The 108,212-nt window shown below is 62.0% G+C and carries 116 protein-coding genes, 1 tRNA gene and 1 pseudogene (2 of these 118 only partly in view); 66 read left to right on the plus strand and 52 right to left on the minus strand.

The window, feature by feature from the left end:
• Positions 1-237 (plus strand): annotated as a pseudogene (locus ACFQ6Y_RS02535) (SDR family oxidoreductase) (it extends 563 nt beyond the left edge of the window).
• Between the two features lie 54 nt (positions 238-291).
• Here the strand turns inward: ACFQ6Y_RS02535 and ACFQ6Y_RS02540 are convergent.
• Entirely contained in the window at positions 292-1,299 is a 1,008-nt protein-coding gene (locus ACFQ6Y_RS02540; RefSeq protein ID WP_003940093.1) for an NAD(P)H-dependent glycerol-3-phosphate dehydrogenase, read from the minus strand.
• A gap of 97 nt (positions 1,300-1,396) precedes the next feature.
• Positions 1,397-2,125, minus strand: a complete 729-nt coding sequence (locus tag ACFQ6Y_RS02545; RefSeq protein ID WP_378531177.1) for a FadR/GntR family transcriptional regulator — start codon at positions 2,123-2,125, stop codon at positions 1,397-1,399.
• A gap of 133 nt (positions 2,126-2,258) precedes the next feature.
• On the opposite strand from ACFQ6Y_RS02545, the gene ACFQ6Y_RS02550 reads away from it, so the two are divergent.
• The 5 genes from ACFQ6Y_RS02550 to ACFQ6Y_RS02570 all read left to right on the plus strand — a co-directional run bounded on the left by ACFQ6Y_RS02550 (position 2,259) and on the right by ACFQ6Y_RS02570 (position 6,339).
• On the plus strand, positions 2,259-3,647 hold the full coding sequence (locus ACFQ6Y_RS02550; protein ID WP_003939838.1) for a GntP family permease: 1,389 nt from the start codon (positions 2,259-2,261) through the stop codon (positions 3,645-3,647).
• A 12-nt stretch (positions 3,648-3,659) separates the two neighbouring features.
• A complete protein-coding gene (locus tag ACFQ6Y_RS02555; protein WP_020909302.1) occupies positions 3,660-4,190 on the plus strand; it encodes a gluconokinase in 531 nt (176 codons plus the stop codon).
• Positions 4,191-4,236: 46 nt separating this feature from the next.
• Complete coding sequence (locus ACFQ6Y_RS02560; RefSeq protein WP_378531179.1) at positions 4,237-4,776, plus strand: LiaF domain-containing protein; 540 nt, start codon at positions 4,237-4,239, stop codon at positions 4,774-4,776.
• Between the two features lie 10 nt (positions 4,777-4,786).
• Positions 4,787-5,224, plus strand: coding sequence for an SRPBCC family protein (locus ACFQ6Y_RS02565; protein ID WP_378628562.1), 438 nt, complete (start codon positions 4,787-4,789; stop codon positions 5,222-5,224).
• Between the two features lie 143 nt (positions 5,225-5,367).
• A complete protein-coding gene (locus tag ACFQ6Y_RS02570) occupies positions 5,368-6,339 on the plus strand; it encodes an alpha/beta hydrolase (protein WP_378628566.1) in 972 nt (323 codons plus the stop codon).
• A 7-nt stretch (positions 6,340-6,346) separates the two neighbouring features.
• Here ACFQ6Y_RS02570 and ACFQ6Y_RS02575 read toward each other — a convergent pair whose 3' ends face one another.
• From ACFQ6Y_RS02575 to ACFQ6Y_RS02585, 3 genes are read right to left on the minus strand one after another with little or no spacing between them, the layout of a single operon-like run.
• Positions 6,347-7,150, minus strand: a complete 804-nt coding sequence (locus tag ACFQ6Y_RS02575; RefSeq protein WP_378628570.1) for a transglutaminase family protein — start codon at positions 7,148-7,150, stop codon at positions 6,347-6,349.
• Between the two features lie 58 nt (positions 7,151-7,208).
• A complete protein-coding gene (locus ACFQ6Y_RS02580; RefSeq protein WP_378628573.1) occupies positions 7,209-7,775 on the minus strand; it encodes an NTP transferase domain-containing protein in 567 nt (188 codons plus the stop codon).
• Between the two features lie 2 nt (positions 7,776-7,777).
• Complete coding sequence (locus ACFQ6Y_RS02585) at positions 7,778-8,620, minus strand: alpha/beta hydrolase (RefSeq protein ID WP_019745522.1); 843 nt, start codon at positions 8,618-8,620, stop codon at positions 7,778-7,780.
• A gap of 146 nt (positions 8,621-8,766) precedes the next feature.
• Here ACFQ6Y_RS02585 and ACFQ6Y_RS02590 point away from each other — a divergent pair, with 146 nt between their 5' ends.
• Together ACFQ6Y_RS02590 and ACFQ6Y_RS02595 are read left to right on the plus strand one after the other, a co-directional pair.
• Positions 8,767-9,876 (plus strand): DUF6670 family protein, encoded by a 1,110-nt coding sequence (locus tag ACFQ6Y_RS02590; protein WP_378531189.1) that lies wholly within the window; start codon positions 8,767-8,769, stop codon positions 9,874-9,876.
• A gap of 18 nt (positions 9,877-9,894) precedes the next feature.
• Positions 9,895-10,470 carry an AAA family ATPase gene (locus tag ACFQ6Y_RS02595; protein ID WP_378628577.1) on the plus strand — a complete coding sequence of 192 codons (576 nt, stop codon included), beginning with the start codon at positions 9,895-9,897 and terminating at the stop codon, positions 10,468-10,470.
• Here ACFQ6Y_RS02595 and ACFQ6Y_RS02600 read toward each other — a convergent pair.
• Both ACFQ6Y_RS02600 and ACFQ6Y_RS02605 read right to left on the minus strand, forming a co-directional pair.
• Positions 10,453-11,097, minus strand: coding sequence for a formylglycine-generating enzyme family protein (locus ACFQ6Y_RS02600; protein ID WP_378542266.1), 645 nt, complete (start codon positions 11,095-11,097; stop codon positions 10,453-10,455). The genes ACFQ6Y_RS02595 and ACFQ6Y_RS02600 overlap by 18 nt on opposite strands.
• A 28-nt stretch (positions 11,098-11,125) precedes the next feature.
• Positions 11,126-12,646, minus strand: coding sequence for a PucR family transcriptional regulator (locus ACFQ6Y_RS02605; protein ID WP_378628580.1), 1,521 nt, complete (start codon positions 12,644-12,646; stop codon positions 11,126-11,128).
• 175 nt (positions 12,647-12,821) lie between these two features.
• On the opposite strand from ACFQ6Y_RS02605, the gene ACFQ6Y_RS02610 reads away from it, so the two are divergent.
• Together ACFQ6Y_RS02610 and codB are read left to right on the plus strand one after the other, a co-directional pair.
• On the plus strand, positions 12,822-13,286 hold the full coding sequence (locus ACFQ6Y_RS02610; RefSeq protein WP_378628584.1) for a nucleoside deaminase: 465 nt from the start codon (positions 12,822-12,824) through the stop codon (positions 13,284-13,286).
• The gene (gene codB, locus ACFQ6Y_RS02615) at positions 13,283-14,614 is read left to right on the plus strand and encodes a cytosine permease (RefSeq protein ID WP_378542272.1); all 1,332 of its coding nucleotides are present in this window, start codon (positions 13,283-13,285) and stop codon (positions 14,612-14,614) included. The genes ACFQ6Y_RS02610 and codB overlap by 4 nt, the downstream gene beginning before the upstream one ends.
• A 94-nt stretch (positions 14,615-14,708) precedes the next feature.
• Here the strand turns inward: codB and ACFQ6Y_RS02620 are convergent, their stop codons facing one another.
• Together ACFQ6Y_RS02620 and ACFQ6Y_RS02625 are read right to left on the minus strand one after the other, a co-directional pair.
• Positions 14,709-15,554, minus strand: coding sequence for a mechanosensitive ion channel family protein (locus ACFQ6Y_RS02620; protein ID WP_003939801.1), 846 nt, complete (start codon positions 15,552-15,554; stop codon positions 14,709-14,711).
• A gap of 93 nt (positions 15,555-15,647) precedes the next feature.
• A complete protein-coding gene (locus ACFQ6Y_RS02625) occupies positions 15,648-15,920 on the minus strand; it encodes a hypothetical protein (protein WP_378628588.1) in 273 nt (90 codons plus the stop codon).
• Between the two features lie 122 nt (positions 15,921-16,042).
• Here ACFQ6Y_RS02625 and ACFQ6Y_RS02630 point away from each other — a divergent pair, with 122 nt between their 5' ends.
• From ACFQ6Y_RS02630 to ACFQ6Y_RS02645, 4 genes are all read left to right on the plus strand, one after another.
• Positions 16,043-16,681 carry a DUF2461 domain-containing protein gene (locus ACFQ6Y_RS02630; RefSeq protein WP_378628590.1) on the plus strand — a complete coding sequence of 213 codons (639 nt, stop codon included), beginning with the start codon at positions 16,043-16,045 and terminating at the stop codon, positions 16,679-16,681.
• 427 nt (positions 16,682-17,108) lie between these two features.
• Positions 17,109-18,101 carry an ABC transporter substrate-binding protein gene (locus ACFQ6Y_RS02635; protein WP_378628593.1) on the plus strand — a complete coding sequence of 331 codons (993 nt, stop codon included), beginning with the start codon at positions 17,109-17,111 and terminating at the stop codon, positions 18,099-18,101.
• A gap of 83 nt (positions 18,102-18,184) precedes the next feature.
• A complete protein-coding gene (locus ACFQ6Y_RS02640) occupies positions 18,185-18,970 on the plus strand; it encodes an alpha/beta fold hydrolase (RefSeq protein WP_378628624.1) in 786 nt (261 codons plus the stop codon).
• A 70-nt stretch (positions 18,971-19,040) separates the two neighbouring features.
• Positions 19,041-19,769, plus strand: coding sequence for a Clp protease N-terminal domain-containing protein (locus ACFQ6Y_RS02645; RefSeq protein WP_080552754.1), 729 nt, complete (start codon positions 19,041-19,043; stop codon positions 19,767-19,769).
• A 69-nt stretch (positions 19,770-19,838) separates the two neighbouring features.
• Here ACFQ6Y_RS02645 and ACFQ6Y_RS02650 read toward each other — a convergent pair whose 3' ends face one another.
• Positions 19,839-20,042 (minus strand): cold-shock protein, encoded by a 204-nt coding sequence (locus ACFQ6Y_RS02650; RefSeq protein WP_003939930.1) that lies wholly within the window; start codon positions 20,040-20,042, stop codon positions 19,839-19,841.
• Between the two features lie 320 nt (positions 20,043-20,362).
• On the opposite strand from ACFQ6Y_RS02650, the gene ACFQ6Y_RS02655 reads away from it, so the two are divergent.
• On the plus strand, positions 20,363-21,415 hold the full coding sequence (locus tag ACFQ6Y_RS02655; RefSeq protein ID WP_378628630.1) for an ABC transporter substrate-binding protein: 1,053 nt from the start codon (positions 20,363-20,365) through the stop codon (positions 21,413-21,415).
• Positions 21,416-21,460: 45 nt separating this feature from the next.
• The gene (locus ACFQ6Y_RS02660; RefSeq protein WP_378542280.1) at positions 21,461-22,180 is read left to right on the plus strand and encodes a dienelactone hydrolase family protein; all 720 of its coding nucleotides are present in this window, start codon (positions 21,461-21,463) and stop codon (positions 22,178-22,180) included.
• Here the strand turns inward: ACFQ6Y_RS02660 and ACFQ6Y_RS02665 are convergent, their stop codons facing one another.
• Entirely contained in the window at positions 22,181-22,906 is a 726-nt protein-coding gene (locus tag ACFQ6Y_RS02665; RefSeq protein ID WP_378628633.1) for an SDR family NAD(P)-dependent oxidoreductase, read from the minus strand.
• Between the two features lie 72 nt (positions 22,907-22,978).
• On the opposite strand from ACFQ6Y_RS02665, the gene ACFQ6Y_RS02670 reads away from it, so the two are divergent.
• Entirely contained in the window at positions 22,979-23,518 is a 540-nt protein-coding gene (locus tag ACFQ6Y_RS02670) for a MarR family winged helix-turn-helix transcriptional regulator (protein WP_378628638.1), read from the plus strand.
• On the opposite strand, the gene ACFQ6Y_RS02675 is transcribed toward ACFQ6Y_RS02670, so the two are convergent.
• Genes ACFQ6Y_RS02675 through pcaH form a run of 6 tightly spaced genes read right to left on the minus strand, consistent with a single transcriptional unit; the run spans position 23,519 to position 29,438 of the window.
• On the minus strand, positions 23,519-24,730 hold the full coding sequence (locus ACFQ6Y_RS02675) for an acetyl-CoA C-acetyltransferase (RefSeq protein WP_378628642.1): 1,212 nt from the start codon (positions 24,728-24,730) through the stop codon (positions 23,519-23,521).
• Between the two features lie 24 nt (positions 24,731-24,754).
• Positions 24,755-25,579, minus strand: coding sequence for an IclR family transcriptional regulator (locus ACFQ6Y_RS02680; RefSeq protein ID WP_378628647.1), 825 nt, complete (start codon positions 25,577-25,579; stop codon positions 24,755-24,757).
• The gene (gene pcaD / locus ACFQ6Y_RS02685) at positions 25,576-26,757 is read right to left on the minus strand and encodes a 3-oxoadipate enol-lactonase (RefSeq protein WP_378628651.1); all 1,182 of its coding nucleotides are present in this window, start codon (positions 26,755-26,757) and stop codon (positions 25,576-25,578) included. Before pcaD ends, ACFQ6Y_RS02680 begins: the two co-directional genes overlap by 4 nt.
• On the minus strand, positions 26,754-28,082 hold the full coding sequence (gene pcaB / locus ACFQ6Y_RS02690) for a 3-carboxy-cis,cis-muconate cycloisomerase (RefSeq protein ID WP_378628656.1): 1,329 nt from the start codon (positions 28,080-28,082) through the stop codon (positions 26,754-26,756). Before pcaB ends, pcaD begins: the two co-directional genes overlap by 4 nt.
• An 11-nt stretch (positions 28,083-28,093) precedes the next feature.
• Positions 28,094-28,726 carry a protocatechuate 3,4-dioxygenase subunit alpha gene (gene pcaG / locus ACFQ6Y_RS02695; protein WP_378628661.1) on the minus strand — a complete coding sequence of 211 codons (633 nt, stop codon included), beginning with the start codon at positions 28,724-28,726 and terminating at the stop codon, positions 28,094-28,096.
• Complete coding sequence (gene pcaH, locus ACFQ6Y_RS02700) at positions 28,719-29,438, minus strand: protocatechuate 3,4-dioxygenase subunit beta (protein ID WP_007730015.1); 720 nt, start codon at positions 29,436-29,438, stop codon at positions 28,719-28,721. The genes pcaG and pcaH overlap by 8 nt, the downstream gene beginning before the upstream one ends.
• 171 nt (positions 29,439-29,609) lie before the next feature.
• Here pcaH and ACFQ6Y_RS02705 point away from each other — a divergent pair, with 171 nt between their 5' ends.
• Positions 29,610-30,356, plus strand: coding sequence for a CoA transferase subunit A (locus ACFQ6Y_RS02705; RefSeq protein WP_378629781.1), 747 nt, complete (start codon positions 29,610-29,612; stop codon positions 30,354-30,356).
• Positions 30,353-31,000 (plus strand): CoA transferase subunit B, encoded by a 648-nt coding sequence (locus ACFQ6Y_RS02710; RefSeq protein WP_378628665.1) that lies wholly within the window; start codon positions 30,353-30,355, stop codon positions 30,998-31,000. The genes ACFQ6Y_RS02705 and ACFQ6Y_RS02710 overlap by 4 nt, the downstream gene beginning before the upstream one ends.
• Before the next feature lie 62 nt (positions 31,001-31,062).
• Here the strand turns inward: ACFQ6Y_RS02710 and ACFQ6Y_RS02715 are convergent, their stop codons facing one another.
• On the minus strand, positions 31,063-31,941 hold the full coding sequence (locus ACFQ6Y_RS02715; protein ID WP_378628669.1) for a GyrI-like domain-containing protein: 879 nt from the start codon (positions 31,939-31,941) through the stop codon (positions 31,063-31,065).
• A 154-nt stretch (positions 31,942-32,095) separates the two neighbouring features.
• Between ACFQ6Y_RS02715 and ACFQ6Y_RS02720 the strand changes: the two genes are divergently transcribed.
• The 4 genes from ACFQ6Y_RS02720 (at position 32,096) to ACFQ6Y_RS02735 (ending at position 36,195) form a co-directional block, all read left to right on the plus strand.
• Positions 32,096-32,668 (plus strand): peroxidase-related enzyme, encoded by a 573-nt coding sequence (locus ACFQ6Y_RS02720; protein WP_378628673.1) that lies wholly within the window; start codon positions 32,096-32,098, stop codon positions 32,666-32,668.
• Between the two features lie 134 nt (positions 32,669-32,802).
• Positions 32,803-34,497 (plus strand): hypothetical protein, encoded by a 1,695-nt coding sequence (locus ACFQ6Y_RS02725; protein ID WP_378628675.1) that lies wholly within the window; start codon positions 32,803-32,805, stop codon positions 34,495-34,497.
• On the plus strand, positions 34,469-35,086 hold the full coding sequence (locus ACFQ6Y_RS02730) for a sortase domain-bontaining protein (protein ID WP_378628679.1): 618 nt from the start codon (positions 34,469-34,471) through the stop codon (positions 35,084-35,086). The genes ACFQ6Y_RS02725 and ACFQ6Y_RS02730 overlap by 29 nt, the downstream gene beginning before the upstream one ends.
• Before the next feature lie 26 nt (positions 35,087-35,112).
• Positions 35,113-36,195 carry a M20/M25/M40 family metallo-hydrolase gene (locus tag ACFQ6Y_RS02735; RefSeq protein ID WP_378628683.1) on the plus strand — a complete coding sequence of 361 codons (1,083 nt, stop codon included), beginning with the start codon at positions 35,113-35,115 and terminating at the stop codon, positions 36,193-36,195.
• Here ACFQ6Y_RS02735 and ACFQ6Y_RS02740 read toward each other — a convergent pair.
• Positions 36,156-37,181, minus strand: a complete 1,026-nt coding sequence (locus tag ACFQ6Y_RS02740; protein WP_141488323.1) for a LacI family DNA-binding transcriptional regulator — start codon at positions 37,179-37,181, stop codon at positions 36,156-36,158. The two genes, ACFQ6Y_RS02735 and ACFQ6Y_RS02740, sit on opposite strands and share 40 nt — an antisense overlap.
• A 235-nt stretch (positions 37,182-37,416) precedes the next feature.
• On the opposite strand from ACFQ6Y_RS02740, the gene ACFQ6Y_RS02745 reads away from it, so the two are divergent.
• The 8 genes from ACFQ6Y_RS02745 to ACFQ6Y_RS02780 are packed head-to-tail and all read left to right on the plus strand — an operon-like array spanning position 37,417 to position 44,392.
• Positions 37,417-38,259, plus strand: a complete 843-nt coding sequence (locus ACFQ6Y_RS02745) for a BtpA/SgcQ family protein (RefSeq protein ID WP_003940276.1) — start codon at positions 37,417-37,419, stop codon at positions 38,257-38,259.
• A gap of 2 nt (positions 38,260-38,261) precedes the next feature.
• The gene (locus tag ACFQ6Y_RS02750; RefSeq protein WP_378628689.1) at positions 38,262-39,161 is read left to right on the plus strand and encodes a carbohydrate kinase family protein; all 900 of its coding nucleotides are present in this window, start codon (positions 38,262-38,264) and stop codon (positions 39,159-39,161) included.
• Positions 39,158-40,165 carry a substrate-binding domain-containing protein gene (locus tag ACFQ6Y_RS02755; RefSeq protein ID WP_019745494.1) on the plus strand — a complete coding sequence of 336 codons (1,008 nt, stop codon included), beginning with the start codon at positions 39,158-39,160 and terminating at the stop codon, positions 40,163-40,165. The genes ACFQ6Y_RS02750 and ACFQ6Y_RS02755 overlap by 4 nt, the downstream gene beginning before the upstream one ends.
• Positions 40,166-40,167: 2 nt before the next feature.
• Complete coding sequence (locus ACFQ6Y_RS02760) at positions 40,168-40,938, plus strand: ATP-binding cassette domain-containing protein (protein WP_372025254.1); 771 nt, start codon at positions 40,168-40,170, stop codon at positions 40,936-40,938.
• Entirely contained in the window at positions 40,935-41,978 is a 1,044-nt protein-coding gene (locus ACFQ6Y_RS02765) for an ABC transporter permease (RefSeq protein WP_372025252.1), read from the plus strand. The genes ACFQ6Y_RS02760 and ACFQ6Y_RS02765 overlap by 4 nt, the downstream gene beginning before the upstream one ends.
• Positions 41,975-43,024: a phosphotriesterase gene (locus tag ACFQ6Y_RS02770; protein WP_378628705.1), complete on the plus strand. Its 1,050-nt coding sequence runs from the start codon at positions 41,975-41,977 to the stop codon at positions 43,022-43,024. The genes ACFQ6Y_RS02765 and ACFQ6Y_RS02770 overlap by 4 nt, the downstream gene beginning before the upstream one ends.
• Positions 43,017-43,769 carry a glutamine amidotransferase gene (locus ACFQ6Y_RS02775; RefSeq protein WP_317825854.1) on the plus strand — a complete coding sequence of 251 codons (753 nt, stop codon included), beginning with the start codon at positions 43,017-43,019 and terminating at the stop codon, positions 43,767-43,769. The genes ACFQ6Y_RS02770 and ACFQ6Y_RS02775 overlap by 8 nt, the downstream gene beginning before the upstream one ends.
• Positions 43,766-44,392, plus strand: a complete 627-nt coding sequence (locus ACFQ6Y_RS02780; protein ID WP_378628707.1) for a TenA family protein — start codon at positions 43,766-43,768, stop codon at positions 44,390-44,392. The genes ACFQ6Y_RS02775 and ACFQ6Y_RS02780 overlap by 4 nt, the downstream gene beginning before the upstream one ends.
• Before the next feature lie 98 nt (positions 44,393-44,490).
• Here the strand turns inward: ACFQ6Y_RS02780 and ACFQ6Y_RS02785 are convergent.
• From ACFQ6Y_RS02785 to ACFQ6Y_RS02795, 3 genes are all read right to left on the minus strand, one after another.
• Positions 44,491-44,564 (minus strand) — tRNA-Met (locus ACFQ6Y_RS02785).
• Between the two features lie 54 nt (positions 44,565-44,618).
• Complete coding sequence (locus tag ACFQ6Y_RS02790) at positions 44,619-45,329, minus strand: FadR/GntR family transcriptional regulator (RefSeq protein ID WP_378628710.1); 711 nt, start codon at positions 45,327-45,329, stop codon at positions 44,619-44,621.
• 22 nt (positions 45,330-45,351) lie between these two features.
• Complete coding sequence (locus ACFQ6Y_RS02795) at positions 45,352-47,019, minus strand: L-lactate permease (RefSeq protein WP_378628713.1); 1,668 nt, start codon at positions 47,017-47,019, stop codon at positions 45,352-45,354.
• Between the two features lie 181 nt (positions 47,020-47,200).
• Between ACFQ6Y_RS02795 and ACFQ6Y_RS02800 the strand changes: the two genes are divergently transcribed.
• Genes ACFQ6Y_RS02800 through ACFQ6Y_RS02815 form a run of 4 tightly spaced genes read left to right on the plus strand, consistent with a single transcriptional unit; the run spans position 47,201 to position 50,964 of the window.
• Positions 47,201-47,950 carry a (Fe-S)-binding protein gene (locus ACFQ6Y_RS02800; RefSeq protein WP_378628716.1) on the plus strand — a complete coding sequence of 250 codons (750 nt, stop codon included), beginning with the start codon at positions 47,201-47,203 and terminating at the stop codon, positions 47,948-47,950.
• Positions 47,947-49,467, plus strand: coding sequence for a LutB/LldF family L-lactate oxidation iron-sulfur protein (locus ACFQ6Y_RS02805; RefSeq protein WP_378628720.1), 1,521 nt, complete (start codon positions 47,947-47,949; stop codon positions 49,465-49,467). The genes ACFQ6Y_RS02800 and ACFQ6Y_RS02805 overlap by 4 nt, the downstream gene beginning before the upstream one ends.
• Positions 49,464-50,090 (plus strand): lactate utilization protein C, encoded by a 627-nt coding sequence (locus ACFQ6Y_RS02810; protein WP_378628723.1) that lies wholly within the window; start codon positions 49,464-49,466, stop codon positions 50,088-50,090. The genes ACFQ6Y_RS02805 and ACFQ6Y_RS02810 overlap by 4 nt, the downstream gene beginning before the upstream one ends.
• A gap of 58 nt (positions 50,091-50,148) precedes the next feature.
• Positions 50,149-50,964 carry a mycofactocin-coupled SDR family oxidoreductase gene (locus ACFQ6Y_RS02815; protein ID WP_378628727.1) on the plus strand — a complete coding sequence of 272 codons (816 nt, stop codon included), beginning with the start codon at positions 50,149-50,151 and terminating at the stop codon, positions 50,962-50,964.
• Positions 50,965-50,970: 6 nt separating this feature from the next.
• On the opposite strand, the gene ACFQ6Y_RS02820 is transcribed toward ACFQ6Y_RS02815, so the two are convergent.
• Positions 50,971-51,609, minus strand: a complete 639-nt coding sequence (locus ACFQ6Y_RS02820; RefSeq protein WP_020970928.1) for an LON peptidase substrate-binding domain-containing protein — start codon at positions 51,607-51,609, stop codon at positions 50,971-50,973.
• On the minus strand, positions 51,609-52,085 hold the full coding sequence (locus tag ACFQ6Y_RS02825; protein WP_003940372.1) for a DUF309 domain-containing protein: 477 nt from the start codon (positions 52,083-52,085) through the stop codon (positions 51,609-51,611). The genes ACFQ6Y_RS02820 and ACFQ6Y_RS02825 overlap by 1 nt, the downstream gene beginning before the upstream one ends.
• A 140-nt stretch (positions 52,086-52,225) precedes the next feature.
• Here ACFQ6Y_RS02825 and ACFQ6Y_RS02830 point away from each other — a divergent pair, with 140 nt between their 5' ends.
• Both ACFQ6Y_RS02830 and ACFQ6Y_RS02835 read left to right on the plus strand, forming a co-directional pair.
• Positions 52,226-52,570 (plus strand): YciI family protein, encoded by a 345-nt coding sequence (locus ACFQ6Y_RS02830; RefSeq protein ID WP_003939718.1) that lies wholly within the window; start codon positions 52,226-52,228, stop codon positions 52,568-52,570.
• A gap of 6 nt (positions 52,571-52,576) precedes the next feature.
• On the plus strand, positions 52,577-53,818 hold the full coding sequence (locus tag ACFQ6Y_RS02835) for an RNA polymerase sigma factor (protein WP_378628731.1): 1,242 nt from the start codon (positions 52,577-52,579) through the stop codon (positions 53,816-53,818).
• Between the two features lie 7 nt (positions 53,819-53,825).
• Here ACFQ6Y_RS02835 and ACFQ6Y_RS02840 read toward each other — a convergent pair whose 3' ends face one another.
• Both ACFQ6Y_RS02840 and ACFQ6Y_RS02845 read right to left on the minus strand, forming a co-directional pair.
• Entirely contained in the window at positions 53,826-54,404 is a 579-nt protein-coding gene (locus tag ACFQ6Y_RS02840) for a hypothetical protein (RefSeq protein ID WP_378628735.1), read from the minus strand.
• A 35-nt stretch (positions 54,405-54,439) separates the two neighbouring features.
• Positions 54,440-55,039 (minus strand): TetR/AcrR family transcriptional regulator, encoded by a 600-nt coding sequence (locus ACFQ6Y_RS02845; RefSeq protein WP_378628738.1) that lies wholly within the window; start codon positions 55,037-55,039, stop codon positions 54,440-54,442.
• Positions 55,040-55,179: 140 nt separating this feature from the next.
• On the opposite strand from ACFQ6Y_RS02845, the gene ACFQ6Y_RS02850 reads away from it, so the two are divergent.
• The 3 genes from ACFQ6Y_RS02850 (at position 55,180) to ACFQ6Y_RS02860 (ending at position 57,893) form a co-directional block, all read left to right on the plus strand.
• Complete coding sequence (locus tag ACFQ6Y_RS02850; protein WP_007730036.1) at positions 55,180-56,325, plus strand: acyl-CoA dehydrogenase family protein; 1,146 nt, start codon at positions 55,180-55,182, stop codon at positions 56,323-56,325.
• Between the two features lie 61 nt (positions 56,326-56,386).
• Positions 56,387-57,148 (plus strand): SDR family NAD(P)-dependent oxidoreductase, encoded by a 762-nt coding sequence (locus ACFQ6Y_RS02855; protein ID WP_003939707.1) that lies wholly within the window; start codon positions 56,387-56,389, stop codon positions 57,146-57,148.
• 97 nt (positions 57,149-57,245) lie between these two features.
• Positions 57,246-57,893, plus strand: coding sequence for a TetR/AcrR family transcriptional regulator (locus ACFQ6Y_RS02860; RefSeq protein WP_378629783.1), 648 nt, complete (start codon positions 57,246-57,248; stop codon positions 57,891-57,893).
• Between the two features lie 2 nt (positions 57,894-57,895).
• On the opposite strand, the gene ACFQ6Y_RS02865 is transcribed toward ACFQ6Y_RS02860, so the two are convergent.
• Positions 57,896-58,357 (minus strand): SRPBCC family protein, encoded by a 462-nt coding sequence (locus ACFQ6Y_RS02865; RefSeq protein ID WP_378531259.1) that lies wholly within the window; start codon positions 58,355-58,357, stop codon positions 57,896-57,898.
• A gap of 89 nt (positions 58,358-58,446) precedes the next feature.
• Here ACFQ6Y_RS02865 and ACFQ6Y_RS02870 point away from each other — a divergent pair, with 89 nt between their 5' ends.
• Positions 58,447-59,073 (plus strand): TetR/AcrR family transcriptional regulator, encoded by a 627-nt coding sequence (locus ACFQ6Y_RS02870; RefSeq protein WP_378628741.1) that lies wholly within the window; start codon positions 58,447-58,449, stop codon positions 59,071-59,073.
• Between the two features lie 59 nt (positions 59,074-59,132).
• Here the strand turns inward: ACFQ6Y_RS02870 and ACFQ6Y_RS02875 are convergent, their stop codons facing one another.
• Entirely contained in the window at positions 59,133-60,179 is a 1,047-nt protein-coding gene (locus ACFQ6Y_RS02875; protein ID WP_378628744.1) for a glycoside hydrolase family 3 N-terminal domain-containing protein, read from the minus strand.
• A 448-nt stretch (positions 60,180-60,627) separates the two neighbouring features.
• Between ACFQ6Y_RS02875 and ACFQ6Y_RS02880 the strand changes: the two genes are divergently transcribed.
• Entirely contained in the window at positions 60,628-61,920 is a 1,293-nt protein-coding gene (locus tag ACFQ6Y_RS02880) for an MFS transporter (RefSeq protein WP_378628746.1), read from the plus strand.
• Between the two features lie 106 nt (positions 61,921-62,026).
• A complete protein-coding gene (locus ACFQ6Y_RS02885; protein ID WP_378628749.1) occupies positions 62,027-62,530 on the plus strand; it encodes an NUDIX domain-containing protein in 504 nt (167 codons plus the stop codon).
• 150 nt (positions 62,531-62,680) lie between these two features.
• Here ACFQ6Y_RS02885 and ACFQ6Y_RS02890 read toward each other — a convergent pair whose 3' ends face one another.
• Entirely contained in the window at positions 62,681-63,100 is a 420-nt protein-coding gene (locus ACFQ6Y_RS02890; protein ID WP_378628752.1) for a hypothetical protein, read from the minus strand.
• A gap of 237 nt (positions 63,101-63,337) precedes the next feature.
• On the minus strand, positions 63,338-64,357 hold the full coding sequence (locus ACFQ6Y_RS02895; protein ID WP_378628755.1) for a Gfo/Idh/MocA family protein: 1,020 nt from the start codon (positions 64,355-64,357) through the stop codon (positions 63,338-63,340).
• 360 nt (positions 64,358-64,717) lie between these two features.
• Between ACFQ6Y_RS02895 and hisD the strand changes: the two genes are divergently transcribed.
• From hisD to ACFQ6Y_RS02925, 6 genes are all read left to right on the plus strand, one after another.
• Positions 64,718-66,040, plus strand: coding sequence for a histidinol dehydrogenase (gene hisD / locus ACFQ6Y_RS02900; RefSeq protein WP_378628757.1), 1,323 nt, complete (start codon positions 64,718-64,720; stop codon positions 66,038-66,040).
• The gene (locus ACFQ6Y_RS02905; RefSeq protein WP_378628760.1) at positions 66,037-67,470 is read left to right on the plus strand and encodes an aspartate ammonia-lyase; all 1,434 of its coding nucleotides are present in this window, start codon (positions 66,037-66,039) and stop codon (positions 67,468-67,470) included. The genes hisD and ACFQ6Y_RS02905 overlap by 4 nt, the downstream gene beginning before the upstream one ends.
• 171 nt (positions 67,471-67,641) lie before the next feature.
• Positions 67,642-69,210, plus strand: a complete 1,569-nt coding sequence (locus ACFQ6Y_RS02910) for a GMC family oxidoreductase (RefSeq protein ID WP_378628762.1) — start codon at positions 67,642-67,644, stop codon at positions 69,208-69,210.
• Positions 69,211-69,251: 41 nt separating this feature from the next.
• Positions 69,252-71,051, plus strand: a complete 1,800-nt coding sequence (locus tag ACFQ6Y_RS02915) for a thiamine pyrophosphate-binding protein (RefSeq protein WP_070796055.1) — start codon at positions 69,252-69,254, stop codon at positions 71,049-71,051.
• A gap of 31 nt (positions 71,052-71,082) precedes the next feature.
• Positions 71,083-71,919 (plus strand): sugar phosphate isomerase/epimerase, encoded by an 837-nt coding sequence (locus tag ACFQ6Y_RS02920; RefSeq protein ID WP_070795628.1) that lies wholly within the window; start codon positions 71,083-71,085, stop codon positions 71,917-71,919.
• A gap of 50 nt (positions 71,920-71,969) precedes the next feature.
• The gene (locus ACFQ6Y_RS02925) at positions 71,970-72,110 is read left to right on the plus strand and encodes a hypothetical protein (RefSeq protein ID WP_378628767.1); all 141 of its coding nucleotides are present in this window, start codon (positions 71,970-71,972) and stop codon (positions 72,108-72,110) included.
• A 258-nt stretch (positions 72,111-72,368) separates the two neighbouring features.
• Here the strand turns inward: ACFQ6Y_RS02925 and ACFQ6Y_RS02930 are convergent, their stop codons facing one another.
• The 3 genes from ACFQ6Y_RS02930 to ACFQ6Y_RS02940 are packed head-to-tail and all read right to left on the minus strand — an operon-like array spanning position 72,369 to position 75,277.
• Positions 72,369-73,148, minus strand: coding sequence for an ATP-binding cassette domain-containing protein (locus tag ACFQ6Y_RS02930; protein WP_378628770.1), 780 nt, complete (start codon positions 73,146-73,148; stop codon positions 72,369-72,371).
• Between the two features lie 32 nt (positions 73,149-73,180).
• The gene (locus ACFQ6Y_RS02935; RefSeq protein WP_080909898.1) at positions 73,181-74,149 is read right to left on the minus strand and encodes a sugar ABC transporter substrate-binding protein; all 969 of its coding nucleotides are present in this window, start codon (positions 74,147-74,149) and stop codon (positions 73,181-73,183) included.
• Between the two features lie 48 nt (positions 74,150-74,197).
• The gene (locus ACFQ6Y_RS02940; protein ID WP_378628774.1) at positions 74,198-75,277 is read right to left on the minus strand and encodes an ABC transporter permease; all 1,080 of its coding nucleotides are present in this window, start codon (positions 75,275-75,277) and stop codon (positions 74,198-74,200) included.
• A gap of 346 nt (positions 75,278-75,623) precedes the next feature.
• Here ACFQ6Y_RS02940 and ACFQ6Y_RS02945 point away from each other — a divergent pair, with 346 nt between their 5' ends.
• Positions 75,624-77,165, plus strand: a complete 1,542-nt coding sequence (locus ACFQ6Y_RS02945; protein WP_019745463.1) for a PucR family transcriptional regulator — start codon at positions 75,624-75,626, stop codon at positions 77,163-77,165.
• 957 nt (positions 77,166-78,122) lie between these two features.
• The gene (locus ACFQ6Y_RS02950; RefSeq protein WP_378629785.1) at positions 78,123-79,169 is read left to right on the plus strand and encodes a LacI family DNA-binding transcriptional regulator; all 1,047 of its coding nucleotides are present in this window, start codon (positions 78,123-78,125) and stop codon (positions 79,167-79,169) included.
• Between the two features lie 29 nt (positions 79,170-79,198).
• On the opposite strand, the gene ACFQ6Y_RS02955 is transcribed toward ACFQ6Y_RS02950, so the two are convergent.
• Entirely contained in the window at positions 79,199-80,362 is a 1,164-nt protein-coding gene (locus ACFQ6Y_RS02955; RefSeq protein ID WP_378628781.1) for an iron-containing alcohol dehydrogenase, read from the minus strand.
• Positions 80,363-80,425: 63 nt separating this feature from the next.
• Entirely contained in the window at positions 80,426-81,916 is a 1,491-nt protein-coding gene (locus ACFQ6Y_RS02960; RefSeq protein ID WP_378628784.1) for a CoA-acylating methylmalonate-semialdehyde dehydrogenase, read from the minus strand.
• Positions 81,917-82,030: 114 nt separating this feature from the next.
• Between ACFQ6Y_RS02960 and ACFQ6Y_RS02965 the strand changes: the two genes are divergently transcribed.
• The 3 genes from ACFQ6Y_RS02965 to ACFQ6Y_RS02975 all read left to right on the plus strand — a co-directional run bounded on the left by ACFQ6Y_RS02965 (position 82,031) and on the right by ACFQ6Y_RS02975 (position 84,066).
• Positions 82,031-82,924, plus strand: a complete 894-nt coding sequence (locus tag ACFQ6Y_RS02965) for a LysR family transcriptional regulator (RefSeq protein WP_378628788.1) — start codon at positions 82,031-82,033, stop codon at positions 82,922-82,924.
• A 115-nt stretch (positions 82,925-83,039) separates the two neighbouring features.
• Positions 83,040-83,798, plus strand: coding sequence for a DeoR/GlpR family DNA-binding transcription regulator (locus ACFQ6Y_RS02970; protein WP_378628791.1), 759 nt, complete (start codon positions 83,040-83,042; stop codon positions 83,796-83,798).
• The gene (locus ACFQ6Y_RS02975; protein WP_378628794.1) at positions 83,791-84,066 is read left to right on the plus strand and encodes a hypothetical protein; all 276 of its coding nucleotides are present in this window, start codon (positions 83,791-83,793) and stop codon (positions 84,064-84,066) included. The genes ACFQ6Y_RS02970 and ACFQ6Y_RS02975 overlap by 8 nt, the downstream gene beginning before the upstream one ends.
• An 87-nt stretch (positions 84,067-84,153) precedes the next feature.
• Here the strand turns inward: ACFQ6Y_RS02975 and ACFQ6Y_RS02980 are convergent, their stop codons facing one another.
• A complete protein-coding gene (locus ACFQ6Y_RS02980) occupies positions 84,154-84,729 on the minus strand; it encodes an HAD-IA family hydrolase (protein ID WP_378628797.1) in 576 nt (191 codons plus the stop codon).
• Between the two features lie 299 nt (positions 84,730-85,028).
• Positions 85,029-85,607, minus strand: coding sequence for a TetR/AcrR family transcriptional regulator (locus ACFQ6Y_RS02985; protein WP_378628801.1), 579 nt, complete (start codon positions 85,605-85,607; stop codon positions 85,029-85,031).
• 82 nt (positions 85,608-85,689) lie between these two features.
• On the opposite strand from ACFQ6Y_RS02985, the gene ACFQ6Y_RS02990 reads away from it, so the two are divergent.
• Positions 85,690-86,619, plus strand: coding sequence for a DMT family transporter (locus ACFQ6Y_RS02990; RefSeq protein ID WP_378629787.1), 930 nt, complete (start codon positions 85,690-85,692; stop codon positions 86,617-86,619).
• On the opposite strand, the gene ACFQ6Y_RS02995 is transcribed toward ACFQ6Y_RS02990, so the two are convergent.
• The 6 genes from ACFQ6Y_RS02995 to ACFQ6Y_RS03020 form a co-directional block, all read right to left on the minus strand.
• Complete coding sequence (locus ACFQ6Y_RS02995) at positions 86,606-87,427, minus strand: tyrosine-protein phosphatase (RefSeq protein ID WP_378628805.1); 822 nt, start codon at positions 87,425-87,427, stop codon at positions 86,606-86,608. The genes ACFQ6Y_RS02990 and ACFQ6Y_RS02995 overlap by 14 nt on opposite strands.
• Before the next feature lie 35 nt (positions 87,428-87,462).
• On the minus strand, positions 87,463-87,876 hold the full coding sequence (locus tag ACFQ6Y_RS03000) for a phage holin family protein (protein WP_020970904.1): 414 nt from the start codon (positions 87,874-87,876) through the stop codon (positions 87,463-87,465).
• A 67-nt stretch (positions 87,877-87,943) separates the two neighbouring features.
• Complete coding sequence (locus ACFQ6Y_RS03005) at positions 87,944-88,885, minus strand: DUF1214 domain-containing protein (protein ID WP_378628807.1); 942 nt, start codon at positions 88,883-88,885, stop codon at positions 87,944-87,946.
• A gap of 64 nt (positions 88,886-88,949) precedes the next feature.
• The gene (locus ACFQ6Y_RS03010) at positions 88,950-89,258 is read right to left on the minus strand and encodes an SHOCT domain-containing protein (RefSeq protein WP_378628810.1); all 309 of its coding nucleotides are present in this window, start codon (positions 89,256-89,258) and stop codon (positions 88,950-88,952) included.
• A gap of 1 nt (position 89,259) precedes the next feature.
• On the minus strand, positions 89,260-89,697 hold the full coding sequence (locus ACFQ6Y_RS03015; RefSeq protein WP_378531303.1) for a DUF6325 family protein: 438 nt from the start codon (positions 89,695-89,697) through the stop codon (positions 89,260-89,262).
• Complete coding sequence (locus ACFQ6Y_RS03020) at positions 89,694-90,068, minus strand: PLDc N-terminal domain-containing protein (RefSeq protein ID WP_030537228.1); 375 nt, start codon at positions 90,066-90,068, stop codon at positions 89,694-89,696. Before ACFQ6Y_RS03020 ends, ACFQ6Y_RS03015 begins: the two co-directional genes overlap by 4 nt.
• Positions 90,069-90,238: 170 nt before the next feature.
• Here ACFQ6Y_RS03020 and ACFQ6Y_RS03025 point away from each other — a divergent pair, with 170 nt between their 5' ends.
• Positions 90,239-91,774 (plus strand): LuxR C-terminal-related transcriptional regulator, encoded by a 1,536-nt coding sequence (locus ACFQ6Y_RS03025; protein ID WP_378628813.1) that lies wholly within the window; start codon positions 90,239-90,241, stop codon positions 91,772-91,774.
• On the opposite strand, the gene ACFQ6Y_RS03030 is transcribed toward ACFQ6Y_RS03025, so the two are convergent.
• On the minus strand, positions 91,709-92,296 hold the full coding sequence (locus ACFQ6Y_RS03030) for a TetR/AcrR family transcriptional regulator (RefSeq protein ID WP_378446911.1): 588 nt from the start codon (positions 92,294-92,296) through the stop codon (positions 91,709-91,711). The genes ACFQ6Y_RS03025 and ACFQ6Y_RS03030 overlap by 66 nt on opposite strands.
• Positions 92,297-92,391: 95 nt before the next feature.
• On the opposite strand from ACFQ6Y_RS03030, the gene ACFQ6Y_RS03035 reads away from it, so the two are divergent.
• The 4 genes from ACFQ6Y_RS03035 (at position 92,392) to ACFQ6Y_RS03050 (ending at position 97,213) form a co-directional block, all read left to right on the plus strand.
• Positions 92,392-94,170 (plus strand): ABC transporter ATP-binding protein, encoded by a 1,779-nt coding sequence (locus ACFQ6Y_RS03035; RefSeq protein WP_378628817.1) that lies wholly within the window; start codon positions 92,392-92,394, stop codon positions 94,168-94,170.
• Between the two features lie 75 nt (positions 94,171-94,245).
• Entirely contained in the window at positions 94,246-95,457 is a 1,212-nt protein-coding gene (locus ACFQ6Y_RS03040; protein ID WP_378628819.1) for an acyl-CoA dehydrogenase family protein, read from the plus strand.
• Positions 95,454-96,479, plus strand: a complete 1,026-nt coding sequence (locus ACFQ6Y_RS03045) for a phosphotransferase family protein (RefSeq protein WP_378628823.1) — start codon at positions 95,454-95,456, stop codon at positions 96,477-96,479. Before ACFQ6Y_RS03040 ends, ACFQ6Y_RS03045 begins: the two co-directional genes overlap by 4 nt.
• A complete protein-coding gene (locus tag ACFQ6Y_RS03050) occupies positions 96,476-97,213 on the plus strand; it encodes an SDR family NAD(P)-dependent oxidoreductase (protein ID WP_378628828.1) in 738 nt (245 codons plus the stop codon). The genes ACFQ6Y_RS03045 and ACFQ6Y_RS03050 overlap by 4 nt, the downstream gene beginning before the upstream one ends.
• 4 nt (positions 97,214-97,217) lie before the next feature.
• Here the strand turns inward: ACFQ6Y_RS03050 and ACFQ6Y_RS03055 are convergent, their stop codons facing one another.
• Positions 97,218-97,763 (minus strand): hypothetical protein, encoded by a 546-nt coding sequence (locus ACFQ6Y_RS03055; protein ID WP_019745442.1) that lies wholly within the window; start codon positions 97,761-97,763, stop codon positions 97,218-97,220.
• Between the two features lie 144 nt (positions 97,764-97,907).
• Between ACFQ6Y_RS03055 and ACFQ6Y_RS03060 the strand changes: the two genes are divergently transcribed.
• From ACFQ6Y_RS03060 to ACFQ6Y_RS03075, 4 genes are read left to right on the plus strand one after another with little or no spacing between them, the layout of a single operon-like run.
• Positions 97,908-98,408: a methylated-DNA--[protein]-cysteine S-methyltransferase gene (locus ACFQ6Y_RS03060; protein ID WP_378446906.1), complete on the plus strand. Its 501-nt coding sequence runs from the start codon at positions 97,908-97,910 to the stop codon at positions 98,406-98,408.
• Complete coding sequence (locus ACFQ6Y_RS03065) at positions 98,395-98,949, plus strand: RNA polymerase sigma factor (RefSeq protein ID WP_378628832.1); 555 nt, start codon at positions 98,395-98,397, stop codon at positions 98,947-98,949. Before ACFQ6Y_RS03060 ends, ACFQ6Y_RS03065 begins: the two co-directional genes overlap by 14 nt.
• Complete coding sequence (locus tag ACFQ6Y_RS03070) at positions 98,946-99,551, plus strand: methylated-DNA--[protein]-cysteine S-methyltransferase (protein ID WP_378628835.1); 606 nt, start codon at positions 98,946-98,948, stop codon at positions 99,549-99,551. Before ACFQ6Y_RS03065 ends, ACFQ6Y_RS03070 begins: the two co-directional genes overlap by 4 nt.
• Positions 99,548-100,393, plus strand: coding sequence for a DNA-3-methyladenine glycosylase family protein (locus ACFQ6Y_RS03075; protein WP_378628837.1), 846 nt, complete (start codon positions 99,548-99,550; stop codon positions 100,391-100,393). Before ACFQ6Y_RS03070 ends, ACFQ6Y_RS03075 begins: the two co-directional genes overlap by 4 nt.
• Positions 100,394-100,397: 4 nt before the next feature.
• Here ACFQ6Y_RS03075 and ACFQ6Y_RS03080 read toward each other — a convergent pair whose 3' ends face one another.
• From ACFQ6Y_RS03080 to ACFQ6Y_RS03100, 5 genes are all read right to left on the minus strand, one after another.
• Positions 100,398-102,623 carry an MMPL family transporter gene (locus ACFQ6Y_RS03080; RefSeq protein WP_378628841.1) on the minus strand — a complete coding sequence of 742 codons (2,226 nt, stop codon included), beginning with the start codon at positions 102,621-102,623 and terminating at the stop codon, positions 100,398-100,400.
• A gap of 102 nt (positions 102,624-102,725) precedes the next feature.
• Positions 102,726-104,276, minus strand: a complete 1,551-nt coding sequence (locus ACFQ6Y_RS03085; protein ID WP_378531322.1) for a bifunctional 3'-5' exonuclease/DNA polymerase — start codon at positions 104,274-104,276, stop codon at positions 102,726-102,728.
• 47 nt (positions 104,277-104,323) lie between these two features.
• Positions 104,324-105,187, minus strand: a complete 864-nt coding sequence (locus tag ACFQ6Y_RS03090; RefSeq protein WP_378628845.1) for a biotin-dependent carboxyltransferase family protein — start codon at positions 105,185-105,187, stop codon at positions 104,324-104,326.
• Entirely contained in the window at positions 105,184-105,816 is a 633-nt protein-coding gene (locus tag ACFQ6Y_RS03095) for an allophanate hydrolase subunit 1 (RefSeq protein WP_378628850.1), read from the minus strand. The genes ACFQ6Y_RS03090 and ACFQ6Y_RS03095 overlap by 4 nt, the downstream gene beginning before the upstream one ends.
• Positions 105,813-106,292 (minus strand): MarR family winged helix-turn-helix transcriptional regulator, encoded by a 480-nt coding sequence (locus ACFQ6Y_RS03100; RefSeq protein WP_378531328.1) that lies wholly within the window; start codon positions 106,290-106,292, stop codon positions 105,813-105,815. Before ACFQ6Y_RS03100 ends, ACFQ6Y_RS03095 begins: the two co-directional genes overlap by 4 nt.
• A gap of 74 nt (positions 106,293-106,366) precedes the next feature.
• Between ACFQ6Y_RS03100 and ACFQ6Y_RS03105 the strand changes: the two genes are divergently transcribed.
• On the plus strand, positions 106,367-107,200 hold the full coding sequence (locus ACFQ6Y_RS03105) for an alpha/beta fold hydrolase (RefSeq protein WP_378628853.1): 834 nt from the start codon (positions 106,367-106,369) through the stop codon (positions 107,198-107,200).
• 11 nt (positions 107,201-107,211) lie between these two features.
• Here the strand turns inward: ACFQ6Y_RS03105 and ACFQ6Y_RS03110 are convergent, their stop codons facing one another.
• Positions 107,212-107,655, minus strand: coding sequence for a hypothetical protein (locus tag ACFQ6Y_RS03110; protein WP_378628857.1), 444 nt, complete (start codon positions 107,653-107,655; stop codon positions 107,212-107,214).
• Between the two features lie 49 nt (positions 107,656-107,704).
• Between ACFQ6Y_RS03110 and ACFQ6Y_RS03115 the strand changes: the two genes are divergently transcribed.
• On the plus strand, positions 107,705-107,983 hold the full coding sequence (locus tag ACFQ6Y_RS03115; RefSeq protein ID WP_378531334.1) for a hypothetical protein: 279 nt from the start codon (positions 107,705-107,707) through the stop codon (positions 107,981-107,983).
• A gap of 102 nt (positions 107,984-108,085) precedes the next feature.
• On the opposite strand, the gene ACFQ6Y_RS03120 is transcribed toward ACFQ6Y_RS03115, so the two are convergent.
• Positions 108,086-108,212: the 3' portion of an NAD-dependent succinate-semialdehyde dehydrogenase gene (locus ACFQ6Y_RS03120; protein ID WP_378628862.1), read on the minus strand. 1,250 nt of this gene lie beyond the right edge of the window; only the last 127 of its 1,377 coding nucleotides appear in the window; its start codon lies off the right edge, out of view — the gene reads right to left on this strand; it ends in the stop codon at positions 108,086-108,088.

The following is a 108,212-nucleotide window of genomic DNA, read 5'->3' on the forward strand; positions in this document are numbered from 1 at the left end:
CGCCACTGCCGCTGTCGGAAATCTGCTCGGGGAGACGACAGTATCGATCACTCGCGTTCGCCCGAGATCATGGCCGATGCGGCGATGGAGATTCTCGGGCGTCCTGCCGGCACGGATACCGGTCGCACAGTGCTCGACGTCGAGATCTTGCGCGAGGCGGGGATGTCGGATTTCTCGCAGTACGGCGGTCAGTCCCCGTTGACGATCGACATCTTCGTCGATACTCCAACCCTCTGATCTCGAACCATCTACAGGTATCTAGCTAAATTGCTAGATACCTGTAGATCTTCCTCACGCCACTTCGTGCTCGCCGCCGGGGGCAACTTTCTGAAGTCCGCGATATGCGTCGCTGGCACTTTGTCGGCCACCGATGACGGCCTCGACCTCCGCGGCAATCGGCATGTCGACGCCGTACTCGCGGGCCAGATCCATGACGGTGGGGGCAGTCTTGACGCCCTCGGCGACCTGGCCGAGCTTGGCGACTGCCTCCTCGACGGTCAGGCCCTGTGCCAGAGCCTCACCGACGCGACGGTTACGAGAAGTCGGAGCCATGCAGGTGGCAATCAGATCGCCGACGCCCGTCAGGCCGGCAAAGGTGCGCGGGTTGGCGCCCATCGCCTCGCCGAGTCGGGTCATTTCGGCGAGGCCGCGAGCGAGCACCATCGCGCGGGTGTTGTCACCGACTCCCAAACCGTCGGCCATACCCGAGGCGATGGCAACGATGTTCTTGAGGATGCCGCCGAGTTCGCAGCCGAGCACGTCGGTGTTGCGGTAAACCCGGAAGACGGACGACGCGAACAGCGGTTGCAGCGCGGCGGCGACGCGGTCGTCCTGGGTCGCCACGACCGATGCCGCCGCCATGCCGTCGACGATCTCCTTGGCGATGTTGGGGCCGGCGAGCAGTCCGACGGGATGGCCGGGCAGGCACTCGGCGATCACTTCGGTTGGACGCTGCCGGGTGCCGGGCTCGAGGCCCTTGGACAGTGACAACACCGGGACCCACGCCCGAACCTCGTTGGCGATCTCGGCGAGCGTGGAGCGAACGGCGTGCGACGGCACCCCGCACACGAGTACGTCCGCTTCGCGGGCGGCTTCGACCAGATCCGAGGTTGCCTTGAGGCCCTTGGGAAGTTTGCGCTCACCAAGGTATTTGGAGTTGGTTCGTTGCGAATTGATCTCGTCGGCCGCTTCGGAATTGCGTGCCCACAACAGGGTTGGGGTGTTGCGGGCAGCGAGGCCGGCCACCGTGGTTCCCCACGATCCGGCACCGAGGACGACGACGCGTACCGGGCGGGCCATCAGAGTGCGCTGTTCTGGGTAGCGAGTGCTGTCATGGCGCCAAGCGTTCCACTTGCGGAGCAGTTGCGGGCCAATTCCGCCGAGTCTGTGGCTCGACTTACAGATGAGGCGGCGGTTCGGGGCTTTCGCGCATTGTTTCGACCGCTTCTGCGGATTCCGCGACGATCGAGCGCATGGCGACTTCCGCGGCTTCGGCGTCCCCGGCCTGAATGGCAGATGCGACCACTCCGTGCAGGTGGATCGCTTCGGGGTCGGCCTCGTGGGGCATCAACGAGTGGCGGGTGCGGCCTTCGAGTATCTCGACGACGATCTGCGACATCGCCCGCAGCATCGGGTTGCCGGAAGCGGCGAGCAGTGTGCGGTGAAAGTCGGAATCATGGCCGAGATATGCGTCGGTATCGGCAGCGCGCGAGGTAGCTGACATGCCTATTACGGCTGCAGTGAGTGCGCCGCACTGCTCGGGTGTGGCGCGAGTTGCGGCCAGTCGCGCAGCCAGAGGTTCGATGCCGGAACGGAGTTCGCTGAGGATCGAAAGCTGCTCGAACCGATCAGGACCGGCCAGTTGCCAGCGGATGACGTTGGGGTCGAGCGAGTTCCAGTGCTCGGAGCCGAGGATGGTGATTCCGACGCGTCGACGAACCGAGGCGAGTCCGAGGGATTCGAGAACGCGGACAACTTCACGGATGACGGTTCGCGACACGTCGTAGCGCGTTGCCACCTCGTCGGCGGAGATCGTGGTTCCCGGGGTGAGCACGCCACCGACTATGTCTTGGCCGAGCTGTTCCAGCATCGAGTCGTGTAACTGCTGAAACGGGACAGAAGGCATACGTAGATCGTCCCATGCGTATGGAGTAAGCCCGGTGGAAGCCGGATAAATACTACAAATTAGTGTCTGCTCTTGAAATTGTAGGTTAATTAAGGAACAGTGACCTCAATCACTCATCGGACTGGGAGTCCCTATGAACACCACAGCATTGCTGGCGGCCGAGGTCGTCCCCGCTGGTAGCGACGCACGATTGATCATCGCTGCAGTCGCCGGCGTCGCGGTCATCATCGCGCTGATCACCTGGCTGGACCTGCACCCCTTCCTCGCGCTGTCCATCGGCGCGGTGGGCGTCGGTCTGGCGGCCGGCCTCGGATCGGCCGAGTCGGTCGCGGCGTTCGCCACCGGCTTCGGGTCGACCATGGGAAGCGTCGGAATCCTGATCGGTTTCGGCGCGATGTTCGGCAAACTCCTCGCCGATTCCGGCGGTGCCGACCGAGTGGTCGACACGCTGGTGGGCCGTTCCAGTACCAAGGCGCTTCCGTGGACCATGGCTCTGGTCGGCGCCGTGATCGGTCTGCCGATGTTCTTCGAGATCGGTCTCGTCCTGTTGATGCCGGTCATCATCCTGGTCGCGCGGCGTTCCGGCTTGTCCCTGATGCGCATTGCGATCCCCACCCTCGCCGGCCTCTCGGCCATGCACGGGTTGGTTCCGCCGCACCCCGGACCGCTGGTTGCAGTCTCGGCCTTGAACGCAAACCTCGGCCTCACCCTCGCGCTCGGTGTTCTCGTCGCGATCCCCACGGTTGTTCTCGCTGGACCGGTTTTCAGTAAGTACGCAGCACGGTGGGTCGACGTGAAGGTCCCGGATCTTTTTGTCACAGGCGAAGATCGAGGCGAGGAAGAGAAGAAGCAGCGTCCCTCGTTCGCGGCTACTCTCGCAGCGATCCTCCTCCCGGTTGTTCTCATGTTGGGCAAGGCATTTGCCGACGTGATCGCTCCCGATTCCGAGGCCCTCCCCAAGTCTGTCCTCGACTTCCTCGGAACACCCGTCGTCGCTCTGGGCCTCGCGGTTCTGGTCGGAATGGTGCTTCTGGGTCGCGGCGGCGGTATGGACCGCAAGGCCATCTCGAAGTCACTCGAAAGCTCCCTGCCTCCCATCGCAGGCATTCTGCTGATCGTCGGCGCCGGTGGCGGTTTCAAGCAGGTCCTCATCGATACCGGTATCGCCGGAGTGATCGCCGACGCGATCAAAGGCAGCAGCCTTCCCGTGTTGTTCCTGGCCTGGCTGGTTGCGGTATTGATCCGCGTCGCAACAGGTTCGGCAACGGTGGCAACGGTGACGGCGTCGGGCATCCTCGCTCCGGTCGCGGCCGACTTGTCGTCCGCACACGTCTCACTGATGGTCTTGGCGATCGGCGCAGGATCGCTTTTCCTTTCGCACGTCAACGACGCCGGATTCTGGTTGGTGAAGGAGTATCTGGGCGTCAGCGTGGTACAGAACCTCAAGACCTGGACCGTGATGGAATGCATCATCTCGGTATCGGGCCTGGCCGGAGTGCTCGTGTTGAGCGCATTCATCTAGGTAGGCGAGCACATGAACAGCGAAGCGGCACAGCAGAAGCAGTATCCCGTGCTCGTCCTGATGGGTGTCTCGGGTTCGGGAAAGTCTACGGTCGGCGGCATGCTCGCCGGAGCGATGGGCTGGGACCTTCAAGAGGGCGACGATCTCCACCCGCAGGCGAACATCGACAAGATGGCGACCGGGCACCCGTTGAACGACGACGATCGCTGGCCCTGGCTCGACAAGATCGCCGTCTGGATCAAGAGTCACACCGACGCCGGTCAGCCGGGAATCGTCACGTGTTCGGCACTCAAGCGGAGTTACCGCGACGTCCTTCGCGGTGAGCACGTCGTGTTCGTGCACCTCGCAGGTTCGCGGGATCAGATCGGTCAGCGGTTGACCGCTCGCCTCGATCACTACATGCCCGCCTCGCTCCTCGACTCCCAGATCTCGACGCTCGAGGCCGTCGACCCGGATGAGCAGGCCATCGTCGTCGACGTGGGTGGAAGTCCCGCGAAGATCGCGGAGGAGATCCTGCGTCGGGTGGAGACCTTCGAGTACTGACCGGGCCAGGCGTGTAGGCACCCGCGGTTCGGGTTACGGTGCTTGGGTGACTGCTGCTGAAGAAGGCCACGACGTCGATCAACTGCGTGTCGATGCCCAAGCGCGTCTGGAAGTCGCGGTGGGTGAGGGGCGTTTGACCCTCGAGGAGTACTCGGACAAAGCGGCAGTGGTGTGGTCGCCCACCGCGGATCGAGGGCAACTCGAGCGGATCGTGCCGTTCAGTGCGGCACCACCCGCCGTGGTGTCGTCGCCGCAAGCAACGATCGTCGGTGTCTTCGGTGACACGAAGCGCTCCGGCCGTTGGTCTTTGGCGAAAAAGACACTCGCTCTGCTGTTGTTCGGGGACGTCAAGTTCGATCTGCGATCGGCAACCATCACCGCGTCCTCCTCGACGATCACCATCGTTTCGATCTTCGGGGACACGAGGTTGCGGGTTCCGGAGGGTGTTTCAGTCGAGTTGGGTGGCTTCGACCTTTTCGGAGATCGGGAATTCGACGGGGGTCGACAGGATCCCGGCCCAGGTGCACCGGTTATTCGTGTCGTCTCGTATTCGTTGTTCGGTGATCTCACAGTGCGCACCGGCTAGCTCGGGCGCCGTGACCGACTTCGACTTCCACAGCGTCTGGACGCTCCCGGCCTCTGCCGACCGTGTCTACGAGGTTCTCGCGGACGCCGAGAGGTATTCGCAGTGGTGGCCTCAGATACGTCGAGTCCGGACGACCGACGAGCACTCGGGCTCCATGGCCATCCGCAGCGCCGTCCCTCTGACGTTGCTGGTTTTCGGGCGACGCGAGGTCGAAGACCCCATTGCGCGCTACCTGAAAGTGCAACTCACCGGCGCAATGACCGGCTGGAGTAGTTGGGCGGTGCGCCCCGCAGGATCTGGTTGTATCGCCGACTTTCGGCAGCAAGTAGCGGTGTCCGGAGCACTCGGCCTGGCCTCGAAGATCGCGAAGCCGCTGTTCGAGTGGAATCATGAAGCGATGATGCGTGGAGGGCACCGCGGACTGTGCGCATATCTCTCCCGGCCGTGATCGCGACCAGAACTTGCACACGCTCGAGCAATTGAGGACTACCCGTCGTGTCATTTTGACGCAGCGTCAGTTATCGTTCACAACAGCAGCCGACAAGTATGTGTAACTCAAATGCACAAAACGGCTTGACCTGGGAGGACGCTATGCGGACGCGAGATTCGACGGTATGGCATTGGAACGTGAGTCCGCGAGCGCGGGTTATCTTTTGCCTGACCAGGACGTTCGTGAAGCCGATGTTCACGCTCTGGCCGACCACCGAACGCGGTATCCGCCAACTCGAGCGACTCGACGCGATGGCGGACAAGCTGCCGAAGCCGAAGAACCTCGACATCGAGCCCTTCACGCTCGGCGGTGTGCCCAGCGAGAAGGTGAAGCATCCGCGCAAAGCGCAGGGCGAGTTGGCCGGCGCCACGATCCTGTACTTCCACGGCGGCGGTTTCGTCTTCTGCGGTCTGGCAACGCACCGGGCACTGTGCGGCCTGCTGTCGGCGAAGGCCGGCGTACCGGTGATCTCCGTGCGCTACCGCCAGCTGCCGGAAGGTTCCATCGGCACCTCCGTCAAGGACGCAATGGCCGCGTACACCGCGTTGCTCGAGACAGCGGAAGACCCGAACAAGATTGTGGTTGCCGGTGATTCGGCGGGTGGATACCTGGCCATGAAAGTCGCCGAAATTGCCGCACTGCGCGGAATCACGCGCCCCGCAGCCGTTATTGGCTACTCGCCACTTCTCAACGTGAACCTCGAGGATCACGATCCCGATTTCATGAAACGCGATGCCTACCTGCCGATGTCACAGGTGGAAAAGCTCAAGGACCGGTGGCTCGAAGGTCCGGACGAAATAGTCGGTGCAGAGTCTCCGATCAACGCCGATGCCAGTCTGATTCCGCCGTCGTTCCTGGTGTCCGCCGAATACGAATTGATGCGTCCGGACGTCGAGATCATGACCGAGAACCTGATCAAGGCGGGACAAGCCGTCGAAACGCACATCTGGAGTGGGCAGATCCATGCTTTCCCGGTGATCGGCAAAGCTCTTCGGGAGGGCAAGGCGATCGTCGATCTCACAGTCAAGTTCCTCGAGCGAACGATGGCCTCGCAGAACCAGATCAGCGCCTGACGCTTTCTCAGCCGATCGACGTGAGGGTCGCGTAGTCGTCGTTGTCGAGAATGCCGTCGACGACTGCGCGAACTTCCGAGGCATGCAACGTGATCGAACCGCCGTGGTTGTCGAGGAACGCTGTGTCCGCGGCGTCTCGGCCGGTCGAGATGCGCACAAGATTGCTCCGCGGCGCCAATTGCGTTGCATCGACCACGCGCCACACGTTGTCGATGTTGGCTTCGACGACAGCGTGAAAATCCATCGGATCGCAACCCGGCGCGTAGACGGCCACCAGTCGAGCGGGAATCCCCACGGCGCGCAGCAGTGAGATGGTCAGGTGCGAGTAGTCGCGGCACACTCCGGCGCCGGCGAGCAAGGTGTCGACCGCACTGTCGGTACCGCGACTGGTGCCGGGAACATAACTCAAATGTGTACTCACCCAGCGAGTGACTTCGAGAAGGAGTTCGGCCGGGGGAGTGGTGAGATCGAATTGCCCGGCGACAAAACCGAAGAACTTGTCCGCCTCGGCATACCGACTGGGGCGCAGATACTTCGACACGTCGTAGTCGCTGACCGACGCCGGTTCGGCGCGGCCGATCACGGTCGCGTCGTAGCTGACGATCAGTTTGCCTGGGGCACAGTCGAGTAGGTGGATGCGGGTACCGTGTTCGGCGGTGATCTCGCGGGGTTCGAGTGGATTGCCGTCATGGACGAACGACATCGTTTCCAGCAGTTCGACACCCGGCGCGCGCGTCACCGCGATCTTGAACTCCAGGTTGGTCGCCTCGTCGATCTCGATGTCGAGCAGGGCGGCGACGGTACGTTTCATCGGATCATCTTTACACCGAATACGGACACCCACCACCTGGGAGGATTGCGGCGTGCGATCAGGCTTCGGGATAGTCGACGTCGACGCCGCTGCTGAGGTCGCTGCACTCCACCAATTCGACCCCGTGTTCTCGTAGGTAGGTATTGGCGCCCCCGTCCCCGGTGAGAGACTCTGCAAGCATCGGCCAATGGTCACGTCCGATCAGGACGGGATGGCCGGGCCTACCGTGAAAAACGGCTCTTCGCAGCATGTTTCGCGCAGGGGCGCTCACACCCACGATCCGCGTCACGGTGTCGGCATCGAGATCCGGAACGTCGACCAGGGAGATCGCTGCCGCGTCTGCGTCGTCGATTCTCATGGCGGCCTCGAGTCCGCACCGCAGCGAGGCGCTCATTCCGTGCTGCCAATCCGATATCACTACAACGACATCGGTGGTGGGCAGTAGTTCGAGGGCGTCCTCTGCCTGAGCGCCGAGGACCACGATGACCGGTGAGAGGCCTGCGGACTGCAGTGTCGTCACCCCGTGGCGAAGCCAAGGCTGACCGTCCGCGTTTGTGACGAGCGCTTTGGGTTTGCCCATGCGGGATCCGGCCCCGGCAGCCAGCAGGATCCCGCACGTCGACACGACTATGCTCCGGTGACCCGCGGACGCAGCCACTCGATCAGATCGTTCAGAACTTCTTCCTGCTCAGGCTCGTTGAAGATCTCGTGGTACAGACCGTCATACACCTTCAAGGTGACGTCCGAAGAGCCGGCCAGATCTGCGACGAGCTTACTGCCGGCGGGGTCCGTCAAACGGTCGTCCGAACCGTGTTGAAGCAGTACGGGAATGGTGAGCGAAGGCAGGCGCGCCGGGAAGCCTTCCGCGGCGGTGATCATGCCGCGCGCGATTCCGGCGGGAACCTTGCCGTGGTGCACCAGCGGATCGGCGTTGTACTTGTCGACAACCTTCTGATCACGCGATACCGCAGCCGCTTCCAGATTCTCGACGGGTACGTCGGGGAGATATTTGCCGACGATCTTGCCCAACTGCATCACGATTTTCGGAGTTCCGGTTGCAATGATCACAGCAGGTCCGGAAAGTGCGAGCGCCTTCAGATCGGCCTGATGATCGAGGGCGTAGGAAAGCGCGATCGCGCCGCCCATGCTGTGTCCGAGCAGGAACTTGTCCTTGCCGGGGTGTGCTGCTGTCACGATCGAGAACAAGGTGTGGACGTCGTCGGTGAAGTCGGAGAATTCCTTCAGGTGAACGCGCTTGCCGCCGGACCGACCGTGCCCGCGGTGGTCGGGTGCGTACACGATGAGACCGAGTTCGCCGAGTCGCGCGGCTACGTGGTCGTAGCGCCTCGCATGTTCGCCGAGGCCGTGGCAGAGGACAAGAACCCCGGTGGGTTCGCGGTCCGGAGTCCAGACGTCGTAGACGATCTTGGTGCCGGCTACCCCGGTGAACGACGACTCTTCGTGCTGCATTGTTGCGCCCTCTCTGCGACCGGTTCCGGTACGCGGATTCTCACATGCTATTCGCCCCTTGCGCAGGGCGCGGGTGTTCAGGGGTGAGGTCGTCGAGGAAAACTTCGACACTTGTTTGTTACGTCTGGTTACATTAACTTGGGGGCGTGACCGGACAAACTGTTGATCGTTCCCACACTGCCTCCGCCACCCGCTCGCGTCGGTTGTGGCGACCGGCGGTACGGGCCTTGCTGGACGGTGCGCTTCCGCTGATCGACAAGCGGATGGCCGAGTCGGTACGCCCGTTCGATCGACCGGCGATGATGCGCCCGCATCTTGCTTCGCGGAAATTTGCCTGGACGCACTACGGGATCTTCGTTCCCGAGTTGCCAGGGCCGTTTCGCTATCTCAACACCATGACGTTGATCGGTGCCACCGGGACGGTGGTCTTCGACAACGACTATCTCGCTGCACCCGACGCGCGAAATACCGCAACCGTGCTGAGTTCCACCGCTGCGCCTGGCCACCACTTCTATCGGGCGTACGACGCCGACGACGAGTGCGCTTTCGAAGAAGGCGGTTCGCGAATTTCCTTCGGTGACAACCTGATCATCGAGAACAACTACCCGAATTTCCGTGTCACCGGGCGCTACGACTCTTTCGATGTCGATCTGGAGGTAGTGGCAACAGATCAAGCGTCGTGGTTCGTGCGCAATCCGGTCTACGACCACGTCAGTCTTCTGGCGCAGTGTTCGGGGACGATCTCGAGTCCGGATGGACCGGTGAGCATTTCGGCTCCGTGCACCGTTGAATACGCGCGGTGCATGACGCCACAATCTTTGACTCGCCGCGCCCTTCCCGAGTCGTGGAAGCTCCCGGCCGACTTCTTCACCTATCAGATCGTTCAACTCGACGACCGGCATCAACTGTTGCTCACCGATGTTCGAGCGTCAGGGGTGACGGCGTGCAAGCTCGCCTACGTTCGAACTGTGGACGGTAGCGCAAGGGTTTTCGACGACGTCGTGTTCGACGTGCTCGAGTACGCCGACGCATTGCATGTCGACCCGCAGGGTCGCGAGATGCGTGTGCCGCGCGTACTGCGTTGGCAGGTACGCGATCACGGCAGGACGGTCGTGGAGTTCGAGGCCGAGATCGACTCGGAGTGGCGCTACGGTCACGGCAAGGGATACGTCGGCGCGTACACCTACCGGGGAAGCTTCGACGGTGCGTCGATCAACGGCACCGGTTACATCGAATGGGTGGACTGCGAAGTGTAAGGCCCCTAGTGTGTATCGGTGCCTTTCGTAGACCCCACCGCGCTGACGATTCGTCCGCAGAAGATCCTTGTCGCGGGGACCTCGGGCGCCGGAAAGACGACTCTCGCCGGTCGAATCGGGCGGCTTCTGGAGATCGAACACACTGAGCTGGACTCTCTCTTCCACGGGCCCGACTGGATTCCGCTCGAGAGTTTCGAAACCGAAGTACGACGCTTTTCCAGTGAGCCGGCCTGGGTGACCGAGTGGCAGTACGGTGCGGTGCGTCGACTTCTGGCCGAGCGTGCGGACCTGATGCTGTGGTTGGATCTGCCTCGGCGGCAGGTGATGCGCCAGGTGATCACACGAACCGTACGTCGGCGTCTGCAGCGAGAGGTGTTGTGGAACCGCAACATGGAGCCGCCCCTGCACACCATTCTCTTCGATCCGGAACACGTGGTTCGGTGGGCCTGGCGAACCGACGGACACAACGCGGAGCGAATGGCCACTGTTCTTGTCGATGTGCCGTCGTTACCGATAGTTCGGCTGCGCAGTCGAGAAGAGATCGAGGCTGTGCTCGAAGTCCTCGGCCGCCTGCCCTCAGATCGTCTGAGCTAGGCGAAATCCCAGATCGTCGATAGCAAACGTCGGGTGGCTTCGCCTCCTTACGGTAGCGCCGCAACCGCGCTCACTTTCGGCCCAACTGCCGCCGCGAAAGATTCGGTACGTGCCGTAAACCTCGGGGTCGTAGAGATCCCAGCACCATTCCCAGACATTGCCGATCATGTCGTACAGGCCCCAGTTGTTGGGTGCCTTCGTTCCGACGGGATGCGCCCTACCCTCTGAATTGTCGCTGTACCAGGCAATCTCGTCGATCTCGCCGTAGCGGTAGCCGGAGGTGCCGGCCTTGCACGCGTACTGCCACTCCGCCTCGGTGGCGAGTCGGTAGCCGGTTGCAGTCCGGTCCCACTGCGGAGAATCGGTGTCGACGTCTCGATATGCGGGCGTCAGACCGTCCTCGACGGACAGTGTGTTGCAGGTTGCGATGACGTCTTGCCAGGAAAGATCGACTGCGGGCTTGCTCGAATCGGCCGACGAATCTCCGTGAAGCAGTGCCAGGGTCGTGAGATGGCGCGCGAGGCGGAAGGATTCGACTCTCGAGGTCCACGCAGTACCCTTGCGGTCGTCCCGAAGATGCACCTCCCCGGCAGGGATCTCGATCATCAACTCCGCTGCTCCGGTCATACGTCCATCATCGCAGAACGGTAGTTGCTCACCCGGGGAGACGCTCGAACGCGGCCTGCGGATCAAGGCCGGTGCGCATTCGCCATGCGGTCAGTGCAAGTCCGAGACACACCACCTGTGCCGGATCGTCGAGAGAAACTCCCATCAGCTTTTCGATACGAGTCAATCGCGCATAGAGCGACTGGCGCCTGATCCCGAGCAGATCCGCGGTTCTCGCCTTGCCGCCCCGATGTGCGAGGTATGCATCGAGGGTTCGGACGAGATCTGCGGAATGTGCTGTGTCGTAAGCGATCAGCGAACCGAGTTGCTCCGTGACGAACGAGGACAGGGAAGCGGGTGTCGTGCCGGCGGCGAGCAGTCGTTGGACTCCGACGTCTCTCGCGAGGATCACGCCGGTTCGGGTGCCGAAACGCCGTGCGATCTGAACGACCTCGCGAGCTTGCGCGACGGCGGCCCCGACGCCGGACAGATCCTCGACCGGTGTCGCGACTCCGAGCGTGCGTACCGCGGAACCGCCGGGTCCGCGGCGTAGCAGCTCGTCGGCTTCGGTGAATGCCGTCCGAACTCGTGCGGGGGATGCGGCCGACCAGCCATGGGCGAGCACGATGACGTGATTCGCCGCAGTCCCGACCACACAGGAGCCGAGCACGGCTCGCACAGCGTTGCGCACCGGGTCCGCGAGCTCTCGAACCGGCGTTTGTCGATCGACGTCGACAGCGGCGACGAGGACATGTTGGCCCTCCGACAACGGCTTCCACCCGGCCGCTGTCAGTCGCTCGGACAAGTCGCCGTGCGATGTGAGCACTCCGCCCACCACGTCTGTGATCACCGACTGTGCGAGTGACTGACTGGGGCCGACATCGCCGTGGCGACCGAGTTCCAGAGCCACAGCCACGGCGGCGCAGTTGGCGACGGCAGTTCGGCGTGTGGTTGCCCGGCCATTCAGGACCAGTCGACCGAGCGAGTTCGTCGGCCCGCGTACGTCGTGGATCGTCCGTTCGGTCTCGGACCGTTCTGCGTCGGTTGTGCTGCGCTCGACGGTTCTGCCATCAGCGTCGAGGAGATCGACACCGCACCCTGCGAGTCGTGACACCTTGTTCAGTAGTGCGGTCATGCCTTGGCCCGCCACCACGATCCCCAGAAGTTCTTGCCAGACAGGCTCGCCGGCTCGTGCCGAACCGAGCGTGCGGCGGAGCATGAGGTCGTGAAAGTCTTCGACCATCCGCTCGAAGGGCACTACTGCGTGCAGTGCCAGGAACGCGAGCCCGCGCCGGCGCGAAGCCTCGACGAGCTCGGCAGGGGCGGTGAGGAACGAGCGGCCGACTTCCATCGCGAGGGCGACGCATCCCGCGTCCGCCAATTGGTCGATGTAGGCGGTGAGTTGCTCGGGGGATCGTCCGTGCAGGCCGAGCCCCGTTGTCAGAAGGACCTCGCCTCCGGACAACAGCCCGCCCATCTCGTAGACCTCGGACGAATGGACCCAGCGGACCACCGCGGTGTCGACGTCGCCCGCGAGCACTTCGATTGCTGCGGCCTTGAACGAGGGCATCGCAAGAACTTGTCGCAGAGTGGGCAGCATTTCCATATCGTCCGCCGAGGGGGCAGTCCGTCATAGAGCTAGTTCTGCCGAACTGACAGGTTGTCCCTTGTCGGGGTATTACGACCGTGGTCGGATTGTGACACGAGCCACATTCAACGATTTTGGTCAGACTCCAGGAGCGCACATGAACCACCCGGCAGACACCGATGAGTATTTCCTCGGGCTAGCGATCGAACAGGCGAAGATCGGTTGGGAGGAGGGCGGCGTGCCGATCGGCGCGGCACTGATTCATCGAGGCGAGGTGCTTGCAGTCGGACGCAACCGTCGGGTCCAGATGAACAGCGCCATCCGTCACGGCGAGACCGACTGCATCGAGCGAGCCGGTCGGCTCCCGGCCTCGGTGTATCGCGAGTGCGTCCTCTACACGACTTTGTCGCCGTGCTTCATGTGCGCTGGAACGGCGCGTCTCTACGAGATCCCTCGAATCGTCGTCGGCGAGAATCGATCCTTCGAGTCGTCGGAAGAATGGTTGCGTAGCAGCGGAATTCAGATCGACGTCGTCGACGACGCAGAGTGCCTGGCATTGATGGACCGCATGCTGGCCGAGCGCCCGGGCCTGTGGCTTGAAGACATCGGCGAAGTTGTATGAGCAGCGCCGTCGAACCCGCCACGGTCGCAGGTGATTCGGAGAGTGCCGGCCCTCCGGTCGATCCGGACTATCCCGTAACTCCGGTTCCACTTCATGCACGAAAGCCCTTCTTCTCGCTCGCGGTGGTGTTGTTGGGGTTCACCATCTTCACTCCGACGATGTTGGCCGGAGCGGCGCTCGGTACCGCGTTCTCGTTCTGGAAACTGATGGTGGTGATCGCCGCCGGATCTGCCATCTTGGGGGTGTACGTCGCCATGATGGGGTTCGTCGGAGCCCGTACTGGACTGACAACAGTTGTGATGGCGCGCTACAGTTTCGGCACTCGCGGGTCCAAGCTCGCTTCGATCCTGCTCGGCGGTACCCAGATCGGCTGGTACGGAGTCATCATCGGCACGATCGGCGATCTCACCGCCCAGGCATTGGGCTGGGATTCCTATCTCGCCAGGGCGTCGGTGATGATCGCGGCGAGCATCTTGATGTGCATCACCGCCTGCTATGGCTACCGCGGAATGTATTGGGTCTCGCTCGTCTCGACGCCCTTGATCCTCGCGTTGGCCTGCTGGGTCGTATTCCGGTCCCTCGAAGAAGTCGGTGGATTCTCCGGCCTGGTCTCGGTTCAACCCGCGACGACCATGACGATCGCGCTCGCAATCACCACGGTGGTCGGCACGTTTGTATCGGCGGGAACGCAAGCGCCCAACTGGACCAGATTTGCCCGTTCCGGATCACAAGCGGTGTGGGCCTGCGTTATCGGGTTCCTCCTCGGAAACGGGCTGATGATCCTGTTCGGCGCCATCGGAGCTATCACGTTCCACGAGGGTGACTTCGTGCTGATTCTCTACAACCTTGGGCTTGTCGGCTGGGGCCTGGTCTTGCTGTTCGGGAATCTCTGGAAGAGCAACGCCGACACCGCATATGCCTTCGGGGTGGCCGGCGCCGAATTGTTCAGAAAGCCCCGCAAGACTCCGTTCGTCATCGGTGGATGTGTGATCGGCACGGCACTCGCTCTGACCGGTGTGCATAACCATCTCGTCGACTATCTGAGCCTGCTCGGAACATTCATCCCGCCGTTGGGCGGCGTGATCATCGCGGATTTCCTGTGCCGGTGGCGGCGCGGCATTCCCGAGGATTACATCCCGCGGCCGGTGCACTGGCGCAACCTCGCCGTTTATGCCGTCGCAGCGTTCCTCGCCTGGCTTTCCGGTGAGTTCGAGGTGGGAATCCCGCCGCTGATCGGGATCGTGGCAGCCATTGCTCTGACGATGTTCCTGCACAGGGTTTTTGGTAACACATCGGCAAACCGGGAGGTCTCGACCTCCACCGTCTGAATTACGCTTCAGGCACCAGCGAGCCCCCGGCGGTATCCACCGCGCCGGGGGCTCGCGGGGTTAATGAGAAGGGCTGCTGACTCCGTCCCAACAATCATCGCAACACAGGCAGGTAGGGTGCCTCGATACCCTGCTCTTCGAATGCAGTCAGTGCCGAGCGCGCAAACGCGCGCTGGACCGCCCATTGGCGGCCAGGCTTGACCTGCGCCGTCACTCGGATGGTAATCGCCTCGGCAGTAACCGAATTGACTCCCAGCATCTCAGGCTTGTCGATCATGTCCGCCCTGATCGGTTCGGACTCCGCCGCCTCGAGGACAGCTCGCGTCGCCACCTCGCACGCTTTGTGCACGTTCGCGTTGTGGGCGATCGGGAGATCGAGAACGGCAGTGGCGTAACCCTGACTCATGTTGCCGACTCGCAGGATTTCGCCGTTGCGGCAGTACCACAAGGTGCCGTTGACATCTCGAATCGTGGTGACACGCAGGCCCACTGTTTCGACGGTGCCGACCGCGTCGCCGAGATCGACGACGTCGCCGACGCCGTACTGATCCTCGAGCAGCATGAAGATGCCGGAGAGGAAGTCACGCACCAGATTTTGTGCACCGAAACCGATGGCAAGGCCGATGACACCGGCTGATGCGATGAACGGCGCGACGTTGATCCCGAGAATGCCGAGGATCTGCAGCACACACCAGACGAGGATGACGATGGATACCGTCGATTTGAGTACCGAACCGATGGTCCGCGCCCGCTGCGATCTGCGCTCGTTCACCTTGGCGTTCGGAGACTTGCGAGGCTTCGACATTCGGTCGATCCCGCGGTGCAGTGCGAAGCGCAGCACTACTGCGAGCGCCACGTAGATTGCGATCTCGACAGGTCGGTGAATCAGCCAGTCTCGGTTGGTGTCGGTCAGTTCCCATGCTTGTATTTCGGAAATCATCCCCATGCAGTCTACGGATTCGGGCCGATCCGGGCATCGGTGCAGGGCAACACCTCTTTGATGCCAGGGATACGCGGTTGACTTGGTTGGGTTCTATTGGTGTGGGTGCCAACCGGTGGGCGGTGCCGGTGGAGGGCTCTGCGAAGCTTGCACTGATCCGTATTGTTGAGCCGCGGCGGATCGCGGTGCGGCAGCGGCACGCATGCGAGCCGAAAGTGCCACAGCAAGTGCTGCTATCGCAGTCACCAACGCGATGACGGCGATGACAAGAACGGGAATGTTGACTGGGGCTTCCACTACCACCGGGGTTGGTTGGAAGACTTCTTGGGTCAGTAGATCCGTGAATACCGACAGTCTCGGTGTCATGTGTTCCCTCCGTGAGTAATTGTTGTTCCACCTGGCCATGTTTCGGTCAATTCGCGGGCGCGGCAAGAGTCCATTCGGATGACAAGTCGGTTGTGCGTGTCAGCTCGGACTAGGCTTACGACATGGCTGCGTTCACTGGCATACCCGTTGCTGCACTCGATTTTTACGAAGACCTAGAGGCCGACAACAGCAAGACGTGGTGGGCAGCGCACAAAGAGACATACGACGAGGTGGTTCGTCGTCCGATGGCGTCGTTGACCGCGGCGTTGGAGGACGAATTCGGCTCAGCCAAGCTCTTTCGGCCATATCGTGACGTTCGATTCTCGAAGGACAAGATTCCGTACAAGACGCATCAGGGCGCGTTTGTCGGTCTCGCCGAGAGCTGTGGCTACTACGTGCAGATCGACGCGGCAGGGTTGATGGTGGCCGGCGGGTTCTACGCCAGCAGCTCGGAGACCATCGCGCGTTATCGTGCGGCTGTCGACGACGACGTTCGGGGACCGGAGCTCGAGAAGATCCTGGCCTCCGTCGAGAAGGCCGGATTCACGATCGGCGGCGACAAGCTCAAGACTGCGCCTCGCGGGTACACGGTGGACCACCCGCGAATCGAGTTGCTGCGTCACAAGTCGCTGACTGCTGGTCGTACTTACCCCAGCCCGCCGTGGCTGGACAGCGCCAGGACATTGAAGGAAGTTCGCGCGGCGTGGCGCGCACTGACGCCTTTGGTCGAGTGGTCGGGGCAGGCCCTCGGACCGAACTGACCGTTCGACAAAAGTGTGACGCAGCCGTAGGAGAGTTCACCTCGAGTTCATCGAAACTCGAGACGCCTGGGGCTACCGTGGTGTGTGTAACCCAAAGTTTCGGCACCGCTTCGAGTCGCAGCGCCGCAGTTCGAAGCCATTTTCTCTCGATCGACATCGTGAACAACCCGTGTCAGTGGAGACCATCATGGCTATGTTTCTTGCTCTCGTCCTGATCATCTCGGTTCTCGGAATCGTCGGCACCTACCTCGCGTTCAGCGCGGTCTACTTCGTCGAGATGCGCAAGCTCGACAAGTAGGGCGGCTCGATTTGGCCTGATTCGACTATTTCTGGGCCGATCGCGACGACCCTCCCTGCGTACGCTGTTAGGGCATCCTTATCCGCTCGCAACAGTGGATGAATCATTTCTTCTGGAGGTTCGACACGCATGCCCGCTCAATCCACGCTCTTGCTTCCCGAGGGTTACTCCGACAACCGCCTCGTCTCGGATCTCACTCGTCGGCAACTCGGCTTCGGCGCCGGAATCGCCGGACTGGGCGCGTTCCTGGCTGCGTGCGGTGACAGCGGAAGCAGTTCGGGCGAAACCGAAATGCGTTCCGTGACGACACCTCTCGGAACGTACGACATTCCTGCCAATCCGAAGAGAGTTGTCGCGATCGACTCTCGGCTCGACCTCGAACCTGCTGTAGCTCTGGAACTTCCGCTCGTCGGCTACACGTACGCCCAGGCGACACCGTGGGTGCCTATCGATTCGTCGGTACCGTTCCTGTCGGAGATCCCCAACCGCGAGCAGATCTTGGCGCTCGAGCCCGACCTGATCGTGTGCCTGAACTACGAGAGCGATTGGTGGCCGGTGGCCGAGATGTCCACCATCGCACCGGTTCTGACGACCGAGTTCACCGACGACTGGCGCACCAACCTCTCGCGGCTGTCGGGCTGGCTCGGTCGAACGGCCACACTCGATCGATTGACGCTCGACTACGACAATCTGATTTCCGACATCCGCAGTCGTCATGCCGAGAAGATTGCGTCCAAGACCGTCGCCAGTGTCTCGTTCATGCCAGACACGAACACGCTGTACGTCACGAGCATCCGTACGTCCGAGAAGGGCGACAAGCCCAGCGACATGACGCTCGGCGACATCGGTGGCAAAACTGCCACCTCGGAGGGGCTTGATCCCGAGGGTGGTGTCAGCCTCGAGGGCCTCGACGTGCTGGCCGGCGTCGACGGCTTCATGATTACCGAAAACGAGGACAGTGCGGCGTACCAGGCATTGGTGGCGAGCAAGCTGTGGCAGCGACTCCCGGCAGTGCAGGCGGGCAACGTCACCAGTCTGGGTGGCTCCACCTTCTACGGTTCGATCTACACGATTTCCTACGTGGCGCAGGGTTGGGATGCCCTCTACAACAAGATCAGCTGAATGCTCTGCCGACTGGACCGATGAGTTTCGGTAGCGCGGGCGGTCTAATCAGGTAGGCATTGACCAGACCTGAGGAGATCGACGTGAAAACAGAGCAATCCCCAGAGGTAGTGCAATCCCGCGACGGTACGACCATCGCGTACGAACGCTCCGGTGCCGGACCAGCAGTGGTCCTGGTCGCCGGAGCGTTCTGCGATCGAGGATGGTTCGATTCTCTCGCTGCGGAGTTGGCGGCGGACTTCACGGTGTACTCGTACGACCGGCGCGGGCGCGGGGACAGCGCTGACAGCCACGCGTTCTCGATCGACGACGAGGTGGAGGATTTGCGAGCAGTCGTCGCGGCAACCGGTGAACCACCGCTGGTCTACGGATTGTCGTCGGGTGCCGCGCTGGCATTGGAAGCCGCTGCGCAGGCCGTTCCGATGCGTAAGCTCGCCGTCTACGAGGCGCCGTACATGGACGACGACCAGCGTGACGAGACTGCCCAAAGTGACCTGGAGCGATTGATTGCGGGCGGCGACAGGGAGGGTGCTGTGACCCGTTTTCTGGACCTGACCGGCGCGTCTCCGGAGATGGTCGACGAGATCAAGCGGAGTACCGATTGGCCCGACATGTGCGCTATGGCGCACACCCTGCCCTATGACGTCGCGGTGTGTGATCACGGCTGTGAGTCGCTCGACTGGCTGGCCTCGATTACCGTCCCCACGTTGGTTATGTACGGCGGCGACAGTGGTAAGTGGGCGCCTGCTTCGGCAATGCGAATCGCCGAAAAAATTTCGGGGACAAAGACTTTGGAGATCCCCGGCCAGGGTCACGGCGTCGCTGATGGCGCCATTCTCCCGGCTCTGCGCGAGTTCTTTTCCGGCTAATCACTGAGCGGCGAAAACAATCGTCAACCTAGGGTTGACGATTTTGATTGCGTCAACCTATGGTTGACGCATGAGCAAACCAGTGGAAATGACCAACAAGGTCCGGCTCGACGACCTCATCGACGCGATCAAAAAGGTGCACACCGACGCGCTCGACCAACTGTCCGACGCCGTGATCGCCGCTGATCATCTCGGTGAAGTTGCAGACCATCTGATCGGCCACTTCGTCGACCAGGCGCGCAGGTCGGGAGCGTCGTGGACGGAGATCGGCGCGAGCATGGGTGTCTCGAAGCAGGCTGCGCAGAAGCGTTTTGTTCCCAAGGCGCCGAGTGATCAGAAGCCGATGGATCCGAACGAAGGGTTCAACCGGTTCACTCCCCGGGCGAAGAACGTCGTCATGGCCTCGCAGAACGAAGCCCGCGCCGCCGGTAACGCAGAGATCCAGCCTGAGCACCTGCTCCTGGGGCTCGTCGAGGAGCCTGCCGGGTTGGCTGCGAAGGCGATAGTGGCGCAAGGGGTGGAGCTCGGATCCGTCCGAGCTGCAGTGGCCGGTGTACTACCGACTCCGACTTCCGAACTACCAGAACTCATTCCGTACGACGCTCGTGCGCGCAAGGTCCTGGAACTGACGTTCCGTGAGGCTCTTCGCCTGGGCCACAACTACATCGGAACCGAGCACATCCTGCTCGCACTGCTCGAACTCGAAGACGGATCAGGTGTTCTGGCTGACCTCGGAATCTCGAAATCGGTTGCGGAGTCGAACATCGTGGGAGCGCTGGCCGTCATTCAGGATCAGTGATTCATGTGTGATCCTGATGCAGAAGAGGGCCGCACCCTTGCGGGTACGGCCCTCTTCTTGTGTCACTGATTAGACAGCGCGCACATTGGTAGCCTGAGGACCCTTCTGGCCCTGGCCAACCTCGAACTCCACACGCTGGTTCTCGTCGAGCGACTTGTAGCCGTTGCCCGAGATTTCAGAGTAATGAACGAACACGTCCGGTGTTCCGTCGTCGGGAGCGATGAAACCAAAGCCCTTTTCGCCGTTGAACCACTTCACGATGCCCTGTGCCATACCGATACTCCCTACAAACTCGATCCGGGCCCTCACATCGAAGTCCCGATCTCGATGTGTCTATCCTCCCATGCCGCGCAAGTCGAACGGTGGGCGACGTGCAGAAGCGAGTTTGTCAGGGGCCGACAAGGAGGAGGGATACCGATCTTCGGCACTTGTCTGATCAATCCGTCGAAGGCCTGGACTCGTGGCTCGCATGCCAGCCTGCGGGGCTAGACCAGCGAGAAAGCTGCCCAGCGCGGTTCTCGCGCTCGGATCGTTCGAAGTCGACAACGTAGGGACCCCATGGGAGCTGAGGGTGGGCTAACCTCTCATTCGCTGTGCCCTCGGCGCGCGCAGCAGACGCCGAGAAGGAGAGTGCGCACATGTACGGAACGATTCGCGAATCACCCACGACTGCTGACCTTGTGGATCAGCTCAACCGCCGCGGGTTCTTCGGTGTAGGCGCAGCGGCAGCGGCGGCCATCCTTGCGGGTTGTTCGACGTCGTCAGATTCCGCTGACGCCGGCGAGCAACGCCAGGTGATCAACGCGCTCGGGACCACGACGATCTCGGGAAAGCCGGAAAGGATCGTTGTCGCCAGCGACTTCACGGATCTCGAATTTCTCCTGTCCCTCGGCGTGCACCCCGTCGCCTACGGCAATACTGGAGCGTGGGACCGCGGTGCTCTGCCGTGGCAGAGCACCGCGGGAATAGCTGATCTCGAAAGCTTCGACACCACAGGCGAAATCAACCCGGAAATCATCGCGCGCTACTCGCCGGACCTCATCATCGGAATGAAGACTTATCTCGAACCGGCGGCTGAGAAGCTCAGTCAGATCGCGCCGGTCGTGGCGTTGGACTGGACCACGTCGTGGCGTGACGGCGTCGCCACGGTCGGGCAGGCCGCTTTTGTCGACGAGGCTGCTACGGCGGCGATCGCCCGGACTGACGCTCTGATCGCCGATACCGCTGCTTCGCTGAACGGTTTGGGTGGCAAGGCGATCATGATCGGCTCGATGTACGGCGACCAGTTGTACGTGCAAGGTGATGCCAGTGCGCCCGGGGTTCTGCTGCGCGAACTCGGACTCAACTATCGCGGATACAACGCCGAGCAGATGACTGCGCTGTCGATGGAGCAGGCGGAGGTACTCGCACCCGCAGACATTTTGCTCAGCCTCGCTTCTGATCCGGAAGCGACGACGAGGTTGGAGAACTTCGCAGTCTTCCAGAACCTCCCCGCGGTGAAGGCGCGAGCCTACGCGCCTGTCGAACTTCTGCTCTCGAATGCCTTTGTCGACAATTTCGGTCCCCTGAGCGCACCGTACGCATTGCCTCAACTCGCCGAGGTCTTGACCGGACTCGCGGCCGGCCAGGGAAAACAGCTCGCCTGAGCCACTTCCGAGCCTATTGACGCCGTGTCGGCCTAGCATCGAAACATGGTGGACATAGATCTGACGGGCCGCGCCGCAGTAGTCGGCGGATCACAACCGCTGCGAGCGATACTCGAAACCCCCACTACCCCCGGCCCGTGGCCGGGGGTAGTGATGATTCACGAGGCCTTCGGGCTCGAAGAGGTGATGCAGCGGCAAGCCAAGCGACTGGCCGCTGCGGGGTTCTTGACGCTCGCTGTCGACCTCTACAGCGCGGGTGGAGCGAAGCGGTGCCTCGTGCCCACCATGACGTCGATGCTTCGAGGGCACGGCAAGGCGTTCACCGACATCGAAGTCGCTCGCAGTTGGCTGGTGGAATCCCCGGACTGCACCGGAAAGATCGGTGTCATCGGATTCTGTATGGGTGGTGGCTTCGCGATGGTCAGCGCCGGAGATTTCGACGCCGCCTCGGTCAACTACGGCCAGCTTCCACGCAAACTCGATGAGGCCGTCGTGGATTCGTGCCCGATCGTCGGGAGCTTCGGAGGCAAGGACTTCTCGCTCCGCGGCGCCGCAACGAAACTGGAGACGGCGCTCAGCAATGCCGGTATCGAGAACGACGTCAAGGAGTACCCCACAGCCGGTCACGCGTTCCTCAACGACGCGGAGGCCGGACCCAAGGTCCTTCGTCCGCTGGAGCGAATCCTCGGAATCGGTCCCGATCCTGTTGCAGCGCAGGATGCCTGGAAACGCATCGACTCGTTCTTCGAGCGTCACCTGGCATGATCAGCGACTGGTTCTCTCACCGCCGTTGACTGCCAATACCTGACCGGTGATCTGCCTGGCACCCGGTGAGGCAAGGAAGTGGACGGCCGACGCGATGTCGTCCGGGGTTCCGGCGCGCTTGGTGCTGGTGGATTCGATCAACATTGCGCGACGCTCGTCCGTCAGAAAGTCCCGGAAGAACTCCGTGTCAGCGATGTAACCGGGGGAGACGATGTTCGCCGTGATGCCTTCGGGGCCCAGTTCGGCGGCCAGATCGATATTCCACGTCGCAACTGCGGCTTTGGCAGCGCCGTACGCGCCCGCGCCCTTGTCGGCGGCAATCGATCCGATGGTGATGACGGCACCGCCACTGGGGATTCGATCTCGAACTGCTGCTGTGGTCAACACTGCCGAGATCAGATTGGAGTCCAGATTGGCACGCCACGCGGCGGCCACGGATTCCAGATCTGACGGTGCTTCGCGGTCGAAGTCCGTGTTACCGCCGGCGCAGTGCACCACGACGTCGATGGTTCCCGGAAGCGAATCCTGCAGTTGTTTCAGGTCTTTCGGGTCGGAGTTGTCACACGTCACGGCGTGAACATCGGCCCCCAACGCCTGTGCGGTCTTTTCGAGTGTTTCTGTGCGTCGGCCGGTGACAAAAACTGTGTCTCCATCGCGGGCGAACGCTGCCGCTACTGCGCGCCCGATCCCTGTGCCGCCGCCGGTTACCAGAACTGTGCGAGTCATGCCTACCTCCGTGAGCTACGTTTAGACCTATACGAAGAACGTATCATTTAGAGCTAAACGAGGTGTGCAGTGGTGGGCGACTACAACCCGGACGACGCGGTGGACGCGGTTGCGTTGGCCTGGCTTCGCGAGAGGCCGGGCACGCCTGTAGAAGGTATCGGCATCGTGACCAGGCTGTGGATGTGCGCCAAGCTGCTGGGGGAAGATCGCCGACGGGTACTGGCCTCGGCAGGTGCGGACACGGCGACTCTGGATCTGCTCAGTGTCCTGCGGCGATCCGGCGAGCCGTATCAGTTGACGACTCGCCAGATCACGGAGCAGACCGGAGTCACGGCCGGTGCGATCTCGCAGCGACTCGCGCGCGCGGAAAACGCGGGTCTGGTGGAGAGATCTCCCGCCGCGGTGGGGTCACGAATTGTGCTCGTGACACTCACTGCCGCCGGCCACGAGCTGGTGGAGCAATTGGTGGACCGAGTCCTCGGCCGTGAAGCCGAACTGACGTCGATTCTTTCCGAGCAGCAGCAGGCCGAACTCACCGACCTGCTACGTGTCTTTCTCGACGGCCTACGAGGCGAACTCGGAGACCCCGGCGTTGCACACGTCGGGGCTTGATCAGGACAGGCGCTCGAACACCGCAGCCAGGCCCTGCCCGCCGCCGATGCACATCGTCTCGAGGCCGTAACGCGCTTCGCGACGGTCCATCTCGCGCAACAGGGTAGCCAGGATTCGCCCACCCGTGGCACCGACCGGATGTCCGAGGGAGATGCCGGAGCCGTTGGGGTTGATGCGCGGGTCGTCGGCTTCGAGCTTCCAGGTCCGCAGGACTGCAAGTGCCTGTGCCGCAAAGGCTTCGTTGAGTTCGATGACATCCATGTCCGCCAGGGTCAGCCCGAGTCGGCCGAGTGCCTTCTCCGACGCCGGCACGGGGCCGATGCCCATGGTGCGCGGCGGAACGCCCGCAACGCTCCAACTCGCCAGGCGCGCGAGCGGTCGCAGTCCGAGAGCGCGGGCCTTGTCGACGGTGGTGACGATCGCCAGCGCTGCGCCGTCGTTCTGACCGCTGGCATTACCTGCGGTGACAGTGGAGTCGGGGTCGATCTTTCCGCGCATGGGTCGAAGGCGCGCAAGCGATTCCATCGAGGTGTCGGCGCGCGGATGCTCGTCGGTGTCGACGAGGAGGGCCTCACCCTTGCGCTGCGGAACGGATACCGGAACGATTTCCTCGGCGAAGACGCCGTTCTTCTGTGCTGCGACGGCACGCTGATGCGACTGCACCGCGAGTGCGTCCTGATCTTCGCGGCTGATCGAGAACTCGGCGCGCAGGTTCTCTGCCGTTTCGATCATTCCGCCGGGGACCGGGAAGTCGCGTCCACCGGCTGTGATGCGGGCGCGGGCCAGACGATCGTTGAGTGCAACACCCTCACCCTTGACGCCCCAACGCATTCCGGTCGCGTAGAACTCGGCCTGGCTCATCGACTCGGCACCGCCGGCGAGGACCAGATCACTGCCACCGGACTGAACCTGCATGACAGCCTGGATGATTGCCTGCAATCCCGATCCGCACCGGCGATCGACCTGCATGCCAGGAACGTCCACACCTAGACCGGCGTTCAGCGCCGCGATGCGTCCGATCGCAGGGGCCTCGCCGTTCGGTGAAGCCTGGCCGAGGATGACATCGTCGATCTCCGCGCCGGAAATGCCGGTACGCGTGACGAGTTCGGTGATCAGCGTCGAGGCGAGATCTTCCGGGGCAACGTCGCGGAATACACCGCCGAAGCGGCCGACAGGGGTGCGGAGCGGTTCACAGATGACAACGTCAGGCATTGGTTCTTCCTTGGGTCTGCCCGGTCAGCGAGTAGCTGCCGAGTGATTGTTGGACGACTGAGTACGTCCGAGATCGATGGAGATGGCGTCTGCGGTGGCGACTGCGGCCGGAACCAGTTCATCGCGAACAGCTTCGGCGCTGTAGCGGGCAGCCTGGGTGGAGATGTTGACGGCCGCGACCACGTCACCGGTTGCGTCCCGGATGGGTGCGGCGAGCGAGCGCAGACCTTCTTCGAGTTCTTGATCGACTATCGCGAATCCGTCGGCGCGAATCTTCTCGAGTTCGGCGCGCAGTCCGTCGGACGTGGAGATGGTCTTGCCGGTCAGGCGGGCGAAGGACACTCGGGCGAGGTAGCCGTCCAATGCGTCGTCGGGTAGGCCCGCGAGCAGGACCCTGCCCATGGACGTCGCATAGGCGGGAAAGCGCGTGCCGATGGTGATGGACACCGTCATGATGCGGCTGACCGGAACACGAGCCACGTAGACGACGTCGTCACCGTCGAGGATCGACACGGACGTAGATTCACGGACCTTGGCGGACAAAGCTTCCAGATGCGGCCCGGCAATCTCGGGGAGAGACAGACTGGACAGGTAGCTGTAGCCGAGTTCGAGGACGCGAGGCGTCAACCAGAACACCGAACCGTCAGTACGTACGTATTCGAGTTCGACGAGTGTGAGCAGGAAGCGGCGAGCGGTCGCACGCGTGAGATCGGTGTGCCTGGCAACATCGCTGAGGGTGCGACGCGGGTGCTCACCGTCGAAAGCCTTGATGACGGAAAGCCCACGGGCCAGCGACTGCACGTAGTCCGGGGACGGTCCCGGCGCCTGCTCGCTGCTGTTCTCACTCATGTTGTCTCGTTCTCCTCAGGTTCGGCCGAGAGGTCCGCGAGTGCTTGCTTTCCCAGCGCAAAAGCCAAGTTGCTGTTCGGCACACCCGCGTAGACCGCGGTATGGAGAAATACTTCCACGAGTTCGTCGGGATCGATCCCGGCGCGCAGCGCAGCGCGAATGTGCATGTCGAGTTCGTGTTCGTTGCCGACGGCGGTGAGGATCGCGAGAGTGAGGAGCCTGCGGGTGTGGTGATCGAGGCCGGGGCGTGACCAGATGTCGCCCCACGCCGTGCGAGTGATGAAGTCCTGGAACGGGGCCGTGAATTCGGTGGCACCAGCAATGGAACGGTCGACGTGGGCGTCGCCGAGCACCTGGCGTCGTACGGTCATGCCTGCCGACACCGCGGCGCTACGTTGGGCGAGCGCAGATGTGTGCGAGGCGATATGCGTGGCAAGTAGTTTGGTGACGCGCCCGGCCTGCTCGACGCTGGTGAGGTGTGCGCCGGGATCAACGACGTGCAGCACCGCGTCGGCGATACCGTCGGCGATCGCGCTCAACGTCGCCGGAGGCGTCGCTGGATCCTGCTCGCCCGCGATGAGGAGCGTCGGAGCGACGATGCGGGCCAGGTCGGCGCGGCCGTCCCACACCGAAAGTGCCTCGCAGCAAGCGGCATAGCCCTCGTCAGGTGTGGCTTCGACCATTGCGACGTGGCGGGCAACTAGTTCCGGATCGTTGTCGGCCAGTCCCGGCGTGAACCAGCGTCCGACCACGGCGGCCGCGATGGATGCAATTCCGTCCGCTCGGACTGCCTGGGCGCGATCGATCCACGGCTGAGCCGGGGCGAACTGCGCGGACGTGCACATCAAGGTCAACGTCTCGACGCGAGTGGGGTGGTGCGCGGCGATCCACTGGCTGACAGCGCCGCCGAGGGAGAGCCCGACCAAATGGACGGATTCGAGTTCGAGCGAATCGAGGAGAGCGATGACATCATCGGCGAGATCGGCGATGGAATAGGGGCCCGCGGGGACCGGCGACTTGCCATGGCCGCGATGGTCGACGGCGATGACGCGGTACCGATTCGACAGCGCGTGAATCTGCGGCTGCCACATGGACAGATCGGATCCGAGTGAACCCAGGAGAACTACTGCGGGAGCATCAGGATTGCCGGTCTGTTGAAAGTTGAGCGCGACGCTCATCGAGATCCTCCTGTAGGGCGTTCGGCGAGGGCACGGTCGACCAGATCGGTGGCGTGGCCCAGATAGTGTGCGGGGTCGAGTAGTTCGGCGATCTCCGCTTCGCTCAGGTGCGCGGCGATGGCGGGATCACGATCCAACCGGATTCCGGAAGTGGCTGCCGCTGTGACGATGTCGCGTGCTCGATCGGTGTGCGCGGACAGTGCCTTGGTGACCCGCTCGGCGAGAATCAGGCCACCGGTGATGTCGAGATTGCGTGCCATCGACTCGGTGTGCACTTGCAGGCCGGTGAGGCTGACGGAAAGCTGGTGCGCTGCTCCGCCTGCCAGACGCAGGAGTTCGGTGACGGTTTCCCACTCGGCGTGCCAGGGGCCTGCAGCGCGGGCGAATTCGTGATCCATGTTCGACAGGGCTGTGGCCACCAGTGCGGGAGCACGTCGCGCTGCCGCGCGGGCGGTGATCGCGGCAACCGGATTCTGCTTGTGCGGCATGGCCGAGGAGCCGCCCGGAGCGCTCTCGGCAACCTCGGACAGTTCGGTGGACGCCATGACGGTGATGTCGGTGGCGGGCTTGGAAACGGCGCCGGCGACGATACCGAGTGTGGTCGCGAGTTCTGCGATGGTCACGCGGTCGGTGTGCCAGGGAGTGACCTGCCTGGCCAGGCCGAGTTCGTCGGCCAGCGCGTCGGCGATCCTGAGCCCGTCGGGATACAACGCAGCGAGTGTTCCTGCGGCTCCGCCGAACTGAACCGGCAACGTGGACAATACGATCTCGAGGCGAATCGCTGCGGCGTCGAGTGCGGTGAACCAACTCGATGCCAGTAGCCCGAAGGTGGTCGGAAGTGCCTGCTGGCCCAGAGTTCTCGCGACCATCGGAGTGGAGCGATGGAGGCGGGCGAGGTGGGCGGCGGAATCGGCGGCGCGTGTCAGGTCGGCGAGCACCACCGCGCCCGCGCGTCGCGTCAACAGCATCAGTGCACAGTCCATGATGTCCTGGCTGGTGGCTCCCGGATGCACCACCGAGGCAGGTACACCTTCCTGTCCCACCCTTTCGCGAAGCATCTTCACCAGCGGGATGACAGGGTTTCCACCGGCTGCCGACGCCCGGCCGAGCGCCACGATGTCCAGACCACCCGGTTGAGAGAGTTCGGCCGCTGCAGCAGCCACCGCGGCGCAATGTTCCCCGTCCGCCAATCCGACGGTGGCCATCGCGCAGCTCAGCGCGGCTTCCACGTCGAGCAACGCGGTGACCCACGCCTGGTCGGACAGGTGTTCCGCTACTCGGGTGGCCCCGAACACCGGATCGAACAGTGCGCCGCGAGTGGGCATGTGTACTCCTCTTACAGTTCGAAGAAGGGCGTCTCGACGCCGTTCGCGTCCTCGTCCTGAACATAGACCGTCCAGGAGTACCCACCGTCGACCTTGGTTGCAACCAACTTCGCGCGTTCGGTTTCGCTCAGTGACGACAGCACCGGATCTGCTGCGTGTGCGTCGGCATCCTCGGGGAAATACAAGCGGGTGACCAGGCGGTCGAGCATGCCGCGCGCAAATACCGACACGTTGACGTGTGGGGCTTCGCTCACGTCAGCTTCGGTAGGCAGCGCACCGGGCTTGACGGTGTGAACCAGTGCAGTGCCCGTGGGATCCGCTGCGCTGCGGGCGAATCCGCGAAAACCAGCCGGAGTGAGCTCCACTGCGCCACGGGGATCGTCCGGATGGTTGAAGCGTCCGAGCGTATCGGCCTGCCATGTTTCGATCATCGCGTCCGCGACGGGTGTACGGGCGCCGTCGATCACCGTGATGGCCAGCGTGATTCGTCCGGGGGTATCGCTCGGGGCAGCGTCGGGGCCGTCCGTCCAGGGGAGGCCGATGTGCCAGTACGGCCCGACGGTCTGAGAGGGCGTGACACCGAAGGGGGCAGTGGTGAAGTCGCCGGGGACGACGGGGTATATAGGTGTTTGCCTGTCAGTCATCGTGGTCTTCCTCGTTCTCGAATACGGAGGCGTTACGGCCGCGCAGGACGATGTCGAAGCGGAACCCGAGAGCCCAGTTGGGGACTGTGGCGTCGTAGTCGAAGACGCTGACCATGCGGTGACGTGCTGCTTCGGGTACCGCGTTGTAGATCGGGTCCTGGAAGAACATCGGATCGTCGGGGAAGTACATCTGCGTCACGAGGCGCTGCGTGAATGCCGTGCCGAACAGCGAGAAATGGATGTGTGCCGGTCGCCAGGCGTTGTCGTGGTTCATCCACGGGTAGGCGCCGGGCTTGATCGTGGTGAAGCTGTAGTGGCCGTTCGCGTCGGTCACACAGCGACCGAGCCCGTTGAAGAACGGGTCCAGCGGCGCGGGCCAGTTGTCGCCGGTGTGGCGGTAGCGTCCACCGGCGTTGGCCTGCCACACCTCGAGCAGCGTGTGGGGGACCGGCTTTCCGTCGCCGTCGAGTACGCGCCCGTGGACGACGATGCGTTGTCCCTGTGCTTCGCCGCCGTTGGCAATGGTCAGGTCGTTTTCGCCGGCGCCGACGCGATCTTCGCCGAATACCGGCCCGGTGAGTTCCGTGAGTCGCTGGGGGAGCAGCTTCAGCGGTTGCTTCGGGTGGCGAAGGGAAGTGGTCTTGTAGTCCGCGAAATCGGCCGGGGCGTTGACGCCTGTCGGCCGCTGGTACCTCGGCGGTAGATGCAGCATAGGGAACCTCGTCGTTCGGTTACGTGAAGGTGTTCGCAATGTGTACATGTGTTGCGCTCTGCGAACAGAATAGTTCGTGAATGTGACCCAGGCAATGCCGGGGGCGAAAAATGTTCGTGATGCGCACGGGGGTTCACAATACGTACGCATCGCGCTACTGTGATCGACATGATGGACAAAGTCATTCCCACTGCTGCCGAGGCCGTCGCCGACGTGCCGGACGGCGTCACGATCGCTGTCGGAGGTTTCGGACTCGTCGGAGTGCCGGAGATCCTCATCGATGCGCTCCTCGCGCAGGGCGCGACGTCACTCGAAACGGTGAGCAACAACTGCGGCACCGACGGGTTCGGGCTCGGAGTGCTCCTGGAGAAGGGGCGCATCCGCCGTACTGTCAGCTCGTACGTCGGCTCCAACAAGGAGTTCGCGCGTCAGTACCTTTCCGGTGAGCTCGAAGTCGAACTGACGCCGCAGGGCACGCTCGCCGAGCGCATGCGTGCCGGGGGAGCCGGAATTCCCGCGTTCTTCACCCCGGCCGGCGTCGGCACCCAGGTTGCGGACGGCGGCCTGCCACTGCGTTACGACGGCAGCGGCGGCATAGCAGTTGCCAGTCCGCCCAAGGAGACTCGCGACTTCGACGGCGTCACCTATGTGATGGAGCGCGGCATCGTCGCCGACTACGCACTGGTTCACGCTTGGAAGGGTGACCGGCACGGCAACCTCGTCTATCGCGCGAGTACCCAGAACTTCAATCCGGCTGCAGCAACGTCGGGTCGCATCACCATTGCGCAGGTCGAGCACCTCGTCGAACCCGGCGAACTCGACCCCGCCGAGATCCACACGCCCGGTATTCACGTTCAGCGCGTTGTCCACGTCGGCCCCGTGACGGTCGGCATCGAGAATCGGACGGTACGAGCATGACTTCTGTACTACCCACCAAACTCACCCGCGAAGAGATGGCGGCCCGCGTCGCGCGCGAACTCGAGGACGGGCAGTACGTGAACCTCGGCATCGGCATGCCGACGCTGGTTCCGAACTACCTCCCGACCGACATCACCGTGGTATTGCACTCGGAGAACGGCGTTCTGGGCGTGGGGCCGTACCCCACCGAGGGCGAACTCGATCCCGAGCTGATCAATGCAGGTAAGGAGACCATCACCGTTGTCCCCGGTGCGTCGTTCTTCGATTCCTCCGCTTCGTTCGGCATGATCCGTGGCGGTCAGGTCGACGTTGCCGTTCTCGGTGCCATGCAGGTCAGTGCCACCGGCGATCTCGCGAACTGGATGATCCCCGGCCACATGGTCAAAGGCATGGGCGGCGCGATGGATCTGGTCCACGGCGCAAAGCGCGTCATCGTGATGATGGAGCACGTCTCGAAGAAGGGCGAGCACAAGATCGTCGAGGAGTGCTCACTTCCGTTGACCGGTAAGGGCTGCGTCCAGCGAATCATCACCGACATGGCCGTGATCGACGTGACTGCCGACGGTCTCCGCCTGGTGGAGACGGCGCCGGGCATCAGCGTCGACGACGTGGTTGCTGCGACCGGAGCGAAACTGATTCTCTGACAGTTTGTTTCATCTGGGTACTCAGCCGCCGGGTCGTGACTTCCGCCGACCCGGCGGCTGCTTTACGCGCCGTTGTCCTTCAGTTCGCTCTCGACCGGAATCCAGAGTTCAAAGCGTGCGACGGTGTAATCGTCGTTGTACTCGGTACGCATTATCTCGGGACCAGGCACGGAGCGAAAAGGGTTGGCCGGGAACCATTCCGTGTAGATGTCTCGCCACAGATACTGCACAGACTCGATTGCCGATCCGTCGGCGGTGAACACGGCCCACGTGTGAGCGTCGACCGAAAGCGCGTCGAAGCCTGAGGGCGCGGTTTCGCCGGTGACCACTCCCAGGTAGTAATCCAGTTCTGTGCCTTCGGTTCTGGGATACGCCAAATTGTCGACAACACTGACGATTCCCTCCGGTTCTTGATCGGACAACTCGCGCAGTCCTCGTAGCGCGACCTTGTCCACGGTGCGGGTGAAATCTTCGATGGCAGAATTGGGACCTTCGTGAACCAGTGGTACCCGGGTTTTGAATCCGACTACCGTCAAGGCGGGTTTGTCTACAAGCATGTAGTCCATCGGTGTGGCTCCTTTCAACGTCACGTGAATGACAAGCTTCGGTTGTGATTTGAGAACGGCGGGAGCGCGTTTGACTGCGCCGGGACTCACGCCGTGAAATGTGGTGAACGCTCGTGTGAAGGCTTCCGCGGACGAGTACCCGTACTTCACGGCTGTCTCCAACACTCCTGACCTGCTGACCGACAACTCGGCACCGGCGAGGGTGAGTCGACGTCGACGGATGTACTCCGACACGGGGATGCCGGCTAGGGCCGAGAACATCCTTCGGAAGTGATATTCCGAGGTGGTTGCCAGCCTTGCCATCTCGGCTGTGTCGATCTCGCCGCTCAGATTGCCTTCGATGTAGTCGAGCGCGCGGTTCAGTCCGTCGATCATCGTGTCTTCCTGTTCACGGGTTTCACGCTACGCAGATCGCCTCGGTCGTACCCGACTATCCGTGCCCGAAAAAGTAGGGCAGGAAATGCATCTGGACAACTCAGTTAATCATCATTATCTTGAATCGGATATCGTTGGTTGACCAGGAGGCACAGTGAGCACCCGTTTTCCGCAAGCTGAATTGACCGAGGTGCCCGAGGACATCGCCACCAAGATTCTCGAGATCCAGGAGAAGTCGGGGTTCGTGCCCAACGTCTTCCTGATGTTCGCTCGTCGCCCAGCGGAATTCCGGGCATTCTTCGCGTACCACGACGCGATCATGCTCAAGGAAGATTCCGTGCTCACCAAGGGTGATCGAGAAATGATCGTCACCACGATCTCTGCGGCCAACAAATGTACGTACTGCGTTGTCGCCCACGGCGCGATTCTGCGTATCTACGAAAAGAAGCCACTGGTTGCCGATCAGGTTGCGGTCAACTATCGCACCGCAGAGATCTCCGATCGTCAGCGCGTGATGCTCGACTTCGCCACCAAGGTGAACTCCGCCTCTCACGAAATCGCCGACGCCGATTTCGATGCACTCCATAAGCACGGCTTCGGTGACGAGGATGCGTGGGACATTGCGGCGATCACTGCCTTTTTCGGCCTCAGTAACCGAATGGCGAGTTTTTCCGGCATGCTGCCCAACCCGGAGTTTTACCTGATGGGGCGAGTTCCGCGGACCTGATTCCCGCTCGCTGAACACAAGCTTTCAATTTTTCGGACCGACCGGTCGTAACGTCTGGAACTCAGCCGACGAAGTAAAGGCTGTCCACGCCGGAATTGCCGTCTTCGTAAAAGAAGGCCGAAAGGTTGAGCGCTATGTCGGAGAAGTCCATCGCCCATTCTCGGAGGGTCCGCTCTGCGGCCGCCGGTGCCGTACTAGCTCTCGGATTGGCGGTGGGCGGCACGGGAATTGCATCGGCAGAGCCGGAAACCGTGTGTACCCCGAGCGCAGATCCGCTTGTGACCTGCGCTGAGGAAGAGGCAGTTCCCACTACCGACGCCGACGCGGCGACAAGCACCGAGACCGTACCCGAGAAGGTCGAGGCCGGCGCCGCAGAAGCAGGTACTGCCGGAACCGCGGCAACGGACGCCGCGGCACTGGCGGAAGCCGAAGCAAAAGCCAAAGCCGCAGCCGACGCCGCAGCGAAGGCGGCCGAAGCAGCCGCGACGGCAGGGGTCGACTCGTCCGCAGCGACAGACACTTCGGTGAAGGCGACCGAGGCAATGACTCAGGCGAGCGTCGAGGCAACCAAGGCTGCGGTCGAGTCGACCAAGGCCAAGGCGGAGGCCGGGGCAGCGGAACAGTCTGCCAAGGACGCAGAAGAGGCGGCCAAGGTTGCGGAGTCCGCTGCGGCCGACGCCAAAGAGGTAGCAAAAACAGCTCAGGCAGAAGCAGATGCGGCCGCAGCCAAGGCAACGGAACTCGAGGAAGCTGCGAAGGCCGCCGGTTCGGGCACCAAGACCGAGGAGGCGGCACAGGCTCGCGCCGAGGCCAATGCTCTGCAGGCCAAGGCCGATGAGGCGAAGGCTGCCGCGGATGCAAACGCCAAGCTGGTTGCGGACAAGAACAAGGAAGCCGACGAAGCCTTCAAGAACTGGGATTTCGCGAAGGGACTCGCCGCAAAGGCTCAGGCGTTGGCCGCCGCTTGGAATGCCAAGCAGCTCGCGATCACCGTCAAGGAAACTCAGAAGGTGGCCACTGCCGCCGAAACCACCGCCAAGGCAGCTGAGTCCGCGGCGGCCACCGAAGTAGAAGCTGCCACCGCCGCCCGTAAGGCCGCAGACGAAGCGGCTGCTACCGCAGCTTCTGCACAGAAGGACGCCGACGCTGCACAGAAGGCCGCAGAGACGGCCCAGGCAGAGGCCGATGCTGCAGGGGAGGAGGCCACCGACAAGCGAGCAATCGCCGCCGAAAAGGCTGCCGAAGCCGCCAAGAAGGCCGAAGCTGCCGAAGCCGCGAGCAAGAAGGCGCAGGATCTCTACCTGGCGGCCGAAGACGCGAAGGCCGCAGCCGACGCCGCAGCTGCAAAGGCCAAGGAAGCTCAGGCCGCAGCTGCCGCCGCAAAGGCCGAAGCGGATGCAGCGCAGAAGATCGTCGACGAGCTCAAGGCAAAGGGCGAGAAGGAGATTGACAACGGAACAGGTGTCGGCGGTGAAGTGATCATCGGTGAGCACACTGACGACGGTTCCGGAGTCACGAAGGTCGACGAGACCACCGCTGTAGTGAACAAGACCGGAGTGAAGCTGGTCGGCTACTACAACAACAAGGGCGCCTTCGACGTCGTCGACTACTACGTCACCGACGCCGACGGCGATCCGGCACTCGCCGGAAGCCTGCCCCCGGTCGATCTTGCCCTCGGTGACACCGCAAGCAGCACCAGCGGTAGCAGCAACTCGAATCTGCCGGCCGTACTGATCGGTGTCGGAGTCGTGGGCGCCGCAGCCGCAGCAGCTACGACGGTGGTCGTTCGTCGCAAGCGTCATGACGGTACGGGCAACACGTCTGCGTAGCGCGGGCCTCTCGGCGGTAGCGATCCTCGCACTCCTCGTATCCGGATGTTCGGGCGAGAACGCTGGATCGGTACCAGACCGCTCGCCGGTGCAGTCGCATATCGCGGCTGCACCGGCATCGGTGAGCGTCGGTCCGGCCGAACCCGAGCGGATCGAGTTGAGGTCTGCGTCCGGGGTTACGTACCTGAGCAGTCCGTTGCACGCGGAGAAACTGATGCGCGGCGGCGACAGTGGGCAGCAGCTGAATCCGGTCGACGAACTGCCGGTGTGGTGGGGTGAGAGCGGAATGCCGGGAACATCGACCACACAGACGGTTGTCGTGGTCGGGCACAACTACTCCACTCGCGAAGCACCGTTCCGAGCGCTACGGGTAGTCGAGCCAGGTGATCACGTTCTACTGGGTACTCCGAACGGAGTGCTCGAGTACGACGTCGAAACCGTCGGGCCGTTGCACAAAGGTTCACTGTTGGGCGCACACGAGTTGCGCGAATCCGTCCCGGGACGGCTGATCCTCGCCAATTGTGATGTCGTCGAGGGGGAGTCGACGCCGGACAACTACATCGTCGTCGCTCAGCTGGCAACGCACTGAATCCGCGACAGTGCAACAATGGGTACATGGATTCTCTCGGTCTTCTCTCGGAACTGGTAGCCCTCGACACGGTCTCCGGAGAGGCAGCTCCCCAGCGCAGAGCCATGGATTCGATTGTCTCGTTGGTGCTCTCGCATGCGCCGAAGGCAAAGGTGGAGTCGGATCTGACCGGCAATCATCCCTGGGCCTTGATCACCAACGAAGCAGTGCCCTCGGCGGCAAGACTGCTGTTCGCCTGCCACGTCGACACGGTGCCGGTGGGCACTGTCTCCGACTGGGAGTTCGATCCGTACGCCGCGCAGGTGGACGGCGAATTGTTCCTCGGCAGAGGAACATCGGATATGAAAGCCGGCCTGGTTGCCGCTACTGCCGCAGTAGTCGACGCCTTCGAACGTGGAGTTCCGGTCGCACTACTGCTGACGAGCGACGAGGAAATCGGATCGCTCGGTGCAGTCCGTTCGGCCGACGCCGTAGCGAATCTCGAGGTCGGGGCCGTCATTGTTCCCGAGGCGACGGGCAATCGAATCAACCTGGGGCACCGCGGCGCCCTGTGGCTCGAAGTGTCCGTCAAAGGAAAAGCCGCGCACGGGAGTACACCGCAGCGAGGAACTAACGCCGTCCTCAAACTGCTCGACGTCGTCGACCGAGCTCGACGTGAGCTTCCGCTGTCGTCCGACGCGTTTCTGGGTGCCGAAACGTGGAACCTCGGCTTGGTCGGCGGGGGTTCGGCTCCGAACATCGTGCCGGACAGTGCACGTGCGGTGATCGATCACCGCACCGTGGGAGACGGCGCAGACCTGCTCGCGTGGTGGCGCGCCCAACCGGAGGTCGACTCGGTAGAGACGTCGATTCACCTGGGAGGTGTGCGTACCGACGCGTCGGATCCGTGGTTGGCCACCTTGCCGATCCCTGTTGCAACCGAACCGGTTTCGTACTTCACCGACGCTTCGGTGCTGGCAGCGGCCGCCCCAGGAGCTCCCGTCGTGATCTGGGGGCCTGGTACTCCCTCGCTGATGCATGCGGCCAACGAAAGCGTAAAGGTCTCGGAACTGGACGATGCAATTGCTGCTTACGGTGCGGTCGCTGCTGCTTGGCCGACGGTGGACTGACGGACAATCAGTTCAGGAGCAAGCGCAATGTGGGCTGTCGACTCGGAAGAGTTGTTCATCGCCTGATCCAGAAGTCGCACAGCTTCTTCCGCGATTCTCTCCTGTGGCTGTCCGACGGTGGTCAACGGCGGATTGCACAGTTCGGAGAACGGGATGTTGTCGAAACCGGTGACCAGGACGTCGCCGGGGACGTCGATGCCCAGTGTGTGGCAGGTTTGCAACACGCCGAGTGCGATCAAGTCGTCGGCGCAGACCAGGGCGTCGGGGCGAGTCTTGCCGGTCAGGATGGTGTTGGATGCCGTGCGCCCCCACTCGATCGAGTACTCGCCGAGTTGTGTCCACTCGTCACGAGTTTCGATGCCCATTCGATCCGCGTGGCGGAAGAAGCCGGCCCGGCGAAGTTCCGTTGACGAATTGGTCAGCTCGGAACTGATGAAGGCGGCCGATCGCGCGCCACGCTCCGACAGATGCTCCATCACCAGGGATTGTGCGGCGTCGTCGTCGACACCGACCCAGTCCGTCTGGGTATCCATTGCAAACCGGTCCAGTTGAACGACCGGAAGCGTTGCCGCGCTGGCTCGGACGGCTTCGGCACTCAGTTCGCCGTGGCACGGGCTGATGATGATTCCGTCCACCTGTCGCGAGACGAGCGACTTCAGTCGCTGCGCTTCCACGTCGGGGTCGGAACGAGAATCGCACAGGAACAGTTGCAGTCCGCGCTGAGCCAGGACGTGTTCGACATTGACCACCAGCGACGTGAAGAAAGGGTTCGCGATACTCGGAACCACCATGCCGACCGTGTCAGTCCGATTACGACGCAGCGAGCTGGCGATGATGTTTCCCGAGTATCCGAGAGAATCCGCGGCTCGTTTGATCGTCGCTGCAAGCTCGTCCGAGACAGGGCGGGAGCCGGACAGTGCCCGCGACACGGTGGCAGTCGACACCCCGGCCAGTTCCGCGACATCGCGAATGGTCGCCTTGCGCATGCATCCCCCCGTTTTCTGCTCGATTCGGGTCCGAGGTTATCGAACCGCACGGTCCAGTGTCCCGCATGTAACGCGATTGAGGCAATCGTTTACAAATTCGAATTGTGAAATCCTTGACACAACCCGGTGTTGATCGCATAACCTGCTAATTCATCAAGGCAATCGATTACATCGTGTGCAGATCTTGTGCATGGACATACAGCGCACATCTTGCGCATGGAATGGGGTAGCTGAAGTGACCGCATCACCGCTCGGAGTCTTTCCGCCCAAGCCCTCGGCGTTGGCAGAGATGTTCACCGGCACGCCTTCTCTTATCGGGGCCATCCACCTCCCTGCTCTGCCGGGCAGCCCGCACTACACCGGGCAGCCGGTTTCGGAAATTGCTCGCTTCGCTGTAGAGGAAGCGCACGCGTACGTCGACAACGGTTTCGACGGTGTGATCGTCGAAAATCATTGGGACATACCGTTCCTCAAGCCCGGAGAACACGGATACGAGACGGCCGCCAGCATGGGCGTCATCACGGCAGCGGTGGTCGGCGAGTTCGGCAAGGCCGTTGGCGTCAGCATCTTGTCCAACGCCGGCGAGTGCGGAGTGGCCGCGGCGTGGGCGGCGGGCGCGAGTTTTGTGCGCGTCAATCAATGGGCCAATGCCTACATTGCCAATGAGGGTTTCATCGAGGGTCAGGCCGCCAAGACGACGCGCTTCCGCCATCGCATCGGCGCCGACCCGGTCCGGATCTTCGCTGATGTGCATGTCAAGCACGGTGCGCACGCCATTGTTGCGGACCGAACTGTCGCGGAGCAGACCGAGGACGCCGAGTTCTTCGACGCAGACGTCCTGATCGCGACAGGTTCGCGCACCGGTGACGCCGCTTCGGTCGACGAAGTGTCCGTGATCCGTGACAACACGGTTCTTCCGGTGATCATCGGATCGGGCATTACGGCCGCCAACGTCGCAGCACTGATGAAGGAATGCGACGGCGCGATAGTTGCTTCTTCGGTGAAGGACAATGGACGCTGGTGGGGGCGGGTCGCAGGCGAGAAGGTCCGCGAACTGTCCCGGGCTGCAGGAAAGTAACCATGATTGTCTTTTGTGGATACGCCAACAACGATGTGACGGTGCATGTTCCACACGTACCGGTCCTCGGGGAGCGCGTTCAGGCAACGGCCATCAGTCAGATCGACGGTGGAATGAATGCAAATGCTGCGGTATCCGCGGCCCGAATGGGCGCGCAGGTGATCTTTGCCGGTGCCGTGGGCCCGGACGCACGGTCCACCGAGTTTCTCGAAGCCCTCGAGGTAGATGGCGTCGACACCAGTTGGTCGCCGCGAGATGCGTTCCTGTCGACGGCAGTTGTTCTCATCGCGCAGGACGGCGATCGCTCAATCATCAGCCAGGATGACCCGAACGATGCCGAACGCATCGGAGTTGTCGTCACTCGATTGGCCGCTGCCGGCGGTGGACGACTGTTCCTCGACGGATACCGTGCGGTCTTCCTCCCGGATGAATTACCGGGAAGCGTAAGTCTGGTAATCGATCTGGACGGTTGTGAAAACAAACCCGCGGCACTGCGCGCGTTCGCGCTCGCTGACCACGTCGTCGTAGGGCGTGCCCTGTGGGAAGGCGAGTTCGGGATCGGTTTCGATCAGTGGCAGGCACTGGCCGCCGAGCACAACACTCACCTGCTGGTGACCGACGGCTCGCGAGGTTGGACGCTGGCCACACCGGACGGCGAGGTGACGAGCGAACCGGCAGTAGTGGTCGACGTCGTCGATGCAGTCGGGGCCGGCGATTGCTTCGGCGGTACGTACATAGCCTTCATCGACGCCGGGCGCTCACCGGTAGACGCCGCACGACTCGCCGGGGCATCGGCTGCATTGGCTTGCGCCACTGCCGGACCCCGCGGATGCCCTACCCGAGATGAATTGGACAGCTTCACAGCAACATTGACCCCTCACACCCTTTTGGAGACTCGATGATGAAACGTGCATTGCCTCTGGCGCTGGGAGCTGCAGTCGCGCTCACGCTCACCGCTTGTGACTCGGCGTCGTCGAGCGACTCGAAAGACGCATCGGGTGGCTCGTCCATCCCGCAGCCGACCCGGGTCGCCGAGAGCTGTGACGGGACGAACGGCAAGCTCAAGGTCGGTCTGGTGACCATCAACCTTCAGGCGCTGTACTTCAACCAGATCAACAATGCCGCGAAGAACGTCGCGGACAAGGCAGGCGTCGACCTGCAGATCATCAGTGGCAACGACGATTCCGTCGCACAGGCCAATGCTTTCGACAATCTGATCGCCGCCGGTGTCGACGCGATCATCGTCGACGCGATCGACACGGACGGAATCAAGCCGTCGGTGGTCAAGGCCAAGAACGCGGGCATCCCGGTCGTCGCGGTCGACGCGACCATCGACGATCCGGCACTGTCGACTCAGGTCGGTACGGCCAATGCAGAGGGCGGTGCCAAGATCGGAAACACCTTGGCCGATGTCGCGAACAACACCGGAACGGTCGGTATCGTCGGCGCGCTCAACAGCACTGTCCAGCTGGAGCGGCAGAAGGGCTTCACCGAGACCGTAACCGGCCGCGGAATGACCGTCGGCACCGTCGTGGACGGACGTAACATTCAGGAGAACGCACAGACCGCAGCGGAGAACCTGCTGACCGGCGGTGGCGACATGAAGTACGTCTACGCAACCGGTGAGCCGGCCTTGATCGGACTCGTCGCGGCGGTCAACAGTCAGAAGGCGCAGGATCGCATCGAAGCAGTCGGTTGGGATCTTTCGGATCAGGCGGTAGGCGGACTCAAAGCCGGTTGGCTTAAAGGCGTGGTCCAGCAGAACACCTTCGAATTCGGCCACGAGGCAATGAATTCGGCAATCGACCTGGCTTGTGGACGCGGCGCTCCGGCAAACATCCCCGTTCCCACCCAGATCGTGACTCCGGAGAACGTGGCCGACTACATGTACTACTTGGAGAAGTAATCATGGCACCTCCACTGATCGAACTCTCGGGCATCACCAAGTCGTACGGACCGGTGAAGTCCCTTCAAGGAGTGGACCTTCGGCTGGCGAAGGGTGAAGTACTCGGAGTGGTCGGCGACAACGGCGCCGGTAAGTCCACTCTGATGAAGATTCTCGCCGGCGCGGTTCAGCACGACGGCGGTGAAATGCGAGTCAACGGTGAACCAGTACGCTTTTCGACGCCGCTCGACGCGCAGCAGAAGAAGATCGGAATCGTCTACCAGGACCTGGCTCTGTGCGACACGCTCGACGTCGCCAGCAACCTGTTCCTCGGCCGAGAACCGCGAAAGGGTCCCTTCCTCGACCGGCATGCCATGCACGAGAAGGCGGCTCACATTCTTGCTGACCTGCATGTCAAGGTGAAGTCGACCTACCAGGAGATCGGGCAGCTGTCCGGCGGACAGCGGCAAACCGTCGCGATCGCCCGCGCGGTCTCCTTCCGGCCCGACGTGCTGATCCTCGACGAGCCCACCGCAGCGCTTGCCGTCGCAGAGGTCGAGTCGGTGCTCAAGCTGATCACGGACGTGGCAGCGGCCGGGGTGGGCGTCATTCTCGTGACGCACCGCCTGCAGGATCTGTTCCGCGTGTGTGACCGAATCACGGTCATGTACGAGGGGCAGAGCGTCGACGACGTTCCGATCGGCGACCTCAACATCGAGTCTCTCGTCGGACTCATCACTCGAACTCCGGTTCCGCAACGGACACCGGCAGCAGCACAGGGAGTCACGGCATGACCACTCTCGAGAAGACCCAGGCACCGGTCGAGCGAAAGCTTGCCGCCAAGCCGTCGTTGTGGGACAGCGTCAACAAGCCGACGCTTGCGATGCTCGCGGTGACAATTGCTGTCGCAGCTGTCTTCTCGGCGACCACGTCGTCGTTCCTGACATTCACGAACCTGTCGAACCTGGCAACCCAGATCGCTCCGGTTCTGATCATCGCGGTAGCAATGACTTTCGTGATCACGGCCGGTCAGATCGACCTGTCCGTCGGTGCGATCGTCGCGTTCGTCGCGGCGATGAGTGCCGAATTGATCCAGGCGGGCGTCGATTCGTCCCTGGTCTTCGTCGCCGCCCCGGTCATGGGTGCGGCCTGGGGTCTGGTCAACGGTTGGCTCGCTGCCTACCAGGGCATTCCGCCGTTCATCGTGACTCTGGCGACGATGTCCGTCATCCGCGGCATCGCGCTGTACCGGACCGAAGGGTTCTCCGTTCCGGTCCCGGCAGACACCTACTTCGCGAAGCTCGGAACTGCGGAATTCCTCGGGTTCTCCGCCAGCGCCTGGATTGCTCTCGTCGTCGTGGTCATCGGAGCAATTGCGCTCAACCGCATGCGCTTCGGGCGCTACGTCACCGGTATCGGCTCCAACGTCGAATCCGTACGACGGTCCGGCGTCAACACGCGTCGTGTGCTCATGATGACGCTCGTCTTCACCGGCCTGGCTGCAGGCATCGCGGGGCTACTGATCGCGGCTCGACTGGGCTCGGGTTCGGCCAACTCCGCAACGGGATTCGAGCTCACCGTGATCACCGCGGTGGTTCTCGGTGGCACCAACCTCTTCGGCGGCCGCGGCACCGTGATCGGTACCGTCATCGGTGCCGTTCTGACCGGCATCATCGCCAACGGATTGACCCTGCTCGGCGTGAGCCCGTTCCTGACGCCGATCATCACCGGTGTCGTTCTGCTACTGGCCATCTGGATCAACATGCGCGGACACACACTGAGCGCGCTGTGGCGACACCTGCAGTCCGCGCCCTCGGGGCCTGCACGCTCATGAGTAAGGTTCGTACCGTCACGGGAACCGTGGACAGCTCGGAACTCGGGCTGGTTCTCCCACACGAACATCTGCACAACGACGTCACCGGTGCATACACCGAGGCCCCGGATCCGGTTGTGGCGCAGCGGTTGGCCGGTCCGGTACGCGCGGAGGATGCCTGGCTTCTTCACGACAATCCGTACTACAGTCTCGACAATTGTCGAGTCGACGACGCAGCGGCCGTGGTGGAAGACCTTGCGGACTTCGCCCGGCTCGGTGGTCGGACGATCGTCGATCTGACACCGCCGGGTCTGGGCCGGGCGCCGGAGAAGTTGGCTGAGTTCTCGCGAAAGTCTGACGTGCGAGTGATCATGGGTTCGGGGTGGTACCTCGAGACGACTCATCCGGTGGAGGTCCACGAACTCGGTGTCGACGATCTGGCGGGTTCGCTTGTCGAGGAGTTCAATCCGGCAAAGGAATTGGCTCCGGGAGTGATCGGGGAGATCGGTGTCTCCCCGCTCTTCACTCAGAACGAGGCCAAAGCGTTGCGGGCGGCGTGCATCGCTCAGCGTGAGGTGGACGTGCCCCTGTTCGTCCACCTTCCGGGATGGCAGCGCGTCGGACATCACGTTGTCGACATCGTGGTCAACGAGATGGGCGTCGATCCGCAAGCAGTGGTCCTGTGCCACATGGACCCGTCGGGACACGACACCGACTACCAACGATCGCTCGCCGACCGCGGAGTTTTCCTCGAGTTCGACATGATCGGAATGCCTTTCGACTTCCCCGGGGAGGGCCTTTCTCCACATCCGGCGGAAACAGCCACTGCGGTGGCCGGATTGGTGACTTCCGGCCACACCTCACAACTGTTGCTCAGTCACGATCTCTTCCTCAAATCAATGCTCAGAAAGCACGGCGGTAACGGATTCTCCTACGTACCACTCGCCTTCGCCGCACGGTTGGTGCGCGCAGGCGTAGATCCCCAGCAAGTGTCCGCACTGATGCGAGACAACCCGAGGTCGCTCTTCGAGCAGGCCGCGAAAGGAAACAGAAGCAGTCATGGGTAAACGAGTACTGATCGCCGGCGAGAGCTGGATGACGACGTCGACGCACGTCAAGGGCGTCGACGAGTTCAGTGTCCATTCCTACGTCGAGGGTGTCGGTCCGCTGAGGGATGCGCTCACCTCACGTGGCCACGACGTGACACACATGCCCGCACACCTGGTGCCGACGCAGTTCCCCGGTACCGCAGAAGCCCTGTCGCAGTTCGACGTCGTCGTTCTCTCCGACATCGGTGCGAATTCTCTGCAGTTGGCTCCCGGTGTATTCGACCAGTTCCGCGCCGGCGAGGATCGCCTTGTTGCGCTTCGTGACTGGGTGAACGCCGGTGGCTCACTGATGATGATCGGTGGCTATCTCTCGTTCTCGGGGTTCCAGGCGCGAGCAGCCTTCCGTCAGACTGCGATCGCCGAAGTACTGCCCGTGACGATGCTGGCCGAAGACGATCGCGTCGAGACACCGGCCGGGATCGTTCCCACCGTCGTCGATGCTGCTCACCCGGCTCTCGGTGGTGCCGGGGATTCCTGGCCGGCGCTCTTGGGATACAACCGCGTCGTCGCGAAAGACGGTGCTGCGGTTCCCGCCACCATCAACGGCGATCCGCTTGTCGCTGCAGGTGAATACGGCGCCGGACGGTCGATCGTCTTCACCTCGGACTGCTCGCCGCACTGGGCTCCACCGGAGTTCTGTGAGCAGTGGCCCGGATACACCGACCTGTTCGACGGCTTGATCAGTTGGGTCGCCGGCGAATGAGTCGGTCCTCAGACCTGCTCGCGCGGCAGCAGAGTAACCTCGCTGCCGCGCGGGCGGTTCCATTCATCGAGGACACCATCGGCGGGACGTTGACTGATGAGGGATTTCGCCGGTACCTCGTGATCGAAGAGGCATTTGTACTGACTGCCGTCAAGGTGTTGGGGTTGGTGGTCGCCGAATCCCCGACGCTCGACGACGCGCTCGACCACGTGACGTCGATGTCGAACCTGGTGGGCGAACAGCGCGAGTATTTTGCGCAGTTGCGTTCCCGATTCCCCTACGGGGGCGACGCAGCGGCTCTGGTCGAGGAGTCGGCCGTTCTGTCCACGCACGCCTTGGCCCTCGCGCGCGAAGAGGGCAGGGCGGCTGCCCTGGTGGGCATGTACGCCGCGGAAACCCTGTATCTGTCGTGGTGCCGGGAGGCTGCGGCCCTGAAGGTCGAGCGCGAACCAGCGTTGCAGGACTGGGTGGACATGCATGTCGCTCCGCCATTCGTGTCTCAGGTGGCAGTGCTGGCGTGCGAGGTGGACGCCATGCCCGAGTCCGTGAGCGACGAGGACCTGGATCGGTGGTTCTCCGGCATGCTGGCCGCGGAGATCGATTTTCACAAAGTGGCGGTGTGAACCCCTGCTGTGCGCCTTTATTAACCCCCCGGCGGTTAATAAAGGCGCACAGCAAAAGGCCCGTAGGTCGCTTTCGCAACTTACGGGCCTTTCCTTTGTAGCGGGGACAGGATTTGAACCTGCGACCTCTGGGTTATGAGCCCAGCGAGCTACCGAGCTGCTCCACCCCGCGTCGGTGTGAAACCAACAGTACACGACTTCTGGAGGCGCAATTACCACCCCCCTGTCACTGGGCGGAGTGGGTGCTTTCGGCGTAATAGCCACGAATGTGTCCGGTGATGCGTTCGCGCGCCGATTCGGGATCTCCCGCCTGCACTGCTTCGACGATTCGGCGATGTTCCTCGCGGAGTCGGCAGCACGTGCTCGGCCAGGAATCGAGATTCACTCCCGAGAGGACGTACGCCTCGATCGATTCGCGTAGCCCCGTCATCATCGCCGCGACAACCCGATTGCCGGCAGCGTCCGCGAGTGCAACGTGAAATTGGGCGTCGAGGATCAGGAACTCGTGCGCGCTGAGTTCGAGATTGTCCATCGAGTCGAGTAACTCGACTGCCGTTTCCAAGTTGGGAGTTGGTTGCGTTCGTGCGAGCTCTTGCATTACCTCGGCCTCGAGCACGAGGCGCGTTTTAACTACATCTGTCACCGGAAAACCTTGTGCGGCAACCTGCATTCGCATCAGCATGGTCATGCCGCCGGTGGGACGGGCGACGATCATCGCGCCGGAAGTGGGGCCGGATCCCGTCTGCGCTTTCAGTAGGCCGAGTGCTTCCATGACGCGCAGAGCTTCGCGAACCGACGAACGACCGACGCCGAGTTCGGCCGCCAGGATGCGCTCACCAGGAAGCCGCTGACCCGGGACGACTTCTCCCGATGTCAGCCGCTTCTCCAGGTGCGTCAGTACTTGTTCCCACGCGCGTGGACTCGAATCGGAGGGCATGAGCCAAGAGCCTAGGTGCTTCCTACGGAAGCATCCACGACAGGACCGGTGTGGATTGCAGATAAACGAGCGTGCACAGGATGAGTAACATACCGAGGCTGTAACCGATGACCTTGCGCAACAGGATCGGCTCGCTACCTACCTGCCCGACTGCAGTTGCCGCAATTGTGAGGTTCTGAGGGCTGACCAGCTTTCCTACGACTCCTCCGGACGTATTGGCCGCGACCAACAAGGTCGGATCGATGCCCGCAGTTTGTCCCGCCACCTGCTGCAACTTGGCGAACAGTGCATTTGCGGAGGTGTCGGAACCGGTTACGGCTGTACCGAGCCAGCCGAGCATGGGGGAGAAGAAGGCAAATGCAGCGCCGGTGCCGGCCAGCCAGGTGCCGATCGACACGGTTTGTCCTGACTGGTTCATGACGTAACTCAAGCCGAGCACCGTGGCGACAGTTGCAATTGCCAGCCGCATCTTGACCACTGTCGTGCCGAAGGTCGTCATGGATTGCCGCGCGCTCAGGGGGAATCGTTTTCCGTGAGTCCAGAAACCGTAGACGGCTGTGACGATCATGCCGCAGATCAAGAGAAGTGTGCCGGGATTGGACAGCCAGGAGAACGTGTAGATCGCGCTCGACGAGGGGGTTCCCGTGTCGGTCAGCAGATTTCCGTACAGACCAGGCCATTCGACCTTGCGATCGGTTTTGCTCAGCAAAGCGGGAAGATCGAATCCGACTGTCCACAGCTTGGCGACACCGAAGACCACAACTACGAGCAGGTAAGGGAAGAGGGCCAGGAAAGTTCTTGACGGACTGAGCTTTTCGGGATCAACCTTGGAACGCTGATCGTCCGGGGTTGTGGGACGCCAGAAGCGCAGCATCGCGACCGCAGCGGCGAGGCCGGCAAGAGACGCGACGACGTCCGTCAGTTCGTACGAGAAGTGGCTCGAGCACCAGAACTGCGCGAGCGCGAAGACGGCGCCGGTGACCAATGCGATGGGCCAGACCTGCCTCAATCCTCGTTTGCCATCGACCAGGAACAGGAGAAGAAGCGGCACGAACAGTGCCAGGATCGGAGTTTGCCGACCGACGACGGCTGCGATTTCGGTGGCGGGAATCCCAGTCAGGTTCCCCGCCGTCGTGATCGGAATAGCCATGGCGCCGAAGGCAACTGGCGCCGTGTTGGCAACCAGGACGGTGACGGCTGCCCGGATGGGCGGCATGCCGAGTGCGATGAGCATGGCGCCGGTGATGGCGACGGGTGCGCCGAAGCCCGCGAGTGCTTCGAGCATCCCGCCGAAGCAGAATGCGATGAGCATGGCCTGTACGCGCATGTCGCCACGCCCGACTGTGTTGAAAACACGTCGGAGATCTTCGAAACGTCCACTCACGACGGTCAATTCGTAGAACCAGATTGCCGTGACCACGATCCACATGACCGGGAAGAGGCCAAAGGTGATGCCTTGGAGCGCCGAGAGCGCTGTCAGCGAAGCCGGCATGTCGAATCCGATTACCGCCACCGTCGCTGCGACTGCCAAGGCGCCGAGTCCCGAGTACCACGCTTTGAGTTTGAAGCCGGTCAACAGGACGAAGAACGTCGCCAGGGGAAGTAGCCCGACGAGCGCCGACGCGGTCAACGACCCGCCGATCGCGGTAGTGGACGGTGTGAAGCTCACCGCAAGCAGCTCGGTAGCCACTGGTATCTCCTGACAGGCTGTCGAATGACGATGTGTGGTCGGACCACAGGAACGTACACCATGACCCCGGTCACAATCGAGCGTTGATTCGATTTCGGCATTTTTCGGGTATTTCAGTTCTTGGTGGCACTGACCGTGCTTTACGGTGGTCAGACCACACCGACAGATTGCGGGGAACCACATGCGAGTAGCGCTGTTCGCCACCTGTATCGGGGACACGATGTTTCCCGACGCCGCCAAGGCCACCGCCCTCCTGCTCACCCGTCTCGGGCACGACGTCGTGTTTCCGTCCGGGCAGACCTGCTGCGGGCAGATGCACGTCAACACCGGCTACCAGCCGGGCGCGCTGCCGCTGGTCGCGAATTACGCCGATACGTTCGGTGACCCGTCGATCGACGCGGTTGTCGCGCCGTCGGGATCGTGCGTCGGTTCGGTCCGTCATCAGCACGAGATCGTTGCCGAGCGCTACGGCACCGCGTCGCTGTGTGGGCAGGTGCAGACCGTGAAGGCGAAGACGTACGAGCTTTCGGAATTCCTCGTGGACGTTCTCGGTGTCACCGATGTGGGCGCGTACTTCCCGCACCGGGTCACCTATCACCCGACCTGTCACTCACTGCGCATGTTGAGAGTGGGAGACAAGCCACTTCAATTGCTGCGCAACGTACGCGACATCGATCTGGTCGAACTCCCCGAAGCAGATTCTTGCTGCGGATTCGGCGGCACTTTCGCCATCAAGAACGCGGAAACCTCGACGGCCATGCTGGCGGACAAGATTCGCCACGTTGCGGATACCGGCGCCGAATTCTGCAGCGCCGGAGACTCCTCCTGCCTCATGCACATCGGCGGCGGAATGTCACGACTGCAGATGGGTGCCAAGACAATTCATCTCGCCGAGATTCTGGCGTCGGTAGAAAGCCGGGTGACAGCATGAGCGCCGTCACGCTGGGTCTGCCCAGCTTCCCGCCTAGATCCCCCGAAGGGGCGGGGTTCCTACGCGGAACCGAAAAGTTCCCCGTTGCAGCGCATCACGAACTGGCCAACGCGCAACTCCGACGCAATATCGGCAAGGCGACACACACCATTCGTGCCAAGCGCATCAACGTGACTGGAGAGCTTCCCGATTGGGAAGAACTGCGTGATGCCGGATCCGCGATCAAAGCCGACGTCATGGCCCGGTTGCCGGAACTGCTCGAACAGTTCGAAGCCGCAGTCATCGCACGCGGCGGGCAGGTGCATTGGGCAGCGGATGCCAACGAGGCCAACGCCATTGTGACCGAACTTGTCAAAGCCACCGGCTCCGAAGAGGTCATCAAGGTCAAGTCGATGGCCACGCAGGAGATCGGTCTCAACGAGCATCTCGAAACCCAGGGAATCACCGCCTACGAGACCGATCTCGCGGAATTGATCGTTCAGCTCGGCCACGACAAACCGTCGCACATCCTGGTTCCCGCGATCCATCGCAACAGATCCGAGATTCGAGAGATATTCCTTCGTGAGATGCCAGATGTCGACCCGAACCTCGGGGAGAACCCGGCCGAGCTTGCCGCCGCGGCACGAAAGTTCCTGCGCCACAAGTTCATGACGACGCCCGTCGCCGTCTCCGGTGCCAACTTCGGCATCGCGGACACGGGAACACTGACCGTCGTGGAGTCGGAGGGCAACGGGCGAATGTGCCTGACGCTCCCGAAAACACTGATCACCGTAATGGGCATCGAAAAGATTTTGCCGACGTATCAGGATCTGGAGGTCTTCCTTCAACTGCTGCCGCGGTCGTCGACGGGGGAGCGGATGAACCCGTACACCTCCCTGTGGACCGGCGTCACGCCCGACGACGGTCCACAGGAATTTCACCTGGTTCTCCTCGACAACGGCCGGACCGCCGCGCTTGCCGACAAGATCGGACGGGAAGCCCTGAGCTGCATACGGTGCTCGGCGTGCCTGAACGTGTGTCCCGTCTACGAGCGCACCGGTGGTCACGCGTACGGATCTACCTATCCGGGACCGATCGGCGCGGTTCTGACTCCGCAGCTTGCGGGCATGCATGGCAAAGATGATCCCAACTCGACGCTTCCCTTTGCCTCGAGTCTGTGCGGTGCGTGCTTCGACGCCTGCCCGGTCAAAATCGACATACCCTCGCTGCTGGTCGAATTGCGGCACCAGAAGGTCGAGCAATCCGGTGTCACGGCAGAGTCTTTGGCGATGAGAGCCGCCTCTCTGGCGATGTCGACCGAGGGCCGGTGGACGCTCGCTCAGAAAGCCGCCGGGCTCGGACGCGTCGTGGCGGGCAAGAAGGGGAAGATCTCGACGCTGCCACCGCCATTGAACGGTTGGACCGCCGCCAGAGACATCCCCGCACCACCCAAGCAGACCTTCCGATCCTGGTGGGACTCAGACGAAGGACGCGATGCATTGGACGAGGCTCGTCGTGACGGGAAGGCGGACAGATGAATTCACGTGAGGTGGTACTCGGTCGCATTCGTGATGCGATCACCTTGGCGCCGGCCCGTGAGAGCGAGATACCGCGTAACTACCGGACTGGCAGAACCATGTCTGACGAGAAGCGCATCGAACTGTTCGTCGATCGACTCGAGGACTACAAGGCTCACGTCTACCGATGTGCTGCAACAGAAATCGCCGAGGTCGTCAGCGGAATACTGAGCGCACACGAGCTGCGGACGCTGGGCATCCCCACAGGACTCGACCGATCATGGGTAACCGGGTTCGACGGAACGCTGGTGGTGGACAGCTCGGACGTGCCGGCTCCCGAACTCGAGAAGCTCGACGCCGTTGTCACCGGCTCGAAGGTCTCCTGCGCCGAAACCGGCACCATCTTCCTCGACGCCGGTCCATCGCAAGGGCGTCGTGCGTTGACACTGGTGCCGGACACACACATCTGCGTCGTGTATCGCAGCAGTGTGGAAGTGGGAGTGCCGGAGGCGATTGCGAAGCTGACACCGCAGCGCCCCACCACCATGATCAGCGGCCCGTCGGCAACCTCCGACATCGAACTCGAGCGCGTCGAAGGCGTCCATGGTCCGAGGAATCTTCATGTCGTGATCGTGGACGCCTGATTCCCGTCGAGCGGGAACTCACAGGCAGGCGGCCTCATCAGCGTCTAACGTCCTGGCCATGACACAACTCTTGGCAGGCAAGGTCGTTTTCATCACCGGTGCAGCGCGGGGTCAGGGACGCAATCATGCGATCCGGCTCGCGCAGGAAGGTGCCGACGTCATCGCTGTCGACGTGTGCGCGTCGGTGTCCGAAGACGTGGGTTACGCGGCCGCGACTGAAGCCGACCTCGAAGAAACGGCTCGTCTCGTGCGAGCGGAGGGGCGCGAGATCGTCACCGCTGTAGCGGACGTCCGTGACCTCGAGGTACTGCGTGCGGCGGTGGCGTCGGGCGTCGACAAGTTCGGTCGCCTCGACGTCGTGATTGCCAATGCGGGCATCGCTACGTGGAACCGTTTCTGGGAGATGCCGGAAGAGCAGTGGTCGACGCTGGTGGACATCAATCTCAATGGTGTCTGGCGCACGATGACAGCTGCGGTTCCTGCAATGATCGAAGCCGGCAACGGTGGTTCCATCGTGATCGTCAGCAGTGCTGCCGGCGTCGCCGAAGCGCCTGGTTGTGCGCACTACTCGGCGGCCAAGCACGGTCTCGTGGGTTTGGCTCGCACTGCGGCAACGGAATTGGGAAGCTTCGACATTCGAGTCAACAGCATCCACCCTGGCGCGGTGGAGACCGAGATGGGTAACGATCCCAACGTGGGTAAGGTGCTCACTACTCATCCGGAGTACATGAACTCGTACAAGTGGCCGCTCACGTCCGTCCCACGCACCACCGTCGAGGACATCTCCAACGCCGTGGTCTACCTTGCGACGGACCTCTCCCGCGCGGTCACCGGGACGAAGATCGTCATCGACATGGGTCAGACGATGGCGTAGTCGCGCTCAAAGCAGATTGAACTGCGCCACCTCGATGGTGTTCTCGACCGCCTCCGAGAGCGTGCGAATACGTTCGTCGGCGCCTGGCGCGGTCAAAATCGCCAGGCGATCGGCGTCACCCATCGGAATGTTTCTGGCTAGGGCATACAGCCGAGAACCCAGCGGATCCAAGGGATCCGGTGGGACGGGCATTCGCGGAGTCTGTTCGCCGGCCCGAAGTGCGAGCTTTCCCAACATTCCGTACATGAACTCGATGCGCTCGAGGAGAGAGTCGTATTCGTAAGCGGTGACAGGTGTTCCGTTGTTCTCGTCAGGCCACAATTCGACCTCGGCGAGTGGGTAAGGATCGTCCGGCAGCCAGCGATTGACGCGGATACGGTCTTCGGTCCGGCAATACAACTGATACCGTCCGGCACCCATTGCGACATGAGACTCGATCCGAGCCAGAGTGCCGACGTCGTGGCGTGATTCGCCGCCACCGACCTCGTGGCCACGAGCGATGAGCACTACTCCGAACAGTGGGCCGTCGGCAGCTTCGAGAACATTCTCGACCAGTGCGCGGTACCGAGGCTCGAAGATGTTCAGTGGCAACACCTCACCCGGAAGCAATGCAGAGCCGAGCGGAAACATGGGGAAGATGGGCATCAGGGGATTCTCAACCTCGGAATCGGAGGGGCGGGGAAATCGCCGGGGCGATCGATTTCGGCGAGCAGGTGCTCGGACCACGTCAGTAGACCGGGGATGTCGAGGCCGTGCGGACTCTCGACCTCGTAGTGCCTGATGCGGTCGTGACCCTGGCCGAGGAGCGAGACGGCGCCGGTGTTGTTGCCCCGAAGCAGATGGGTGAGCCCGACGGCCAACTGAGCCAGTCCCTGCCACAGGTCACGTTCCTCGGGCGGCGCGCTTTTCCACGTTCCTTCGAGAATCTCGTGTGCGTGGAAAGGCATGCCGTGGTCGAGGAGGCGCTGAGCCTCGGTGATCGACTCGTCTGGTGGCAGGCGTACATCGTCCGGAATGCGCGGGACACCGCCCGCTGCGTCGCGTGGCAGTGGACGTCCGAGTCCGTCACGGGGCCGCGAATTGAGGGGTTTCCCAGCGGCGTCCCGGTCGCGTTCGGTCATACACTCAGCCTAACGGCAGCGCCTCGGCCGAACTCGCCAAAAGTTTTTTCGAGTCGCCTGTCGATTCCGGGGAGAACCGTTCGTCGTCATGTTGTAAGGCAAGAGAGCCGGAAGAAAAACAACAGACCAAGGAGTCAGTCATGAAGTACATGTTGCTCATCTACACCGCACCCGGCGGAGACACCGAACCCCAGTGCACGTTCGAGGACTGGCAGCAATACGACAAGGAAATGAAGGATGCCGGGATCTGGGTGTCCGGCGATGCCCTCGCCGACCTGACGACTACGACGACGGTTCGGGTCTCGCAGTCCGGAGAAAAGACCGTCACCGACGGACCCTTCGCAGAAACCCGTGAAATCCTCGGCGGCTACGACGTCATCGACGTTCCCGATCTGGACGCGGCGCTTTCATGGGCCGCGCGGTGCCCCGGCGCGCGCGACGGCGGCAGCGTCGAGGTGCGTCCACTGGCCGGGTTCGGGGACTGATTCGCCGTGGACGAGCAGGCCGAGAACTCCATCGAGTCAGTGTTCCGGGAGGAACGTGGACGACTCTTGGCCTCGCTCGTCCGCCGCTTCGGTGATCTGGATCTGGCCGAGGAAGTCACCTCCGAAGCCGTCGAGGCCGCGTTGGTGCACTGGCCCGCGGACGGAGTGCCGGCTAAACCCGGCGCCTGGCTGCTGACCACGGCGCGTCGCAAAGCCGTCGACAGGCTTCGTCGTGATCAGGCCTATGCGGCGCGCTTGGCGGTGATGCAGGTGGACGCCGATCGTGCCGACCCTGCGCCGTCCACCGTCGACGGGGAACTTCCCGACGAGCGGTTGCAGCTGTTCTTCACCTGCTCGCACCCAGCGCTTGCCGAGGACGACCGAATCGCGCTCACCTTGCGTTGCCTCGGCGGGTTGACGACGCCTGAAGTCGCTCGGGCCTTCCTCGTTCCTTCGGCGACGATGGCGCAGCGGATCGTGCGCGCGAAGAAGAAAATCCGTCAGGCTCGGATTCCCTTCCGCACTCCCAGCGCCGAAGAACTCCCGGAACGTTTGCCCGGTGTTCTGCAGGTGATCTACTCGGTGTTCACCGAGGGGTACGCAGCGAGTTCGGGTCCGGATCTGCAACGCGTCGACCTGGCGGTAGAGGCGATCAGGCTGGCGAGGATCTTGCGCGCATTGCTTCCCGATGAGCGCGAGATCGCGGGGTTGCTTGCGTTGATGCTTCTCGTCCACGCGCGTCGGGATGCCCGTACCGACGCCGGTGGCGGGATCGTGCTCCTCGAGGACCAGGATCGCGGGTGCTGGGACCAGCCGATGATCGAGGAAGGCAGCGATCTCGTCGTCGTCGCGTTGACCGGGGGAGCGCCGGGGCCCTACGGGGTGCAGGCCGCTATCGCCGCACTGCACGACGAGGCCACTGATGTGGAGAGCACCGACTGGCCACAGATCTGCGCGCTCTACGGAGTGCTGCTCACACTGACTCCGTCGCCGGTCGTTGCCCTCAATCGGGCAGTTGCGCTAGCGATGCGCGACGGCGAGGAGGTCGGGCTGGCAGCGTTGGAGGAACTGGCAGCCGAGCCCAAACTTGCCGACTACCACCCGTATCACCTCGCGCGCGCCGAACTACTTGCTCGGTTGGGGCGCACCGACGCAGCGGCATCCGCGTACCGACGAGCTCTGAAACTCGTTGGTACGGAACCGGAGCGGGCCTACCTGGAGCGTCGGTTGGGTGAGATCTCTGACTGATCGGCGGCTATCGCGGGACGTCGAGATCGAAGTACAGGGTCTCGGACCAATAGCCTAGGCCGAGCTCGCGGAGCGGTTCCTCGACGCTCTCCTGAGTCGGCGTGAACAGTCTCTCCCAGAACTTTGGCTTGGTGGGTGCGAACGTGGTCAAAGCCGCCTCCATCTCGGCGTCGATGGTCGCCAGACCGGCCATCAGTGCCTGGCCTTGTTCGGCGAAAGGTTCGTCGTCCATGTCGAAGATCTCGCCGCATTCGAGGACGAAGTAGTGATCGGGTTCGGTGTGGCTGCGCAGGAAGCTCAGCGCTTCCCCGGCCATCGCGCCGAGTTCGGGGTGGTCGATGCGGCCGAGGAAGGCTTCTAGCCGGGCAATGCCGGGGCCACAGGGCGCGGTGACCGCGATCAGGTCGGGAACGTCGTCCCAGATGATCGACTGGCGAGCGAAGGGATTCACGGACACAAGGATCCTGGGGACCAGCGGTATCGCGTACGACCACTCCGAGATTCCCTCGAGGCCCCGGGCGCGAGCCGCAGCCGGATTTTCTTGCGGGGCAACAGGGGTCGTGTAGAGATAGGTGCGGTTGGCCACTGGCTGATTCCTTTCTGCGGTCGGCGTCACCTGATTCAGGCGGCGCCCACCATCCTCAATGCCAGGTCTCCGTACAGTTTTCCGATGTCTTCCGGATCCGTGTAGTTGCCGGCCGGAAACCAGCGGCACACGTCGACGCACAGGGACATCAAGGCGAGGGTGACGCCTTCGGCGTCGGGGATCGTGAAATCACCCGACTGGACGCCGGCGTCGACAACCTCCCGGACCACCCGCGTCGTGCTGCGGCGAAGAGCGACGACGGTTCGGTAGTGCTCTGGTGTGAGTGCAGTGAGTTCGTACTGGACGACGCGAGCGAGTGAATGGTGCCCGGCCTGCCAACTGGCGAACGTGCTGATCAATTCCCGCAGGCGAACGGACGGTTCTTCGCCCGGGCGGTCGGCGCCCTCGACCACTTTCAACGCTTCGGTGTGGCCTTCGAAGCTGATCGCGAAAAGCAGTTCTTCTTTCGAGCGGTAATGCGGGTACATGGCCGCAGGACTCATGTCGAGTCGCGCGGCGATGTCACGGGTGGTGGTGCCGCCGTAACCGGCAGAGGCAAAAGCGTCCACGGCTGCCGCGCGGATACGGGCCGCAGCTTTGGAGGGGCTGATCACCACTTCAGGTGAATCGCTCACGGTTTCCTCCAGATGTGACGGATTTCGATGTTGACAATATCCCGCTCTCGATTCACTATAAGCAGGTGCTTAGATTCTAAGCGAATGCTTAGGAACATCGTTACGTGTGGCTTTGCCACGCCGAAAGGAAGCAACTCGTCATGCGTCGCACTCTGTACGGACCCGATCACGAGGCATTTCGCGAATCTGCCCGCGAATTCGTCAACCGGAACATCCTTCCGGTCGCAGAGAAGCTGATCGACCAGCGCTTCATCGATCGTGAAATCTGGCTCGAAGCGGGACGCAACGGCTTCCTCGGGCTCGAGGTTCCGGAGGCGTACGGCGGAAGCGAAGCCGGCGACTACCGCTTCAACGCGGTTCTGGCCGAAGAGCTCTCGCGCGCCAGCGCAGCTGTTGCCTCGAGCTTCGGCATCCACGCCGACGTCGTTGCTCCCTACCTCGTTCAGCTCACCACCGAAGAGCAGAAGCAGCGTTGGCTGCCCAAATTCTGCACCGGTGAGATGCTGACGGCCATCGGCATGACCGAGCCTTCCGGTGGATCCGACCTCGCCTCGCTCAAGACCACTGCGGTCAAGGACGGCGACGACTGGATCATCAACGGCTCCAAGACCTTCATCACCAACGGCTACAACGCCGACCTCGTGATCGTGGCGGCGCGGACCAGTCCCGAGAAGAAGTCCAAGGGCATCACCCTCTTTGCCGTCGAGACCGGCATGGAAGGCTTCGAGCGCGGACGCAAGCTCGACAAGGTCGGCCAGCACGAGTCCGATACCGCCGAACTGTTCTTCGAGAACGTTCGCGTGCCGTCCACCAACATCATCGGTGAGATCGACCGCGGCTTCATCCACATGATGGAAATGCTGCCGCAGGAGCGCGTCGGCGCTGCGGTGTCCAACATCGCGCACGCCGCTCCGATCCTCGAAGAGACACTGCAATATGCCAAGGACCGCAAGGCTTTCGGTCAGCCGATCGGCTCGCTGCAGTGGAACAAATTCCTTCTCGCGGATCTCGTCACCCGCATCGAGGTCACCCAGGCCTACGTCGACAACTGCGTCGCGGCACACGCTGCCGGCGAGCTGACCGCCATCGACGCCGCCAAGGCTAAGTGGTGGACCGCGCAGGTGCAGAACGAGGTCCTCGATCACTGCGTCCAGCTGCACGGCGGCTACGGCTTCATGACCGAGTACCGCGCCGCCCGCGCGTGGATGGATGCTCGCGTTACCAAGATCTGGGCCGGATCCAACGAGATCATGAAGGAACTCATCGGCCGCGATCTCGGCCTGTAATTTCGCAACTGAAGTCCATATGTCACTTCCCGAACCCGACGACACAGGAGCATCACCGCGCATGTCTGTTCTCGACAAGTTCTCTCTGACCGATCGAGTGGTCATCGTGACCGGTGCGTCGTCGGGCCTCGGGGTGGCGTTTGCGAAAGCCGCAGCAGAGGCCGGCGCGGACGTCGTCCTGGCAGCTCGCCGCGTCGACAAGCTCGAAGACACGGCCAAGCTCGTGCGTGACGCCGGCCGCGAAGCGTTGTGCGTGGCCACCGACATCGTCGATCCGGCACAGGCTCAGAACATGGTGGACGCCGCGATGGAGAAGTTCGGCCGCGTGGACGTCCTGGTCAACAACGCCGGCGTCGGAACTGCCGTTCCGGCGACCCGCGAGACGCCGGATCAGTTTCGCGCCGTCATCGACATCAACCTCAACGGGTCGTACTGGGCAGCGCAGGCGTGCGGCCGCGTCATGCTTCCGGGCAGCTCCATCGTCAACATCTCGAGCATTCTCGGACTGACGACGGCCGGACTTCCGCAGGCCGCCTACGCGGCGAGCAAGGCGGGCGTCGTCGGATTGACCCGCGACCTCGCACAGCAGTGGGGAACGCGCAAGGGCATTCGTGTCAACGCGATCGCGCCCGGCTTCTTCAAGTCGGAAATGACCGACCAATACAACGACGGCTACTTGGACGCGATGGCTCCGCGCCTGATCCTCGGCCGGATGGGCGATCCGGAAGAGCTCGCAGCCACGATGGTGTGGCTCGCATCCGAGGCAGGCGGATACGTCACAGGCCAGACCATCGCCGTCGACGGAGGAATCACCATCACCTGACGCCGATGCCGAGATGTCGCCGGCTTTGCCGTATAAGTAGCTGGTGACCTCTCGCGCCGAACCTCAGGAGAACTGGGAAGACCGTCCGCCACCATCAATGGCAGCGACGGAGCTTCTGCGTGACCTCCCGGTGACCGCTCGCGGCGTCCGTACCAGGGCTTCTCTGGTTGCAGCGGCTCGGACTGTGTTCGAACGCGCGGGGTATCTCGATGCCCGGCTGACGGACATCACCAAGGAAGCGAACTGCTCCACCGGCACGTTCTACACCTACTTCGACAACAAAGAGCAGATTTTCGCCGCAGTTCTCGACGTTGCGCAGGAAGACATGCTGCACCCCGGCATGGGTCGGGTCCGTGACGTCGACAATCCGTATGCGGTCCTCGAATCGAGCAACCGTGCCTACCTGACAGCGTTTCGCCGCAACGCCAAACTGATGGGGCTGCTCGAGCAGGTGTCGCACATCGATCCGGCGTTCGCGAAACTGCGTCGGGACCGAGCCGAGACCTTCATTTCGCGTAATGCGCGGGCCATCGAACGTTTGCAGGCTGCAGGCAAAGCGGACCGTTCACTGGATCCGCTGCTGGCATCGCGAGCGTTGTCGGCGATGGTGAGCCGTCTTGCCTACAGTTCGTTCGTCTCGGAGGAACCTGGCGCCGACGGCAACCCTGTCCCGTTCGAGGACGTCGTCAAGACAGCTACTCAGGTGTGGGCCAACGCCCTGGGCCTCGAAGGCGACCGCGGGTAGTTTCAGCCTTCGCCGCGGGCCGCGAACTGCTCCTCGAGGCTGCGGCGCAACGTCTCCTCGCTGTTCTTGACAGCGTTCTCGACGAACGGCCCGATCAAGCGGCCGAGTGCCTTGCCGGCAATGCCGCCGGGGAGTTTGTAGGCGAAGTCGACGGAGAGTTGGGTCTTGGAATCGTCGATCGCGGCGAACTCCCAGGTGGACGAGTTGGATACACCGCCGAGCGAAGACAGCTTGATGATCCGATTCTTCTCCCACTCGGTGACCTCGAGCTTGGATCGCAACGTGCTTGGCCCGACCTGCATGGCAGCGTCGAATGTGGCGCCGAGCCCCTGATCGAACTCTCCGAACGGGGTGAACTCGGAAACACCGAACATCCACGTCGGGACGTTGCGGTAGTTGTCGATGTAGTCGAAGGCGACATCAACCGGCACGGCAGCAACCGCGGTGTGGCGAACATGGATCATGACTGGTCCCTGTCTTTCGGTGAACATCGACTGTAACCAATGGCACCGACGTGTTCGGCGGCGGAGCAAGAGCGATCTACGGTATCGGTATGACGAACGAGCTTCCGGTACGCGGGTCCTGGCGCGATTACGAAGACCTGGGACTGCCGAAACCGCTCGCTGCGGCACTGGAGGCGTTCGTCGAGCAGGGCTATCACGGGACTTCGATCCGCGACGTTGCGTCGCGGTCCGGGCTGTCGGTGCCGGGGCTCTACCACCACTACCCGTCCAAGCAGGCTCTGCTGATCGGTTTGGCGACGGTCGTGATGACGGAGTTGTTGGAGCGAAGCCGGGCCGCCGAACTCGACGCCGGGGACGATCCCTCTGACCGCTTCGACGCGGTGATCGAATCTCTGTTGCGGTTCCACATGTTTCGACGCGAGCAGTCGTTCGTCGCTTCCTCCGAGATTCGCAGCATGGAGCCCGACAGCCGGGCGAGCTACATCGCTCAGCGCGACGAACAGCAGAAGCAGGTGGATCGGATCGTCCTCGACGGCGTCGCTTCGGGAGTGTTCGAGGCCGACCATCCCGAGGACGCCAGCCGCGCCGTCGTCACGATGTGCGTCGCCGTGGCGGTCTGGTACCGCCCGGACGGTGAATTGTCGCCGGACGAGTTGGTTGAGAGGTATCTGGAGATAGCGCGTCGCATGGTGGGGGCGAAGCAGGTGGGGGAGTGACTGCTGTGTGCAGTGTCGCGGTAGGCGGTCGCCAGCGTTTGGTGTCGGCCACGACGCGTTCAACCTCGCTTTTGTTTGCCTGGGATGGCGCATAGGTCGGTCGCATTCACCAGTGCGCGGACACGCTTTGCTGCATTGCGAAGGCGTTCTGCAGCTATCGGATTCCGGACGGCCGCGGCGGCCAATGACTTTGCAACAGTGGCGACTTCATCGCCGCCGGGGATCAGTAGGAGGTCGGCGCCGGCCAGGAGACTTGCGAGCGCGGTCTCTTCGGGTGACCGTCCACGCGTTGTTGCAGGGGAATCCAGATCGTCGCTCACGACCACGCCGCGGAAACCCAGATCCTCTCGCAGTGCTCGGATCGTGATACTCGAGGTCGTCGCCGGAGCGGTTGGATCGACGGCTTCGACAATGGCCGGTCCGACCATCATGCCGGAAACGCCGGCGTTGACGACAGCCTGGAATGGTGTGAGAGTTTTTGTGCTCCAGTCCTTTGCGGCGACGGCTGTGTCCTTTACTGCGGGGTCGTGTTCGAGCACAGGGAACCCTGGGAAGTGTTTTGCGATTGCCGCGACTCCAGAGGCCTGGACGCCGTGAACGAAGGCCGCTGCGATGCGAGCGATTTCCGAATGCGGTAGGTCGAGTGTGCGTTCGAACAGCCAGGAATTGTTGCCTTCGAGGCGATCGAGTACGGGCGACAAGAATGCATTCACGCCCAACGCACGGGCGGCGAACGCCACCGATCGGGAAATATTTTCGATGTCCGTATCGGTCATTTTCGTCAGTGCGTCGGCTGAGGGGAACTGGGGAACGAGCGTATGGAGGCGCTGGATGCCCCAGGGTTCTTGATCGACCGCGACGAGCAACGGCGTGTCAGTGCTCGACTCCAGAGCGCTGGTGAGCCCGCGGAGTGACCGACTGGTTTCACTCTCTCGACGGGCTGGTGTCATCCTTCGTGCGACATATTCTTCACGGGATTCGGCGAGTACGACCGCAACTGTTCCGGCGCAGAGTAGGTCGGTGAGCCAACTATCGACGTGGACCGCATCGAACGTTGGGAACATGACGGCGTGCGCGTCGCGCTCCAAAGGTGAGTTTTTTGACATCGAAATGATCTCTTCCGTCCACAGGGGTGCTTGCTGCTGGCTGTTCAAAACAGTGCAGGGCTCGCAGTAGCTACTTCTGCACCGGCGCGGGGCTCACCTTCGGGCATACAGCTCGGTCGATCGTTTCCCAGTGCGCTGATTCTTACTCTATTGACTCCTCCACGTGCGGTGATACGTTTAACCAAACGATCAGGTTAGATGTTATCTCCCGGTATCGGTTCGCGCAACGATGCAGTGTGCAGTGTGGACCTGGTGGGCGTGCGGCTGCGTGGACTGTTCGGCTTGCGATGTGCACGATATGTGCACATTTATGGTGAAGAAGTGCTCGCACTGTGCATCGTTGTTGTAGTGGTGACTCCGTAACGTGATTTGGACAACGCTGATTGCAGTACAAGACGTGCCTCGCAACCCTATTGAGGGGCACGCGTGTGCAGATTGAGGACTCACAATGACTACGAACACTTCGGAAGACCCGCGGGCGCTGAGCCTCCAGCGAATTCGGCTTGCCAGGGTTGCGACATTCTTCGGATTCGCACAATTGGGAGCGGTCATGCTCACGTGGTCGACGAACACCACTGCTCTCCGTGCTCACCTCGGGTGGTCGGGGGAGGGTGGCGACTCGAATTTCGGGCTGGTGGCATTGGCGATCGGCGTCGGCGCTGCAGTCGGCTGCTTCCTCATCGGGCCGTTCGTCGACAGGTACGGTCCGCGAGCCACCTGCATGCCGACGATGATCATCTACCCGTTGATGTATATCCCGTTCGCGTTCTTGCAGGGTATTGCCAGCGCAATGTTCCTCGGCGTGATGATCGGCTTGTTGAGAGGTGCCTTCGATACCGCCTTCAATACACACGGTGTGCAGGTGGAGCGTTACTACGGCAGGCCCATCATGTCGGCGTTTCACGCGGCCTATCCGGCAGGCGGATTCGTCATCGGCCTGGTAGCCAGTGCAATCGCCCGTCACTATGTCGAGAGCCCCGCCGTGGCCTACATCTCGATCGGTGTCACGATGTCGGTTCTCGGAGCTGTGTTCGGTCGCTGGCTGTTGACTCGCGATGAGTTGCTTCCCCCGAATGCCGCAGTCGCGATCGGGAAGCAATCGACAACCGGGAGGTCGGCGTCGACGACGACTTTGCTGATCATGGCCGGATTCGGCCTCTTGATGCTGGCATCGATGCTCAGCGAAGGCGCAATTCTGGACTGGGGACAGGAGTTCGTCCGACGCCATGCCGATACCAGCGCTGGTATGGCTGCGACAGCTGTGACCTTCTACTCCGGTGCACAATTCGTGGGGCGCCTCTTCGGCGACCGGCTCGCCGAGTACTTCGGTGCGCGCGTCATCGTGGCCGTCAGTGGGGTGATTGGATTCGTCGGCGCCTTGCTTGCGATCGGGGGTGCGTCAGCTCCGTTCGCCCTGGTGGGATTCGTTCTACTGGGGCTCGGGCTGGCGTGCATGGCTCCGCTGATGCTCTCTGCTGCCGGCCGTCGTGACCCCGAGAACGCCGGAAGAAACATCGGAATTGTCAACGCGATCGGCTACGTCGGCATGCTCGTCGGGCCGGCTGCGATCACGCTCATCGTCGACGGATTCGGAATCGGCTGGATGCCGGCGCTGCCGGCAATCTTGCTCCTGCTCATCGCCGTCGGCGGTCCTGTATTGATGAAAACCGTTCCGCGATACTCGGAAACAGAACGTACGGGAAATGCTTCGAAGCCGGAGCATCACACGGTCTCCCACTGAGGTCGAACAAGCGGTGGCCCACGTGCGAGTACATCGAATCCGATGTACTCGCACTGGTGTTACTGAACCGAAGGAAATTCTGTTCGGGATTTGAGGAAGAAACAGGATGAGCACTGGCGGACCTTCGGAGTCGATCAGACGTTCTGCGCGAGCATTGATCGTGGATCATTCGTTTCGAATACTGTTGTGCAAGTATCGATCTAGATCCGATGAAACCTATTGGATCACGCCTGGTGGACGTTGTGAAGAACGCGAGACCCCACGCGGCACACTCGAGCGAGAGCTTCGAGAAGAGGTAGGGCTCGAACTACGTACGACGCAGCCGCTCGTCTGGCGCCAAACGATCATCGATCCAGAGCACTTTCCCGGGTTCGGCGGCGTCGACAACTTCTATTTCCTGGTTCGAGTTCATGGATTCGAACCACGAGGGGCATTGACCGACGCAGAATTGCGCGATGAGCACCTACACGGTTTCAAATGGTGGACTCTGGAAGAGATCGAGAACTATTCGGGTTCGGCCCTTTTCGCGCCTCTCGACATTGCCGAGAGACTCGATCTCACCCTTCGCCGCGGGTCGCAGTGCCAGGTAGTGTGTTTCGACTCGGATTGATCCAGGTTTGCTACTCGTACCGAATCGGGCCGCGCGATTGCTGGCGACACCGACGCTCTGTACGGGGGATAAGCCGTAACTGGGCAGCGACCCGCCGTAGATAACCCCGTGGACGACTCGTGATGCCAATGCCGTTCGAGGTCGATGCAGTTATGTTCGGCGCACCAGCACTGTGCCGTCGGTCGCAGAGTTGGTTCCAGACACGTGAAACATTGCGTGCGCCCAAGGGCGGTCCGAGTTCAGCAACGCATTCTCTTCGATCATTCTGTCGTCGTGATAGCCCTGTGGATCCTCGCCGAGCTCGACCAATCGTTGTCGCGCTGTCTCCGGTGCAGTGTCGACCCACACTGTCGCGTCGTACAACATCCGCAATGAACGGCGGATCGACCCGGCACCTTCCACGAGCAGCAACGTCGTCTGGTTAGGGACCGCGATATCGCGAGGCTTGTCGTGGTTCGGCTGGAAGGTGAATGGAAGCCCCGTTTGCCTTATCGGTTCGAGTAATTCCTTGGCGAGCAAGGTATCCCAGCCAAAGAATGTTCGACGGCACGCGATGTCATCTGTGTGCACGATGACCGTCCCTGCGCAGTTTGCCGACAACAGTGCGGCCAGCGTCGACTTGCCGGAACCACCCCTCCCATCGATCCCTACTATTGCCGGGCCGCGCCCGACTGAACCAGACCGCAGCAGTTCCACGAATTGTGGGATGGCGAATCTATTCCAATCGGTATTTTCGTCATGCTCAGTGGAACGTTTCATAAACATCTAGCTTGGATCGAACCAGCTCCGAGTGTGAATTGTGAACGGTTACTGTCCACAGAAGTCGACTGTGGCCCGGCTGCCAGTCCTGGCCGACTCGAGTATCGAGATGCTCACTGCCAGTGCGTTGGTCGCGTCGAGTCCGTCGACGACGGGTCGGCCGTCACCGCGCGTGGCACGGGTGAAGTGTTCCAGAGTGATGTCGTACGTGTGCCGGCGGTCTTCGACGTCGATCTCGTGGGATCCCCGGCCATCGTGCAGAACGACCGAGCCGATGGGTTCCGGAGTCATGACGTCGGCAGCATGAAGGCTGCCGTCTGTCCCGTGCACCTCTAGATATGTGGGTGCGAAGGGTGTAGTGAAAGTGTCGTGAAATCGTACGAGGACATTGTTCTCGTAGAGAATAGACGAGGAGGCTGCATCTTCGGCTTCGGTCACCCAATCTCCTTGCATCACAGTGATCGCGCTCGCTGTCAGTGCTCTAGTGCCGAGTAGCGGATTCACAACTGAGGCGTTGTGGCAGGAAAGATCCATGACGGCGCCTGATCCCGGCGCGCTACCGAGTCGCCACCCTCGCAATCGTTCGGGTAGGAGCGACGTGTGGCGAACACTGACCGACAGAATGCGGCCGATGTCGCCGCGCGTCACTGTGTGCCGAATTGCCTGGTGCGTACCTGCGGCGGGCAGGTGGTGGTTGACGCCTAGGACTACGCCGGCGGATTCACAAGCGGCGGTCATCTTCCGCGCATTGTCGATGCTCGTCGACAGCGGCTTCTCGCAGAGAACGTGTTTTCCTGCTGCGGCCGCCGCGCATACCTGCTCGAGGTGGCGATCATTTGCACTGGAGATGTAGACCGCATCGATGAGGGGATCGCTGAGCAGATCGTTCAGGTTGTTCGTTCGGTTCGATATCTCGTTCCGATGTGCAAACTGCTCGGCGTGGTCCGCATTTCCGCTGTACACGGAACTGATGTGGTGGCCGGTCCTTCGCAGTGCGGGAATCATTCGCGTTTCGGCGATGTCACTCGCACCGACGATTCCCCAGACGAGATGCCGTTGTTCGCTCATCGAAGTATCCTTCTCGGGCATCGACGATGTCGAATAGACAGCGACGGCTCCGGGTATTGACCGACTCGACGTCAGGAGTTCGGCGCGGACGAAATCTGGTAGGCCAACCCTACGAAGTGGCGATAGATATCGACAGTGCCAAAACGTGCAAGCGTGCGCTGCTGATCGACCACTCTGAGCAGGCGCGAGCGCTGCACCTGCTCTGACCGTGAGCTTTCGAACGACCTGCATATCATGCACGAATTGGGCAGAATTTGGCAGAAGTGCTTCCCTCTATGTGTCTGTTCGCTGGATCACTTCGCAGGAAGGCTAGGACTATCAGTTTGATTTCATGCCTCACCTCGAAGGAGCAACCCGCCAATGTCGTTCGTTCTCAAAGCAGCAGTCGGCGAACCAGCGCAGCGTGCCAGCAATCCGGCGGTGGTCGACACTGTCGCGGGTGTGATCGCAGACATTCGCGCCAACGGTGACGACGCGGTCCGCAAGTACTCTGACCGTTTCGACCGGTGGTCACCGGATTCGTTCCGGCTCGACGAAGACCAGATCCGCGAGATCGTGAAGTCTGTTCCGACAACGGTCCTCGAGGACTTGCAGTTCGCGCAGCGCCAGATTCGCGACTTCGCACAGGCGCAGCGCGATACCATCACAGACCTCGAGGTCGAGACTCTGCCCGGCGTGTTCTTGGGGCACCGGAACGTTCCGATCGACGCGGCTGCAGCCTACGTTCCGGGTGGCAGGTACCCACTGACAGCGTCGGCGCACATGACGGTGCTGACCGCGAAGGTCGCAGGCGTCGAACGCGTCGCGGCCACGACGCCCCCGAACGACGGCCTGCCGCCCCAGATCAGCATCACCGCAATGCATCTCGCCGGGGCGGACGAGATCTTCGTGCTCGGTGGGGTGCAGGCGATCGCAGCGCTGGCTCTCGGTACCGAGACGATTGATCCTGTCTCGATCCTCACAGGGCCGGGCAACGCATACGTGGCAGAGGCGAAGCGTCAACTCTTCGGTGAGGTCGGAATCGATCTCTTTGCCGGCCCCACCGAAACACTGATCGTTGCCGACGAGTACGCCGACCCGTTCACCATCGCAGTGGATCTACTCAGCCAGGCGGAGCACGGTCCGGATTCACCGTGTGTGTTGATCACGACGTCCGAGGCTGTGGGCAACCAGGTGATCAAACACATCGACGCATTGCTACCCGGGCTGGAGACGAACGCGATCGCCGGGCCCGCCTGGCGCGACCATGGACAGATCCACGTTGTCGAGACTCTCTCCGAAGCATACGAACTCGCGGACAAATTTGCCTCCGAGCACGTACAGATCCTCACGCAGAATCCTCGTGAAGCGCTCGACAACATGAGCAACTACGGTGCCCTTTTCCTCGGGGAAGGAACGTGTGTACCTTACGGCGACAAAGTGATCGGGACCAACCATGTACTTCCTACTCTGGGCGCTGCGCGCTACACCGGAGGGCTCTGGGTAGGGAAGTTCCTCAAAACCCTCACTTTCCAGGAGGTGCGCGATCCGGCGGCGAGCGCCAGTATCGGCGAGATCGCTGCGAGACTGTCCCGATTGGAACGCTTCGAAGGGCACGCCCGTTCGGGTGACCTGCGTGCGGCGAAATTCGGTGACGCCGAACTGTCGTGGGGCGAGATCCCGGTGGCGGCAAACCTCAAATGACGATGCGCATCGAGCACGACCTGCTCGGTGATCGTGAAGTGCCTGCGGAGGCCTACTACGGCATCCACACGCTGAGGGCACTGGAGAACTTCCCGATCACCGGTATTCCTCTCTCGGTCCACCCGGACATGGTATCGGCGTTGGCCGCGGTCAAGCAGGCCGCTGCTCGGGCGAACGCCGACCTCGGAATCCTCTCTCCCGAGCATGCAGCAGCGATCGAGGAAGCTTGCAAGGAGATTCGCGCGGGCAGGTTCGCCGACCAGTTCGTCGTCGACGTAATTCAGGGAGGTGCCGGCACGTCGTCGAACATGAACGCCAACGAAGTGGTCGCGAACCGCGCGCTCGAAATGCTCGGCCGCGAGCGGGGGCAGTACCAATTCCTCCATCCGCTCGAACACGTCAACATGAGTCAGAGCACCAACGACGTCTATCCCACCGCGATCAAAATCGGCTTGCAAGGGGCGGTCACCAGGCTTCGAGGTGCGATGGACGAACTTGCAGGCGCATTCGCGGAGAAAGCAGCCGAGTTCTCCCACGTGCTCAAGGTCGGGCGGACTCAGTTGCAAGACGCGGTCCCGATGACTCTCGGTCAAGAGATCGTCACGTTCGCCGTGATGATCAAGGAGGACTCTCAGAGACTGGAAGAGGCAGCTCGATTGATCTCGGAGATCAACCTGGGTGGGACGGCGATAGGTACCGGTCTCAATGCGCACCCGGAGTACGCCAGACGTGTGCGTGAGCATCTGGTGTCGATCACCGGTCTCGACATCTCGACGGCATCGGATCTCATCGAAGCAACTCAGGACGTCGGGGCCTTCGTTCAGCTGTCGGGAGTGTTCAAGCGCACCGCGGTCAAGCTGTCCAAGATCTGCAACGATCTGAGATTGCTGTCCTCGGGCCCACGAGCAGGGCTGGGTGAGATCAATTTACCTGCGGTGCAGGCAGGTTCGTCGATCATGCCCGGCAAGGTCAATCCGGTCATTCCCGAAGTGGTCAATCAGATTGCTTACCGGGTGGTGGGAAATGATCTGACTATCACCATGGCTGCCGAGGCGGGTCAACTGCAGCTCAACGCATTCGAACCGGTCATTGCACACAGCCTGTTCGAGACTGCAGAACTCCTCACACGGGGCTGCACTGTCTTGCGCGAGCGATGCGTGATCGGCATTACCGCCAACGTCGAGCATCTCGAACGAACGGTCGCGGCTTCGATCGGTGTCGTGACTGCGCTCAATCCCTACATCGGCTACACGGCCGCGACGGAATTGGCGGCGGACGCGCTTGCTTCCGGTTGTACCGTCGTGGAGTTGGTGCTCGAACGCGGACTGTTGGGCAAAGAGGATTTGGACGCAATCATGGAGCCTGCGAATTTGGCACGAACTGCGATCGTATCGGCTCCCGGTCTCGATCCGCTCGTCCCGTCGACCTGACCAGGTCGTCAGGGCGGTTGACACCGCACATGTGGGCGGTATCGTTTAGTGATACGTATAACTACTTGCAGTCCTGTTGCGACAGGATTGACAGAAGCTGAGTCGGCACGGTTCAAGGACGTACCGCGCCACGCCAGCCAGGAGACGGAAACCATGTTCGAAAAGATACGAATGGACAGTCATCCCCCCAGTAAGAGCAGCTACGACGTCATCGTCGTGGGAAGTGGAATGGGGGGTGGAACGATGGCATACGCTCTCAAGGATTCCGGCCTCGATGTGCTCTTGATCGAGAGGGGAGACTTCCTTCCGCAGGAACGTCAGAATTGGGACCCCCGAGAGGTGTTCGAGAAAAATCGGTACAAGAACGCCGAAAAATGGGTCGACACCGAAGGGCAGGAGTTCGCCCCCGGCACCTACTATTACGTCGGCGGAAACACCAAATTCTACGGTGGCTCGCTGGTCAGGTTCAGGAGAGAGGACTTTCAGTCTTCACGGCATCACGACGGTGAATCGCCGGCATGGCCGTTCTCGTACGACGATCTCGAACCCTACTACGCACGCGCCGAGCAGGTGTACAAGGTTCACGGCGACCACACCGACGACCCGACGTTGCCGCGTGACGAACCGTTTCCGTACCCTCCCGTAGGGCACGAGCCAGCGATACAGCAGGTCGCCGACGACATGCGTAAGGCGGGTTTCACCCCCTCCAATCTCCCCCTCGGAGTCGACCTACGGCAGGGTGGGTCATGCATTCGATGCAAGACGTGCGACGGGTTCCCTTGCCGTACCTTGGCGAAATCGGATGCCGACGTCTGTTGCGTGCGACCCGCGCTCGATTCGGGCAACGTCGAAATCGTCACGAACGGGTACGTGGAGAAGGTGCTGACCGACGATTCCGGATTTCGAGCATCAGGCGTCGAAGTGACCCATCGCGGCGTCATCTCCACAGTACGTGCGGATACGGTCGTAATCTCCTGTGGTGCGGTCAATTCTGCAGCGCTGCTGCTACGTTCGGCCACGTCTGTCCATCCTGACGGGCTCGCAAATTCCTCCGGAATGGTCGGTCGTAACTACATGGTGCACATGAACTCGATCATGGTGGCCATCGACCCACTCAAGAAGAACAAGTCCGAGTTTCAAAAGACGTTGTACTTCAACGACTTCTACCTGCGTGGCACTGACGATCATCCGTATCCGCTGGGCCACGTGCAACTGATCGGGAAACTCCAGGCGGAGATGATCAAGGGGCAACGGCCCCACATCCCCAAATGGGCGTTGAGCCTTGCCACGAACCGTAGTACCGATTGGTGGCTGTTCACGGAGGATCTGCCCAATCCTGAAAATCGTGTCACGCTGACTCCCGGAGGGCGTATCCAGATCGCGTGGGAACCGAATAACGTTCGGGCACACGAGGTTCTGGTTCGCGAGACGCGAAAAATGCTTCGCAAGATCGGATTTCCGGTGGTCATCAGTGAAGGAACCGGGATAGAGGTCAACTCGCATCAGGCCGGAACCGTTCGGCTCGGTACCGACCCGGCTACATCGGTCCTCGATCCGAGTTGCCAGGCACACGATGTCGCCAACCTGTATGTCGTCGACTCCTCCTTCTTTCCGTCGCTCCCGGTGATGAATCCGGCGCTGTCGATCGCGGCGAACGCGTTGCGTGTTGCAGACTCGATCATCGCTCGAAGCGGCGACTCCACGGCGGGTGCATCGCACGGCTCGTCGATCTCTGCATAAATTGCTCACCCCCAATTCTTTTCGATTCGAAAGTGAAGAACATGACTGTGCAAAAGCTCACCGGTGGCCAGATGGTGGTCGACATACTGATCCGTGAAGGAGTTGAAAAGGTATTCGCTATTCCGGGACACGGCAATACGGCGTTGCTTGATGCGTTCGTCGACCGGGCCGACGAAATCGAGTTGGTTCCCGCCATCCACGAGCAGGGCGCCGCACACATGGCCGACGGTTACTACCGCGCATCGGGCAAGATCGCGGCCGTCTGTACTTCCATCGGACCGGGAGCGACGAACACCGTAACCGGAATCGCGACTGCGTTCGCGGACTCGCAGCCGATGATTCTGATCACCGGCGCCGTTCACACGTATATGGAGAACCGCGGCGTCCTCCAAGAGATCGATCGGCCGCACGGGAACAATTTCCCACGGATGGTCGAGCCGGTCGTCAAGCGCTGGTGGCAGCCCGGACGACTGGAGCAGCTACCTTCCGCGATGGCTCAGGCGTTCAACACGATGCTCGAAGGTCGCAGAGGGCCTGTCCTGGTGGATATCCCGCAGGACCTGCAAGCTGAGTACGGCGACTATGTTCCAGAGTTGTACTCGCGCCGAGCTCAGACCCGGGCGACTGGTGATCCCGTCGCCATTGCCGAGGCAGCCAAGCTACTGGCGGGTGCTAAGCGTCCCGTGATCCTCGCTGGCGGAGGCGTCATCGCAGCCGAGGCCGGCGCGGAACTCCTCACACTGGCGGAACGTCTCGGCGCTCCCGTGACACACTCCTTCCAGGGCAAAGGCGCATTCCCTGCAGACCACGATCTGTACGCGTGGCCGTGCGGCGACATGGGATCGATTCCTGGTAACGGAGTCACCAAGACCGCCGACGTCATTCTTGCAGTGGGTTGCCGGTTCAGCGATCGCATCACGTCCTCGTACCGCCCGGGAGTCACATTCGACATCCCTAACACGAAACTCGTTCATATAGACATCGACGGATTCGAGATCGGCCGCAACTACCCGGTCGAGGTCGGGATCGTCGGCGACGCCAAGACCTCGCTCGCGTCTCTGATCGACGAACTCGGCGCACCGGCAGCGGATTACGACTTCCGAGCAACCGACTACTACGCCGAACTTCAGGACTTGAAGGCGCAGTGGGACGAGCACCTGCGCCCTATGCGTGAGACCGACTACTTGCCAATGACCAACTCGCGGGCAATGGTCGAGATCCGAAAGGTTCTTCCGCGTAACGGAATTCTGGTCACCGATTCCAGCAACCCTGCAAACCAGGCGTTCAACGAATTCCCGATCTACGAGCCGAAGAGCAACATCGTTGCCGGCGGATTCTCCGGAATCGGATTCGGTGTACCTGCCGCGATCGGCGCCGCGATCGGCGCACCGGACAAGCCGGTTCTCGCGCTCGTCGGCGATGGCGCGTTCCTACAGACCGGCACGGAGATCGCAGCTGCCGCCATGAGCGGCGTCAATGTCGTCTTCGTCGTTCTGAACAACGGTGGCTGGGAAGCAATCAAGGACCTTCAGATCAATCTCTTCGGCGCGGAACGGGAAATCATCTCAGGGTGGAAGTTGCCGGATGGATCCCCGTACTTCGCCGATATCACTGCGTTCGCCCAGTCCCTCGGATGCAAGTCCGAGCGTGTCGAGGATCCGGCAAAGCTCGGCGCCGCTGTTCAGCGCGCATTCGAGACCGAGGGCCCCGTAGTCATCGAGGCGATCAGTGCTCGCGAGCTGCCCTGGACCGAGATGCATGCAATGGGTTGGTGGGATATCACCGTACCGGCCTACCACGGCGAAGTTCGAGACGACTACGTGAACCAGCGCGGCTTCTGACCCACCCCTCACCGGAAAGTAGTTGTAAGTCATGGGCAACATCAAACTCGGACTTAATCTGGAGTTCGCGCGATACGAGAACGGCTCTTTCGATTGGGCCATGGACCAAGCTGCTGAGATCGGCTACAAGTACGTCGAGCCGATGGTGCACTGGGGTCGTGAACTGCTCAGTGCAGCAGGATATTTCCACAGTCGTTCCATGCTCGACGATCCGTTGATCCTACGGAATGCGGCCGAAGATCGCGGTCTCAGCATCTCGTCGCTGTCGAGCCACGCGCCACTCGCCAAGCCGGAGGTGGCAGTGGAGTACTTCCGCCAGGCCATCCGCTACGCCGCGGAGGCAGGTTCCCCGATGATCATGGTCGACGATGGACCCACCCCGTCTTGGACCACGGAGGAAGAGAACTACACGCTCATGCGGTACACCCTGAAGGAGGCAGCGCTCGTCGCGGAACCCCGGGGTATCAAGATCGCAATCGAGACCCACGGGCCGTACACCGCGACTCCGGAGCGCCTCGACAAGATCATGAATTTGGTCGACAGTCCTGCCCTGACGATCAACCTCGATACCGGAAACAGCTACCTGAGTGAGAACGATCCGCACGAGTGGCTCGAAGCCATCATCGGTCAGGTCACGCACCTGCACGCCAAGGACATCGCGTTAGACGACGCGAAACGTCTACGCGGAAAAGTGCGAGGCATGCTGGGATGCGCATGCGGTGAAGGCGTCATCGACTGGAAGCGCATCGTCGACACACTCGCCGCGGCCGACCACGACGTCGTCCTGTCGGTGGAGTGCGGCACGCTCGACGCCGCGAAGAAGAGCTACACCCACCTCAGCGCATTGATCGAAGCAGTCGGTCAGTAGCCGTGTCCGGTTTGGAGACGCATCCGGGAAGCATGAATACAGTCGTGATCATGAACCCGTCCGTGATGAAGCAGAGGATTCCGAACGGTGAAGTGCCGTCCGTCGAGGAGTTCGTGACAGCCCCGCCTGCCTTACGCGCACTGCCGATCCCGCGGATCGAAGCCGTCGACGGCCGAATACAGATCAACTAACCGAACACCGAAAAGTGCTCGGGCCCAACCTCATCAGGTTGGGCCCGAGCACTTTTCGTCTCGGCGGCTGTAGTTCTGCCTCGTCTGGGGCGGTGGGGGCCAGATGGGTGATGGAAAGGGTCTCGGATGTCCGACGACGACGACGACGACGGTGACGGTGAGACAGTGAGTCTCGGATCCGCGACACGAACAGGCCCGTCGACAGTCGTGGTGACTTCAGACGGGCCTGTAAGTCGATCTGCTTGCAGCTACAGCTGCTTACGTGACGGCTTCTGCTGGTCGGGCGCCGGTGATCATCGAGACGATCTCGTCGGCGGTGGTTTTCTTGGTGTTTCGGCACCCGACGACCTGGCCTCGCCGGAAAACGTACACCCGGTCGGTCAGTTCCAGCACCTGTTGCATGTTGTGGCTGACGATGATGACCGCGACTCCGCGTTGTTTGAGGCGTTTGATGATGTCGTGGACGTGGGCGGTCTCCTGCAGGCCCAATGCCGCTGTGGGTTCGTCCATGATGATGAGCTTCGAGCCCCAACCGGATGCGCGGGCGATGGCGATACCCTGGCGCTGGCCACCGGAGAGACCCCGAACGGTCCGGTGTACCTCGGGTACGTTCACTCCGATCTCCGTGAGCAATTCGGTTGCACGCTTGGCCATCTTGCGTCTGTTGAGCACGCTCAAGCCACCCAGGTTGATCAGCTTTTCTTCACGCCCGAGGAACAGGTTGGTCAGGACGTCGAGGTCGTCTGCGAGTGAAAGATCCTGATAGACGGTTTCGATCCCGGCTTCGCGTGCATCGATTGGGCTTTGGAACTCACAGTCCGCACCGTCGAATCGGATGGTGCCATCACTCGACGGCTGTGCGCCGGAAAGGATCTTGACGAAGGTGGACTTGCCTGCGCCGTTGTCGCCCATGATGGCGATGTGCTCACCGTGTCCGACGCTGATGGAGGCGCCTTGCAAAGCTTTGACGCCGCCGTAGAACTTGGAGAGGTTCGTAGTCTGGAGAAGAGGCTCGGTGGTGTTGGTGATAGTACTCATTGACGTGGTTCCGATCTGGGGGTCGTCTCGAATCAGTACGCTGCGGGAGAGTCGGCGACATTGGCGGATGTTACGGGCGGGATCGGGACGAAGATCTTGGGTTGCACCGTGCCACCGTCCAGCAGGGTCAGCATGGCGGCGACAGCTTCTCGCGCCATCTCCTTGGGGTCGCCGTTGATGGTTCCGTACGTGTCTCCCGCGAGGATGCTCTCGCGCATCTCTTCCGGATAGTCGTTGCCGACGAAGACGATTTCGCTTCGGCCCATCGACTTGGCCAGGCGGGCGCCCGCAGCCAATTCGGGTCCTTGCGCGACGACGGCGTTGATCTGCCCTGCCGGATACTTCGCGAGCCAGTCCTGGGTCAGGCTGATGGTCTTGTCGTTCGCCCAGTTGTTCGGCTGCTCTTCGACGAGCTTGACGTCGGGGAAGTTCTCCTGCAGTTCGGCACGGAACCCTTCCGACCGACCGATCTGCGGCCCACTGCCGAGGATGCCGGTCATCAAGGCGACGTTGCCCCGATTGCCAATTGCTCCTGCGACCATCTTCGCCTGCTCGCGTCCGACCTGAACGTCGTCGGTCCCTACGAACGAGGAGACCGGGGCGTCTTCGGACAGCGCCAGGGAGAATGCGATGACCGGGATTCCTGCTGCTTCGGCTCGTTTGATTGACGGAGTCATGCTGTCCTGGTCGCTGGGGGCGAGGAGAATCGCGTCGACCTTCTGCGTGACCAGCTGGTCCATTCCGCTACTCATCTGAGCGATGTCGTTGTGCCCGTTGACAACACTGAGCTTGTATCCCGCAGCTTCAGCTTCTTCTTGCACAGTCGAGATGGCTACGTTCATCCACGGGTCGACGCCGACGTCGTACACCACGAAGCCCAGCGTCTTGTTCGCACCCGAGGAAGGTGCGGTTCCGCAGGCCGTGAGTGCGACGGCGACGAACGCGGCCAGGCAAAGGGCAAATGCGGTTTTGATCGTTCGGGAAGTTCTTCTTACGGTCATATGTTGTCACTCCTGGAATGTGGTTGGCTGCGAGTGGAATCGGACGTATCAGCGTTTGCGGGCGCTGCGGAACGCTTCGAAGCCGACTGCGAGCAGAACGGCCGTACCTGTCAGCGCCGGCTGCCAGTAAGCGGACACGCTGTTCAGGTTCAGTGCGTTTGTGAGGACGGTGAGCGACAGGATGCCGATCACCGCGGAGCTGATGCCGCCGACTCCGCCAGTGAGTGGTGTGCCGCCGATGATGACGGCGGCGATGGCGAGAAGGGCCCACTGTGTACCTGTTGCCGGGCTCCCGATTCCCGAAATCGAGACAAGGAGAATTCCCGCGATGGCAGCGCACAGCCCGCCGATGGCATAGACGGCAATCAGAACCCGATCGACATGGATTCCGGCGCGACGCGAGCCTTCCTTGTTGCTCCCGACGGCGTAGATGTGTTGGCCAAAGAGCGTGCATCGTAAGACGAACAACAAAATCAGGATGACCACGACGAAGGTGAGACTGGCAAAGGAGATTCCGGCGATGTTCTTCAAGCCCAGATCGGTCCATCCGGAAGGAAGAGGAGCGATCGGGGTGGCGCCGGTTGCGGCGTACAGCAGTCCGGTGACGACGGCTTGTGTACCGAATGTGGCCACGAATGGGTTGATGCCGATCTTGGCTACGAGGATGCCGTTCACGAAGCCGGCGAGTAGACCGGCGACCAATCCGACGAGAATTCCGATGGCTATACCGTGCTGGAGACTGACGTACGCTGCCGCGCATCCGGCTGCCGCTGCCACGATTCCGACCGAGAGATCGAAGCCACCTGAGATAATCATCAGCTGCATACCGCCGGCAATGATTCCGACCATCGCCGCCTGTTGCAGCACGTTCAGCAGGTTGTCCGACTGCCGAAAGATCGGGTTGGCGATGCACAGAATCACCACCGATGCGGCCAGTACAGTCAGCATCACCCGCTGAACGACCTGCGACGGTGTGCTTGGCAGAATGCGTTTGAGCAGAACCGGTAGCCATTCCTGCGAGGATGCGTGGGGCGGCTGGGGTGCCGCGGAACGAGTGGAACGGCCGACGTCATCGACAGAGATTCGCGCGCTTGGCGGCCGTTTCTGCTGGTCTTCGGTCAGGGGCATTGAGGACTCCTCGAAAGGGTGTTTCGGTGTTCGGTCGAAAGAGCGAAATCAGGTCACCCGGTCGCACGGCGTTGTGCGTGTCGAGATTCGGATCGGTGCCCTGCAGTTCGCGTTCGGTTCGAGAATCGGTAGCGATTACTCGGACGGTGGGCCGGCAGTACAGGGGCGCTGAAACAAATCTTCGGACAGGTAGGAAGCGGGTTCGGCATGTGTCTCAACTCTGTTTGGCGACCCCCGGCGAAGCCCTGGGGTTGTAGAAATACTGTCCTGTGACTGCATTCACAGCTAGACGCAAGCCGGGAAAGATGTCTCGGCTGGACGACACGTTTTGTGTAGTGTCTTTGACATGTCTTTCACGGTTGCGGACGCTCTGGAACTCTCACTGATCCGCGCGGCCGGTCCTCACGTACTCACCAACGGAACGGATCTGGATCAACGCGAAGTCCGATGGGTTCACTCGTCCGAGATCCCCGATATCGCACGATTTCTCAGCGGCGGCGAATTGTTGCTGACGGCGGGCCTCGGTATAGGGGAAACAGAAGCCGAGCAGCGTGCTTACGTGAAGGCGGTTTCTCGAGCGGGTGCGGCAGCTCTGGTGATCGAAGAATCCGGTCGCATGTTCGATCGAGTTCCTGAAGCTGTTGTACAGGAAGCCCAACAAATGCTGCTTCCGGTGATCGCGTTGACCCACGAAGTGTCGTTCGCCGGAGTCTCCGCCCAGGTGCACGAAATTCTGACCGAAATGCGACTTCGGAGCCTGACTCGTGAGCGTGAGGTCGAAGCAACATTCTCGGGATTGCTGCTCGACGGCGCAGACCATCTCGGAATAGTGGAGACTCTGGCGGCGCTCACCGACAGCACGGTGGTTCTGGAAAACATCGCGCACCGGGTGACGGTCTATTTTTCAGTGGACGGTGTCGAATTCGATGACGACGAGTGGAATCGTCACGCCAGAGTATCGCACGACAATGAAACTGATTGTGTCCGAAGGCCCGTCGTCATGCGAGGTCAACCGTGGGGGTGGATCCACGTGCTCCAGGGACAATCACCGACCGCGCCGTTCTCGGCTGAATTCGCGGCGGAGCGGGCAGCAGCAGCGATCGCGATCTCGCTTCTCACCGATCGTAGCCGCGAGGCGCGTGACGATCAGCGCAGTACCGCTTTGATGACACACTTGCTGCTGGGAGAAATTTCCGGCGATGAGTTCGTGAAGCAGGCCAGTCGTCTGGGGTATCGGCTCGGATCTGGCCTGATGCGAGTGTTCGTGGCCAACAAGAATACTCGTGACGATTCTGGTGGAATCCGGCCCAAGCGCAGGAGCAGTCCCAATGCGATCAGTGCCGACATGGGTGATTACATCGTCACGGTGGCGCCGGAAGTGAGTGGCCGTCCGCCGGAGATCGAGGATCTTGTCGGTTTCGTCGGAGCGGGTGTCGGTGTGAGCCGCGCTATTTCACGTGACATGGTTGCTGTCGCGCTCACTCAAGCGCGCAGTGCTGCGGCGGTCGCCCGAGCTTCTGGTGGTGTCCTTCACTTCGACGAACTGGGGGTCGAGCGGATTTTGGTGACCCTGGCGCAGGGCCCGGAACTGGCGAGCTTCGTCGAAGACGAATTGGGTCCGTTGTTGACGAAGGATGCGCACTCGGCCAGTCCGCTGCTGCCGACACTGCGTGCGTTTCTCAGCGTCGACGGGCGCAAGACTGAAGCGGCGGACAAACTCTACGTGCAGCGCAGAACTCTGTACAACAGGTTGGAGCGGATCTCCACGATTCTCGGAAAATCCCTTGATGCCCCGGAAACACGGCAGCGCTTGCTGTTGGCAGTCAAAGGCCTTGAGCTGCTGGAGGGTTCGGCGATCAGTTCGTCGCGACGTTCCGGAAGGAACTAGCGCTCCGACTTCGATGAGGGGGACGGCGGTTCCTGCCGTGGCTAAACCTAAACTGATCGCCCTGCGAGCTCCGCGCGCGGCAATGAGACGGCCTGTTGCCAGCAATCCGCACAGGGAACCACCGGGCAGTCCCAAGATGACGAAACCGAATCCGCTGGTGGTGAGCTCGAGTGCATTCTTGACGTCGGGTGTCACTGTCACCCAAGAGGGTTGGCGAGCTCCGAGAATTGCGAAGATGACAAGCAGTGCCCATTTCGTGCGGCCGAGCACGAAGGGCAACTTCGGGTAGAGCATTTCGTTGATTCTCTTCGTGGAAGAGTTAAGTGAATCGTATCACCCGGTGATACGATTCACTCGTGTCTGTGGTGGTGAAACAAGGTGAAGGTTGAGATGTGGCGCGACAGGCGGAAGTATCGCAAACCACGGTGTCGCGCCTACCGTCTCCCGAAGTGTTCGGTCGGGGTAATCGCCGCTGCCGACAGTACCTCTCACGGACGTCATCGTTCGTACATTCGCGGGACCTTCAGTGCAGAAACATCTTTGAAACTATCGAGGCAACGGCAGGAGTGGGGCGACGACCATGGCTAGTCACCGTATGGAGGAAGAAGTGGGGTACGTCTGTGTCACGTGTCGCCATATCGGTTCGTCGTTGCCTATGCCCAAGCCGTCTGTGCCGCTGGCCGTGCGAGCTCGATGCAACCTCTGTGGCGAGATCGACACGGCGATGTCGGGGCGGAAAGACGATGTGCCATACCGTGTCGAGCTCTTCGGGGGCTTTCGTAGAGCTTGGACGCATGCAGTCCGGTGTGGGCGAATGTGTGAACACCATCTACTGTGACGACAGGTCAACAGGAGCCAACACTCGGTTGAAACGAGACCACGATAGAATTCGTGAGATCGTCAAGGGTTACGGCGGATGATTCGTCCGGAGCAAGGGGAGTCGCTTCAGTGGTTACGATGAAGGACGTGGCGCGGGCAGCAGGCGTCTCCCAAGCCGCTGTCTCATACGCGTTCAGTAACTCTCCGAAAGTTTCTGCATCGCAGCGCGATCACATCTACGCAGTCGCTCAGTCTCTGTCCTACGCCGGGCCGAACATCGTCGGCAGTAGCCTGCGCTCCGGCCGAGTTGGAGCGGTAGGGATCATGGTGATGGAGTCGTTGGGGCACGCACTGGAAGACCCGTCGACCATGCTGTTGATGAAGGGGGTAGTCGAAGTCAACGAACTCGCCGACGTTGCCCTCACTTTGTTGCCGTTGGTCTCCAGTAGGGAAGAAGGATTCAATTCTCCCGCGGTCAGAGGTTTGGTCGACGGAGTAGTCCTGCACAATGTGACTCCTACCCACCCGATCATTGCGGCCCTGATTCACTCAGGAACGCCGGCAGTTGCGATCGATTCTCCCGCGGACTGCGGCTTGCCGTTCATCGGAATCGATGATCGCGCTGCGGGATTCAAGCAGATGACCCATCTCTTGGATCTCGGGCACCGAAGAATCGGTGTGGTCTGCGAACGTTTGAACATCGGTGGCACCGACGGGCCGATCTCCAAGGCAGTTGTCGAACACTCTTCCGAGCGGGTCCAGCGAGATCGGATCCTTGGGTACTTCGATGCTGCAACTGCACGGGGAGATGCCGGTATCTCGATTGAGGTTTACGAGGCTTCAGGTATCGATCGTGACAGCGGCGTCCGTGCTGTTCGCTCGATGGTCGAGAAACTGAATCCGACCGCAATAGCCACGACATCAGATGTCTTTGCCGTCGCTGCCTTGAGCGTGCTTCGTGGCATGAATATCTCAGTACCTGAGGTTGTTTCGGTTGTCGGATTCGACGATGCGCCCATCGCCGAACTCATGGATCTGACCACTGTGCGTCAACCGCTGGTGGAGAAGGGGCGCGCCGCAGCCTCCATGCTGCTCGACAATATCGACGGCGCCAAGCGGAGGCAGAAAATCTTCAAAACCAAGCTGATCGTCCGAAACTCGACAGGCCCGGTCAGCACAGTCTGAAGGAGACCATGCTGACCGGGCCGAAGTGGTCAGGATCGATAGACTTTCCGGTACAGTTCGGCGATTTCCTGTGCGCTGGGCACCACCGGGTTGTTCGACGGAGAACCCGACGCCAAGGCCTGTTCCGCCATCAGTGGAATGAGCTCCTCCCAGCGGGACTCGTCGATGCCGAATGTGCGCGGACTGGGTACCTCTACGTCGACGCACAAAGTATCGATGAAGTCGACCAGCTTGTGCGAGGCCGCCTCGTCTGAGTCGCCGCGATCGGCCGCGCCCAGCTGCCTGGCGCAATCGGCGTATCGATCACGCGCCCCGGGTATGGAGAACGCGGTGATCGCCGGAAGTAGCATTGCATTGGAAAGTCCATGCGCCACATGGAAATGTGCGCCGATCGGACGACTCATCCCGTGTACCAGGCACACGCTCGCATTGGAGAATGCCATACCCGCCTGAGTGGAAGCATGCATCATCTGTTCGCGCGCTTCTCGATCTGAGCCGTCACGGTACGCGCGCAAGAGGTACTCCCCGATTGTCTTCATCGCAGACAGTGCGAGCCCGTCCGAGATGGGGTTTGCCTTCTTACTGACGTAGGCCTCGATTGCGTGTGTGAGTGCGTCGACACCTGTGTCGGCCGTCAGTCTCGGCGGCATCGACATCGTGAGGTCGGAATCGACGATCGAGGCGATCGGAAGAAATGAAAGTCCAGGGCACAGCATCTTCTCGTCGGTGGCGACATCCGTGATGATCGTGAATTGTGTTGCTTCCGAGCCACTTCCTGCCGTCGTCGGGATGGCGATGATCGGAAGCGCCGGCCCCGCGTACACCCGAGGGGCTTTGAAATCGCGCATGACGCCGCCCTGCTTGAACAAGACGGCAAGTGCTTTTGCCGTGTCCATCGGGCTGCCACCGCCGAAGCCGATGATCGAGTCGGCATCGTGGGCGGTCAGAGCGTCGAGACCAGCCTGTAGAGAATCGGTAGTGGGGTCGGGAACCGTCTCGGAGAAGAGTGCGGCCTTCTTTCCTGCTGCTGCAACGATCTTCAGCAATCGATCGGCTGAACCATTGCTGACCATGAACGCGTCGGTGACGAGAAGCGGACGCTCGATGTTCAGATCCGTCAGCACCTCGCCGAGACTTTCGACGGATCCAGGACCAAGTTTTAAGAACCGGGGAAATGAAATGTTGGCAACCATGCCGATCCCTTCGAATATTGTGAATGTATTTCCCGGCCCGTCATATTCGGACGGGACAGGGACTCAGTTGTTTTCGGGGAAGCCGAGGTTGATGCCGCCGTGGCTGGGATCGAGCCAGCGGGTAGTGACGACCTTCCCCCGGGTGAAGAAGTGGACACCTTCGGTACCGTGAGCGTGAGTGTCGCCGAACAGGCTGTTCTTCCAACCGCCGAAGCTGTAGTAGGCCATGGGGACGGGAATGGGGACGTTGATCCCGAGCATACCGACCTCGATCTCGTTCTGGAAGCGACGTGCTGCGCCACCGTCATTGGTGAAGATCGCGGTGCCGTTCCCGAATGCACTCGAATTCACCAGGTCGAGTGCTTCGTCGTAGGAGTTCACCCGTACGACCGAGAGCACAGGGCCGAAGATTTCGTCTGTGTAGACGCTCATGTCGGTGGTGACGTGGTCGATCAGGGTCGGGCCGAGCCAGAATCCGCCCTCACCACCGTTCGCCTGCACGTGCCTGCCATCGACGACGATCACCGCGCCGGCGGCCTCACCGGCGTCGACGTAGGAGGCGACCTTGTCGCGATGGGCCTTGGTCACCAGAGGACCCATGTCTGAGTTCTTCGTGCCGTCACCGGTTTTCAGGGTGCGGGTCCGCTCGGCGATCTTGCCAACGAGTTCATCGGCGATGTCGCCGACGGCGACCAGTGCCGAGATCGCCATGCAGCGCTCTCCGGCCGAGCCGAATCCGGCGTTGACCATTGCGTCGGCGGCCAGATCGAGGTCTGCGTCAGGCAAGACGATCGCGTGGTTCTTCGCTCCTCCGAGAGCCTGGACGCGCTTTCCGTGGCTGGTGCCGGTGCTGTAGACGTACTGGGCGATGGGGGTTGAACCGACAAACGAAACGGCCTTGATCGCAGGGTTGGTCAGAAGTTCGTCGACAGCTGTCTTGTCGCCTTGCAGGACGTTGAACACGCCCGCCGGAAGTCCTGCCTCGGCCCAGAGCGCAGCGATCCACAGCGAAGCAGATGGAACTTTTTCGGACGGCTTGAGTACTACCGTGTTTCCGGTCGCGATCGCGATAGGGAAGAACCACATCGGGACCATCGCGGGGAAATTGAACGGCGAGACTATCGCGACCGGGCCGAGTGGTTGACGGATCGAGGTGACGTCGATGTTAGTCGAGGCATTCTCGGTCATACCGCCCTTGAGCAGGTGCGCGATGCCACAAGCGAATTCGACGACCTCCTGGCCTCTTGACACCTCACCGAGTGCGTCGGAGAGGACTTTGCCGTGCTCGGCGGTGATTATCTCTGCGAGTTCGTGCTTGCGGTCATTGAGCAGTTCGCGGAACGCGAAGAGGATTGCGGTGCGCTTGGCGAGCGAACTGTCGCGCCAATCGGGGAACGCAGCAGCCGCAGCGTCGATAACGGCGCGTGCGTCATGCACGCTGGCGAGCGCGACACTGCCGGTGACGGCGCCCGTCGCAGGGTTCGTGACCGGAGCGGAGTTTCCGCTCGAACCGGGGGCGATCTTGTTGTCGATCCAATGTGCGATGACAGTCATGACTATTCACTCCTGAGGCTGGGGTTGCTTCGAGTCTGTGCCGCAAAATTGCCGTCGTCAACAAGTAAGATCGCAGTACTCAATGCAAATTTGCAGCCTAGAACGGGAATGGCGATGTTCACTTCTGACAACCTGCGCTTTCTGCTGGAACTGTCACGCACGGGGCGTATTTCGGATACGTCGAAGCGGCTGGGGGTCGATCAGACCACTGTCTCCAGGAGAATCTCTAGGCTTGAAAAAGACATGGGAGCAAGGCTTTTCGATCGCGGCGTCTCGGGCTGGCAGCTGACCGAGGCGGGCAGGCGATTGGTTCCCTACGCGGAGAGTATCGAGTCGACGCTACTTTCTGCGCTCGGTGAGACGACCGCCTCGGCGTCGCCGAGCCTCAACGGGACGGTCCGGATCCTGACCCCAGACGGCTTCGGTGCCTTCGTATTGGTTCCGGGCCTGCGCTCTGTCCGTGCCCGGCACCCGGATTTGTACACCGAAGTGCTGACTTCGACTACCCACGATGTGTTGACCGGGCGTGACTTCGACGTCGCCGTCACATTGGAGCGGCCCTCTCCCCGGTCTGTGGTCGTCAGTAAGCTTGCGGACTACAACTTGCGGCTTTACGCCTCGCGTCGGTATTTGGAGACGCACGAGTCGATCTCGTCGGTGGACGACCTACGTCATCACACGCTCGTCTGGTATGTGGACGCGTTCTTGGATGTCGAACCTTTGCGTATCCTCGACCGGATACTGCCCACCGGGCGAGCGCAGATCCAGACCAATAACATCGCTGGTCACTACGAGGCGGTCAAGCACGGTGTGGGAATCGCGCCCTTGCCGACGTACATCGGCGCGACCGACGATGACCTCGTGCCGGTGCTGCGTGACGAGTTCGCAATTCGGAGGTCGTATTGGCTCGTTGTCCCGCGCGAGCTGATCAGATTGGCCCGCGTGCGGGCGATAAGCGATGCCTTGCGTGAGATTGTCGACGGTAACCCCGACCTCCATGCGCGGTGAATTGCGGGTTCCCCGTGTCTGCCCGGCAATGCGATGCCAGGAGTATGTCGAAGTGAACCTATGCAAATGATCATATTTTGCATTCGAATGATCAGAATCCATGTACTCTTTGTTTATGGTGATTGACGGTAGACAAGTCGAGATAGTGCGAGCGCTGAAGGGCTCCGAGTCTGTTTCGGTGGCAGATCTGGCACGCGATCTGAACACTTCAGAGGTGACAATCCGCCGAGACCTCGCTGAACTGGAAACGGCCGGGGTGCTCCGAAGGGTGCGCGGTGGTGCGGTCAGTGCGGTGTTGCGTGGTGATGAGCTTCCGTTCGTGCTGCGCGAGATGGAGGGTGTGGCGGAGAAGGCGCGAATTGCTTCCGCCGCAGTCAATTTGATTGCCGATGGCGAAGCAGTGTTGCTCGACAGCGGTACGACGGGGCTGGCGGCAGCACACGAGTTGTCGTCTCGCAATGTCACCGTGATGCCGTTGGCGGCACACGCGATTCCCGTTCTCATGGAGGCAGCGACGGTGAGATTGTTACTGCCTGGAGGAACAGTCCGTAGTGGGGAGACCTCCGTGGTGGGCCCAATGGTGGAGCAAAACCTCGCTACGCTGAGATTCGACACAGTCTTGCTGACCTGCTGCGGACTCAGCCGAACGAGCGGTGTTACTGCCTACGACATGCAGGATGCAGCGGTCAAACGTGCTGCTCTGACATCGTCTACGCGGGTGATCGCCGTGGCCGATTCGAGCAAATTTACTCGTACAGCACTTGCGGTCGTTTGTGCGCTCGATCGGATCGATGTGTTGGTCACCGATGTCGGGGCCCCTCAGGACGTGGTGGCAGAGTTGAGGGACGAGGGGATCCAGGTGCTCTGTGTCTGAGTATCAGACTGATCGAGGTTACGGTGTGGTGATCATGGGTCGCTTCAGTGAGCGTCTTCTGATTCTCCGCATTCGCGTAGTTTTGTGGCGTGCAGACAGGGAACGCAGGCGAACTCTGCTGCGTGAGTTCGGTGAGTTCGTCGACATTGGTGAGGGCGCGGATATCGACGCTGTGCTCGATCTCGAAGGCGCGAGGGTGTACACGGAGGAACGGGCCATTCTTGTCGGATTGCGTTTGGCGGCCTTGACGCGCTGTCAGAGCCGCTGACGACCTCCCGTGCAGATGGTCAGTCCTTCCGATTCATGGTGATCGGTGTCCGCAAGGCCCTGGTTGATGCCGCTCTGGGGGCGAGCCTCAATCGCGGTCGGCAAGATTTGCGAGGGTGGATTTGCCGACGTACAGGTGTGCCTGCATTCCGTATTGCTCTGCAGCAGAAATATTTTCGGGTCGATCATCGACGAAGATGATGTCTGCTGCGCGGCCGCCGATTGAGCTGTGTGCCTGTGAAAATATTTCCCGGTTGGGTTTGACCATCTTCAGTCTCGCGCTGAAGATGAGTTGATCGAAGTACCGGGCCAGTTCGGAACCTGCAATCGCTGAGGCCAATTCGTTTGGCGCGTTCGACAGTAGATGTAGTTTCGAGCCGCGGCGGTGCTGATTCTCGATCCATGCGACGCTGTCTCGATCGAAGTGCATCCATCCCGCGATATCGATCTCGACGAGGGTTCTCAATGTGTTCGGATCGATTGGAACTGATTGCGCTAGAACATTTTTCCAGTATTCATTCGCGGACTGGCCGGCGTCATACGCTGGTCGAAAAGCCCAGTAATTGGCCGTGAAGTCGATTCGATCCATCCCTGTGACGGCGATAAGTTCGTCGATGGAGTGCGGATCCTGGGGTTGAGAGATGACCTCGCCGTAGTCGATCAAATATGTGGGCATCGGAGACTCCTTCACGTTTTGCTCACAACTGTGCGATGTTCGTCGCGCGGGCGACGGAACAGGAGAGTTGTGGAACCGGGTTAATGCTGGTGCACCTGTCTGGCGCATCCCAATCGTACAGCAAGAATGACCATTCGGAGATATTTGATGATCAAACTATCGTGTGCGATCTTTCATTCCGATCGTTTTCGGGTCGAAGCAAACTCCGTGGCGCCCGTGTGAAGGATCTTGTTGTCGGGTGCTGACTCTGTCGAAGGGGTCGCCCAGAACGTGTGCAGCGCGGTGGATTACCCCAAGTTCTTCAGCAATTCGAGCGCCGCGTCCCGGCCGGCGCCGAAGGGGTCGGTGCCGATACCGATCCCGTCCGCGACGAGGGCACCTTCGTGAAGCAGCATGATCGCCTCGACGAGACGTTCGTCGGTTTGCCCGTCCGTCGCCAGAATGCGCCGAAAAAGGTCCAACATCTCCCGCTTCTGTTCGGCGACAACAGCGAAGACCTGATGAGAGCGATCACTGAACTCAGCGTGGGCGTTGATCATGCTGCACCCCTTGCCTCCGCTCGCCCCGGACCAGGAGGCGGAAGCATCGAACACCGCACTCAACTGTTCGGCGCGGCTCTCGCCGGCGGATGCGAGCTTCTTGTCGCGAAAGGCTCGCCACCGCCGATCTCGGTCCTTCAGGTACTCCACGACGAGACCGTCCTTCGAGCCGAACCGCTCGTACAGAGTTTTCTTCGTGACCCCGGCGTCCAGTGCGACGGTATCCACGCCTACGGCATGAATTCCCTTTTCGTAGAACAACTTCGATGCCGACTCCAGGATGCGACGCGCTTTAGGAGTCAATTCGGGTACGGATTCCTCTGCCATGGACAAAAGTATACCGATCTGTATAGTCGAACGTGTGAGTAAACAGATCGGTATACCTCGGATCGTGATCCCGAGATCTGTCCTGACGGCTACCTTGTCGGTCCTGTTCGTCGCGTGCTGGAGTTCGGGTTTCATCGGAGCCAAACTCGGGGCCGGCAGTGCCGAGATCCCCACGTTGCTGATGTGGCGTTTTCTCCCGCTTGCGGCGGTACTGCTCCCGATTGTCTGGCTCTCCGCCCGGCGCCGGAACACGATGCCGACACCGCGGGCTATCGGCAGGCAGGTGGTGATCGGGATGCTCTCCCAGAGCGGCTACCTGTTGTCGGTGTACTGGGCAGTCGACCTCGGTGTGAACACCGGAACCACCGCACTGATCGACGGTATTCAGCCGCTGGTCGCGGCGGCTCTGCTCGGTCCGCTCCTCGGTGTTGCAGTCCCGCGGATGCAGTGGGTCGGATTGGCGATCGGACTGGGCGGCGTCGCACTGGTCACGGCAGCCGACGCAGGAGCCGGTACATCTGCTCCGTGGTGGGCGTACGCGATCCCGTTCCTGGGGATGCTCAGCCTGGTTGCATCCACCTTCGTCCAACAACGCGCTCTCACGACCACGCCCCCTCTGCAGGCTCTGGCCATCCACTGTTCGACCAGCGCAATAGTTTTCACGACACTGGCGGTGGCCTCAGGTGTCGCCGTACCACCAAGCGTCAACACATTCTGGATCGCATTGCTCTGGTTAGTCGTGCTGTCCACGTTCGGTGGTTACGGGCTGTACTGGTTACTGCTCCGTCGCATCGGCATCACGTCCGTCAACACCTTGATGTTCTTGATCGCCCCCGTCACCGCGGTCTGGGGCGCGTTGATGTTCGGAGAATCCTTCACTCCGTTCACCGCGCTCGGCTTGGCGGTGGGGATCCTCGCTGTCGTCGTGGTCACCCGGGTGGACAATCACCAGAAGAAGCGGGACGAGGGCGAAAATGACTGTCCGGTAAGGGCTCCGATCACTTCGCGCTGATGACTCCCGACCGGGATGTGAACCGCTCGCGGAGCGCGGTGAGTTGCTCTGAGGTGAGCTTCAGTCCGTTGATTGCGTAGTCCTCGACGGTGCCGAAGTGCGTGCGCATTTCGTCGAGAGCGGCGTCGAAGTAGCTGTCACGGACTCCGAGGAGGGGCCGGAGTAGTTCTGCGTCAACGCCTTTGCTGGCGGCGAAGTCGAGGATCGGTTCCGTCATGGGGGCCAGATCGGTATTCGTCTCCAGATAATCGGCGCGTACGTCGGCTTCGTCGGCGCCGAGGAGGAGCAGGAAGGAGGTAGCGGCCCATCCGGTTCGATCTTTGCCGGTAGTGCAGTGGAAAAGTGCTGCCCCGGTGCGTTTTTCGTCGATGAGGTCGAGGTAGAACGTGCGATAGGCGTCGAGAGCGGACGGTAGGCTGACGAAGTTGCGGTTCGCTTCCTCCATCTGTGCGATTCCACGGCCGCCGCTGATGGTCTCGGCGTACGCGAGCGGGTCCGTCATGAGTAGCCCGGTGGCCGCGGCATTTTGGGCATTGTCGGCGAGGACGTCGAGCCAGACCGTGCGTGTCGAGTCGGGGAGATTGTCGAGTGCGCCGTCGCGCTCGGCGGCGGTCCTCAGGTCGTAGACCGTCCGGACGTTCAAGTCGGCGACCGCGGCAACGTCGTCGCCGTCGAGTTTCGCGAGCGTCGCCGAACGGTAGAGCGCGCCTGCGCGGACGGTGCCGTCAGCAACGGGAATGCCACCGAGATCCCGGAAGTTCGGGGCGGTCTTGAGGAGAACGCGACGATCGAGCGGGTGACTTGGCATGGCTGACTCCTTGTGGGTTCCGTTTCACTGATCATTCATGCCTTTTGCACACTGCGCACGAGCTTTTCGGCATTGCGTCTCTTGATCCACTTGTCGATGACAAGAGCCATGAAGATCCACCCTCCCAGTGCGGTGATCACCCACACGATGATCGGTGCGAGGATCCAGGACCCGACGCCGCTGATCTCAATGCCGTCGGGGACCAGGGTGGCAACCCAGAGCGCGAGCAGCGTGGCGACCAAGCCGACACCACCCGCGAGCGGAGCCGCGTAGTGCAGTGCCACGCTGAGCACGAATGGGCCGAGAATCATGTGTGCGAGGGTGAATACCCCGATAGCGGCCAAGAAGCCGTTCACGCTCAGGCTGACGCCGGGGAGAGCAAAATGCACGACGATCAGCGCGATCGCGCCGAGTACGCATTGCGAAATGAGCTGAAATAACAGGCGCATGGCTTGTACCTCCGTGATCAGGTCGAGTCACCCGAGAGTTGGGTGTGCGTGGGAGATAGACGCTTCTCTAGAGCGCTTCGGGACGAGGAGCCGTCCAGGTGCCGTCGAGCACGGAGGGGCGGGGGCGGTACAGGCGCAGCACGTAGTTCCAGCCCGGCATGATGGGCAGTGCGTTCGCGGCGCCGCCGAGATGGACACCGAAGCGGATGGTGGTGCTGCCGTCGGAGTCGGGGGTGGCGGTGATGCTGTTGATGCTGTTGACGCCCAAAGCGTTTTCTTCGAAGTACCCCGCCGCGTTGTACAGCGAGACCGACCAGAATGCATCCACGGGAACGTCGTTCAGGCGGAGACGGTATTCCCCGACGGGGAGACGTTCGTCGAAGTTGACGTAGGTGGCCTCGTACTCGGGGAGGCCGCCCCAGCCGGAGGCGGTACCGAGCAGGTGCCTGATGGGGTCGACTTCCGCCGCGGTGCCGAATGAACGGTCGTATGTGGTGATGCCACGAGCGAGGGCGAGGAGCGCGTCGCGGGTCTCGGTCTGCGCCTGCTCGTCGTAGTCGGGCAACGGGAACTCACCTGTTCCGCCGCCGTCGATGGTGAGGGCGTCCTGCAACCGGTTCACCTCGGTGACGTCTTCGGGGCTGTTCGGATCGACGAGGATACGGACGATCAGTGCGGCGTAATCGGTTCCGACCAATTCGCGCGTGAGCAGGTGCTCTCCCGGATCGCGCAGGATGACAGGACCGTAATGATCTTGACTTACCACCCACACGGAGATGTAGCGCTTGCCGGTATCGGGCACCGTGATCGTGACGTCTTCGCGCACATCGACGATCGCGCTGCTGTACAGGGTGTCGCGGTTCTGGCGGATGATCGGCTGGTCGTCGAGCGACCCGAGATCACGAGTGTGGTTCCACGTGCCCAGGCCGACGCCCGCGGCCAGGCGAGCGAACATGAGATCGGATTCTGCCCGATTGAAGTTCAGGACGTTGACTGAGGTCGCGGACATAGCGGGTTCCATTCGGTGTCGGGTATGGAAGCGAGAGCGGGAATCCCTCGCCCGTCGGGGTGAATCAGCCGAGCAGTCGAGCTTTCGCGGCTTGAAACTCGGCCTCGCTCAGTAGACCTTGTGATTTGAGGTCGCCGAGTTTCTGCAACTCGGTGACGAGATCGACCGGGGAGGCGGGTGCGGGTGTGGGCATCGGAAGTACGGCCTGCTGCTGGGCAAATTCGTACTGCGCCTGCTCGTATTCGGCCTGAGCTCTCCTTTGCCGGCGGGTGGCCATCCTGTCGCTGACGGCGGTCGCGGTACCGGTCACGACCGCGGTGCGGGCGGCGAGGCCCAGCAGTCCGGGGCGACCTCTTCTCGGGATGTACGGCATGTCAGACCTCCAGTTTCGGGATGATCGTGTCCATGAGGGCGTTGACGACGGGTGCGGGTATCCGCTCGTAGCCCAGTAACACCGCGCCGGACGCCGCGGTCCGGGCGGCGAGCTCGCGCTGATAGACCAGCTCGATCGCTACCAGCAGCGCTGCAGCGCCGGTGGGAATGGCTGCCGCGAGTTCGGTGATGTCCTCATGCCCGAGCAGACCGGACGCGCCGAGCATCTCGACGTTGATCTCGAAGCCGTTCGGCAACTCCTCGACCTCGATGAGGGTGAGTTCACCGTCCTCGGACTTGGAGATGACGATCAGATCGAGCAGCCGCACCAGGCCCGTATCCGTAAGGTCGGTGAGCGCGGAGAGCGCGGCCGGGTCGAGGTTCTGCCCAGGCAGACCGAGAAGATAGAAATCGACAGGGCCGAAACGCGCGGCACTCACGAGAGGACCTTCAGCTTCAGTGCGGCGAACTCGTCCTCGCTGATCGCTCCGGCTTCGAGCAGTGCTGCGGCTGCGGCGATCTCCTCGCTGGGGCTCTTCCCCGCGACCTCGCGGATGTACGATTCGGCGGCCTTCTCGGCGTCGCGTGCGGCCTTGTTGCTGCGTTCCGTCATCCCTTCGCCGCGGGCGACGAGATAGACGAGCGCGGTGAGGATGGGCAGGAAGAGTAGGAAGAACACCCAGACGGCCTTCAACCAACCGCTGAGCTTGTGATCGCGGAACAGGTCGGCGATGATCGCGAACAGCGCGAAGAGATATCCGATGAAGACGGTTGCCCACAGCATCCAGCCGAGGCTTTCCCAGAAGCTCATGTGTCTTATCCGTTTCGTGTCAGGCCTGCGCACCGGGATTCCGCCGACTAGCGCATTTCGGTTGATTCCGGCAATTCTCACTGGTTTCCGCAGGCTTCGATCGCGGTCTCATCCGAAGCGGATGAGACCGGATCTCCACGGACATCGAACGTCTCGAGTATCTTCGACACATGATCGAAGCCGTGCGCGACGCACTCGCATCTGGTGAGGCGGAGCAGGCTCGACGCGTCCTGCGGAAAAACTGGCTTCGTTTGATTCTCGAATCTCACACCAGGGAACTCGAGCAACTCTGCCTTGCGCATCCCGAACCGCACGATCCGCACATCCTGCTGATACGGGCGTGCTGCCGCGATCTCAGCGGCGATCCGTACGGCGCGGAGTTTCTCCGCGGACAGGGTCTGCGGGTCGCGTCCGACGATTTTGTCGTCTGCTTCACCGACCTGCTGCTCGCTCCGGACACCTCGACCAAGGCCGTCATCGCCGATCGCGCTCGCCACGCGCTCGCCCAGTGTGAGCCCGAGGACGATTACCCGTCCGCGCTTTTCCTCCTCGGGTGGACCGAGATCAGGCTTCGTCGTGACCTTCCTCGTGCAATCGCGCTACTTCGCTCCGCCAGCGACGAGGCGCAGTTGCAGTCGCGCACGGAGACGTTGCGTCTCGCGCAATCCAATTTGGCTTTTGCGCTCACCCACGCAGGAGTATTCACCGAAGCCGAACGGATCCTCGACGGCCTTCCTGCGCGAGAGGTGGCGTCCGATTGGGAACGCTTCGAAGGCGGTCTCCCACAGTCGAATCGAGGGTGCATCGCTTACTGGCGTGGCGACTTCGAGGAGGCGATCGCTCAGTTCGACTCGATCATCGTGGAGGGCAGTCCCGGAACCAATTTCGAGGCGCTCGCCCGTCTGTACTTGGTGATGAGCCTGATCGCTCTGAACCGGGAAGACCGGTACCACAACGCCGCTCGTCTGCTGCGAGGCGTGAGCACTGCGGACAAGCACGGCATTCCTTGGGATACGCTGCGGCGCGTCACCACGGCCTGGCTCGCCCACGCTCAAGGACAGGACGAGCAAGCTCGCCGCATCGCAATGCCCACGCTGACCAGAACAGGTGCTGCGGTCGCTCACGCGCTTCTCGCGGAGCTCTACCGAGTCATGGGGGATCCGGAACCGTCGGCTCAAGCGCTTCGCTTGGCAACCTCGGCCGCGCTGCCGCGATATGCGCTGGTGAGCACCCTGGTCACGTCTGCCGCCCTGAGCTCCGTCGCCGGGCGTGGACCGCAGGCGCACGAGCAGTTGGATCGTGCGCTGGCGGAAGCAATCCCCGAGCGGATTCTCGCCCCATTTCTCAGCGGCGATCCGGTAATCGTCGATCTGTTGAACGCGCACGCAACACAGGGGTCGAGACACCAGGAGCTCCTGCGCACGATTCTGGAAAAACGGGGCCGGCTCTCTGCCCAACTCGCTGGAGTCCTGACGGAACGTGAGAAAGAGATTCTCACTTTTCTGCGCACCACGATGACTGCAGACGAGATCGCTGCGCACCTCGGCATCGCCTATCCCACTGTGAAGACTCACATTCGCTCGATCTACCGCAAACTAGGCGTGACCAAACGGCGTGCCGCTGTTCAAGCAGCCGACAACCTAGACCGCGGGATCGGGCGCGATTCCGCGGCGGAGGCTGCGAACCGTCAGGTCCAAGGCCTGTAGTCGCGTCCCGGAACCGCGGTTCACGTAGTCCATCGACGTGTAGAGCAGTGACCACAACAGGTTCTGCACCCAGTCCGAACCCATGTCGGGGTCGATGGAACCGTCGGAGTGTCCGCGCTCGATGGCGTCGCTGACTCCGTCGTCGTTCGACGCGGACTCGGCAAACGAATCTTCTTGATACACGCCGGGAGTGAAGAACAGGACCGTCAAAAGATCGGCCAGTTCGAAGTATTCATGGCACAGGCGCACCAGTGCCTCTGCTCCGGAGCCTTCACCGAGACGCGCGGCTGCTGCGGCCTCTCCGACGGCGCGGGTGGCCTCGGCCGCGACGGCGTCGACCAGGTCTGACCGTTCGGGAAAGTAACGGTGCAAGGTGGTCCGGCCGACCTTCGCGGCTGCAGCGATCTCGCTGAGCGTCGCGGCAGGCTTGGATGCGAACACCGAAACGGCGGCATCGAGGATGGCCTTTCGTGTGCGCTCGCGGGTCGCGCTTTGTTCTGGTGCGCTGTGGATCGTTGTCACGAATTCGAAGCGTAGCCGTGTCCGGTTTCGGTATCCAGTGTTTCCGTATCGGAATTCCTCTTGCCCTTTATGGAACATTCGTGTTCCATAAATTCATGCTTGAATCCGATGCTCCTCAGCCCGCGCCGAAATGGAGCAATCTCCGCGTCCTCTCGGAGTTCGCTCGCCCGCACCTGCCGTCGCTCCTCCTCGGATTGGTCTTGGCGCTGTGCGGCTCCGCGGCAACGCTGGCAACGCCGATGGTCACCAAGTGGGTTCTCGACACCCTCGATACCGGTGCGTCACTGAAGGGGCCGATCCTCACGCTCGTCGTCCTTCTGGTCGTCGGTGCGGTGCTCGGCTGTGCTCAGTGGATCGTTCTCGGAACCGCCGCCGAGAAGGTTGTCTTCGACGCCAGGTCTTCGCTGGTCAGGCGATTCCTCGCCGCGACCGTGTCGTCGCTGCAATCGCGATCGGTCGGTGAATTGGTCACCCGGGTCACCTCGGACACCTTGCTGCTGAGGGAGGCGGCGTCGTCGGCCGCAGTGAATATTCTGAACGCAGCCGCGTTGACCATCGGAACGATTGTTCTGATGGGCGTTCTGGATCTGCCGTTGTTGGGCGTGACCATGGTGGCAATCGTGTTCGCCTCCATACTCTTTGCCGTTCTGATGCCTCGGATTTCCGCGGCCGAAGCGCGGACCCAGGAATCGCTCGGTCAGCTCGGCGGCGTTCTCGAGGGTGGCTTGCGTGCGATCCGGACGGTCAAGGTTTCCCTCGCCGAGGATCGCGTCGGCGCTCTGGTGACGAACAATGCGTCCGATGCGAAAAAGCATGCGATCACCGCGGTGCGAGTATCGGCAACTGCCTGGACTGTCGCGTGGACCGCCATTCAAGGCTCGATCATCGCCATCTTGGGCTTTGGTGCCTGGCGAGTCGCCGACGGCGAAATGGCCGTCTCGACGCTCATCGCGTTTCTGCTTTACGCCTTCACCCTGATGGGGCCGGTGTCGGAGCTTGCGCAGAACGTGACCTCCGTTCAGTCGGGAATCGCGGCGGCTATCCGAATCCGCGAGATGCAGTCGTTGCCCACCGAGAAGTACGACGAGGTCGTGAACGTCGTCGAGAACACGAATGCTGCCGCGCCGCTCATCGAGTTGCGCGATGTCACTGTGAGCTACCACGGCTCGAACCAGCCGGCGTTGCGTGATGTCTCGCTCGTCATTCCGGAGCGCGGGCACATGGCCATCGTCGGTCCGTCGGGTGCGGGTAAGACGACCTTGCTCTCGACGGTGTTGCGATTCGTCGAACCGAGATCGGGTGAGGTTCTCCTGCACGGAGTCGGTTACGACGCGCTAGATCACCGCGCTGTGCGCGAGAGTCTCGCGTACGTGGAGCAGGAGACACCGGTGGTACCCGGAACGATTCGGGAGAACGTCGTCTTCAGTCATCCCGACGCAACAGACGATGAAGTTCAGGCTGTTCTTCGCTTGCTCCGACTCGACGACGCGATCGAGGCCCTGCCCAACGGACTCGACACCGCTCTGACGGCCACCTCGCTGTCCGGTGGCCAACGTCAGCGGATCGCGATGGCGCGCGCAGTTCTGCGGCCGAGTGCTTTGCTTCTGCTCGACGAAGCCACTGCCCAGGTCGACACGCTCACCGAAGCCGCCATAGTCGACGCGATCAACGAACGTGCACGCACCGGGGCCGTGGTGACCATCGCTCACCGGCTCTCGACCGTGCGCGACGCTGACTGGATCGTCGTGATGGAGGACGGTCGGATCCGGAACATCGGCAACCATGACGAGCTCATGGACAAGGACGATCTGTACCGCGACATGGTGGTTGCCGGCCGGCTGGATCAGGGTGAGGCAATGCTCGAAGATTGTTGACCCGACACGTCGGCGTGTGCGAGAGTGCTCGTACCGAGCGATCGCTCGGTCGGGATGTTCTTTCGGAGGTGGCTGGTGGCAATCGATCTGACGTACGCGCCCGAGGTGGTGGCGCTGATCGAGAAGACGCGCGACTTCACTCGCAACGTAGTGCTCCCCATCGAAGACGAACATGCCGGTGACATCGCGGGCGCGGGTGGCGATGCCATTCGCATCGAGATGCAGGCTGCGGCAAAAGAAGCCGGTGTCTTCGCTCCCCATGCGCCGATCGAGTACGGCGGTCACGGGCTCAACATGAGTGATCGCGCGCCGGTCTTCGAAGAAGCCGGCTACTCGCTCTTCGGGCCGACGGCGCTCAACATCGCTGCGCCGGACGAGGGCAATGTTCACATGCTTGCCCACGTCGCGAACGAAGCGCAGAAGCAGCAGTTCCTCGCGCCGCTCGCAAGCGGGGACATGCGGTCGGCATTCGCCATGACCGAACCCGCGCCCGGAGCCGGATCCGATCCCTCGGCCTTGAACACCCGCGCGGAGAAGGTTCCCGGCGGCTGGAAGATCAACGGTAAGAAGTGGTTCATCACCGGCGCCGACGGTGCCGGATTCTTCATCATCATGGCGCGCACCTCCGGCGAGCCGGGGCAACGCGGCGGAGCGACAATGTTCCTGGCGCCGACGGACACTGCAGGCCTTCACGTGGGTCGACACATCGACACCCTCGACAAGGCCATGATCGGCGGGCACTGCGAGGTCACGTTCGAGGATCTCTTCGTTCCCGACGAGGCAGTTCTCGGCGAGGTCGATCAGGGTTTCGCCTACGCGCAGGTTCGCCTAGGCCCCGCCCGGATGACGCACGTGATGCGCTGGCTCGGTGCGGCGCGCCGCGGCCACGACGTTGCCGTGGCCAGGGTTGCCGAACGCGAAGGCTTCGGCTCGAAACTCGGTGATCTCGGCATGATCCAGAAGATGGTCGCCGACAACGAGATCGACATCGCAGCCAGCCGCGCACTTCTTGTGCAGGCCTGCTTCGAACTCGATCAGGGCGGGCATGCAAGCAACGCGACGTCCATCGCCAAGACCTATGCGGCCGAGGCGATCTTCCGGATCGTCGACCGCTCCATTCAGATGTGTGGCGGGATGGGCGTGTCCGGCGATCTGCCGCTGGCGCGGTTGTCCCGCGAAGTGCGTCCCTTCCGCGTCTACGACGGCCCGTCCGAGGTTCATCGCTGGGCCATTGCGAAACGTGTTGTCGGAGCTGCGAAGCGGGCTGCGCGGGAGGAGACGAAGTGACGGACTTTCCAGGACTCGATCTGGCGGCGCTGCACAAATACCTGCAAGCCTCCGGCGTCGCTGTCAGCGGGGAGTTGCGAGCCGAACTGATCTCGGGCGGCAAATCCAACCTCACGTACGGAATCTTCGACGACAACTCGAAGTGGATTCTGCGTCGTCCACCCACTGCCGGTCTCACTCCGTCGGCGCATGACGTCGCGCGCGAGTTCCGAATCACCTCGGCGTTGCAGAACACTGCCGTACCGGTCGCTCCGACCGTCGCGCTGTGCGAGGACGCCTCGGTGATGGGTGCGTCGTTCACGGTGGTCGAATTCGTCACCGGCCAAGTGATCCGGACCAAATCCGAACTGGAAGCGGTTCCGGCAGAACAGGTCACGCAGTGCACTGACGAGTTGGTGCGCGTTCTGGCCGCCCTGCACGACGTCGACTACAACGCAGTGGGTCTCGGCGAACTCGGCCGACCCGAGGGCTACGTGGCCCGTCAGGTGAAGCTGTGGGCCGGTCAATGGTCACGCGTCAAGACCGAGGACTCGGCAGACGTGGACAGATTGGCGTCGAGCCTCGCGGACATGATTCCGGCAGAATCCGCTTCGTCGATCGTGCACGGTGACTACCGAATCGACAACACGATTCTCGAAGCGAACGACGTCACCAAGGTTGCCGCAGTGGTGGACTGGGAACTGTCGACGCTGGGAGACCCGCTGGCCGACATCGCGATGATGTGCGTCTACCGGCACCCCGCGCTGGATCTGGTTCTGGGTGAGCCTGCTGCATGGACCAGTCCGTCGCTACCCTCCGTTGTCGATCTGGCGCAAAGGTATTCGACCGTGTCAGGTCGAGAACTGGCGCACTGGAACTTCTACATGGCGCTCGGGTTCTTCAAACTCGCCGTCGTGGCGCAAGGTATCGATCACCGATTCCGGGCAGGCGCCACCGTCGGCGGGGGTTTCGACAAGGCTGGATCTTCTGTGCCGGAACTGATCTCGGCCGGCCTCAACGCACTCCAAGGGAAATTCGAATGAGTCGATCAGCACTGGTCACCGGTGCCTCCAAGGGAATCGGGCTCGGCATCGCAACCCGACTGGCCTCGCAAGGGTACGGGCTGACCATCACCGCACGCGACGCCGAACGACTCGCCGTGGTCGCTGAAGAACTTACGCGTGCCGGGTCGCCGGACGTCGTAGTCTCGGCCGGCGACATGGCGGACGAGAACTTCGCCGCGGCACTCGTTGCCACACACGGCGAGCGATTCGGCTCCATGCGGGCACTCGTCCTCAACGCCGGAGTGGGAACCAGTGGGCGAGTAGCCGACTACCCCATGCGACGTTTCGACAAGACCGTCGCCGTCAATCTCCGGACGCCGTTCGCGCTCCTGCAAGCATCGCTGCCGCTCCTGCGCAATGCGGCGGACGCGGACCTCGCCGGCGGAGCAAAGGTGATCGCCCTCGCCTCGATGGCCGGCGTGTATGCCGAGAGCGGTCTGGCGGTGTACGGAGCCACCAAAGCTGCACTGATTTCGATGGTGGAGGCTCTCAACGCCGAGGAATCCGGAAACGGCGTCAGTGCGACGGCCATCGCTCCCGGCTACGTCGACACGGACATGTCGGCGTGGACGCACGATCGGATCACACCCGACAAAATGATCAAGGTCGACGACATCGTCGAGTTGGTGGACGGTCTGCTCAAACTCTCGTCTCGAGCAGTAGTTCCGAAGGTAGTCATGACGCGGGCCGGAACCAACGGTTACTCGGCCTGAAAAATCAATCGAGCTTGGCTTCGCCTCGCTTGCGGAAGAAGTGAAAGCCGGGAACTCCGACGATCGCCTGCCGCAGGTCCTTGACCACTCCCAGGAGTTCGTGGATCTCGGGCGAGACGGAGTCCAGGGTTCCGAGGATGGGCAGCACCGCGGTCACCCGGTCGGTAAGCTCCGGCAGTTGGTCGATCAGTTTGATCGCGGCGCTGACCTCCGCCTCGGAAAGGTCGTCGGCGAACCTTGCGGCCAGCGGCGCGAGCTGCAGGGCAATGGGCTCGTAGATCTCGAGGAGCTGTCCCGCGATGTCCGAGGTCTGCTCGACTGCTTCGACCAACGTCTCCGCTCGAACGGTCACGGCGGCGGCCCCGATGACGACGCGGTCGGCGTTGTCGGCGATCTGGTTGATGCGTGCCACCAACCTCTCGACGGAGAAGAGGAGCGCCTCGAGTCGAGTGGGCAGGGTGACCGCAAAAGCGACCGTGGACAGGGACCAGTGCACCACGTCGCCGACGGAGCGGACGACGGTGGAGCTTCCGGGCAAAACTAGAGCCATCCCTCGATACTGCCTGATGTGACGTCAAAGTACAGGTAAATCTCACATTCACGAGGCGCGCGGCGTCTTCGAGGTGTCGGTGCCAGCGCGGACAATCAATTCACCCGCTGCCTGCTGCACCGCGCAACCTGGAAGGATCGAGACATGACGGCAATCCGGACGCATACCGTGATCGACTCGCCGATCGGGGCGTTGACGCTGGTAGCGGCAGGTGAGAACCTCTGCGGGCTGTACATGGCGGAGCATCGTCACAAGCCGGACGAGTCCACATTCGGTGATCGTTCCCCGGCGGTCTTCGGTGAAGTCGAATCGCAGCTCACGGAGTACTTCGAGGGTGATCGCACGGAGTTCTCCGTGCCGCTGGCGCCCGTGGGTACAGAGTTCCAAAAGCGAGTGTGGGACGTCTTGCGAACGATCCCGTACGGCGAAACCTGGACCTACATGGAGCTCGCGCAAACTTTGGGTAACCCACTTGCCATCCGCGCTGCCGCTGCGGCAAACGGTAAGAATCCGATCAGCATCATCGTTCCATGCCATCGTGTGGTCGGAAGCGACGGAAGCCTGACCGGTTTTGCCGGCGGCCTCGAACGCAAGCGCTTCCTCCTCGATCGAGAGCACGGCGGCGAATCGGATGTCCTCTTCTGATGCGCTCGACTCACAATTCGGTGATCGGGAACGTCTACCGATCGTGACACTGAAACCGTTCGAAGACGTCGTGACCGAATACGGTGCTGTGGTCCTTCGGGTCTGCCGTGCGGTCGTCGGTCCCGTCGACGCCGAGGACGCGTGGTCCGAGACGTTCATCGCAGCGATGCGGGCCTATCCGGATCTGAACCCGGACGCGAACATCGAAGCCTGGCTGGTGACCATCGCGCACCGCAAGGCTATCGACATCACCCGAGTGCGTGCCCGCGTGGCCGTTCCGACAGACGACGTTCCGGAATTGCCGACGCGAATCGGCGTACCGGGCACATGGGATCACGAACTGTGGGACGCACTCGAACAACTACCACTCAAACAACGTGCGGCAGTTGCCTATCACTTTCTGGGTGGGCTGCCGTACGCCGAGATCGCGGACATCCTCGGTAATACTCCGGCAGCCGCCAGACGTGCGGGTGCCGACGGTATCGCCACCTTACGAAGAACCTACTTGTCCGCCGCCGCTGCGGAAGGGAGTCACTCATGAATACCGACGCCAAAGTGTTCGAGGCACTTCCAGCCGTTGACGCCGACGCTCTGACCCGGCTTCGCGCGCGCCTGGCCACGGAGGCCTCCGAAGCCGAATTGATCGACGTGGCGTACCGAACCGTCGATTCACCTGTTGGAAAGCTACTGCTGGCGGCGACCGACGTGGGTTTGGTGCGGGTTGCTTTTGCCGTCGAAGGGCACGATCGGGTTTTGGAACGATTGTCCGACACTGTCAGCCCCCGAGTGCTTCATTATCCGCGGAGGCTCGACAACGTCGCTCGGGAGCTGGACGAGTACTTTGCCGGTGCGCGTAGGGAATTCGATCTGAACTTGGATTTTCAACTCGCGAAGGGGTTCCGACGCGAAGTGTTGCGCCATCTCCCCGAAATCGAATACGGCCACACCGCAAGCTATTCGGTGGTCGCAGCAGCGTCGGGTAGTCCACGTGCCGTGCGTGCCGTAGGGACGGCGTGTGCCAAGAATCCGTTGCCGTTGGTGGTCCCGTGCCACCGGGTGGTGCGCAGCGACGGCAGCCTCGGGCAGTACGCGGGTGGCCCCGAATTGAAAGCGATTCTGCTGGATCTGGAATCGAGCCGGTGAGCGAGGTGAAGCTGTACTTTCAGAAACCGTATGCGGTCGAACCGCTCACTGGCGCATTGCGGGCTCACTGTATCGCCGGCTTGGAGCGTCACGACGACGGTGTTCACACCAGGGTCATACCGTTGCCTTCCGGCCCGGCAGTCGTGTCGGTGTCGTGGAGTGATGACTACGTGGTGGTGGATGCTGCTGCACCGGAATCGGATTCCGAGGTACTCGAGGCGACCGTGCGTCGTTGGCTCGACCTCGACGCCGATCACACCGCTGTGGAGGCAGCGTTCGGCAGTGACGAGTTGTTGGCCCCACTCGTGGCGGCCCGTCCGGGATTGCGGGTACTCGGCTCGGTGGACGGGTTCGAGACCGCGGTGCTCACTGTTCTGGGACAACAAGTTTCGCTCGGCGCGGCGAGGACGTTCGGTGGACGCTTTGTCGGCGCATTCGGGGAGTCGGTTGGAGGTGAGTTTCTTGCCTTCCCTGATCCGGGCGCGGTTGCAGCGCAATCGCCGGAGAACATTCAGAAAGCCGTCGGATTGACCACGGCGCGCGCAAAAACGGTGCACACGTTGGCAACTGCCGCAGCGGACGGCCTCGAACTCACCTGGGATGCGGATCCCGTCCAATTTCGACAAGAGTTGTTGGCGCTACCGGGAATCGGACCGTGGACCGCTGACTATCTCACCGTTCGAATTCTTGGTGATCGCGACGCATTTGTACCCGATGATCTGGTGTTGAAACGTGCGCTGGGGGTTTCGTCAGGCAAAGAGGCAGCAGCGTTGTCGGAGCGCTGGCGGCCCTGGCGTGCCTACGCACTCTTTCACCTGTGGACAAAAGAAGCGTTTCTGTAGTCGATCAGTCTTTTGCGCGGGCCAGTTCGGACGGCCACCAGATGCGTTTCCCGATGTCGTGCGAGAGCGCCGGAACCAGGACGCTGCGCACGATGATCGTATCGAGCAGCACGCCGAAGGCCACGGCAAATCCGATCTCGGCGAGGAAGACCAGTGGCAGGATGCCCAGTACGGCAAATGTTGCGGCCAAGACGATTCCGGCTGAGGTGATCACACCGCCCGTCACGGCAAGGCCGCGCAGAACACCTGAGCGGGTGCCGAATTCTCCCGTCTCCTCCCGCACTCGGGTCATCAGGAAGATGTTGTAGTCGATACCCAAAGCGACCAGGAACACGAAGGCGAACAGCGGGAACGATTGATCCGCCCCGGCGAACCCGAATACGTGGGTGAAGAAGAATCCGCTCACGCCGAGTGTCGCCGCGAAGGAAAGCACCACGGTGACAATGAGAATCACCGGGATCAGCAGAGCGCGAAGCAAAGCGGCCAGGACCAGGAAGATCACCACCAGCACGATCGGGATGATCAGGTTTCTGTCGCGGACCGAGGCGGCCTGGACGTCGAGGGTGGTGGCCGTGCTGCCGCCGACAAGTGCGTCGGCGCCGGGCACGTCGTGCACCGCCGTTCGCAGTCGCTTGACGGTGTCGAGTGCCTGCGGTGAATCGTAGGAGTCGGCGAGGGTTGCGTTGATCATGGTTCGGCCGTCGATCGGTGCAACGGTGAAAGCTGCAGGGGCGCAACCCGCAGCAGCGGCTTGTGCGACGGCAGCGGGGTTGGTCTTGATCAGCTCGCTGACCTTCGCGACGTCCACCTGCGTGCAGACGGCGCCCGGATCCTGCGAGATACCTTCGACTCCGCTGGCTGCCTTGATGACGGCGTCGGCCTGGTCGGCGTTTGTGGTGATCACGGCCGGTGCGCCGGCTCCGGGATCGAACTTCGAGTCGTAGAGTTCTTGTCCGACAACGGCGTCGGGGCGGTTGGTGAAGCTTTCGGTGGACGTCAGGCCATCGGTTTTGAGACTGCCGATCCCGGCTGCGAACAGGATGATCAACAAGGCAGTGGCGCCGATCCACAGTGGACGGTCCTTGCTGCCGACGGCCTCGGCGATCTTGCCCCACATCCCGTGCGTCGTAAGGTCTGCGGCGTGATCGACCTTGGGCTTGCGCGGCCAGAAGACCCACCGTCCGGTGGCGGCCAGAGCGACAGGCATGAACGTCATCATCACCAGGTAGGTGCAGGCGATGCCGATGGCGGCGACGGGTCCGAGGCTCTTGTTGGAGTTGAGTTGAGAGAACGTCAGACACAGCAGACCGAGAATTACGGTGACAGCCGAAGCCGTGATGGCCGGCGCAGACTCGCGCCAGGCCTTGATCATCGCGTCGAAGCGGTTGGGATACGTGTGCAGTTCTTCGCGATAGCGAGAAATCAAGAGTAGGGCGTAGTCGGTACCGGCACCGATCACCAGGACAAAGAGGATGCCTTGGGATTGGCCGGTCAACGTGAGTACTTCGGCCTTCGCGAGGAAGTAGATCACCATCGAGGACAAGCCGATTGCGAGAAGTGCGGAGAACAGCGGAAAGAACCACAGGACAGGCGACCGGTACACGACAAGCAGGATGAGAATCACGACCAGAAGTGCCGCACCCAGCAGTGCTCCGTCCAGACCGGCGAAGGCGTCGATGAAGGCAACGAGTAGCCCACCTGGTCCGGCGGGCAGTACCTCGACATCCCCGGCAGCCTGCTTCGCGGCGTCGATGACGTTCTGTTCGGTGGTCGCCAGAACATCGCCTGCCACGGCGGTGTCGCCGTCCTTGGCGACGAGTGGCACGAAGATCGACGCAGTTGTGCCGTCGGCGGAGTACTGGGTGGGCTGCATACCGTCGGCATCTACTCCGGAGACGCCGGAAATGGCGTCGTACGCCGAGTTGATTGCAGACTTGTCTGCCTCGGTGAGGGCCGAATCTCGATGGAACAGAACAAAACCAGGGATTGTCTCGACTGCCAGGAAGTTCGCGGATTGGTTGCTGACGATCGTCGATTCGGCGGAACTCGGGAGGTATGAGGCGTTGTCGTTCTTTTGTACCTCGGCGAGTTTGCCTTGGAACGAACCACCGAAACCGCCTGCGACGAAGGCGAAGATCGCAAGGGCGATCACGGTGAAGATCGGCAGGCGACGGCGTTTGACCGCTCCGTGCTCGTTCCGTTCTGCGTCAGTTGTATCCAGCTTGGTCATGGTTCTCCTCGAACGCAGTCGACCAGCACCAACAAAGCAACGTTTTCCAGTAGAACACGCAATACGGGCGCGGTGGAACCACTTGGAGTGGAATTGACGACGCTACGAAGTGCCTTTGCCGTATGTCTCGCGGGCTGCGACGTCCATGGGGAAACGGACCACTGTGTCGCCGAACAGCAATCGAGTTGCCGAAGCAGCTGCGGCCAGCACGTGCGCGGTACCGGTTTCGGGGTTGCGGGTATGCACGACCACTTCGTCGTGCTGGAAGAAGACCAATTCGCCGTCCGGATCTTCGGCGAGGCGTCGCCTGAGGTCGGCCAGGAGGCACAGCGCCCACTCGGACGCGGTGGCCTGCACGACGAAGTTCCGCGTGAAACGACCGCGGGCATGAGCGTCGCCGTGCGAGTAGAAGTCGGGAGACGGTGGGGGACAAGCCCGGCCGAGCAGTGACCGAACCACCTCGCCGCGCTCGCCTGCCTTCGCAGCTTGCTCGACGTACTCGACGGCGACCGGGAATCGCTTCCGCAACAAGATGAGTAGTGCTTTGGCTTCACCCGCCGTCGCCCCGTACAGGACTCCGAGGATTGCGACCTTGGCTTTTGCGCGATCACCGCCGAAGGCTTCGGCACCGACAAGTGCGTACAGGTCGTCGTCCCCGGCGGCGGCCATCATGCGGCGGTCGCCGGACATGGCAGCCAGAATTCGGGGCTCGAGCTGACCGGCGTCGGCGACGACGAACAGGTGGCCCGGATCGGCGACGACGCTCGAGCGCATGGTCTTCGGAATCTGGAGGGCCCCGCCGCCTCGGCTCGCCCACCTGCCGGACACGACACCACCGGGAACGTAGATCGGACGGAATCGATCTCCCCGCACCCAACTGTCCATCCACTGCCAACCGTTGGTGCTGTACAGCTTGGCGAGTTCGCGGTGACGAAGGAGTAGCGGCACAGCCGGATGATCGATTTCCTGCAGAAACCACTTGCGCGTCGACGGCAGTTCGATGCCCTGACGCCCGAACGCCTCGGTGATCTCCACCGACGACGAAGGATTGACGGTGCGCCCGAATACCTCACTGATCTGTGCGGCAAGTTCCTGCATACGAGCGGGGAGGTCGTATCCCGTCGGCCGCGGCCCCAGCCGTTCTTCGAGGAGTTCGCGATGCTTCTGCGTCGAGAACGGAAGGCCCGTGTGCGTCATTTCGGCGGCGCTGAGAGCGCCGGCCGATTCTGCTGCGATCAACAAGTCCAGTCGAGCGTCCGCGCCGACGGTTGCGCGCTGCTCGGCGAATTCGGTGGCGACGGCGAGGGGATCGAGAACGGGGGCGGTGTCGAAGAGACCGAGGCGGTCGTCGTCGAACTCGTCGGCAGGTGGTGACGGTTTGCCGACGCGCATTCCGAGGATCGCGCGAGTCAGGGAGATGTCGTGGCACCGCTGAACCCGTACGCCTGCCCGCAGTAGCGGTGGGTACACGGTCGCCGTACTCGGCCACACCCACCGCGGGTGCTCGGCTTCCTCGATGGTGCGCACCGCTGCGATCAGGTCGGGGTATTCGACGGGATCAGCGAGCGGCGTTCCACCGGGATCGGTCCGTAGGACAGTCGCCGTCACAGCTCCCGTGGACGTCGTACTACCGGGAACCAGGACAACTCGCACACCATCAGTGTGACGGCAAGGTCCGACACGAGAACGCTCGGCGCTGCTCAGGCGCCGACGAACCGGATGTGCTGACCCGGGCGGGCTTGGCCGAGCCGGTCGATATCTGCGTCCGCGACCACTCCGACCACCGGATAACCGCCGGTGATGGGGTGGTCGGCGAGGAACACGACAGGTTGGCCGCTGGGTGGGACCTGGATCGATCCGAGTGCCACGCCTTCGGTGGGCAGTTCGGTGTCATCGGTGCGTCGAAGCAGTTCGTCGGCGCCGACGCGATCGAGGCGTGCCCCGATTCGGTCAGAGTCGGTCGAAACCGCCCATCGGCCCTGGACGAGTGTTTCGGGGTTGGTGAATCGATCTGCACGCGGACCGAATAGGACTCGAATGTCGAGAGTCTCGTTTGTCATCGGCGGCACCGGCGCGAGGTCGACGGGTGAGAACGTGGTCGGCGAAGGCCCGATCGGGAGAACAACGCCAGGCTCGAGAGGAGCCGGACCGATCCCGGACATCGTGTCGGTGCTGCGCGATCCCAGGATCTCGGGAACCACAATGCCGCCTCGGACGGTCAGATACGTCCGCAGCCCGCTCGGTGCGTAGTCCAGGCGGACGGTCTGACCAGCCCGCACAGAGATCACACTCGAATGCCCGACCGGAATGCCGTCGCGGTAGGCCTGTGCCTGCGCTCCGGTGAACGCGATCGTTGTCGCTTGGCGCGCCCGCATGCTCAGCCCACCCAGGAGGACCTCGATACCGGCCGCGCCCTCGTCGTTGCCGACGAGTCGATTGCCGAGTTTGAGCGATCGCCTGTCTGCCGCTCCGGAAACCCCGACACCCGAGCGAAGATGCCCGATCCGTCCGAGGTCCTGGATCAGGCTCAGCGGCCCGATTTCGAGTATCTCCAGACCATTCATCGTTGATTCTCGTCCACGAAGCGCACGCGTCTTCCGGGCTGAACGGTAGCCGGTGGTGTGGCGTTCAGGTCCCACATCACGGCGTCGGTGCTTCCGATGATCTGCCAGCCACCCGGTGATGCCCGCGGGTAGACCGCGCTGTATCCAGCGGCCAGGGCGACGGAACCGGCAGGCACAGCGGTTCGTGATTGAGTTCGACGCGGTACGTCGAGCCGAGTGTCGCCTGAAGTCAGGTAGGCGAAGCCGGGTGCGAATCCGATGAAGGCGCAACGCCACATCGCGCCGGTATGAGCCGTAACCACCTCGGATCGGGTCATTCCGAGTGACCGTGCGACGTCGTCGAGGTCGGGCCCGTCGTACCTGACGGAGATGGTGAGAAGGTCGGTCTCGGAATGCGCGTCCGCGATCGCAGCGGACTTGGACTGCTCCAGATAGTTCAAGCACTGCCGGACGTATGTGAGATCTGCCGTCGGGCTACAGGTGACCAGAACGGTGCGCGCTGCGGGGAGGAAGTCTTCGACCCCGACCGGGGTGCTTCGCGTCAGAGCTTCGGTGAACGTGAGCACGTCGGCTTCGGAATCGAGGTCGACGAGAAACGCACGTTCTCCGGCAGGAAGTATGCAAGTCACCGGGAGGGCTCCCTATCGATGCGAGCCCGCTCCACATCCGCTCGCATCGCCACGATGAAACTCGCGATGGTGGCTCGCTCGGTGGCCGTGTAATTGCCGATGGTGCTCACTGCCCGTGAAATGAGTGGGCCGAAGAAGCTCTCGCCGAGTGTGACCGCCGCTGGTGTGACCTGCAAGATCACTCGCCGTCGGTCCGCCGAATCGCGTTCCCGAGCTACGTGGCCCGCTTTGACCATCCGGTCGACGAGCGCGGTCACCGACGCCGAGTTGATGCCCAGTTGCGCGCCGAGCCAGCCTGGCGTCGCCGGTGTGTTCGAGCGCTCGGCGTCGAGAAGGCAGATCAGCGCGCGCACGTCGGTGGAGTGCATCGTGTTTTTGGACGCAAATCCGGAAACCGCCACGTTCAAGTCGACGGTCAGCGCGCGAAGCGAGTGCACGATCGCCATCGCTTCGTCTTCTGTGTCGCCGACGCTCATGGATATCTCCCAGCCCTGGTGTGTCGTCTCTCGATTGTCTACTATCTCGATAATCGAGAGAAATGGGGGTGGGGATGAACTTCAATCGCGCATACGACGCCGTACTGACCAAATGGCCGCAGAAACCGCTGGGTGTGGATCTCGCGGGGCGGTTCGGCAGCACGCATGTGAACGTCTGTGGACGTGAAGACTCGCGGCCGTTGATCCTTCTGTCCGGGGGAGGCGCCACCTCGACGGTGTGGTTCGACAACGTTGGGGCGCTGTCGAAATCCCGGCGTGTTCTTGCCGTCGACACCCTGGGTGATGCCGGACTCAGCATTCCGAATGGTGATCGAATGAAGTCCGTCGACGATCTGATCGAGTGGATGGACTCGATAGTCGATTGCACCGGCGCTGACACCGTCGATGTGATCGGACATTCCTACGGCGCGATGATTGCGTTGGCCTTTGCGATGCATCGACCGAATCGTGTCGGGAAACTTGTTCTGCTCGACCCCAATTCGAGTTTCTCCGGCATGAAGGCGGGCTACCTTCTGCGTGCACTTCCGTTGTTGCTCAAGCCCTCGCGAGCACGCCGACGGCGACTGTTGGAGTGGGAGACAGGCGAGCTGAGCATCGACTCCGACTGGCTCTCACTTGCGGAATTGGGCACTTCGGATCTACCACGACCCAATCTGGTAGTGCCTCAACGTCCTTCGGAGCAGGACACGAGCGCTCTGGATGTCGAGTTGTTGGTGGTCCTCGCGCGGGACGGGCGCGTGCATGATGCGGCAACAGTGGCCAAGGTAGTACGTGAGCGTGTTCCCGCAGCGCGCGTCGAGGTGTTGGAAGATGCTTCACACCACAGTATTCCGATGGTTCCCGCCGATGAACTGAACCGGGTGCTCGTCGACTTCTTGGAGAGCTGACGGACGGTGGTTCAGGGCGCGACGATGCACCCCGGCCCGATCGGGGTGGCCGGATTGACGTTGACCGTTGCGACCGGCCCGCCCGCGGACGTCTGGTAGGCCATCAGAGAGTGTTCGCCCGGTGCAGTCGGAGTCCACAGCGTGACGGCGTGGCCGAGTACAACCGGCAAGGTGAAGTAGGGATTGACGGTGTCCCAGATCAATTCCTGCGGGAACATGGTCGACGCCCGGTTCATGTCGACTATCGAAACGTTCGGCTCCACCAACTCCGCTGTCCTGGCTACCACCAGATACGTGCAGCCGGCTCCGTACGGCGTTGTCGGGCCGCTGCTGAGGCCGGGAATGATCGTGACGTCGACGACCTCCGCGGACGCTGACGTCGCGGAACAGATAGCGGCGCTCGCGCAGAGGGCGGCGGCGATCGCGGTAGTGCGAGCAATTCGTGAAAGTGTCATACCAGCAGGTCGGTTTCATCTGGGTGGGCGTTACAGGCACACTGATCGGATGCGCGCACTTCATGTTCTTCTGGCCGGCTTCGGTTTCGTATCGGGGTTCCTGATTGTTGTTGTCTCCGTTCTGGTCGAGTGGGCGACCCTCGCCTACCGGACCGATTTCGCCTTTGTCGGAGGCTCCACCGTGTCGGTCGGTGTTTCCTACGAGGCGATCTACACCGCCGTCGCCACTCCGTTCGCGGGTGCCTTGTTGGGCTGGCTCGTGGCTCTCCTTGCGTCTCGGTTCGGTTGGAGTCTCTCTCGTCAGACCGCAACTCCAGCAAGCAAGTGATCAGGCAGCGGACCCTCACGCTGGTTCGTGGGTTATGAGGAAAGGCCCCGACCTCCATCGAGGTCAGGGCCTTCCTTCGCGTCGAACTACTTCTGCGCCGAGTTACTTCTTGGAGACGCGGATCAGCTTCTTGTTGACGAACTCGTCCATTCCCCACGGGCCGAGTTCGCGGCCAACTCCGGAGCGCTTGACTCCACCGAAGGGCAGGCCGGGCAACGTCGTTCCGTGC

The organism is Rhodococcus sp. NPDC056516, assembly GCF_042794655.1.
Lineage (GTDB): Bacteria > Actinomycetota > Actinomycetes > Mycobacteriales > Mycobacteriaceae > Rhodococcus_F.

Excerpts from the sequence above, each read along its gene's own strand:
- ACFQ6Y_RS02540 (WP_003940093.1), bottom strand. The coding sequence starts at position 1,299 with ATGGCCCGCCCGGTACGCGTCGTCGTCCTCGGTGCCGGATCGTGGGGA.
- ACFQ6Y_RS02545 (WP_378531177.1), bottom strand. The coding sequence starts at position 2,125 with ATGCCTTCTGTCCCGTTTCAGCAGTTACACGACTCGATGCTGGAACAG.
- ACFQ6Y_RS02550 (WP_003939838.1), top strand. The coding sequence starts at position 2,259 with ATGAACACCACAGCATTGCTGGCGGCCGAGGTCGTCCCCGCTGGTAGC.
- ACFQ6Y_RS02555 (WP_020909302.1), top strand. The coding sequence starts at position 3,660 with ATGAACAGCGAAGCGGCACAGCAGAAGCAGTATCCCGTGCTCGTCCTG.
- ACFQ6Y_RS02570 (WP_378628566.1), top strand. The coding sequence starts at position 5,368 with ATGCGGACGCGAGATTCGACGGTATGGCATTGGAACGTGAGTCCGCGA.
- ACFQ6Y_RS02575 (WP_378628570.1), bottom strand. The coding sequence starts at position 7,150 with ATGAAACGTACCGTCGCCGCCCTGCTCGACATCGAGATCGACGAGGCG.
- ACFQ6Y_RS02585 (WP_019745522.1), bottom strand. The coding sequence starts at position 8,620 with ATGCAGCACGAAGAGTCGTCGTTCACCGGGGTAGCCGGCACCAAGATC.
- ACFQ6Y_RS02600 (WP_378542266.1), bottom strand. The coding sequence starts at position 11,097 with ATGACCGGAGCAGCGGAGTTGATGATCGAGATCCCTGCCGGGGAGGTG.
- ACFQ6Y_RS02605 (WP_378628580.1), bottom strand. The coding sequence starts at position 12,646 with ATGCCCTCGTTCAAGGCCGCAGCAATCGAAGTGCTCGCGGGCGACGTC.
- ACFQ6Y_RS02610 (WP_378628584.1), top strand. The coding sequence starts at position 12,822 with ATGAACCACCCGGCAGACACCGATGAGTATTTCCTCGGGCTAGCGATC.
- codB (WP_378542272.1), top strand. The coding sequence starts at position 13,283 with ATGAGCAGCGCCGTCGAACCCGCCACGGTCGCAGGTGATTCGGAGAGT.
- ACFQ6Y_RS02620 (WP_003939801.1), bottom strand. The coding sequence starts at position 15,554 with ATGATTTCCGAAATACAAGCATGGGAACTGACCGACACCAACCGAGAC.
- ACFQ6Y_RS02625 (WP_378628588.1), bottom strand. The coding sequence starts at position 15,920 with ATGACACCGAGACTGTCGGTATTCACGGATCTACTGACCCAAGAAGTC.
- ACFQ6Y_RS02630 (WP_378628590.1), top strand. The coding sequence starts at position 16,043 with ATGGCTGCGTTCACTGGCATACCCGTTGCTGCACTCGATTTTTACGAA.
- ACFQ6Y_RS02635 (WP_378628593.1), top strand. The coding sequence starts at position 17,109 with ATGCCCGCTCAATCCACGCTCTTGCTTCCCGAGGGTTACTCCGACAAC.
- ACFQ6Y_RS02645 (WP_080552754.1), top strand. The coding sequence starts at position 19,041 with ATGAGCAAACCAGTGGAAATGACCAACAAGGTCCGGCTCGACGACCTC.
- ACFQ6Y_RS02650 (WP_003939930.1), bottom strand. The coding sequence starts at position 20,042 with ATGGCACAGGGCATCGTGAAGTGGTTCAACGGCGAAAAGGGCTTTGGT.
- ACFQ6Y_RS02660 (WP_378542280.1), top strand. The coding sequence starts at position 21,461 with ATGGTGGACATAGATCTGACGGGCCGCGCCGCAGTAGTCGGCGGATCA.
- ACFQ6Y_RS02665 (WP_378628633.1), bottom strand. The coding sequence starts at position 22,906 with ATGACTCGCACAGTTCTGGTAACCGGCGGCGGCACAGGGATCGGGCGC.
- ACFQ6Y_RS02675 (WP_378628642.1), bottom strand. The coding sequence starts at position 24,730 with ATGCCTGACGTTGTCATCTGTGAACCGCTCCGCACCCCTGTCGGCCGC.
- ACFQ6Y_RS02680 (WP_378628647.1), bottom strand. The coding sequence starts at position 25,579 with ATGAGTGAGAACAGCAGCGAGCAGGCGCCGGGACCGTCCCCGGACTAC.
- pcaD (WP_378628651.1), bottom strand. The coding sequence starts at position 26,757 with ATGAGCGTCGCGCTCAACTTTCAACAGACCGGCAATCCTGATGCTCCC.
- pcaB (WP_378628656.1), bottom strand. The coding sequence starts at position 28,082 with ATGCCCACTCGCGGCGCACTGTTCGATCCGGTGTTCGGGGCCACCCGA.
- pcaG (WP_378628661.1), bottom strand. The coding sequence starts at position 28,726 with ATGACTGACAGGCAAACACCTATATACCCCGTCGTCCCCGGCGACTTC.
- pcaH (WP_007730015.1), bottom strand. The coding sequence starts at position 29,438 with ATGCTGCATCTACCGCCGAGGTACCAGCGGCCGACAGGCGTCAACGCC.
- ACFQ6Y_RS02705 (WP_378629781.1), top strand. The coding sequence starts at position 29,610 with ATGGACAAAGTCATTCCCACTGCTGCCGAGGCCGTCGCCGACGTGCCG.
- ACFQ6Y_RS02710 (WP_378628665.1), top strand. The coding sequence starts at position 30,353 with ATGACTTCTGTACTACCCACCAAACTCACCCGCGAAGAGATGGCGGCC.
- ACFQ6Y_RS02715 (WP_378628669.1), bottom strand. The coding sequence starts at position 31,941 with ATGATCGACGGACTGAACCGCGCGCTCGACTACATCGAAGGCAATCTG.
- ACFQ6Y_RS02725 (WP_378628675.1), top strand. The coding sequence starts at position 32,803 with ATGTCGGAGAAGTCCATCGCCCATTCTCGGAGGGTCCGCTCTGCGGCC.
- ACFQ6Y_RS02730 (WP_378628679.1), top strand. The coding sequence starts at position 34,469 with ATGACGGTACGGGCAACACGTCTGCGTAGCGCGGGCCTCTCGGCGGTA.
- ACFQ6Y_RS02735 (WP_378628683.1), top strand. The coding sequence starts at position 35,113 with ATGGATTCTCTCGGTCTTCTCTCGGAACTGGTAGCCCTCGACACGGTC.
- ACFQ6Y_RS02740 (WP_141488323.1), bottom strand. The coding sequence starts at position 37,181 with ATGCGCAAGGCGACCATTCGCGATGTCGCGGAACTGGCCGGGGTGTCG.
- ACFQ6Y_RS02750 (WP_378628689.1), top strand. The coding sequence starts at position 38,262 with ATGATTGTCTTTTGTGGATACGCCAACAACGATGTGACGGTGCATGTT.
- ACFQ6Y_RS02755 (WP_019745494.1), top strand. The coding sequence starts at position 39,158 with ATGATGAAACGTGCATTGCCTCTGGCGCTGGGAGCTGCAGTCGCGCTC.
- ACFQ6Y_RS02760 (WP_372025254.1), top strand. The coding sequence starts at position 40,168 with ATGGCACCTCCACTGATCGAACTCTCGGGCATCACCAAGTCGTACGGA.
- ACFQ6Y_RS02765 (WP_372025252.1), top strand. The coding sequence starts at position 40,935 with ATGACCACTCTCGAGAAGACCCAGGCACCGGTCGAGCGAAAGCTTGCC.
- ACFQ6Y_RS02770 (WP_378628705.1), top strand. The coding sequence starts at position 41,975 with ATGAGTAAGGTTCGTACCGTCACGGGAACCGTGGACAGCTCGGAACTC.
- ACFQ6Y_RS02775 (WP_317825854.1), top strand. The coding sequence starts at position 43,017 with ATGGGTAAACGAGTACTGATCGCCGGCGAGAGCTGGATGACGACGTCG.
- ACFQ6Y_RS02780 (WP_378628707.1), top strand. The coding sequence starts at position 43,766 with ATGAGTCGGTCCTCAGACCTGCTCGCGCGGCAGCAGAGTAACCTCGCT.
- ACFQ6Y_RS02790 (WP_378628710.1), bottom strand. The coding sequence starts at position 45,329 with ATGCCCTCCGATTCGAGTCCACGCGCGTGGGAACAAGTACTGACGCAC.
- ACFQ6Y_RS02800 (WP_378628716.1), top strand. The coding sequence starts at position 47,201 with ATGCGAGTAGCGCTGTTCGCCACCTGTATCGGGGACACGATGTTTCCC.
- ACFQ6Y_RS02805 (WP_378628720.1), top strand. The coding sequence starts at position 47,947 with ATGAGCGCCGTCACGCTGGGTCTGCCCAGCTTCCCGCCTAGATCCCCC.
- ACFQ6Y_RS02810 (WP_378628723.1), top strand. The coding sequence starts at position 49,464 with ATGAATTCACGTGAGGTGGTACTCGGTCGCATTCGTGATGCGATCACC.
- ACFQ6Y_RS02815 (WP_378628727.1), top strand. The coding sequence starts at position 50,149 with ATGACACAACTCTTGGCAGGCAAGGTCGTTTTCATCACCGGTGCAGCG.
- ACFQ6Y_RS02820 (WP_020970928.1), bottom strand. The coding sequence starts at position 51,609 with ATGCCCATCTTCCCCATGTTTCCGCTCGGCTCTGCATTGCTTCCGGGT.
- ACFQ6Y_RS02825 (WP_003940372.1), bottom strand. The coding sequence starts at position 52,085 with ATGACCGAACGCGACCGGGACGCCGCTGGGAAACCCCTCAATTCGCGG.
- ACFQ6Y_RS02830 (WP_003939718.1), top strand. The coding sequence starts at position 52,226 with ATGAAGTACATGTTGCTCATCTACACCGCACCCGGCGGAGACACCGAA.
- ACFQ6Y_RS02850 (WP_007730036.1), top strand. The coding sequence starts at position 55,180 with ATGCGTCGCACTCTGTACGGACCCGATCACGAGGCATTTCGCGAATCT.
- ACFQ6Y_RS02855 (WP_003939707.1), top strand. The coding sequence starts at position 56,387 with ATGTCTGTTCTCGACAAGTTCTCTCTGACCGATCGAGTGGTCATCGTG.
- ACFQ6Y_RS02860 (WP_378629783.1), top strand. The coding sequence starts at position 57,246 with ATGGCAGCGACGGAGCTTCTGCGTGACCTCCCGGTGACCGCTCGCGGC.
- ACFQ6Y_RS02865 (WP_378531259.1), bottom strand. The coding sequence starts at position 58,357 with ATGATCCATGTTCGCCACACCGCGGTTGCTGCCGTGCCGGTTGATGTC.
- ACFQ6Y_RS02870 (WP_378628741.1), top strand. The coding sequence starts at position 58,447 with ATGACGAACGAGCTTCCGGTACGCGGGTCCTGGCGCGATTACGAAGAC.
- ACFQ6Y_RS02875 (WP_378628744.1), bottom strand. The coding sequence starts at position 60,179 with ATGTCAAAAAACTCACCTTTGGAGCGCGACGCGCACGCCGTCATGTTC.
- ACFQ6Y_RS02880 (WP_378628746.1), top strand. The coding sequence starts at position 60,628 with ATGACTACGAACACTTCGGAAGACCCGCGGGCGCTGAGCCTCCAGCGA.
- ACFQ6Y_RS02885 (WP_378628749.1), top strand. The coding sequence starts at position 62,027 with ATGAGCACTGGCGGACCTTCGGAGTCGATCAGACGTTCTGCGCGAGCA.
- ACFQ6Y_RS02895 (WP_378628755.1), bottom strand. The coding sequence starts at position 64,357 with ATGAGCGAACAACGGCATCTCGTCTGGGGAATCGTCGGTGCGAGTGAC.
- hisD (WP_378628757.1), top strand. The coding sequence starts at position 64,718 with ATGTCGTTCGTTCTCAAAGCAGCAGTCGGCGAACCAGCGCAGCGTGCC.
- ACFQ6Y_RS02905 (WP_378628760.1), top strand. The coding sequence starts at position 66,037 with ATGACGATGCGCATCGAGCACGACCTGCTCGGTGATCGTGAAGTGCCT.
- ACFQ6Y_RS02910 (WP_378628762.1), top strand. The coding sequence starts at position 67,642 with ATGGACAGTCATCCCCCCAGTAAGAGCAGCTACGACGTCATCGTCGTG.
- ACFQ6Y_RS02915 (WP_070796055.1), top strand. The coding sequence starts at position 69,252 with ATGACTGTGCAAAAGCTCACCGGTGGCCAGATGGTGGTCGACATACTG.
- ACFQ6Y_RS02920 (WP_070795628.1), top strand. The coding sequence starts at position 71,083 with ATGGGCAACATCAAACTCGGACTTAATCTGGAGTTCGCGCGATACGAG.
- ACFQ6Y_RS02925 (WP_378628767.1), top strand. The coding sequence starts at position 71,970 with ATGAACCCGTCCGTGATGAAGCAGAGGATTCCGAACGGTGAAGTGCCG.
- ACFQ6Y_RS02930 (WP_378628770.1), bottom strand. The coding sequence starts at position 73,148 with ATGAGTACTATCACCAACACCACCGAGCCTCTTCTCCAGACTACGAAC.
- ACFQ6Y_RS02935 (WP_080909898.1), bottom strand. The coding sequence starts at position 74,149 with ATGACCGTAAGAAGAACTTCCCGAACGATCAAAACCGCATTTGCCCTT.
- ACFQ6Y_RS02940 (WP_378628774.1), bottom strand. The coding sequence starts at position 75,277 with ATGCCCCTGACCGAAGACCAGCAGAAACGGCCGCCAAGCGCGCGAATC.
- ACFQ6Y_RS02945 (WP_019745463.1), top strand. The coding sequence starts at position 75,624 with ATGTCTTTCACGGTTGCGGACGCTCTGGAACTCTCACTGATCCGCGCG.
- ACFQ6Y_RS02950 (WP_378629785.1), top strand. The coding sequence starts at position 78,123 with ATGAAGGACGTGGCGCGGGCAGCAGGCGTCTCCCAAGCCGCTGTCTCA.
- ACFQ6Y_RS02955 (WP_378628781.1), bottom strand. The coding sequence starts at position 80,362 with ATGGTTGCCAACATTTCATTTCCCCGGTTCTTAAAACTTGGTCCTGGA.
- ACFQ6Y_RS02960 (WP_378628784.1), bottom strand. The coding sequence starts at position 81,916 with ATGACTGTCATCGCACATTGGATCGACAACAAGATCGCCCCCGGTTCG.
- ACFQ6Y_RS02965 (WP_378628788.1), top strand. The coding sequence starts at position 82,031 with ATGTTCACTTCTGACAACCTGCGCTTTCTGCTGGAACTGTCACGCACG.
- ACFQ6Y_RS02970 (WP_378628791.1), top strand. The coding sequence starts at position 83,040 with ATGGTGATTGACGGTAGACAAGTCGAGATAGTGCGAGCGCTGAAGGGC.
- ACFQ6Y_RS02985 (WP_378628801.1), bottom strand. The coding sequence starts at position 85,607 with ATGGCAGAGGAATCCGTACCCGAATTGACTCCTAAAGCGCGTCGCATC.
- ACFQ6Y_RS02995 (WP_378628805.1), bottom strand. The coding sequence starts at position 87,427 with ATGCCAAGTCACCCGCTCGATCGTCGCGTTCTCCTCAAGACCGCCCCG.
- ACFQ6Y_RS03000 (WP_020970904.1), bottom strand. The coding sequence starts at position 87,876 with ATGCGCCTGTTATTTCAGCTCATTTCGCAATGCGTACTCGGCGCGATC.
- ACFQ6Y_RS03005 (WP_378628807.1), bottom strand. The coding sequence starts at position 88,885 with ATGTCCGCGACCTCAGTCAACGTCCTGAACTTCAATCGGGCAGAATCC.
- ACFQ6Y_RS03010 (WP_378628810.1), bottom strand. The coding sequence starts at position 89,258 with ATGCCGTACATCCCGAGAAGAGGTCGCCCCGGACTGCTGGGCCTCGCC.
- ACFQ6Y_RS03020 (WP_030537228.1), bottom strand. The coding sequence starts at position 90,068 with ATGAGCTTCTGGGAAAGCCTCGGCTGGATGCTGTGGGCAACCGTCTTC.
- ACFQ6Y_RS03025 (WP_378628813.1), top strand. The coding sequence starts at position 90,239 with ATGATCGAAGCCGTGCGCGACGCACTCGCATCTGGTGAGGCGGAGCAG.
- ACFQ6Y_RS03035 (WP_378628817.1), top strand. The coding sequence starts at position 92,392 with ATGCTTGAATCCGATGCTCCTCAGCCCGCGCCGAAATGGAGCAATCTC.
- ACFQ6Y_RS03050 (WP_378628828.1), top strand. The coding sequence starts at position 96,476 with ATGAGTCGATCAGCACTGGTCACCGGTGCCTCCAAGGGAATCGGGCTC.
- ACFQ6Y_RS03055 (WP_019745442.1), bottom strand. The coding sequence starts at position 97,763 with ATGGCTCTAGTTTTGCCCGGAAGCTCCACCGTCGTCCGCTCCGTCGGC.
- ACFQ6Y_RS03060 (WP_378446906.1), top strand. The coding sequence starts at position 97,908 with ATGACGGCAATCCGGACGCATACCGTGATCGACTCGCCGATCGGGGCG.
- ACFQ6Y_RS03065 (WP_378628832.1), top strand. The coding sequence starts at position 98,395 with ATGTCCTCTTCTGATGCGCTCGACTCACAATTCGGTGATCGGGAACGT.
- ACFQ6Y_RS03070 (WP_378628835.1), top strand. The coding sequence starts at position 98,946 with ATGAATACCGACGCCAAAGTGTTCGAGGCACTTCCAGCCGTTGACGCC.
- ACFQ6Y_RS03080 (WP_378628841.1), bottom strand. The coding sequence starts at position 102,623 with ATGACCAAGCTGGATACAACTGACGCAGAACGGAACGAGCACGGAGCG.
- ACFQ6Y_RS03090 (WP_378628845.1), bottom strand. The coding sequence starts at position 105,187 with ATGAATGGTCTGGAGATACTCGAAATCGGGCCGCTGAGCCTGATCCAG.
- ACFQ6Y_RS03100 (WP_378531328.1), bottom strand. The coding sequence starts at position 106,292 with ATGAGCGTCGGCGACACAGAAGACGAAGCGATGGCGATCGTGCACTCG.
- ACFQ6Y_RS03105 (WP_378628853.1), top strand. The coding sequence starts at position 106,367 with ATGAACTTCAATCGCGCATACGACGCCGTACTGACCAAATGGCCGCAG.
- ACFQ6Y_RS03110 (WP_378628857.1), bottom strand. The coding sequence starts at position 107,655 with ATGACACTTTCACGAATTGCTCGCACTACCGCGATCGCCGCCGCCCTC.
- ACFQ6Y_RS03115 (WP_378531334.1), top strand. The coding sequence starts at position 107,705 with ATGCGCGCACTTCATGTTCTTCTGGCCGGCTTCGGTTTCGTATCGGGG.